Annotated in this window: 82 protein-coding genes, 1 rRNA gene, 1 other RNA gene and 1 pseudogene; 33 read left to right on the top strand and 52 right to left on the bottom strand. The window is 39.9% G+C overall.

Annotated elements, in window-relative coordinates; all coding sequences use genetic code 11:
* The 5 genes from FTT71_RS09600 to ftsY form a co-directional block, all read right to left on the bottom strand.
* Positions 1-113 (bottom strand): 16S ribosomal RNA (locus FTT71_RS09600); the annotation flags it as partial.
* Between the two features lie 445 nt (positions 114-558).
* The gene (locus FTT71_RS09605) at positions 559-1224 is read right to left on the bottom strand and encodes a DUF2057 domain-containing protein (RefSeq protein WP_180160910.1); all 666 of its coding nucleotides are present in this window, start codon (positions 1222-1224) and stop codon (positions 559-561) included.
* A gap of 192 nt (positions 1225-1416) precedes the next feature.
* The gene (locus tag FTT71_RS09610; RefSeq protein WP_004976581.1) at positions 1417-2010 is read right to left on the bottom strand and encodes a nitroreductase family protein; all 594 of its coding nucleotides are present in this window, start codon (positions 2008-2010) and stop codon (positions 1417-1419) included.
* A gap of 265 nt (positions 2011-2275) precedes the next feature.
* On the bottom strand, positions 2276-2962 hold the full coding sequence (locus FTT71_RS09615; RefSeq protein ID WP_180160911.1) for a nitroreductase family protein: 687 nt from the start codon (positions 2960-2962) through the stop codon (positions 2276-2278).
* 206 nt (positions 2963-3168) lie between these two features.
* Positions 3169-4275, bottom strand: a complete 1107-nt coding sequence (ftsY, locus tag FTT71_RS09620; RefSeq protein ID WP_004976589.1) for a signal recognition particle-docking protein FtsY — start codon at positions 4273-4275, stop codon at positions 3169-3171.
* 171 nt (positions 4276-4446) lie between these two features.
* Between ftsY and FTT71_RS09625 the strand changes: the two genes are divergently transcribed.
* Positions 4447-5796: a pitrilysin family protein gene (locus FTT71_RS09625; protein WP_104851937.1), complete on the top strand. Its 1350-nt coding sequence runs from the start codon at positions 4447-4449 to the stop codon at positions 5794-5796.
* Between the two features lie 12 nt (positions 5797-5808).
* Complete coding sequence (locus FTT71_RS09630; RefSeq protein ID WP_131261451.1) at positions 5809-7449, top strand: pitrilysin family protein; 1641 nt, start codon at positions 5809-5811, stop codon at positions 7447-7449.
* Here the strand turns inward: FTT71_RS09630 and FTT71_RS09635 are convergent.
* Entirely contained in the window at positions 7346-7663 is a 318-nt protein-coding gene (locus FTT71_RS09635; RefSeq protein WP_004976594.1) for a hypothetical protein, read from the bottom strand. The two genes, FTT71_RS09630 and FTT71_RS09635, sit on opposite strands and share 104 nt — an antisense overlap.
* A 126-nt stretch (positions 7664-7789) precedes the next feature.
* Positions 7790-8149, bottom strand: a complete 360-nt coding sequence (locus FTT71_RS09640) for a hypothetical protein (protein ID WP_167845990.1) — start codon at positions 8147-8149, stop codon at positions 7790-7792.
* A gap of 219 nt (positions 8150-8368) precedes the next feature.
* Between FTT71_RS09640 and FTT71_RS09645 the strand changes: the two genes are divergently transcribed.
* From FTT71_RS09645 to FTT71_RS09655, 3 genes are all read left to right on the top strand, one after another.
* Positions 8369-8602 carry a hypothetical protein gene (locus tag FTT71_RS09645; RefSeq protein ID WP_004976599.1) on the top strand — a complete coding sequence of 78 codons (234 nt, stop codon included), beginning with the start codon at positions 8369-8371 and terminating at the stop codon, positions 8600-8602.
* 151 nt (positions 8603-8753) lie between these two features.
* Entirely contained in the window at positions 8754-9128 is a 375-nt protein-coding gene (locus tag FTT71_RS09650; RefSeq protein WP_004976601.1) for a DUF2750 domain-containing protein, read from the top strand.
* A 119-nt stretch (positions 9129-9247) separates the two neighbouring features.
* Positions 9248-9682 (top strand): CBS domain-containing protein, encoded by a 435-nt coding sequence (locus FTT71_RS09655; protein ID WP_004976604.1) that lies wholly within the window; start codon positions 9248-9250, stop codon positions 9680-9682.
* Positions 9683-9774: 92 nt separating this feature from the next.
* On the opposite strand, the gene trpB is transcribed toward FTT71_RS09655, so the two are convergent.
* The 9 genes from trpB to FTT71_RS09700 all read right to left on the bottom strand — a co-directional run bounded on the left by trpB (position 9775) and on the right by FTT71_RS09700 (position 17653).
* The gene (gene trpB / locus FTT71_RS09660; protein ID WP_131261452.1) at positions 9775-10983 is read right to left on the bottom strand and encodes a tryptophan synthase subunit beta; all 1209 of its coding nucleotides are present in this window, start codon (positions 10981-10983) and stop codon (positions 9775-9777) included.
* A 105-nt stretch (positions 10984-11088) separates the two neighbouring features.
* Complete coding sequence (locus FTT71_RS09665; protein WP_179990181.1) at positions 11089-12276, bottom strand: VWA domain-containing protein; 1188 nt, start codon at positions 12274-12276, stop codon at positions 11089-11091.
* Positions 12277-12290: 14 nt separating this feature from the next.
* Entirely contained in the window at positions 12291-13142 is an 852-nt protein-coding gene (locus FTT71_RS09670; protein ID WP_004976610.1) for a MoxR family ATPase, read from the bottom strand.
* 22 nt (positions 13143-13164) lie between these two features.
* Positions 13165-13548 (bottom strand): hypothetical protein, encoded by a 384-nt coding sequence (locus FTT71_RS09675; protein ID WP_096901448.1) that lies wholly within the window; start codon positions 13546-13548, stop codon positions 13165-13167.
* A gap of 21 nt (positions 13549-13569) precedes the next feature.
* Complete coding sequence (locus FTT71_RS09680; RefSeq protein ID WP_004976615.1) at positions 13570-13878, bottom strand: YcgL domain-containing protein; 309 nt, start codon at positions 13876-13878, stop codon at positions 13570-13572.
* Between the two features lie 169 nt (positions 13879-14047).
* A complete protein-coding gene (locus tag FTT71_RS09685) occupies positions 14048-15190 on the bottom strand; it encodes an HRDC domain-containing protein (RefSeq protein WP_096901447.1) in 1143 nt (380 codons plus the stop codon).
* Positions 15191-15429: 239 nt separating this feature from the next.
* Positions 15430-16026 carry a recombination mediator RecR gene (gene recR / locus FTT71_RS09690; protein WP_019837914.1) on the bottom strand — a complete coding sequence of 199 codons (597 nt, stop codon included), beginning with the start codon at positions 16024-16026 and terminating at the stop codon, positions 15430-15432.
* A gap of 10 nt (positions 16027-16036) precedes the next feature.
* Complete coding sequence (locus tag FTT71_RS09695; RefSeq protein WP_167845987.1) at positions 16037-16366, bottom strand: YbaB/EbfC family nucleoid-associated protein; 330 nt, start codon at positions 16364-16366, stop codon at positions 16037-16039.
* 99 nt (positions 16367-16465) lie between these two features.
* A complete protein-coding gene (locus FTT71_RS09700) occupies positions 16466-17653 on the bottom strand; it encodes an O-succinylhomoserine sulfhydrylase (protein WP_180160912.1) in 1188 nt (395 codons plus the stop codon).
* A 151-nt stretch (positions 17654-17804) separates the two neighbouring features.
* Between FTT71_RS09700 and FTT71_RS09705 the strand changes: the two genes are divergently transcribed.
* The 5 genes from FTT71_RS09705 to FTT71_RS09725 all read left to right on the top strand — a co-directional run bounded on the left by FTT71_RS09705 (position 17805) and on the right by FTT71_RS09725 (position 22031).
* The gene (locus FTT71_RS09705) at positions 17805-18899 is read left to right on the top strand and encodes an alpha/beta fold hydrolase (protein ID WP_131261453.1); all 1095 of its coding nucleotides are present in this window, start codon (positions 17805-17807) and stop codon (positions 18897-18899) included.
* A gap of 13 nt (positions 18900-18912) precedes the next feature.
* Positions 18913-19785: an NAD(P)-dependent oxidoreductase gene (locus FTT71_RS09710; protein ID WP_180160913.1), complete on the top strand. Its 873-nt coding sequence runs from the start codon at positions 18913-18915 to the stop codon at positions 19783-19785.
* 85 nt (positions 19786-19870) lie between these two features.
* The gene (locus tag FTT71_RS09715; RefSeq protein WP_136144520.1) at positions 19871-20140 is read left to right on the top strand and encodes a YARHG domain-containing protein; all 270 of its coding nucleotides are present in this window, start codon (positions 19871-19873) and stop codon (positions 20138-20140) included.
* Between the two features lie 38 nt (positions 20141-20178).
* Complete coding sequence (locus FTT71_RS09720; protein WP_004976632.1) at positions 20179-20592, top strand: HIT family protein; 414 nt, start codon at positions 20179-20181, stop codon at positions 20590-20592.
* Between the two features lie 356 nt (positions 20593-20948).
* Positions 20949-22031: a porin gene (locus FTT71_RS09725; RefSeq protein WP_004976633.1), complete on the top strand. Its 1083-nt coding sequence runs from the start codon at positions 20949-20951 to the stop codon at positions 22029-22031.
* A gap of 137 nt (positions 22032-22168) precedes the next feature.
* Here the strand turns inward: FTT71_RS09725 and FTT71_RS09730 are convergent, their stop codons facing one another.
* Positions 22169-22771: a YidB family protein gene (locus FTT71_RS09730; protein ID WP_180160914.1), complete on the bottom strand. Its 603-nt coding sequence runs from the start codon at positions 22769-22771 to the stop codon at positions 22169-22171.
* A 140-nt stretch (positions 22772-22911) separates the two neighbouring features.
* Positions 22912-23406 (bottom strand): DUF6231 family protein, encoded by a 495-nt coding sequence (locus FTT71_RS09735; RefSeq protein ID WP_167845983.1) that lies wholly within the window; start codon positions 23404-23406, stop codon positions 22912-22914.
* Positions 23407-23440: 34 nt separating this feature from the next.
* Between FTT71_RS09735 and FTT71_RS09740 the strand changes: the two genes are divergently transcribed.
* Positions 23441-24313, top strand: coding sequence for a DUF2797 domain-containing protein (locus FTT71_RS09740; protein ID WP_179996393.1), 873 nt, complete (start codon positions 23441-23443; stop codon positions 24311-24313).
* Positions 24314-24394: 81 nt separating this feature from the next.
* Here the strand turns inward: FTT71_RS09740 and FTT71_RS09745 are convergent, their stop codons facing one another.
* The 3 genes from FTT71_RS09745 to FTT71_RS09755 all read right to left on the bottom strand — a co-directional run bounded on the left by FTT71_RS09745 (position 24395) and on the right by FTT71_RS09755 (position 27361).
* Positions 24395-26266: a SurA N-terminal domain-containing protein gene (locus tag FTT71_RS09745; RefSeq protein ID WP_131261456.1), complete on the bottom strand. Its 1872-nt coding sequence runs from the start codon at positions 26264-26266 to the stop codon at positions 24395-24397.
* Between the two features lie 131 nt (positions 26267-26397).
* Positions 26398-26670 carry an HU family DNA-binding protein gene (locus FTT71_RS09750; RefSeq protein ID WP_004976639.1) on the bottom strand — a complete coding sequence of 91 codons (273 nt, stop codon included), beginning with the start codon at positions 26668-26670 and terminating at the stop codon, positions 26398-26400.
* A gap of 223 nt (positions 26671-26893) precedes the next feature.
* Positions 26894-27361 (bottom strand): phasin family protein, encoded by a 468-nt coding sequence (locus FTT71_RS09755; protein ID WP_004976642.1) that lies wholly within the window; start codon positions 27359-27361, stop codon positions 26894-26896.
* Between the two features lie 195 nt (positions 27362-27556).
* On the opposite strand from FTT71_RS09755, the gene FTT71_RS09760 reads away from it, so the two are divergent.
* The 8 genes from FTT71_RS09760 (at position 27557) to fdx (ending at position 33742) form a co-directional block, all read left to right on the top strand.
* Positions 27557-28204, top strand: a complete 648-nt coding sequence (locus tag FTT71_RS09760) for a hypothetical protein (RefSeq protein WP_004976643.1) — start codon at positions 27557-27559, stop codon at positions 28202-28204.
* 123 nt (positions 28205-28327) lie between these two features.
* Positions 28328-28801, top strand: a complete 474-nt coding sequence (locus FTT71_RS09765) for an Rrf2 family transcriptional regulator (RefSeq protein ID WP_004976645.1) — start codon at positions 28328-28330, stop codon at positions 28799-28801.
* A gap of 1 nt (position 28802) precedes the next feature.
* Positions 28803-30020, top strand: coding sequence for an IscS subfamily cysteine desulfurase (locus tag FTT71_RS09770; RefSeq protein WP_004976647.1), 1218 nt, complete (start codon positions 28803-28805; stop codon positions 30018-30020).
* 104 nt (positions 30021-30124) lie between these two features.
* Complete coding sequence (gene iscU, locus FTT71_RS09775) at positions 30125-30511, top strand: Fe-S cluster assembly scaffold IscU (RefSeq protein WP_004976649.1); 387 nt, start codon at positions 30125-30127, stop codon at positions 30509-30511.
* A gap of 36 nt (positions 30512-30547) precedes the next feature.
* On the top strand, positions 30548-30868 hold the full coding sequence (gene iscA / locus FTT71_RS09780; RefSeq protein ID WP_100241673.1) for an iron-sulfur cluster assembly protein IscA: 321 nt from the start codon (positions 30548-30550) through the stop codon (positions 30866-30868).
* A gap of 99 nt (positions 30869-30967) precedes the next feature.
* Positions 30968-31483 carry a Fe-S protein assembly co-chaperone HscB gene (gene hscB / locus FTT71_RS09785; RefSeq protein ID WP_004976652.1) on the top strand — a complete coding sequence of 172 codons (516 nt, stop codon included), beginning with the start codon at positions 30968-30970 and terminating at the stop codon, positions 31481-31483.
* Positions 31484-31528: 45 nt separating this feature from the next.
* Positions 31529-33388: a Fe-S protein assembly chaperone HscA gene (hscA, locus tag FTT71_RS09790; protein ID WP_004976654.1), complete on the top strand. Its 1860-nt coding sequence runs from the start codon at positions 31529-31531 to the stop codon at positions 33386-33388.
* Positions 33389-33403: 15 nt separating this feature from the next.
* The gene (fdx, locus tag FTT71_RS09795; RefSeq protein ID WP_004976656.1) at positions 33404-33742 is read left to right on the top strand and encodes an ISC system 2Fe-2S type ferredoxin; all 339 of its coding nucleotides are present in this window, start codon (positions 33404-33406) and stop codon (positions 33740-33742) included.
* A gap of 122 nt (positions 33743-33864) precedes the next feature.
* Here the strand turns inward: fdx and FTT71_RS09800 are convergent, their stop codons facing one another.
* The 7 genes from FTT71_RS09800 to FTT71_RS09830 form a co-directional block, all read right to left on the bottom strand.
* Positions 33865-35346: an adenylate/guanylate cyclase domain-containing protein gene (locus FTT71_RS09800; RefSeq protein ID WP_218955397.1), complete on the bottom strand. Its 1482-nt coding sequence runs from the start codon at positions 35344-35346 to the stop codon at positions 33865-33867.
* A 66-nt stretch (positions 35347-35412) separates the two neighbouring features.
* Entirely contained in the window at positions 35413-35847 is a 435-nt protein-coding gene (locus tag FTT71_RS09805) for an HIT domain-containing protein (RefSeq protein WP_004976660.1), read from the bottom strand.
* Between the two features lie 208 nt (positions 35848-36055).
* Positions 36056-39517, bottom strand: a complete 3462-nt coding sequence (gene mfd, locus FTT71_RS09810) for a transcription-repair coupling factor (RefSeq protein WP_154320768.1) — start codon at positions 39515-39517, stop codon at positions 36056-36058.
* A 150-nt stretch (positions 39518-39667) separates the two neighbouring features.
* The gene (locus FTT71_RS09815; RefSeq protein WP_131261458.1) at positions 39668-40027 is read right to left on the bottom strand and encodes a hypothetical protein; all 360 of its coding nucleotides are present in this window, start codon (positions 40025-40027) and stop codon (positions 39668-39670) included.
* 226 nt (positions 40028-40253) lie between these two features.
* The gene (locus FTT71_RS09820) at positions 40254-41033 is read right to left on the bottom strand and encodes a glutathione S-transferase N-terminal domain-containing protein (protein ID WP_004976665.1); all 780 of its coding nucleotides are present in this window, start codon (positions 41031-41033) and stop codon (positions 40254-40256) included.
* A 53-nt stretch (positions 41034-41086) separates the two neighbouring features.
* A complete protein-coding gene (gene rraA, locus FTT71_RS09825; RefSeq protein ID WP_004976667.1) occupies positions 41087-41599 on the bottom strand; it encodes a ribonuclease E activity regulator RraA in 513 nt (170 codons plus the stop codon).
* A 12-nt stretch (positions 41600-41611) separates the two neighbouring features.
* The gene (locus FTT71_RS09830; RefSeq protein ID WP_180160915.1) at positions 41612-42277 is read right to left on the bottom strand and encodes a nucleoside-diphosphate sugar epimerase; all 666 of its coding nucleotides are present in this window, start codon (positions 42275-42277) and stop codon (positions 41612-41614) included.
* A gap of 215 nt (positions 42278-42492) precedes the next feature.
* Here FTT71_RS09830 and rpsT point away from each other — a divergent pair, with 215 nt between their 5' ends.
* On the top strand, positions 42493-42762 hold the full coding sequence (rpsT, locus tag FTT71_RS09835; protein WP_004976669.1) for a 30S ribosomal protein S20: 270 nt from the start codon (positions 42493-42495) through the stop codon (positions 42760-42762).
* Positions 42763-42958: 196 nt separating this feature from the next.
* Here the strand turns inward: rpsT and FTT71_RS09840 are convergent, their stop codons facing one another.
* The 5 genes from FTT71_RS09840 to FTT71_RS09860 all read right to left on the bottom strand — a co-directional run bounded on the left by FTT71_RS09840 (position 42959) and on the right by FTT71_RS09860 (position 48795).
* The gene (locus FTT71_RS09840) at positions 42959-45604 is read right to left on the bottom strand and encodes a M66 family metalloprotease (protein ID WP_180160916.1); all 2646 of its coding nucleotides are present in this window, start codon (positions 45602-45604) and stop codon (positions 42959-42961) included.
* 349 nt (positions 45605-45953) lie between these two features.
* The gene (locus tag FTT71_RS09845; protein ID WP_004976677.1) at positions 45954-46688 is read right to left on the bottom strand and encodes a histidine phosphatase family protein; all 735 of its coding nucleotides are present in this window, start codon (positions 46686-46688) and stop codon (positions 45954-45956) included.
* 57 nt (positions 46689-46745) lie between these two features.
* Positions 46746-47603 carry a 3'(2'),5'-bisphosphate nucleotidase CysQ gene (locus FTT71_RS09850; protein ID WP_131261461.1) on the bottom strand — a complete coding sequence of 286 codons (858 nt, stop codon included), beginning with the start codon at positions 47601-47603 and terminating at the stop codon, positions 46746-46748.
* A 182-nt stretch (positions 47604-47785) separates the two neighbouring features.
* The gene (locus FTT71_RS09855) at positions 47786-47965 is read right to left on the bottom strand and encodes a hypothetical protein (RefSeq protein ID WP_004976682.1); all 180 of its coding nucleotides are present in this window, start codon (positions 47963-47965) and stop codon (positions 47786-47788) included.
* A 584-nt stretch (positions 47966-48549) separates the two neighbouring features.
* A complete protein-coding gene (locus FTT71_RS09860) occupies positions 48550-48795 on the bottom strand; it encodes a hypothetical protein (protein WP_004976684.1) in 246 nt (81 codons plus the stop codon).
* Positions 48796-49080: 285 nt separating this feature from the next.
* Between FTT71_RS09860 and FTT71_RS09865 the strand changes: the two genes are divergently transcribed.
* From FTT71_RS09865 to FTT71_RS09880, 4 genes are all read left to right on the top strand, one after another.
* A complete protein-coding gene (locus FTT71_RS09865; RefSeq protein ID WP_180160917.1) occupies positions 49081-49755 on the top strand; it encodes an HAD-IA family hydrolase in 675 nt (224 codons plus the stop codon).
* Complete coding sequence (locus tag FTT71_RS09870; RefSeq protein WP_019836488.1) at positions 49748-50188, top strand: RNA-binding S4 domain-containing protein; 441 nt, start codon at positions 49748-49750, stop codon at positions 50186-50188. The genes FTT71_RS09865 and FTT71_RS09870 overlap by 8 nt, the downstream gene beginning before the upstream one ends.
* A gap of 144 nt (positions 50189-50332) precedes the next feature.
* Positions 50333-51379: a recombinase RecA gene (recA, locus tag FTT71_RS09875; RefSeq protein ID WP_004976691.1), complete on the top strand. Its 1047-nt coding sequence runs from the start codon at positions 50333-50335 to the stop codon at positions 51377-51379.
* A gap of 81 nt (positions 51380-51460) precedes the next feature.
* A complete protein-coding gene (locus tag FTT71_RS09880) occupies positions 51461-52144 on the top strand; it encodes a regulatory protein RecX (RefSeq protein WP_179990156.1) in 684 nt (227 codons plus the stop codon).
* Positions 52145-52210: 66 nt separating this feature from the next.
* Here FTT71_RS09880 and ffs read toward each other — a convergent pair.
* Positions 52211-52307, bottom strand: an RNA gene (gene ffs, locus FTT71_RS09885) — signal recognition particle sRNA small type.
* Positions 52308-52655: 348 nt separating this feature from the next.
* Here ffs and FTT71_RS09890 point away from each other — a divergent pair.
* The gene (locus FTT71_RS09890) at positions 52656-53501 is read left to right on the top strand and encodes a YbgF trimerization domain-containing protein (protein WP_180050935.1); all 846 of its coding nucleotides are present in this window, start codon (positions 52656-52658) and stop codon (positions 53499-53501) included.
* A gap of 70 nt (positions 53502-53571) precedes the next feature.
* Here FTT71_RS09890 and lpxA read toward each other — a convergent pair whose 3' ends face one another.
* The 12 genes from lpxA to rimO form a co-directional block, all read right to left on the bottom strand.
* Positions 53572-54360 carry an acyl-ACP--UDP-N-acetylglucosamine O-acyltransferase gene (lpxA, locus tag FTT71_RS09895; RefSeq protein ID WP_004976696.1) on the bottom strand — a complete coding sequence of 263 codons (789 nt, stop codon included), beginning with the start codon at positions 54358-54360 and terminating at the stop codon, positions 53572-53574.
* The gene (gene fabZ / locus FTT71_RS09900; protein ID WP_004976697.1) at positions 54357-54845 is read right to left on the bottom strand and encodes a 3-hydroxyacyl-ACP dehydratase FabZ; all 489 of its coding nucleotides are present in this window, start codon (positions 54843-54845) and stop codon (positions 54357-54359) included. The genes lpxA and fabZ overlap by 4 nt, the downstream gene beginning before the upstream one ends.
* Positions 54846-54847: 2 nt before the next feature.
* Positions 54848-55918, bottom strand: a complete 1071-nt coding sequence (lpxD, locus tag FTT71_RS09905) for a UDP-3-O-(3-hydroxymyristoyl)glucosamine N-acyltransferase (protein ID WP_180044309.1) — start codon at positions 55916-55918, stop codon at positions 54848-54850.
* A 3-nt stretch (positions 55919-55921) separates the two neighbouring features.
* A complete protein-coding gene (locus tag FTT71_RS09910; RefSeq protein ID WP_004976699.1) occupies positions 55922-56422 on the bottom strand; it encodes an OmpH family outer membrane protein in 501 nt (166 codons plus the stop codon).
* A 41-nt stretch (positions 56423-56463) separates the two neighbouring features.
* On the bottom strand, positions 56464-58974 hold the full coding sequence (gene bamA, locus FTT71_RS09915; protein ID WP_180160918.1) for an outer membrane protein assembly factor BamA: 2511 nt from the start codon (positions 58972-58974) through the stop codon (positions 56464-56466).
* 42 nt (positions 58975-59016) lie between these two features.
* Positions 59017-60372 carry an RIP metalloprotease RseP gene (gene rseP, locus FTT71_RS09920; protein ID WP_180160919.1) on the bottom strand — a complete coding sequence of 452 codons (1356 nt, stop codon included), beginning with the start codon at positions 60370-60372 and terminating at the stop codon, positions 59017-59019.
* Between the two features lie 3 nt (positions 60373-60375).
* Positions 60376-61572: a 1-deoxy-D-xylulose-5-phosphate reductoisomerase gene (gene ispC / locus FTT71_RS09925; protein ID WP_179993858.1), complete on the bottom strand. Its 1197-nt coding sequence runs from the start codon at positions 61570-61572 to the stop codon at positions 60376-60378.
* On the bottom strand, positions 61573-62397 hold the full coding sequence (locus tag FTT71_RS09930; RefSeq protein ID WP_004976707.1) for a phosphatidate cytidylyltransferase: 825 nt from the start codon (positions 62395-62397) through the stop codon (positions 61573-61575).
* A gap of 3 nt (positions 62398-62400) precedes the next feature.
* Positions 62401-63153: a polyprenyl diphosphate synthase gene (gene uppS, locus FTT71_RS09935; RefSeq protein WP_004976709.1), complete on the bottom strand. Its 753-nt coding sequence runs from the start codon at positions 63151-63153 to the stop codon at positions 62401-62403.
* A gap of 3 nt (positions 63154-63156) precedes the next feature.
* A complete protein-coding gene (frr, locus tag FTT71_RS09940; RefSeq protein ID WP_004976711.1) occupies positions 63157-63711 on the bottom strand; it encodes a ribosome recycling factor in 555 nt (184 codons plus the stop codon).
* Between the two features lie 88 nt (positions 63712-63799).
* Positions 63800-64528 (bottom strand): UMP kinase, encoded by a 729-nt coding sequence (gene pyrH, locus FTT71_RS09945; RefSeq protein WP_004976712.1) that lies wholly within the window; start codon positions 64526-64528, stop codon positions 63800-63802.
* 84 nt (positions 64529-64612) lie between these two features.
* On the bottom strand, positions 64613-65956 hold the full coding sequence (rimO, locus tag FTT71_RS09950; RefSeq protein ID WP_096901422.1) for a 30S ribosomal protein S12 methylthiotransferase RimO: 1344 nt from the start codon (positions 65954-65956) through the stop codon (positions 64613-64615).
* Between the two features lie 350 nt (positions 65957-66306).
* Here rimO and glnL point away from each other — a divergent pair, with 350 nt between their 5' ends.
* Together glnL and glnG are read left to right on the top strand one after the other, a co-directional pair.
* On the top strand, positions 66307-67416 hold the full coding sequence (gene glnL, locus FTT71_RS09955; protein WP_180160920.1) for a nitrogen regulation protein NR(II): 1110 nt from the start codon (positions 66307-66309) through the stop codon (positions 67414-67416).
* On the top strand, positions 67403-68881 hold the full coding sequence (gene glnG, locus FTT71_RS09960; protein ID WP_154320780.1) for a nitrogen regulation protein NR(I): 1479 nt from the start codon (positions 67403-67405) through the stop codon (positions 68879-68881). Before glnL ends, glnG begins: the two co-directional genes overlap by 14 nt.
* Before the next feature lie 94 nt (positions 68882-68975).
* Here the strand turns inward: glnG and FTT71_RS09965 are convergent, their stop codons facing one another.
* Complete coding sequence (locus tag FTT71_RS09965; RefSeq protein WP_004976724.1) at positions 68976-69305, bottom strand: hypothetical protein; 330 nt, start codon at positions 69303-69305, stop codon at positions 68976-68978.
* Between the two features lie 120 nt (positions 69306-69425).
* Between FTT71_RS09965 and FTT71_RS09970 the strand changes: the two genes are divergently transcribed.
* Positions 69426-69866, top strand: a complete 441-nt coding sequence (locus tag FTT71_RS09970) for a guanosine-3',5'-bis(diphosphate) 3'-pyrophosphohydrolase (RefSeq protein ID WP_180160921.1) — start codon at positions 69426-69428, stop codon at positions 69864-69866.
* Between the two features lie 63 nt (positions 69867-69929).
* Positions 69930-70829: a LysR substrate-binding domain-containing protein gene (locus tag FTT71_RS09975; RefSeq protein ID WP_180160922.1), complete on the top strand. Its 900-nt coding sequence runs from the start codon at positions 69930-69932 to the stop codon at positions 70827-70829.
* Positions 70830-71053: 224 nt separating this feature from the next.
* Here the strand turns inward: FTT71_RS09975 and map are convergent, their stop codons facing one another.
* Entirely contained in the window at positions 71054-71848 is a 795-nt protein-coding gene (gene map / locus FTT71_RS09980) for a type I methionyl aminopeptidase (protein ID WP_004976729.1), read from the bottom strand.
* Positions 71849-72198: 350 nt separating this feature from the next.
* On the opposite strand from map, the gene brnQ reads away from it, so the two are divergent.
* Both brnQ and FTT71_RS09990 read left to right on the top strand, forming a co-directional pair.
* Complete coding sequence (gene brnQ, locus FTT71_RS09985; protein ID WP_096901417.1) at positions 72199-73491, top strand: branched-chain amino acid transport system II carrier protein; 1293 nt, start codon at positions 72199-72201, stop codon at positions 73489-73491.
* A 571-nt stretch (positions 73492-74062) separates the two neighbouring features.
* Positions 74063-74299, top strand: a complete 237-nt coding sequence (locus tag FTT71_RS09990) for a hypothetical protein (protein ID WP_004976747.1) — start codon at positions 74063-74065, stop codon at positions 74297-74299.
* A 173-nt stretch (positions 74300-74472) separates the two neighbouring features.
* Here the strand turns inward: FTT71_RS09990 and FTT71_RS09995 are convergent, their stop codons facing one another.
* Positions 74473-74925, bottom strand: a complete 453-nt coding sequence (locus tag FTT71_RS09995; RefSeq protein ID WP_004976749.1) for a hypothetical protein — start codon at positions 74923-74925, stop codon at positions 74473-74475.
* A 140-nt stretch (positions 74926-75065) separates the two neighbouring features.
* Here FTT71_RS09995 and FTT71_RS10000 point away from each other — a divergent pair, with 140 nt between their 5' ends.
* Positions 75066-75926, top strand: coding sequence for an alpha/beta fold hydrolase (locus FTT71_RS10000; RefSeq protein WP_179993851.1), 861 nt, complete (start codon positions 75066-75068; stop codon positions 75924-75926).
* Positions 75927-76193: 267 nt separating this feature from the next.
* Here FTT71_RS10000 and FTT71_RS10005 read toward each other — a convergent pair whose 3' ends face one another.
* Positions 76194-77717, bottom strand: a complete 1524-nt coding sequence (locus FTT71_RS10005) for a TerC family protein (protein ID WP_004976753.1) — start codon at positions 77715-77717, stop codon at positions 76194-76196.
* Between the two features lie 777 nt (positions 77718-78494).
* Between FTT71_RS10005 and FTT71_RS10010 the strand changes: the two genes are divergently transcribed.
* Positions 78495-78959 (top strand): MarR family winged helix-turn-helix transcriptional regulator, encoded by a 465-nt coding sequence (locus tag FTT71_RS10010; protein ID WP_004976754.1) that lies wholly within the window; start codon positions 78495-78497, stop codon positions 78957-78959.
* A gap of 54 nt (positions 78960-79013) precedes the next feature.
* On the opposite strand, the gene FTT71_RS10015 is transcribed toward FTT71_RS10010, so the two are convergent.
* Positions 79014-79691 carry an SOS response-associated peptidase family protein gene (locus tag FTT71_RS10015; RefSeq protein ID WP_096901413.1) on the bottom strand — a complete coding sequence of 226 codons (678 nt, stop codon included), beginning with the start codon at positions 79689-79691 and terminating at the stop codon, positions 79014-79016.
* 115 nt (positions 79692-79806) lie between these two features.
* A pseudogene (locus tag FTT71_RS10020) lies at positions 79807-81114 on the bottom strand (aldehyde dehydrogenase family protein); the annotation flags it as partial.
* Between the last annotated feature and the right edge of the window lie 118 nt (positions 81115-81232).

Here is an 81232-nt window from a genome sequence, read left to right on the forward strand (position 1 = left end):
TACTCACCCGTCCGCCGCTAGCTCAGTTACCGAAGCAACCTCGCCCGCTCGACTTGCATGTGTTAAGCCTGCCGCCAGCGTTCAATCTGAGCCATGATCAAACTCTTCAGTTAAAATCATTTTGAAGTTTTAATCTAAACTTCCAAATCTGGCTCATCAATTTTCTGACTTAAATTTCGCTCAAATAAACTTCGAGTAATTTAAACCAATCAATCAATGAAATATTTTCGATCAATCAATCAGTAAAAATCCACACAAGTTGTTCTTCATAATCTCTTAATGATTTCCTGTTATTTCGTCAATAACAGCACCAATTCAATCAACACTGCGTTGGTGTGTTGCGTATTCTATACAGTTTTTGAATAGACGCAATATATTTTTTAGTTTTTTTTCAAAAAAAGCACCATCCGCCCAAATTTTAGACGCATTTCATATTTTTATCACACTTTTCTTATAATTTGTCTTTTTTTCGCACGTTACTGGATTGGTTTTTAAATAAATCCTTTTAAGGCGATAACAAAAAACAACCAGCTCAATGGAGCTGGTTGCAAATCAACATTAATTGGCTTGTTCTGCAAGCCATGACATGAATTTTTGTCGCTCTGCTTTAGTGGCTTGTTGCCACAATTGAATCAATTGTTGCTCTTTGCCCTGTGTTTGTTTTTCTGTAGGCAATGTTACTGAGGTGGTTTTCTCAGATGGCAACACTGCTGCCGCGGTATAAACTGCTGCTGGCTGATTGACCGCAGCACTATTTTGAGTGGTATCTACAGTTTTATTAAGCCAACTACCACCTAACCAACCAGTTGAGTTTGCTTTAGCACCTGTTTGTTGTACCAGCAACTGATTCTTTTGATTATATAAACCAACGCTTGGTTGATCTTTGAATTCTTTTGCAGCATCGAAGTCTTTAGGTGGATTTACCAAAGCGAGTCGATAGTTTTCGCCATCTTGAAGAATTGGGGTTTTGAGTGTAATGACGTCTGATTTTAAAATATCGTGCGCACCATTATGATGTTCAAAATATTGTTGATAACGCAAGTTAATGACATTTTCACCCGCATTGACTTTCACTTGCTGTGCAGAACTGAATAAACCTGAACGAATTTGTTGATCATTTACAGCGAGCAACTTAATTTCTTCAGGTACTGCAATAGTTACTGCTGAAAATGCTGAACTACAAGCCATCAATGCAATACTTGCTATGCCTAATTTAAATGCCATATTTCACTCTATATCGTTTATTAAAGTTTGATTGCACTATGCAATGTATAAATGACAGTTTTATGACAATTCATGGGTTTAGGCATTTGCACATGAATAAGTAAGTTGTAAGGCACATCACTACCCCCAGAAACAAAAGTAGGATGAATCATCATCCTACTTTTTTGTCTGTGCAGTATGTGTTGCTAGAGCTTAGTTAAAGCTTTTGAAACGTGCTGCATCATCCATAAATGTTTTTTCACCAGCAGGTGCTTCAATTGAACCAAACACTAATTGTGCACGTAGTTTCCAGTTTGCAGGAATGTCATAAGTTTGCGCAACTTCTTCATCTACGATTGGATTGTAGTGCTGTAATGATGCACCCACATTGATTTCAGATAAAGCTGTCCACGCTGCGAATTGTGCAATCCCTGTCGAATGTTCTGACCATACTGGGAAGTTGTCTGCATATAGCGGGAATTGCTCTTGTAGACCTTTTACAACATCTTGATCTTCAAAAAATAAAGCTGTACCAAAACCTGCAATAAAGCTATTAATTTTTGCTTCAGTGTTTGCAAATGCTTCTGCAGGAACCATTTTATGTAAAGTTTCTAAAACGATGTTCCAAAATTGTGTATGCGATGCACCGTATAAAGTCACAACACGTGAAGTTTGCGAGTTAAATGCAGATGGGCTTAAACGAACTGCTTGTTTGATTGTACTTTCAATAGTTGCCTGATCTACAGAAACATTTTTACCAAGTGCATAGATTGAACGGCGTTTTTCTAATTGATTTAAAAATGACATTTTTAATTCCTCTGCAGAATTTTGTATAAATTAATTGATACAGCGATATTAAGCTTTTTATTCAGCATAAACATTACAAAAAATACGACAGTGTGTTTTATGTATAGAACGATTATAGTTATATAAAGTGACAAATGTATGTGACTGCATCTATATACCTCTAATTCTATAGATACAGTCTATTGCAATATAAATATGCTGCGGTTCGCTCTTTGTAGCACATAATAATAAGCTGATTTGACCAATCTTCATCAAATGCTGTTATTTAAGCATAGACTTTAAATTGATTTTGATAGTGTGCATGACTCCGTTCGGTTACTTCTTCTTCAATTGATCCAAAAACGAGTTGTGAACGTAACAACCATGTATCTGGAATATCAAAATGCTCTGCCACAGCACGGTCTATGTTTGGATTATAATGCTGTAAAGATGCACCCACGCCTGAATCTGCCAGTGCTGTCCACACTGCAAATTGCGCCATGCCTGAAGTTTGCTCCGACCAAATTGGAAATTCTGCAGCATTAAATGGAATTTTCTTTTGCAATTGACGAATCACTTGTTGATCTTCATAGAACAATACCGTGCCAAAACCTGCTGCACATTGTTCGATTTTCATTTTAGTACCTGCAAAAACCTGCTCTGGTACAAACTGACGTTGTACTTCCTGTACTAAATTCCAAAATTTTTTATGTGATTCAGAAAATAAAATAACCACGCGCGTACTTTGTGAATGATGTGCCGATGGACAGCTACGCACAGCTTCCTGAATAAGCTCGGTCATATAAGTTTGGCTAAAATGAACGCGTTTTCCTAAAGCATAAATACTACGGCGCTTTTTTAATTGATCGATGAAAGTCAGTTCATTTGCGTCATGGTTCGGCTTTTTCTTAAGCTTAAAGTCTTTCGTGATATCTGCTGTAAGCACATGACCAATTTTATTTAACAGTGTCATTTTGACTTCCCCAAAAAATCAATCAAAATCAATCTAATATTTTTTCTTATTCTATATAGACGAAAGTGCTTTTATTCACATTCGTATTTTTAGCTGCTGCTTTTTACAACACTCAAACCCGCTAAAAACAACAAACTCCGCATTTTGCGAAGTTTGTGTGAAACTTACAGCATTTTACATTTTAGCTTTAAAACTTAATTCAAAACTTATTTTTCAGTTTCAAACAGTGCTGCAACAAATGCTTTGGCTGAGAATGGACGTAAATCATCAATTTTTTCACCCACACCAATAAAGCGAATTGGCACATGGCTACGGCTTGCAATGTTAAATAACACGCCACCTTTTGCCGTACCATCCAGTTTAGTGATGGTGATGCCTGTTAAGCCAACAGCCTCATCAAACATTTCCACTTGGTTAATGGCATTTTGACCTGTGCCTGCATCTACGACCAACATCACTTCATGCGGTGCAGTCGCATCAATTTTTTGCATCACACGCTTAACTTTAGTCAATTCTTGCATCAGGTTGCTTTTGTTATGCAAACGTCCAGCAGTATCTGCAATTAACACATCAATGCCTTTGGCACGCGCACTTTCAAACGCATCGAAAATAACAGAAGCACTGTCTGCACCGTGACCTTGTGCAACAACGGCAACATCGTTACGCTCACCCCAAATCTGCAATTGTTCTGTCGCTGCAGCACGGAAAGTATCCCCTGCGGCCAACATGACTTTTTTACCTTCGCCTTGTAAGCGTTTCGCTAACTTGCCAATGGTTGTGGTTTTACCTACACCATTCACACCCACGACTAAAATCACATAAGGGGTTTTATTGGCATCAATATGTAAAGGTTTTACCCGTGGCGCAAGCAAAGCCACTAATTCTTCTTGCAAAGCCTTATATAAAGAATGTGAATAAATTAAGTCGCCACGCGCAGTACGCTCGGTCAAATTGGCAATAATGGTTTTCGTTGCATCTACACCAATATCTGCAACCAACAGTTGTTCTTCGACTTCTTCTAATAATTCATCATCAATTTCTTTACCGCCAATCAGAATATTCACCATGCCATCGGCAAAGTTTTTACGGGTTTTGGTTAACCCTTCTTTCATGCGACTAAAGAAACCACCTTTCGCAGGCGCATCCGTGTCTGATGATGTTTCTGCAGCATGTTCAGAGGTTTCTGCTTGTTGTAGAGGTGTTGTTTCAACAATCGGAATATTTACCGCTGGTAAATTCGGTAATGTGACATCATCATCTCCGATATCAGCATCAATCAAAAATTTATTTTGCCCATTAGATTGCTGTTGCATGCCGAATCCTTGAAAAGCATTGCGTTAAAAAATCGGATTCTAACATAAACCAATTGCTTTTACCTCGTATTCCAACCACATAGCCGCATACAAAAAATACCTACAGCAATCCTTGCCTTTCCGCTTTAATTTCTGAAAGATAAGCCGATAACGATTGATCTCCACTTGCTTATGTTCCAATTTTCGATGAAGTCTGTTTGTGCGTTGCTTTGGGGTTTAACAGCTTCGATTAGCCATGCTGAAGTTTTAGCTGCGAATAACACTTTTGAAACCACACTCAACAATGGTTTAAAAGTCATTATCCGTGAAGACCATCGTTCTCCCATGGTGATGACTCAAATTTGGTACAAAGTGGGCAGTAGCGATGAGTCCGGAAATACACTTGGGATTTCGCACGTACTTGAACACATGATGTTTAAAGGTACAGCCAAGGTGCCGAATGATGAATTTACCCGTTTAAGTCGTATTTATGGTGGCAGTGTCAATGCAGCAACCTTTACCAATTACACGAATTATTATCAGCTCTATCCCAAAACTTATTTCCCACTGGCTTTAGAGTTGGAAGCCGACAGAATGAGTAATTTGTTACTTCGCCAACAAGACTTTGAGCCTGAAATTAAGGTGGTAATGGAAGAACGGCGGCAACGTACCGATGATAATCCACGGGCTTTGGCTTTTGAACGCTTTAAATGGATTGCCTACCCAACCAGTCATTATCGCCAACCCATTATTGGGCACATGAAAAACTTGCAAAGCATTCAGCTGCAAGATGTACAGGCGTGGTACAAAAAATGGTATCGCCCCAATAATGCTATTCTAGTGATTGTGGGCGATGTAGATCATCAAGCCGCATTGTTGCAAGTCCAAAAGTATTTTGGAGATATTCCGAAAGCACCTACGCCACCGCGCAATGATGTGTTGGAGTTTGAACAATTAGGTTATCGGCACATGGAATTGTCTGCGACTGTGCAAGTTCCTAATTTATATATGGCTTGGAATGTCGGTTCATTGGCAACAGCTAAAAATCCTCAAAATGCCTTCGCGCTCACTATCATCAAACAACTGTTAGACAGTGGAATTACTTCACGTTTAGAACAGCGCTTGGTCAGAAACAATAAGATTCTTAGCTCAGTCAGTGTCAGTTATGACCCGTATCAACGTGGGGATAGTTTGTTTAGTATTTCAGCATTGCCTGCAGCAGGTGTAACGTTAAGCGAAGCACAGGTCGCGATTCAAAACGAAGTGGATACGCTAAAACAGGATTTGGTCAATTCAAGTGAAATTGAGCGCGTGGTGACTCAATTTGTGGCCAATTGGATTTATAGTCAGGATGATTTGGCAGGACAAGCCCGAACCATTGGCAATTTGGAAGTCAATGGATTCAGTCACCGTTTAATCGATGTTTTACCACAACACTTCCAAGCGATTACTGCCCAGGATCTGCAACGTGTTGCGCAAAGTTACTTTAACAAAGACAGACTTAGCACCTTGTATTTATTACCTCAAAGCACAACACCTTAAACTGTGATTTTCATGAAAAAACATCTATTCAGCACGCTTATTTTAAGCACTAGTTTTAGCCTATGTTCTGCTGGCTTTGCGATGGAAACTGCCACCAGAGCAGCGCATGATTTTGCTGAAACAGATGTAAGTACGCCTTTACAATCTTTGAGCTTGCTGCACAGTTTAAATGCCGTAAATGAATTGGTCGATGTTCGCGCTCCACAGGTATATGAATTAAAAAATCATCGACACGTACGCACTTTATTTGTCGAAAATCCTGCTTTGCCAATGGTTGATATCCAACTGACTTTTAATGCAGGTTCTGCCCGCGATGCAGAAATTGAAAAAGGTTTATTTGGCGTTGCCAATATGGCAGCCCAACTGATTGATGAAGGCACCAAGCGTTATAAGGCAGAGGAAATTGCCGCAGCCTTTGAAACCACAGGCGCACGTTTTAGTACCACGGCGTACCGCGATATGTTTGTGGTACGGCTAAGAACACTGTCTGATCCGCAGAAAATGCAAACTGCCGTCAAAATGATGCTGGAAATACTGAAACATGCAACTTTTGAGCGTTCTAATATCCAGCGTGTGCAAAGCAATACACAAATTGGGCAAAAACAACTGCAAGAAAATCCAAGCCGTTTAATGAATATTCGCTTATATCGCGCAATTTACGGACAACATGCCTATTCAGAACCCATTACAGGCACCAATGGCAGCATCAAACGGATTCAACCAAAGCACTTACAACAATTTAGAGATCAGTTTCTGGTCGCGCAAAATATGAACATTGCCATTACAGGCAAATTAACCTTAAAAGAAGCAGAAAAACTTGCCAATACCATCAGCGCACATATTGCCCAAGGTGTTGCAGCAACAGCTTTGCCACAGCCTACACCTGCAACACGTTTCAACATCCAGCATATTCCCTACCGGTCACAACAGGCGCATGTCAGTATTGCACAACTTGCGACTACACGGGATGATCCTGACTATTTGGCTTTAGAAATTGCCAATAAAATGCTGGGCGGCAGCAGTTTCAATTCAATTTTGATGAAAGAATTACGAGTAAAACGTGGCTACACTTACGGTGTTAGCAGTTCGTTTCGTTTTACCCAAGCAGCGGGTTTGTTTAGCTTAGGCTATTCTACGCGCCAAGATCAGTTACTCGATAGTATTCAAGTCGCTCACCAGAGCTTAATTCAGTTTGTACAACAACCTATGAATTTAGAACAATTAAAAGAAACCAAAGCAGGTTTAATTCGTGCATTTCCGAATCAATACAGCAGCAATGCCAGTATTAATGCCCAGCTTGGGCACATCGGTTTTTATCGACTTCCTGCAAATTATTTAAGTGATTATGCAGAACGAGTGGAAAAAGTTACCGCTGAAGATGTGCAACGTGCAATTCGCAAACATTTGCATCCTGATCGTTTAACTTTAGTAATTGTGAGCGAACATTTAGATAAAGCCGCATTGGTAAAAATGCTGCAGGACAATTTACTCGCACCAACATCTTTAACACCGACACCGCACAATATGAATAACATGCCAACAGAAAAAATTACTCTTGCACCAAGGCAGGAAGTTGTTGAGCCCGATCTTGCTCCATTTGATGTGCCTGCATCAACTTTAAATAATGCACATAACGAATCGGACGTTGATTGAGTAAATGAACTGCCATGTCTTGGGTATTGGCATACATAGATTGTTGTGACAAACGCTCAACATTTTGAAATTGTTGCACCCCAACTGGGCGATAAAGCGCAACACTTGCTAAAGTTAAAATAATAAAAATGATACTCAGCACAACAATATTATAAATTTGCTCGAGTTTCAGTTGAGAAATAAATTGAATCGTTTTTTGAATTGCGTTGTGCATGACCTACCTCTAATCGCCTTAGTGTAGGATGCCCTTGTGAGATGTACAAGTTAAACAGCTCAATTTTACTGTATCGTCACAGTAAAAATTGAGCCTTTTTCTACAAATTCTACAAAGGATTTAGCTTTAGCCAATCGTGCCACGAATTACCGCAAAGTATAAAACCAATGCAATGACTGCAAGCACCAAGAAAATAGCAAATACACTGACACCGCCCTCTGCTTCGGCAGGATGCAGTTCATCTTCATCGGCAATACGGAGTAATTCACCATCATAATTACGATAAAACTCTATACGATCGCTTCGCTCTAAAGTTTTAGCAAAGTCAGCCACACGTTTACGTTGCGCCAAGCAGTATTCACCTAAATGAACATCTCGACGGAAAATTGCCTCATCTAGTTTTTTACGGTGATGATGTGCCAACTCAATAATTTGAGAAGTCAATGGAGGTACATCAAAAGCACATCCGTCTACGGATCTTGTCATGTTGTTCTCCTTTTTTATCATGCTTAGAGCTTTAGTTTAATCAAAATTAAACTTGTTCAATGTTTAATCATGTAAACTTGAAATATGCTCATTAACCCCGATAATTATTTGACAATTCAATCAAATTGTAATATTAGTTTAACAATAAAGCGTTAAATTGATATGAAGCCTAAAAGGTAGGCTTAAATAAGTAATCATAATTACAATAAGGAGTTTAATATGATTCAAACGATCTCTCACCATGACTTAGAGCATGTTTATGCAAATGCAGTAAACACGATTCATTCACAAATGAACTTCCAAGACGCGGTAAAACAACTCGAAGAAGCTGCACGTGCAGGACATGGTAAAGCGGCAATGTTCTTAGCAGAACTGTATTATCAAGGTTTCCGCGTAGAACGTGATTCATTGAAAGCGCAATACTGGCAAAACATGGCCACCATGCAAGCATAATAAAACGTCACTTAGGTGGCGTTTTTTTTGACCCTTTTTTTAGATGCTCCAACCATAAATACATATTTGTTTACGATTTTAAGCAAAGCTTAAACGGTATATTCATCAATTCTTTTTACAATATAGCCAAATTTTACAACCTTGCTTGATTATGAATCAGATTAACCAACTCCACCCTTTACCAAAGGATTTTCTGCTTAAAGTTACACTATTAAAATCAATGATGTACTGCGGTGTACTTTGGGGTTTATTCCATCAAGGTTGGGCAATGAGTTCAGATCACGATGATTATATTTTCCCTTTTTGGTTAAATGCGGTACAAGCGCATAAATATGCTGCTAAACACTGGCCACAATATAGTCCTCGTAAAATTTCCGCGCAGGATTTTGAAACTTTTTTATTACCAACGCTCACCCGTTTAAATGTCACGCCAACCTTGTTTGGTTCGTCAAGTCAAAAAATTAAACTGACCACTTCACAAATGAAGCATTTCTTTTTTAATGAACCTGCGTTAAATATTGCTTAAATAAAAACTGAATAGAATTGACGTAAAAATCAACAATCGTGACTCTAAAGTATTTGCAATTTTTACAATTCACGTTACTTTAAAAGTCAAACAATAAACAACAAATCAGGACACAGAATATGACCAAGGTAACTCACGTTTTACAAGATAAAGCACATCACGAAATTTACACAATTCGCCCAGAAGCAACGGTTTTAGAAGCAATTAGTTTAATGGCTGAAAAAGGCATTGGTGCGTTGGTGGTTACCGATCAAAACAATCATGTGGTTGGTATTCTGTCTGAGCGTGATTACACCCGTAAAGTTATTTTGATGGAACGAACTTCTAAAAGCACAACGGTTAGTGAAATTATGACTGCTAAAGTACTGACCGTGACCAAAAACACCAGTGTGAAAGAATGCTTAAACTTAATTACTGACCATCATTTACGTCACTTACCTGTACTTGAAGGTGAGCAGTTGGTAGGTTTAGTGTCGATTGGTGACTTGGTGAAAGCGACTATGGATGATCAGCGCAAACTGATCGAGCAGTTACAACAATATATTGCAAGCTAAGACACTGTTTTATAAAACCTGCCAAATATAAAGTAAAGATAAAAAAACCGCCTAAACTTACACATTTAGGCGGTTTTTCATATTCAGTAGAATTAATTCAAACCTAATTTTTCTGCTACATAGTCTGAATCTTTATCACCACGACCTGAAAGATTAACCACAATTTTCACGTTTTTTGCCATTTTTGGTGCTTCACGTAATGCCCACGCCACCGCATGTGAGCTTTCCAAAGCAGGTACAATACCCTCTACACGTGACAACGTCATAAAGGCATCTAAACATTCTTGGTCAGTTGCCGTTGAATACTCCACGCGACCAATGTCTTTTAAGAAGCTATGTTGCGGCCCCACACCTGGATAATCCAAACCAGAGGCAATAGAGTGCACTGGCAATGGCTCACCATGTTCATCTTCAAGTACATAACACGCCATACCGTGAAGCTGGCCTGGTTTACCCAAAGTTAGGGTTGCAGAGTGTTGATCTGTATCTAAACCATGCCCTGCAGGCTCAACACCCACAAGTTTCACTTCTGCATCATTTAAGAATGCGGTAAATGCACCCACTGCGTTTGAACCACCGCCCACACATGCCACGATATAATCTGGATTTACTCCAAAGCGTTCTTGGCTTTGCATTTTAATTTCATCACCTATAATAGATTGGAAATCACGCACCATTTTTGGAAATGGGTGTGGCCCAACCACAGAACCAATCGCATAAATAAAGTTTTTTGGGTCTTTTAAATATTCTTCAAAAGCGCTGTCCACTGCATCTTTTAAAGTGGCTGTACCGCGGGTCACTGAAATCAGGTTGGCACCTAGAATTTTCATTTTCACCACATTCGGGTGTTCTTTTTCAATATCCACCTGTCCCATGTGAATTTCACACGGAATTCCCACTAGCGCACATGCCGTCGCCAAGGCTACCCCGTGCTGTCCCGCACCAGTTTCTGCAATGACTTTGGTTTTACCCATATATTTGGCTAGTAATGCCTCGCCTAAACAGTGGTTAATTTTATGTGCACCAGTATGGTTTAAATCTTCACGCTTTAAATAAATTTGCGCACCACCTAACTGTTCAGATAAACGCTTGGCATGGAATAAAGGACTTGGACGGCCAACATAGTGAGCAAACAAATCTTTTAATTCATTCTGAAATTCTGCCGTTTTACGAATTTCCTCATAAGCAACGTTAATTTCATCCATGGCTTCTTTTAAATGTGGTGGAATAAACTGCCCGCCATATTGCCCGAAAAAACCGTCTTCATTCGGTAATGCGATGCCATTGATTTGATGATCCATATCGATCCCCTCAGATTGAAATTCACGTTGCCTATCGTGTCTGCACTTACTTAGTCTTCGCCTAACAATCACTCAAAAGTTGAGTGATATTGACGAAAATGACGATTAACGCGCCAAATATTTAGTCATATCTTCAATGCCTTTTAAAGTCATTGGATACATATGATGTTCAAAAATTTGTTTAATTAAACCAATGGTATGTGTGTAATGCCAATAGCCTTCCTGTTCAGGATTCAGCCATGCGGTTTTTTCAAAATGCTGACGCAGACGTTGTAACCAAACTTGCCCTGCCTCATCATTCATATATTCTACCGAACCACCAATCGAATTCAGCTCATAAGGTGCCATACTCGCATCACCGACCACAATTACCCGATAGTCGCGTCCATAGGTATTAAATAAATCCCATGTATTCATACGGGTACTGCTACGGCGTAAATTGTCTTTCCAAACATAGTCGTATAAACAGTTGTGGAAATAAAAATATTCGAGGGTTTTAAACTCAGTTTTGGCCGCACTAAACAGTTTTTCACATTGGGCGATGTGTGCATCCATCGAGCCACCCACATCAAACAACATCAACACTTTGACGCGATTACGACGTTCTGGCACCAATTGCACATCTAAAATGCCCTGTTTGGCAGTTTCTCGGATAGTGCCATCAATATCCAATTCTTCAGCTGCACCTTGACGGGCAAATTTACGCAAACGACGCAGTGCCAATTGCATTTGTCGTGTACCTAAAATCTGTTCATCGTCTAAATTTCGATACTGACGCTGCTCCCAGACTTTAACAGCTGAACGCTTACGTCCAGGCCCACCAATGCGTACACCTTCAGGATGATCACCAAAAGCACCAAACGGTGATGTACCGCCCGTACCAATCATACGGTTGCCACCCTGATGCTTTTTATGCTGCTCGCGTAAACGCTCTTCCAGCATTTTCATCAATTCTTCTAAAGAACCTGCTTTTTTCAGCTCTTCGCGTTGTTCTGGCGTGAGATGTTTTTCTAATAGTTCTAAGTCGAACCAGTCTTTAGGCAATTGATGAACTTGCTGCAGTAAATCATCTAAATCAAAAGTGGAAATGCCATCAAAATAATCTTTCATGGCACGGTCAAACTTGTCAAAAAAACGCTCATCTTTGACCATGACGGTTTTAACAAGTTGATAGAATTCATCTTGATCTGCAAAAACCAGACCCGATGCCACCGCCTGATTTAAGTCAATCAATTCACGTGTGGTGACAGGTACACCGTAACGTCGCAAGGTATAAAACAAGCGCACGAACATGGCGTTGTCCTCCCTTAACGGCGCGACATAAAGGCTAAACGCTCAAGCAATTGCACATCTTGTTCATTTTTGATTAATGCACCGTATAAAGGCGGAATGGCTTTGCTTTTATCGCTATTACGCAAAATATCTTCCGGCATGTCATCTGCCATCAATAGGCTTAACCAATCAATTAATTCAGACGTAGATGGTGGTTTTTTTAAGCCCGGAACTTGGCGCAATTTAAAGAAAACTTGTAAAGCTTCTGAAACCAATGTGCTTGAAATATTCGGGAAATGCACATCGATAATATCGCGCATGGTCGCTTCATCTGGGAAATCAATATAATGGAAGAAACAACGACGTAAAAAAGCGTCTGGCAGCTCTTTTTCATTATTTGATGTGATGATCACGATTGGACGTTGTGTTGCCGTAATGGTTTCGCCTGTTTCATAAACATAAAACGACATTTTATCGAGTTCATGTAGCAGGTCATTTGGGAATTCAATATCTGCCTTGTCAATTTCATCAATCAACAACACACAGCGTTCTTCGCTGGTAAATGCTTCCCACAATTTCCCGGGTTTAATATAGTTTTTAACGTCATACACACGGTCATCGCCCAGTTGGCTGTCACGCAAACGCGACACTGCATCATATTCATATAAACCTTGCTGCGCTTTGGTGGTCGATTTAATGTGCCATGTAATCAACTTTAAACCCAAACTTTTAGCAACTTGCTCTGCCAATAAGGTTTTACCTGTACCTGGCTCACCTTTCACCAAAAGCGGTTTTTGCAAAGCACGTGCGGCTTTCACCGCAAGTTTTAAACTATCAGTCGCAATGTACTGATCTGTACCCGAAAATTGTTGCGCATCAACAGACATGATTTTACCTTAATTGTTTTAGTTACAGTGGTGAGGTATTTTTCTTGGCTTTATAAGTCGTTTGTTTAAGACAGTATCTTGACCAGAAATAACCGATCAATAAGCCAAGACCGATCACAAATAAAATGGCAGATAAATTAGACCAAACCAATGGGGTTTCTTTGGTTAAAACACCAAAAAGAAGTCCAAAGATGGCTGGGGCAAGTGCTGCATTGCTGCCTTCTGATACTGTTGGGGTAAGTAAAATTGCAAACAGCACAATCCAAGTGATACCACCTAACGGATTGGGCAAGCGTTTGGCAATTTCGTACCAGCACCATAAAATAATGGCACTCCCCAACAAATAAACAGAAACAGCAATTGCAGTTTCAGGAATTGAATCCAATCCAGTCATCACACTATTCATTTCTCAACTCCTGAATAAAGCTTAAGCACCACGTAAACCTTCTGGTTCAACGGCATTTGGGTTAATTAAGCCTTCTGGTGGCACTTGAATAAAGAAGCCACGTGTTTGAATAGAATCCATGACATGCAAAACATTCACACGTGCCAACTTACGGCTTTCAGACAGTTGCAAATCCATTACAAATGTCGCACGACCAAATGCAACTCGCATTGGCTCAGGTAAAACCTCTAGCGGGTTAAACGCTTCTGCTTGATCTTCAGTTTGCTCAGGACGGGCGATGTATAAATACATCTCATCTTTTTTGCTCGATTTATAAATTGAACAGTGCATAAACAACAAAACTCTAAAAACTCAGGCAAAGGATACAACAAAAAAAACCGAGATACATTAACCATTATTAACGCATTGGTCTATGTTTACACTCAAACAAAGAATGGCGTGAAAATTCATCCATTTTCAGGTGAAAAACGGCTTTATTTAAAATGTGGATCGGTTTGATTTATTCAGCAACTTTCATCTGACCAGACAAATAACGCTCGTCGGCATGTAAAACTTCAATTAAAGGCTTGGTGAGTAATTCATAACGCCAACCTAACAAATAGTTAGGCAAATCTTGCTCATCGTTATGAAATACCACATGCTGATAAAGCGCATTGAGCCATTTTTTACGCAGCAAAACTTCTTTTGGAATTTGAGTTTCCTGTACGGCACGTTGAATCACCTGTTCTACATTTTCGCCCACTTCTTTTGAAGAATGACGAATTGGTCGCGCCATACGTAATGGCCATTGTGATTGATCAGGCAAATATTTAATTAAATCTAAAATAGTTTTGCCATGTTCACGCACAATATGCGCACGTAAATCTTTAATAGTACTGAGCTGGAACTGATTTTTAGGATTTTTCTCGACCAAGTCCAGCATAGTAGAATTACGCAAAATAAAACTACGTGGTTGGTTTAAGGCTTTTACCATTTGCTCACGCCAAACGGCCAATTGTTGCAATTGCATGAGTTGACGGCGTGAATGACGATAGTTGCCCACATCCTGATACAACAACTCTAAAGGTGTTTCTTCACCAATTTCCTGAGTTAAATTGCGGCAATCTTCTTGTGCAAAATCCAGTAAATAATTTTGTTTTAAGTCGGTTTGTACCTTATCTGCCAATTGCATTAGATACAGCACATCATTGGCAGCATAATTTAACTGCTCATCGGACAACGGACGTGCAAGCCAGTCTGAGCGAGTTTGCCCTTTATCAATATCGACATTGAGCATGGTTTTTAAAGCGTTTTGATAACTGACTTGTAAACCATGCCCTAAAAATGACATGCCAACTTGGGTATCAAACACGTTATCTAAGTTTTTTTGCTGCGCATAATGATAAATTAAATCAATATCTTCACCGCAGGCATGAAAAATATTTTGCTGCGCTTGAAACAGTTTTTCCCAAAATGCACTTAAATTTAAAGAAGTGCCATCTAACAAATAGACCTGATCATTCACATTAATTTGGAATACACCCAATTTTGGCCATAAAGTATCGACCTTAATAAATTCGGTGTCTAAACCATAAATGCTGTTTTGGCTCATTAATGCCAAGACATTTTCAAAGTCTTTTTGTTGGTGAATAAATTGGAACATAGCGAGCAGGTAAAACAGGATTCTCTAGGGGTTCATTTTAAACATTAAATAGCATTTAGCTATAAAAATATGTCCAGTATTTTCAATTTTTATCTTATTTCTAAGTCGATACAGTGAAAATTTAAATTTTTTATCGTTTTTTTATCTTAATTTGATTTTTTATTGGCTTTAAAGGCAAGTAATCATTTTTGTGGATGATTTATCAAATGACTATTCACATGAAATAAGCACCTAAATGCTTATTTCATTCGCATCCGATTATGCACCGCCTGACTTAAAGTATGACTATCGACATATTCAAGTTCACCACCTTGCGGCACACCTTGCGCAATACGGGTCATCTGCACAGGCAAATGTTTGGTTGCTTCTACCAAATAGTGTGCTGTCGCTTGACCTTCTACGGTTGCATTGGTCGCCAAAATGACTTCAGTAATGTTGCCATCACTTAAACGCTGAACCAAATACGGAATACCAATTTCGTCAGGCCCAATGCCATCTAATGGCGATAAATGCCCACCTAAAACATGGTATTTACCACGGAAGCTGCCGCTTTGCTCAATCGCCATGACATCGGCTGGAGATTCCACCACGCAAAGCAAGTGTGCATCACGATCATGTGAGGCGCAAATATTGCAGACTTCATCTTCCGTTAATGAGTGACAAATCGAACATTCATGAATATAGCTAGTGGCTTCGTTCAAAGCATGAGCCAAACCGACTGCACCTTCTCTATTTTTCATAATCAGGTGCAATGCCATGCGTTGAGCCGATTTTGGCCCAACACTTGGCAAAATGCGTAGCGCTTGTACCAGTTGATCAAAACGATCACTAAACATACGCCGTTCCTTAGAATAAACCTGCCAAGCCTGGTGGCAAGCCCATGCCTGAGTTTGCAGACTTCATTTTTTCTTCAGCAATTGCTTCAACTTGACGGGCAGCATCATTCATTGCAGCGGCAATCAAATCTTCAATCATGTCTGCATCGTCTTGCAATAATTCAGGATTGATTTCAATGCGTTTGACCACATTACGGCAAGTCATAGTCACTTTCACTAAACCACCACCCGCTTCTGCATGCACTTCAGTTTGCGCAAGTTCTTCTTTGGCTTTTTTAATGTTGTTTTCCACTTCTTTTTGCATGCGCTGCGCTTGCTGCATCAACATATTAATGTTCATAAAAATCTCCGAACAAATGATCTATTGAGGGTCTGTTGACAATTCGTCTATGTTTGCGACAACGCAAGCCATTTATGAAATGCCAACAGACCCTAGTTTTTAAATGAGGTCTAAACCGCGCTCGATGTCGCGAATAATATCATCAATATCTTCCAAGCCAACAGAAACACGAATTAAACCTTCGCTGATACCTGCTGCTTGTTTGGCTTCTGGGGTCATTCTGCCATGCGATGTTGTTGCAGGATGAGTAATGGTTGATTTTACATCGCCCAAATTACTGGTGATAGATAGGAAGCGTGTGTTGTCAATCACAGTCCACGCGCCTTCACGCTCGCCTTTCACCACAAAAGATACAACACCGCCAAAGCCAGACTGTTGCTTTTTCGCCAACTCATGCCCCGCGTGATGCGGCAAGCCTGCATAATACACTTTTTCAACTTTTGGATGTGCATCTAGCCACTCTGCAAGTTTTTGTGCGCTGGCACAATGCGCTTTCATCCGCAGGCTTAATGTTTCCAAGCCTTTTAAGAAAATCCATGCATTAAACGGACTTAATGAATTGCCCAAGGTACGAATCACACCGTTGATTTCTTCGACCAACTTGTCTTTACCAACAACCGCACCACCCAAAGCACGCCCCTGACCATCAATATATTTGGTTGATGAATAAATAATAAGGTCTGCACCAAATTTTAGTGGTTGTTGCAAAACGGGCGTACAGAAAGTGTTATCTACCGCAAATAACGCACCATGTGCATGTGCAATATCGGCAATCGCTTGCAAGTCACCCACCTGAGCCAATGGATTTGATGGTGTTTCAATAAATAACAAACGCGTATTTGGACGAATCGCTTGCTTCCAACTGTCTAAATCTTCTAAATCAACAAAAGTGACATCGACACCAAACTTCATCACGTATTTTTCAAATAGTGAAATGATCGAGCCAAATACAGCACGTGAACAGACTACATGATCACCCGCTTTAAGATAAGCCAAAGTGATCGCATGAACGGCCGCCATACCCGAACTTGTCGCAACCGCACGTTCTGCACCATCTAATACTGCCAAGCGTTTTTCAAAAGCCTGTACAGTTGGGTTGGTATAACGTGAATAGGTATTGCCTTCAATTTCACCTGAGAATTTTGCAGCTGCATCGGCAGCATTTTCACAAACAAATGATGAAGTCAGGAAAATTGGCTCACTGTGTTCGCCTTCAATTGTACGGTTGTGTCCGGTACGAATTGCCAAAGTATCTAATTGATATTCAATGTCGTCGTGTTGACTCATCTTTACTGCTCAGCCCTAAACTTAGTCCTAAGACCTGTTTGTTAAATAATTGCCAACATTTTGAGCGCCAAGCGCATTTAAGGTCAAGGTAAAATGTATAAATATCGCTTAGACTTCATTCAAATCGGCGCCACGTGTGATGGAACACCTCATGAATCAGCTACAAAGAAAATTTAATCCGCACCGAAAAAAGCTTAAAAACCTCAGCACTCGCTTATTTAAAAGCCGTGATTTGATCTTATCTCAGACCACGCCATACGACATCGTGGCACGTTATAAGTATGCGCAGATTCGCTATTACGCTTCGCCAGATAAGCAATATAAAGAGCCGCTGGTTTTTGTTGCGCCTTTAGCAATTACCATGTCGATTTATGACTTATATCCTTATCGCTCTTTAGTGAAACATTTTCAGCATAGCGGTTTTGATGTGTATTTGGTTGATTGGGGACAATTGACCTATCAACATTGTCATTTAAATTTTATGGCTTTTATTCAGGATGCAATCCCTAATTGTATTCAACTCATTTTACAACACGCCAAAGTCGAACAAATTTCACTACATGGTTGGAGTATGGCGGGTATTTTTGCCATGCTTTATACCGCCGACCAACAAACAACTCATATTAAAAACTTGATGGTTTTGGGTAGCCCTGTAGATAGCTATGCTTCGGGGCGGGTTGGTAAACTCTTTCAACTGACCAATCAACTGATTTCTAAATATCCCAAATTGCAACATGCCTTTTATTCAGGAAAAATTCCAAAGCATTTAATTCATACACCGGGTTTAATCAATGCGATTGGTTTTAAGATTTTAGACCCTAGAGCATGGCTGGAAAGCAATAAACAGATGCTGTCGAATCTGCACGACTTACAAACCTTGCATGAAAACGCAACTTTAGCCAATTTTTTAAATAATATGATTGATTATCCGGGTGGGATTAATCAGGACATGGTATTGAATGTATGGCTGCAAAACCCACTCAAACAAGGTCATATTCAACTCAAACAACATCAGATAGACCTTAAAAATATTCATTGTTCACTTTTGGTCGGTGCGGGTGATAGCGATCAAATTGTCACTGCTGAAGCTGCTCAACCTTTATGTGAATTGACAAGTAGTACCGATGTCACGTTTACTCTTATTCCAGGTGGACATTTGGGTTTAATGTCCAGTCAAAAAAGTGCCAATGAATTCTGGCCTAAACTGACCACTTGGTTAGAACAACGATCTAGCAAAATTGCATAAAGAGAGCAAAAACATGATTCAATCTGTTGCATTTATTGGCTTAGGCGCAATGGGCTACCGCATGGCAGCCCATTTACCTAAACATTTTGATACGGTCTATGTCTGGAATCGTAACTTTGCCAAAGCCGAGCAACATGCTGCTGAATATGGCACACAAGCGGTTGAATTGGCTCAAGCGGTGCAAGCAGATATTATTTTTTCTTGCTTGCCCACCAGTACCGAAGTTGAAAACCTGATTGCACAAGTTCAACTTAAAGCAGGTTCAGTCTGGGTCGATTGCACCAGTGGCGTACCCGAAAGTGCTAAAAAATTGGTACAACAACTTGAAGCACAACAGATCGACTTTTTAGATGCACCTGTAAGCGGACAAACCATTGGTGCAGAAAATGCCACATTAACAGTCATGATTGGCGGTAAAGCTGCTGCTTTTGAAAAAGCCTTACCTGCAATTCAGGCTTTTGGTAAAGTGATTCAGCATGTGGGTGAACCTGGTGCTGGCTTTGCCGTAAAAGCGGTGAATAATATGTTAATGGCAGTGAGTTTGTGTGCTGCAGCTGAAGGTTTTACCACCTTAAAAGCACATGGCGTAAACTTAAATCAGGCCTTGCAATGCATAAATGCTTCAAGTGGTAAAAGCGCAGTAACGGAAATGATTTTGCCGCAGCGAGTACTGAATCGCGCTTTTCCAAAGACTTTTGCTCTGCCTTTACTGGCTAAAGACACAGGTATCGCATTAGATTTAGTCCATGAAGCAGCTTTGCCTGCACCTGTATTGGCTTTAACCCAAAGCCTGATTCAGGCAGCGAATTTAACCGCAGAAAAAGACAGTGATTTTTCCACTGCTGTGAAAATGTATGAATTATGGAGTAATATTACCCTAGAGTAAGAACTCGCCATTGAATATGCAGCCATAAACCCAATAATGTGTATTAAGTGGCTAGTCACACCATCATTAAATAGAGGAAACTCTTATGAACAAGTTTAGCATTGCCGTATTTGCAAGCCTTGCAACTTTAATTGGGGCAAGTTCAACTGCTTTTGCATCCGAACAAGAATGTCAAAAACTTAAAAATGACCACGATGTTATTTATGCATCTAAAGGGTTCTGCTTCAAAGACCCAGAAGCTAAAGCACGTTTTGGTAATGACAACTGCTATACAACCAAACCTAAGTTTTCTGAAAAAGAACAACAACGTCTTGACGCAATCAAAGAACGTCAAAAAGAACTGAACTGTAAATAACCGTTCTGAAATATCAAAGCTGAATTTAAGGAATCATAATGGCTTACGATGATCAAAATATTTTTGCAAGAATTCTACGTGGCGAACTTCCTGCAATTAAAGTGTATGAAGATGACCAAGTGCTTGCGTTTATGGACATCATGCCGCAAGCCGATGGTCACACTCTCGTGATTCCTAAAACACCTGCAGTAACTTTATTGGATTTACCTGCAGATGCAGCAGCATATACCATTCAAATTGTGCAAAAAATTGCAAAAGCAATGCAGCAAGCTTTGGGTGTAGATGGTATCGTGTTAATGCAATTGTCAGGTACAAGCGCAGGTCAAACTGTCCCCCACGTGCATTTTCACTTAATTCCGACGTCGGTACATCAGCTTGGGAAACATGCTGCACAAATGGGCGACCAAGACAAAATTAAAGCCCAAGCGGAAAAAATTAAAGCAGCGCTCTAAAATATTTCCAAAATAAGCAGCAAAAATGAATGGAGCACCTGCTCCATTTTTTTCATCTCATACTTTAACCCTGCATTTTTTCAAGCAGTTTATGACAATAGCATTTCAGTCTGCTTGCAATTAAGTTATTCATTTCATATATTTTTTCTAAATTTAAAAACTCAGTCACTAAAAAAATGCGAATAAAAGTAAGTTTTTGATCTAATTTGTACTTTTTAATAATTTTGAAATATTTCCTTAATATTACTGTCGCATTTGTAAGGAATACTTAGCACCAATAGAGAACAGCGGTAGATCAACCCTACTTCTGAACAATGTTTAGGACTAAAAAACAATAGTCTGTATTGGAGCTACACATGAAAAAAACGCTTTGCGCATTAGCAGTTGGGGCAACCTTTTTAACACCAGCATTAGCGATGGCTGCTGATGTTAAAGTTTATGGTCGTGCACACGTATCTTTAGACTATCTTGATGATGGTAAAGACTATAACGAAGTTGGTCTTTCTTCTAACTCATCACGTTTAGGCTTCAAAGCTGAACAAAAATTAGAAAACGGCATGACTGTTTTTGGTCAAGTTGAACAAGAAGTTAACTTTGCTAGCGGTAGCCAAGATGGTAAAAGCGTAGACTTTGCTACTCGTGATACTTTCGTAGGTTTAAAAGGTGACTTTGGTCAAGTACGTGCAGGTCGTTTTGACAGCCCATTTAAAGTTGCTCGTGGTCCAGTGAACTTCTTTGGTGATATGGTTGGTGACATTCGTAACGTAACACGTGTTAGTGATAATAAGTTTGATGAACGAAATGAAAATACCGTTGAATATAAATCTCCTAAATTCGGTGGTGGTTTTAACGTACTTGCAGCTTTATCATTACATCCAAGCACTTCAATTCCCAAAGATGCAACGACCGGAGAAGGTCAGGACGACAATAAAGCTTACGATCTGGCTTTAACTTATAAAGAAGGTCCTGTTGACTTTGCAGCTGCTTATGAACGCTATGAAGAAAACTCTGCAATTGGCTCGGGTGAGCGTGATGGATTCCGTATCGCAGCAGCATACAAAATCACACCAGAACTAAACTTAGGTGGTTTATACCAATATCTTACACATGACTTGGAAGGTACTGCAACCAAATATGCTGATGCACAAGTATTTGGTGTAGCGGCAGACTATAAAGTAGCACCAAAGACTTATGTACGTGGTCAGGTATTCCACCGTGACGTTGACACCGAAGATGCAAATTCTACACTTTTAGCAGTTGGCGTGGAACATCGTTTAGACAAGGCTGTACGTGTATACGCAAACCTTGCAACCATGTTAAATGATAAAAATGCTGATCTTACTCCTTGGAAAGAAGGTCGTAGCTTTGGTAACTCCGTAAAAGGTGCTAAAGACGAAAACTCAACAGCTCTTTCTTTAGGTTTCCGTTACGACTTCTAAGTCTGAACCAAACTTAAAACATAAAAACACGCTTCGGCGTGTTTTTTGCATACTTAAAAAACCAAATAAAAACTAAGCCAACAAACTTGCTGGCTTAGTTTATTCAAGTCAGTTTTGCAAAGCTGAATTTTTCAATATTAACGCTTTAAAAATCCAGACACTAAATTCATCACTTGTTGAATATCATCATTGGCTTCTTGTTTGCTAGTTTGCTCACCTTGTGGTGTCAATGAATCAATAATTTGCGGCAATACTGCAGAAATCGCATTATAAATATCTTGCTTTGGCGCCTGAGTTTGCTGTGCGACCTGCGCTACATCGGCATCATCAAATAAACTTTGTACTTGTTCAGCACCTACATGCGCATTTTCACCTGGGCCTGTAGACACCCAATCATCCACCTGACTGGTTAAGCCTTGTCCTTTGAGTTTATCCAAAGCACCTTGCAAGCCACCCTGTTTTTGAATCCATGCCAACACCAAAGGCAAAACTGCAATCAATAAACTTTGTGTACCTGAAGCACCTGTAGCAGAACGCTGTTGTTGCCCACCTAACTGACCTAGTACCGAACCAAGAATGCCACCCAAGCCGCCTTGCGCAGATTGTTGGTTATTACCACCAAGTTGCCCCAAAACCGAACCTAAAATACCACCCAATCCGCCTTGAGATTGATTAGATTGCTGATTCGCGCCCAATGCCTGCTTTGCTAAAATTTCAACAATATTGCTTAAATTGGTCATTTTATTTTCCTCATAATGCCCTTATGACAGCATACGAAGTTTTGACTGAATTGCGCGCTTGAAATTGTTAAATTTTGCAATATCCTAAATTTATGTGAATTAATTATCATTATTAGAATTTTGTGATCGTAATTCAGCACTTACCAGCGGAATTTATCCCAATTTTCAGGGTTTGCCCAAAACTTAGAATTAAACCAATCAGGCACGTGCTTATAAGTCAAAATATTAAATTGCCATAAGCATAAATGATGCTGCTCAAAGCGATGTTCAATCAATTGCGTAAAACCAAGTGCTCTAAGCAATTGCTCATCTTCACGTGCAGCAATTACCACAATACGCTTTGCCAATAAATCACGTAGCTTTACCAAAATTTGCGAGGTGTGTTGTGGCGTCTGCACAGCAAAATCGGCAGCATCTAAAAATACAACTGCCAAATCAAAACGTTGGGTAAAAGGCAGATTTAAAAATGCCAATGCGCTAAAATACTGCCATTGGATAGTTGGCTGCTCATCAGCCGCTTGATTGTTATACTTCGGGCTTGCTTCAATATTTTGCCCTATACACAATGCAGTAGAAATTGGCTGTTGTTGAGATAAATCATCAATTAATGCTTGAATTAAACGCATTTCAGCCATCACTGCATTCCTTCATTTTCGAGAGAGTATTCTTATGGAACTACAAGGCATTTGCCATAAAATGCACGCAGGTCTTAAGGACCATAGTGTAACTGATGAACAGGTACACAAGGCAAATGTTGAATATAAATTTATTCTAGACCGTTCAGAAATTGATCTACCTTTTCAGCTTGGGCAAGAGCTTGAACTAGAGTGGACGGGCAATATTTATTGTGTTTCTTGTGGCGTAAAAACACCAAAATCTTATTCGCAAGGACATTGTTTCAAGTGTTTTAAAACCAAAGCATCTTGCGATATGTGCATCATGAAGCCTGAAACCTGTCACTATCATTTAGGTACATGTCGTGAAGATAGTTTTGCTCAAGAAGTCTGCTTTCAACCGCACATCGTATATTTAGCCAATTCAAGTGCTTTAAAAGTGGGAATCACCCGTTTAGGTCAAATGCCTACACGTTGGTTAGATCAGGGCGCAACCCAAGCCTTACCAATTATGAAAGTCGGCTCACGTCGTTTATCTGGGCAATTAGAAGTTATGTTTGGTACACAAGTCGCAGATAAAACCGACTGGCGCAAACTACTCAAAGGCGAAGCAGAGCCGCTAAACCTAATTGAAGTGCGTGAACAACTGATTGAAGAGTTTGCGCCTAAAATTCAGACCATTCGTGATGAGTTTAGTCAAAACCTTGAATTCAACGAAACGGTAGAGCTTTTAGATCAGGAACTTCCGCGTGAATTTGTGTACCCTGTAGAACAGTATCCTGAGAAAATTAAATCGCATAACTTAGATAAAACCCCAATCATTCGCGGCAAACTGCAAGGAATTAAAGGGCAATATTTAATCTTGGATACAGGTGTCATCAACATTCGTAAATACACAGGTTATGAGCTAAAAATTCGCGCTGAATAAATCTTGAAACTGCTTACTTAATCATTTTAGATGCACAAAAAAACCAGCAAATTTGCTGGTTTTTTTGTAGATGTTCATCACTTATTTGATTTTCGCTTTCGATTTCAAATATTGCGTATAGTCATCTAGCTCTTGTTGAGCACGTAATTGTTGATACAACTGCGCTAACTCTTTCAGTTGCTCAGGCGTTAAAGCATTCGATGTAGTATCGTTTACATTTGATACAGCTACCACCACCAATTCATTTGGTATAGATGCTGTTGTTACTGACCACATACCATCTTTAGGCGCAAGCACACTAAATGCAGCACGTTCAATTTCACGCTTTAACAAACCATCTGCACGGGTGAATGTGCCTGCATTTTCAAAACGGATTTGGTTTTTCGCCAAAACGGTCGCTGCAGGTTGAGTTTTAAAGGCATCCAACGCAGCTTGAATATCTTTTTTCGCTGCATCAAAGGCTTTTTTCTCAATCAGTTTAGCTTTTACGCGGGGTGTTGCTTCTTCTAAAGTTTGCACACCTGCGGCATGGTAATTACGCACTTTCACCCATACCACATCGCCATTGGCTAAAGTAATGTTACTCGATGCGTTGCGATCGCCATTTTTCACATCATCATTAAACAATTTAACTTTGACAGATGGCTGGCTTAAAACAGGATGCTGCGCCGCCAAAGTTAAACCATTAACAGATTCGACTTTGGCCGTTTTCACTTCTTCTGCCACAACATCTAAAGCATCACTACTCACCACCAATTCATTTAAGCTGTTGATGGTATCGGTATACGCATTTTCAGTTTTGGCTTTTTGCAACTCTGCCATTAAACGTGCTTTTTGAGTTTCAAACGCAGGGACTTGAACTGTAGCACCTTCTGTTTGAATCACATGATAGCCATATTGAGTTTTAATCGGCTGTGATACTTCACCAGATTTTAAGCTACCCACGGCTTTGTCAAAGGCATCGCCAAATACGCCTGCTTCATAACCTGCAACCTCACCACCTTTGGCTTTAGACTCAGGATCATCCGAATACTTTTGTGCAGCTGCAGTAAAGCTTGTACCTTGCTTAATTTCAGCTGCGGCTTGCTCTGCAAGTTTTTTAGCTGCGGCATCATCACGCGCATCGGTGGTGATTAAAATATGTTTCACTGTCGGTACAGCAGCACCTTTTTGAGTTTCGACAAACTTTTGATAAGCCTGTTGTAACTCTGCGTCAGTGACAGCCGTATTTGCAGGTGCAATATTGGCTGGAGTCACCACAATGTAATCGACATCAACGCTAGCAACCTGTTTAAAGGCATTGGCGTGCTGTTCATAATACGCAGCAATCTCTTGTGCATTTGTGGTGATGTTTTTCTTGTAGTCATCTAACTTAATGCTAGATAAATGCAAAGTACGTTGCTGGGTTTGTAAATTGGCAATTTGCTGAATATCAGACGGGCTAACTAAAGCATAATCGGTAAAGCTAGCACTCAGCATTTTTAACGCATGGTCTTGGCGTAAATTTGCCACAAGCGCCTGATTGGTCATGCCTACAGATTGCAGATAGTTCGCATACAAGCTTTCAGAAAACTTGCCATCTTGTTGGAAATTCGGTTGCTGTGCAATCATTTGTTCAATTTGTGCATCGCTCAAAGAAATCCCTAATTTCTCAGCTTGTTGTAATAACAAGGTACGTGCAACCAACGTATCTTTGGCTTTGTTTTGAATATAATTTTGATTCAATAGTGTTTCATCACCATTGGTATAGGCCAAGTATTGTTCTTTCAAGGAATTGGTCAGATTATCTAATTCTCGTTTTGAAATTTGCTGACCATTGACTGTTTGTGCAGTGTCTTCAGACTGACCTCCACTAAAATATCCTTCAATACCTACAAGTGCTAAAGGGGTCAAGAACAAGACGAGCAAAACTTTGCCCAACCAACCCTTAATAACTTTACGAAAAGATTCCATAAGTATTCCAATATTTTATTTGTGCGAGATTTTAACTGAAAACCCTCAACGAATGAATGCGTTGAAGCCGTTTATTGACATTATTAATAAAAAACGCGCCAATTGGCGCGCTTTCTTGGCATTTTAAAAGATTATGCTACTGAATCTTTTAAACCTTTACCCGCTTTAAAGCTTGGTACTTTGCTTGCTTTAATTTCAAGTGTAGCACCTGTTTGTGGGTTACGACCTGTGCGAGCAGCACGCTCTTTCACATTAAATGTACCAAAACCAACGAGGGTTACAGTATCACCCGCTTTAAGCGCTTCAGTAATAGAAGCAATTGTTGCGTCTAAGGCCTTACCTGCATCAGTCTTAGACAATCCCCCTTTCTCTGCAATTGCATCGATTAATTCTGATTTATTCATGAAAATTACGTCCTCTTAATATCGTTTATTTAAGGTCCAGAGATTTAATTTAAATTACCGTAACGCCTTTATAGCAATGCTTTGAGGGTAAAAGCAATACTCCCTGCACGCTTTTATGCAAAATAAATGGTAAAACGATGGAACTATTAGCCTCTATTCAGTTTTGCCCTAAAATACCCGATGTATAATAAAGCAACATACTTTAAGCCCCCTTTGCACAGAATTACTTTTTCGCGACATCTTCTTTTAATTGTTTATTTTCTTCAATCAACGCATCGACTTTGGCATGTAATTGCAGTACCAATTGCTCCAAATGTTGTAGGTCTTTTGCTGTCACCAAGCCAATTCTATTTAAAGAATGATTGACGCTATGGTCAATTAAACGCTCAACTTTATCTTTAGTATCAATGACCGACTCTTTGGCTTTTTCAGACACTTTTTCAACTGTTTGATCGGCAATTTCTGTAGTTTTAGATTCTAATTCCTCACCCACCTTGACCAGAGAGTCAAACAATTTATTGCCTTCTTCTTCTGCGCGTGAAAATGCACCTAAACCTGCTAGCCAAATTTGCTTGGTATATTTACGAAAATCGAGTGATGATTTACGTCCTGAGCGTAATTTATCTTTATTTTTCAATGTGGTTTCTGATTCAAGCAAATGCTCTTCTACGCTATCCGTCGTTTTTTCCATGAACCTCTCTCCTGCTTATTTTATGCGCACATAAATGTAATAAACCTACAAAATGCTTTCATAATAGCAAATTAAATACTTGATCGTTTTGCTAAACTGTTCTACAAAGCAAGATTATTCGCTGCGCTTCTTAGAATGTATTCTCAACGAAGCGCAAAACAAGGAATTCAACTTTAGATTTAGGGACTTGATTTTATGAGTGATTCGCAACAAAGACAAAGTAATCCACATTTGTTGCTGACCATGCTCATGATTGTGCTGGAAACAATTTTTAGCTTTATTCTAAAACATGATCGTGTGGTCGCTTTGCAGGCTAAAAAGTTTGTCGACCAGAAAATCACCATTAAAATTAATAGCTATATTCCTTATTTCGACATTTACGTGGAATTCAATCCAAACGGCATCTTATTTGACAGCAAAGCACCTGAACAAGCTGTCGATTTAGATGTGCGCACCACCCTCATAGATTTATTTAAAATCTTTATTTTAGGTAATCGTCGCAGTATTAAACACATGCGTATAGATGGTGACATTACCCTTAAAGATGAGTTTCGTGATCTAATTTTGCATTTTAGTGCACCCAAAGTTTTAGCTGACTGGAAACAATGGCTGAAAGAAGCACCGCAAGAACAAGAAGTGATTGGTTCTAAAAAGCGCATTGCCCCACTTTTAGACAAAATTGATGAACAACGCTCTAAGATCAACACCCTACAAGTTGAGCTTAAACAGCATAAAAACCGTATTCGTCGGATTGAACGTCGTCAAAAGCGCATTAACATCGTCTTTGGTGTAATAACAGTACTATTAATTACGTTATTAGTGTATAATTTATGGATCGTTTAAACGCATTAAAATATCAAGAAAAACAGCGTAAATCCTCGCGCACAATATCACAATAAAATACTTGACTAATTTAGTCGGGATTCATAGAATACCCATATCTAGTCTAATCATGTGTATCGAATCATGCGCTTAACAACTCGCGGTCGCTACGCAGTGACTGCTCTACTTGATTTAGCTTTGCAGCCAACTGAACAAACGATCACGCTTGCTGAAATTGCAGCCCGTCAAACTATTTCTGTTGCTTATCTTGAGCAGTTATTCGCAAAACTTAAGCGCCACGGCTTAGTGTCTAGTGTTCGCGGTGCTAACGGTGGTTACCATTTAGCACGTAGTGCAAATGAAATCACTGTGCTAGAAATCATTGAAGCCGTAAACGAAACTGTTGATGCAACGCGTTGCGACCATAAAGGCAACTGTCAAAATGGTGCAATGTGCTTGACTCACGACTTATGGCAGGAACTCTCCCATCATATTGCCGACTATCTCGCTAAAATCTCACTTGCTGATTTAGTTGCGCGTGACAACGTACAAACTGTTGCCATTCGCCAGAACACAGCACCGTTTGATTCAGCTCTGTTATCGGTTACAGGTATTTGACATGAAACGTCCAATTTATCTTGACTACGCAGCAACCACTCCTGTAGATCCTCAAGTTGCAGAACGCATGATGGAGTGCCTGACTTTTGATGGGACTTTCGGTAATGCCGCTTCTCGTTCGCACGCTTATGGCTGGCAAGCAGAAGAAAAAGTTGAATATGCACGTGAACAAGTTGCGAACTTGATCAAAGCAGACCCACGTGAAATCGTGTGGACTTCTGGTGCAACAGAATCAGATAACCTTGCACTAAAAGGCGTAGCACAATTCTATTCGTCTAAAGGCAAACACATTATTACCTCTAAAATTGAACACAAAGCCATTTTAGATACCTGCCGTGAGCTTGAATCTGAAGGTTTTGAAATCACGTACTTAGAGCCACAACCACAAACAGGTTTAATTACACCTGAAATGGTTGAAGCAGCAATTCGTCCAGACACCATTTTAGTGTCGTTGATGATGGTCAATAACGAAATTGGTACGATTACCGATGTCGCTGCAATTGGCGAAATCACCCGTGCCAAAAAAATCTTCTTCCACGTTGATGCTGCGCAAGCTGCAGGTAAGGTAGAAATTGATTTATCTACCTTAAAAGTAGACTTAATGAGCTTCTCTGCACACAAAATCTATGGCCCTAAAGGTATTGGTGCGCTATTTGTACGCCGCAGTCCACGCGTACGCTTAAAAGCACAAATGCATGGTGGCGGTCATGAGCGTGGCATGCGTTCAGGCACACTTGCAACCCACCAAATTGTAGGTATGGGCGAAGCATTTGAACTTGCAGGCAAAAACTTGGCTTCTGAACAAGCCCGTTTACGTGTATTGCGCGACAAACTTTGGAATGGCTTGAACACCATGGAACAAGTTTTCCTGAATGGTCACCCAACACTAAACGTAGCCAACTATTTAAACGTCAGCTTCAACTTTGTTGAAGGTGAATCTTTAATGATGTCTCTTAAAGATGCTGCGGTATCTTCAGGTTCTGCGTGTACTTCAGCGACTTTAGAGCCATCTTATGTATTACGTGCACTAGGTCTTTCAGACGAACTTGCACACAGCTCAATTCGTTTCAGTTTTGGTAAATACACCACTGAAGAAGATATTGATCATGTCCTAACTGTGACTAAAGCTGCTGTTGAAAAGTTACGTGAACTTTCACCGCTTTGGGATATGTATAAAGAAGGGATTGACCTTTCTAAAGTAGAATGGACTGAACACTAATTCATCCCAAATCTAATGGCTTTGACAGGAAGCCATTAGATTGATAAAGGTAATTTCACCCCCATATTTATATTAAGGCTGACCCCGAGGTTTGGAGAAGCGACATGGCTTATAGCGATAAAGTAATTGATCATTACGAAAACCCTCGTAATGTTGGCGTTTTAGACAAAAATGCTGAAAACGTTGGTACAGGTATGGTGGGCGCACCTGCATGTGGCGATGTAATGCGTCTGCAAATTCAAGTGAATGACGAAGGCGTGATTGAAGAAGCACGTTTCAAAACTTATGGTTGTGGTTCTGCCATTGCTTCTAGTTCTTTGGTTACTGAGTGGCTTAAAGGTAAAACTTTAGATGAAGCACAAGCGATCAAGAACATTGATATTGCTACCGAACTTGCCCTTCCACCAGTGAAAGTACACTGCTCTGTATTGGCAGAAGATGCAATTAAAGCTGCTGTAGAAGACTATCGCAGCAAAAAGACCAAAGCTTAATTTGCTAAGTTTTGTGGAAAAACAAACGGAGTTTTCATGATCAATTTAACTGAAAATGCTGCAACTCATATCAGCAATTACTTAAAGAATCGCGGTAAGGGTGAAGGTATTCGCGTTGGTGTGAAAACTTCAGGCTGTTCTGGTTTGGCTTATGTACTCGAATTTGTAGATGAAGTCGATACGCACGACCAAATGTTTGAACAGTTTGGTGTTAAAGTTTTCGTTGATCCGAAAAGCCTAGTTTACCTAGATGGCATGGAAATGGACTATGTCAAAAATGGTTTAAACGAAGGTTTCGAGTTTAACAACCCCAATAAAAAAGGTGAATGTGGCTGCGGTGAATCGTTCACGGTATAACGCCACCTCCCTCTTTTTAGCTTAAAACAGTGTACAATACACTGTTTTAATTGCATTTATGCAGCCAATTTTGCACACTAATCGCGGATTCCATCTCCCATGAATCATTTTGAGTTGTTTAATCTTCCTGTTGCACTCGATATTGATTTCGCTACTTTAAAAGCTGAATTTTTAAAGCTACAGCAGCAATATCACCCCGACAAAGCCGAAGACAAAGATCAAGCCTTGATTAAATCTAGTAAAATTAATCAGGCGTTTAAACAACTCTCTGCGGTAGACAGTCGTGCTGCATATTTACTCTCATTGAAAAAGCAAGATTATCATCTCGATCAATCCATCCATGACTTTGAATTTTTACAAGATGCCTTGGAAATTCGTGAGCAATTGGATGATGCCAACTGTGCCGATGACTTACAGTCATTAAAGGTTGAAGTACAACAATGGGTTGATGGCTTAGTCCGTGAATTTAAAATTGACTATGCCGAAGAAGATTGGGCAGAAGCGCGTGACACTGTGCGTAAATTACGCTTTTTCATGAAAGTTATGGCTGACCTAGACAAAGCTGAAGATCGTTTCCTTGATGATGACAGTTTTGATTTAGACGATGATTTTTAATTTTAGTTTGTATTTTAATATTTAACGGGCAAAGGATTTTACATAATGGCGCTCTTGCAAATTGCAGAACCAGGTCAATCAAGTGCACCGCATGAACATCGCATTGCGATTGGCATTGACTTAGGCACCACTCATTCATTGGTTGCCACAGTTCTTTCTGGTAAAGCCAAAGTCTTGCATGATGAGCAAGGTCGCGTGCTACTGCCTTCTATCGTCCATTATGCAGAGCAAAATACACATTATGGCAATGCTGCTGCGCCATTTATTACTACAGACCCTAAAAACACGATTGTTTCAGTCAAGCGTTTTATGGGTCGTTCTAAAGCGGACATTAAATTTCAACATCCATACACGTTAGTGGGTGAAGACAATCAAATGCCTGCTTTTGAAACAGCTCAAGGCCGTAAAACACCTGTTGAAATTTCGGCAGAATTACTTAAACAACTCAAAGACCGCGCAGAAGCCAGCTTACAAAACCCTGTAAATGGTGCAGTGATTACTGTTCCTGCTTATTTTGATGAAGCTCAACGCCAAGCCACACGTGACGCTGCCGAGCTTGCAGGTTTAAAAGTATTGCGTTTATTGAATGAACCGACTGCAGCAGCGGTTGCCTACGGTTTAGATCAAGACACCAACTTGGCTCAAGACCGTAACTATGTGATTTACGACTTGGGCGGTGGTACGTTTGACGTTTCTATTTTACGTTTCTCTCAAGGTGTTTTTGAAGTTTTAGCCACAGGCGGCCACACTGCTTTAGGTGGTGATGACTTAGATCGTCTGATTGTAAAATGGGCAAAAAAACAGCTGAATATTGAAAGTTTAGATGATGCAGAATATGCACACTTTATTGTGTCTGCACGTAAAGCCAAAGAAGCGCTCAGCAATGCAGAAAGTGTTGAATTAAAACTGTTAGAGCACACGCTGCAATTAGACCGCGCAAACTTTGAAAGTATTATTCAGGTTGCTTTAGATAAAACCATTAGTGTATGCAAACGTGTATTACGCGATGCCAAACTTGACCTAGATGACATTCAAAATGTAGTTTTAGTTGGTGGTTCAACACGTTCTTATGCCGTGCAAAAAGCTGTTCGTGAAGTATTTAATCAAGAACCATTATGCACAATTAACCCAGATGAAGTGGTTGCAATTGGTGCATCAATTACCGCCAATCAACTAATTGGTAACAGCAAAGATGGTTCGTTGCTATTAGACGTTACCCCACTGTCTTTGGGTTTAGAAACCATGGGCGGTTTGGTGGAACGCTTAATTTCACGCAATACTGCAATTCCTGTAGCACGTCGCCAAGAATTTACCACTTATCAAGATGGCCAATCTGCCATGTTGATTCATGTGGTACAAGGTGAGCGTGATTTGGTAGAACATTGTCGTAGCTTAGGTCGTTTTGTGCTACACGGTATTCCACCAATGACTGCGGGTCAGGCACGCATTGAAGTTACGTTCCAAGTCGATGCTGATGGCTTGCTCAGTGTTTCTGCTAAAGAAACCACTTCTGGTGTGACTGCAAATATCGACATCAAGCCATCTTATGGTTTATCTGAAGCAGATACCGAGCGTTTGCTGCTAGATGGTTTCAAATATGCAGAAGAAGACAAGCAATTGCGTCATTTGCATGAAACCAAAGTTGAAGCACAACGTGAACTTGAAGCTTTACAACAAGCCTTAAAAGTAGATGCACAACTATTAAGCCCAGAACAATTAGAAGCTTTAAATACTGCCAAAGCGCAGTTGGAAGCCGAATTGACTGGACAAGACATTAAAGCCATTGAACATGCTGTTGAACAGCTTAAAATACACAGTGATGCTTTTGCTGCAATTCGTATGAATCAACATATTGATACAGCACTTAAAGGCACTAAACTCGACGACTGGTCAAACTCAAACTAATTTAAGGTAAAGATTATGCCACGTATTAAAGTACTTCCACATGCGCAATTCTGCCCAGAAGGTGCTGAGTTTGAAGTCGAACAAAATGCCAACTTATGCGAAAGCTTACTTGAAAATGGCATTAAAATTGAACATGCTTGCGATATGTCTTGTGCATGTACCACTTGCCACGTTGTTGTTCGTAAAGGCTTTGACAGCCTAGAAGAAATGGATGATGTTGAAGCTGACTTATTAGACCGTGCTTGGGGTTTAGAGCCTGATTCACGCTTATCTTGTCAGGTTAAAGTGGTCAATGAAGACTTGGAAGTCGAAATTCCAAAATACACCATTAACCATGCTTCAGAAAATCATTAATCATAAAATGATGCTAATTCTAAAAAACTGCGCTACGGCGCAGTTTTTTTTATTGCACAACTTTAGATTTAAAATTTTTGAGGATTTAAAAGTTAAACGAGATCTACATTATAAGAAAAATTTTAGTGTTTTTCAGGAATATGAGTTTTGGCAATTTCTTCAACAGGTGGATGTTCAATCACTTCATCTTCAAGATTAAGTTTTACAATGCCCTGTGAGTTGGTCAGCTTTTGCTGCGTTTGAATTCTTTTAATCATTTTTTCTAATACGGTAATTAGCTCAGGATATTCAAAATTCTGCACTTCATCCAAATTAAGCAACAAATGAAAACCTTTATATTCGTAGTCAAACCAACGCTGATAATCCGACTTGCTGGCCGCATATTTTTCCATCACTTGCCAAGTTTTTACAGGACCTTGAATCCCCTTTAAAAAGATCGGTGCTTTCGGAGCACACAAATAATCATTTTTAATCAGTTTATAAGTGTCATCTGAAAGTAAAATTTCATCAACTTCGGCCGCACTTTGCAAACGCGCAGCTAAGTTAGCATCACGCCCAACAATGGTATATGCCATCCGATGTGCTGCACCGTAGTTCCCAACGTGGCAATATCCTGTACTGATACCCATACGAATATGTAAAGGCGGATAGCCCATTTTGACCCAACGTTCGCGTAACAATTTCATTTGCTGACGCATCGCAATAGCCATCTCTACACAAGTTTTAGCATCTTGTTCAACACCTTGCGTATTTGGATCACCAAAGAAAATTAAAATCGCATCACCCATAAACTTATCCACCGTCGCTTCATATTGCTTGGCAATTTCGGTCATGTGGCTTAAATAATCATTGAGCAGGAATGCTAAATCATCTGGAATTAGTGTTTCAGAAAGTTCAGTAAAGCCTTGAATATCAGAAAAGAAAATCGTCATTTTTTTACGTTTATATTCAATTTTCGCTTCCGACTCACCTTTCATAATCGATTGCCACAACTGCAAAGGTGCATAGCGACTAAGCTGATTCGCAAATTCCATATAGCGGTTCATTTGTGTGTAGTAATGGTCTTTCTTTGCCGTGGTATAGCGGATACGACGTGCCTGATAGGCACTGCCCATGCCAAAGTAAAAGATCATACATAAAAAGGCTAAAATCGTAAGTTCGGTACTGCTTTGTTCAAAATATTCGTTAAAACCAAAAATAAAAATATTACAAAAATAAAAAACTGTGACCGCCAATAAGGATGCCGATGCCACCAAAAAGAAAGAAACTTTAATATAAATGGCGGTATATAGCAGCGCAAATAAAGCGGCAAAAGTAAGTACCAAATTCAGATGTACCGCAGACAAACATACTGCGACTACCACAATATCAATAATAAACAGGATATTACGCTTGGCTTGATGACTATATTTATATTGCAGCCAACGCGAAAATTTAGGAATTATCAGTAATAAAAAAGTAAGAAAAAACGGAAGGTAAATTTGATAATTGGTATCGGCGTAGGTGTAGTGATAGACCACCATAATCAGGGATAAACTTGCATACCCGACTAAACGATGCAGAAATTCGAATTGTTTGGGATCTCTTTCCATCCAATTGTACATGAACACCGCGGCCTACTCCAATCTAGGATTAAAAAGCCACGCATCCTGCGTGGCAATTCATTTCAATTAATCCATTCGCCAGTCAAATGGCATATCGCCTTGACCACGCAGAGCAAGCATCAAGGTTTGACGCATGTGAGCCAAAACTTCATTGCTGTATGGTACAGCTGGCGTACCCCAAACTGGTTTAGGCCAAGCCACATCATTTTGATAACGCACGACGTGATGAAAATGCAATTGTGGAACCATATTACCTAAAGCCGCCACATTCATTTTATCGGCACGGAATACACGTGATAATTGGCTAGATAACCAGCTAGATTCACGTAAAAATTGTTCTTGGTCTGCCTGGCTTAATTCGTATAGTTCTGTAACCCCTGGCACACGTGGAATTAGAATTAACCAAGGGAATTGCATATCATTCATTAAACGACATGTTGACAGAGGAAAGTCGCCTACAAAAAAAGTATCTTGAGCAAGTTGTGGATGCAAACTAAACATATCTTTATAAATGACGCAAATTGTAATGATGGGTAATACTATCACATCCCTAGTGAACTGAGTATGATTCCCATCATGTTTCGATGTAAATAAAGTGCAATTTTAACCAAATTCATCATGAATAATATTCATTATAGAATCAGTGGTTTCTTAGAAAATATTCATAAATTTACCGATATGATATTTGGATCAATTTGCATTTTTAAACTCAGCTGTGCAAAGTTTTTAGCAGGCTGTTTAATAGATCGGCAATAAATTGAATCCGCTTTTCAGCTTCCTCCAACATCACCATCACTTTTAAACGCTGTCCACCATCCATACGGAAATAGGTCGGATGTTTTTGCATCATTTGAATGATGCTCATGGCTTGCACAGGTGTATCTGGTGAAAATTCGATATGACCGCCATTTGTACCAATATCAATTTTAGTGATGCCCAACTGCTCTGCTTTTAAACGCAGTTGATGTACAGCAAATAATTGTTTCACCGCTTGTGGTGGAATACCAAAACGGTCAATCAACTCCATACGGATATGATCAAGCTTTTCTTGAGTATCGGTATTACTAATGCGTTTGTAGAACAATAAGCGCTGATGCACATCGCCCAAATAATCATCTGGAATTAAAGCAGGCATGTGCAGGTTGATTTCTGCAGTTAAAGACAATGGTGCATCGAAGTTAGGAGTTTTACCCTTTTGAATGGCTTTGGTGGCTTTTTCCAGCATTTCCATATACAGGCTATAACCAATAGCTTGCATTGAACCGCTTTGTTGCTCACCCAGTAATTCGCCCGCACCACGAATTTCCAAGTCTTCGGTTGCCAGCATAAAACCTGCACCCAAAGTTGAGGCACGCTGAATCGCATCCAAGCGTTTTTCAGCATCGCCTTTTAAGCCCTTAATGGAAGGTACCAGCAAATACGCATAAGCTTGGTGATGCGAACGTCCAACACGACCACGTAATTGGTGCAACTGCGCCAATCCGAGTTTATCTGCACGTTCAATTAAAATGGTATTGGCATTTGGAACATCAATCCCTGTTTCAATAATGGTTGAGCAAACCAACACGTTATATTCTTTATGATAAAACTGCTGCATGACTTGCTCTAATTCACGCTCGCGCATTTGCCCATGCGCAACTGCAACCCGCGCTTCTGGTACCAATTCACGAATGGTTTCAGCACTACGCTCAATGGTTTCCACTTCATTATGCAGGAAATACACCTGACCACCACGTAACAATTCACGTAAAATGGCTTCTTTCACCGTATCGCCTGTATGCTCTTGCACAAAGGTTTTCACCGCTAAACGACGTGCAGGCGGTGTGGCAATAATAGATAAATCGCGCATACCACTAAATGCCATATTTAAGGTACGTGGAATTGGCGTTGCGGTTAAAGTCAACATATCAACATCGGCACGCAACGCTTTAATACGTTCTTTGTCACGTACACCAAAACGATGTTCTTCATCGACAATCATCAAGCCTAATTGCTTGAACTGAATATTTTCTTGTAGAATTTTGTGCGTCCCAATCACAATATCGACTTTGCCTTCTGCTAAATCTTCAATGGTTTTTTGATGAGATTTGCTTGAACCAAAACGCGACAAGACTTCAATACGCACAGGCCAATCGGCAAAACGGTCTTTAAAGGATTCATAATGCTGTTGTGCCAACAATGTTGTTGGAACCAATACAGCAACTTGCTTGTTGTTCTGTACCGCGACAAATGCAGCCCGCATTGCGACTTCAGTTTTACCAAAACCGACATCACCGCAGACCAAACGATCCATTGGTTTTGCCAATTGCATATCATGTAAGGTCGCTTCAATTGCATTAGCTTGATCTAAGGTTTCTTCATAAGCAAAGCCACTGGCAAATTGCATATAAAGACTATGATCCAACTCAAAAGCAAAACCCGGTTTAGATTGACGACGTGCCTGAATATGCAGTAATTCTGCTGCCACATCGTGAATTTGTTCCAAAGCTTTGCGTTTGGCTTTATTCCATGCATCTGTGCCTAATTTATGCAAAGGCGCAAGGTCTGGATCACCACCGCTATAACGGCTGATTAAATGCAAATTGGTAACAGGTACATACACTTTTGCAGCATCGGCATAATCAAGTTGTAAAAACTCATGCTCTTGCTCATCAATATTTAAAGTAATTAAACCTGCATAACGCCCTACGCCATAATCAATATGTACCACAGGTGCACCAATGCTTAACTCGGTCAAACTGCGAATTAAAAACTCTTCAGAAACTTCCTGCTGACGTTTACGACGGCGCTGCACCACACGATGTTCATACAACTGATTTTCTGAGATTACACTCAATTGATCTTGAATGACCAAGCCGCGATCTAAAGGTGCATTGGTAATCGCAATGGCTTGTAAAGACTGCTGAAATGCCTCAAAACTCTCCACTTGTGGAATTTCACCCAAAGCGGCACGCAACGCATCTTTTAAGGTTTCACGACGACCTGCACTTTCTGCCACCAATAAAACAGGATGATTGGCCGCATCAATATATTGCTTAACGGCATGAAAGGGTTGTTCTTGTTTAGGATCAACCGCCAAACGTGGTGGTACAAGTGTGCTTAAGTTCACTACACCTGCTTTTTGCTCAAAAGCTTCGGGCGATGCAATCACACGTCCAAATTGATTCAGTTGTTCTAATAATTGATTTGGTTGTAGGAATAATTGCTCAGGCGGCAAAATCGGCTGGTCGATGTTATGACGTCTGTCCTCATAACGATACAGCACATCTTTCCAAAATTGAGTTAAACAGTCATCCACCGCCTTATCTGTAATGACAATGCAATGCTTTGGTAAGTATGAAAGTAATGTATTTTGACCTTCAAGCTGTGCTTGAGTGAAGAATAACGGAAAATAAAACTCTAAACCAGGCGATGCAATGCCTTCTAACACATCCTGATACACAGGGTTCTTTTTCGGGTTTGCCGTTGGGAAACTTTCTGCATAGCGGTCACGGAAAATCGCACGACCTTCTTTTAATGGAAATTCTTTGGCGGGTAAAACCGTAAAATTCTGCAAACTTTGGGTGGTACGCTGCGTTTCTGGATCAAAAAACTTTAAGGTTTCAACTTCATCATCAAATAAATCAATACGGATGGGTGCTTCCTGTCCCGAAGCATAAATATCCATAATACTGCCACGCACAGCGAATTCACCATGATCATAGACTGTATCGACCAGATGATAGCCTGCTTGTACCAAACGCTGCTTTTGTTGTTCCAAAGCAAACTTTTGCCCAACACGAATATCGAAATGCTCGCCTAACACCCATGAGGTTGGTGCAACACGTTGTGCCAAAGTGGTTGCCGAAACCAACAATACACCTTGCTGCGGCATATTGGATAAAATCGCCAAACGCTCCGACACAATATCTTGATGCGGTGACAAGCGGTCATAAGGCAAAATTTCCCAATCGGGGAAAATAGTCGGTTTTACCCCGTAAAATTCTAATTCGCTTTCTAACTGCGCCAAATGTTGTTGATTGCGCGCGACAATCACAAATAAATGCTGATTCTGCTGACCAATTTCTTTAAATAATAATGCTGCGGCAGAACCTTGTAGATTACCAATCCAGCGTTTTTCGCCAGCTTTCAGTTGTGCTAAATTGAGTTGGGAAATTTCGTGTTGGAACATGTATATAGCTTTAGGGTCTAAACAACATGGGGCTTATACTAGCACGATGAATTGACGGTTTTACGTAATTTTTTTCATCCACCATTACAGCGTATTTAATTGCAAAATTTTATAAAACAGCGAGCTTTAAAGTTTGATACACACGCCTCTTTACTTTTGATCACGTAAAAACTGTCGATAATAATCATTCAATTTTTTAACAATCGCTTTAAATTCCAGTAAGTTTTCTTCGGTATTACCAAGCATTGTGTTAAAACGCTGTTGCGCAATTTCCAGATCAATTTTTTCATTGATAATCATAGCTGTAGAATACAGCTGTGCCAAATCATCAAACTGCTGCATACGGCGGTTGGATAAATAATTTAAACGCTCTGCCAAAACATCGTTAAGCAAAATACCATCGACCATATAGCCTTGTTCCGCATCCCATTGAATATTCTGTGCTTCTAAATAGGCAATTTCTTCGAGATTGGCTTTATTTTTAAACAACCCTGTAAGTTTGCTGAACATTTTGAACCTATAAATTGGCGAAATCAAAGTGAATGCTGCAGAGTTTAAATGCTTCACTAAAATAGATGCAACTGATCAGGGTGATTTATGCTCCCCTGATGTTATAAGTCAGTGTTTCAACCCCACTTTGCTTAGGCTATTTATAATGATGCATATTTTGCATCCTGCCAAATGCAAAAAAGCATCTTGAAGATGCTTTTATAACAATCAAAAAATGACTTAAAGCTTATTTGCCATAAGTTTGCTGTAAATACTTCACAATCTTAGCTGATTCAAAAAGCTGAGTCTGGGTATTTGGATCGATTAAAAATGGGACTTGAATATTATCACCCATGACTTTTAATACCTGCTCACGCTTACCACCTGCCAGTGGCACATATTTACCCGGTTTTAAACGTAATTTTGCCAAGCCTTGATCTTGCCAACGCTCTTTGGCTACATTATGAAATTTGAATGGCAACTCCAGTTCAGTCAATACACCACGTACTACACGTGTATAAGGACTTCCCTCAAAACCCCACAGTTCAATCAGTTGTTCAGGTGCAGCGCGCTCTACAATTTTCTGGTTAATCCACACACCACGTGCACCATTCAATAACGTGCCTGCAAGTGCAACATAAGGAATTTTAGGAAAATGCGCGTATTTTTTTGGCGTTTTTCCACTTTTGCCATAATGTTTGAATAAATGATGAATGATCTGCTGTGATTCATAGAGCTGATCACCTGTATTTTCATCAATTAAAAATGGAAACTGAGTTTTACCACCCAGTTGTTTCACCAAAGGTCGATATTTTGTGCCGCCTTTGGGGCATGGATAAACCTCATAATCCAAATTTAACAAGGTCATGACTTCGCGTACACGACGGCAAAATGGTGAACCTTCAAACTCATATAACTTTAAGGCTTTTTCGGGTTGCTTAGGAAATGCTGTCCCATTCACTCCACGTCCACCTTCGGTGAGCATAGATGCCACTGCCTGAATGACTTTAATTTGATGATGCACCATTTTGTTTTCCTTGTGATGTGCTCAGCAATTTGATGACTGCGCCATCAAACTGCTTATAAATCGACCAACTTTTCTTTTGCCACAATAATACCGTTGTTATCAGCATAGACATAATCGCCCGAATTAAAAGTGACTTGTCCGAAATGCAAACTCACATCCACTTCACCCACGCCTTTGCGGTTACTTTTTTGTGGAATTGAAGCCAAAGCATGTACGCCTAAATCAAGTGCTGCAATTGCATCGACATCACGTACACAGCCGTAAATGATCACGCCATTCCAGTGATTTTTCACTGCGGATTCAGCAATCAAGTCACCCATTAAGGCACAGCGCATAGATGCCCCACCATCTACCACCAAAACTTTGCCTGTGCCATCGGTTGCCAATAACTCTTTTACACGTGAGTTATCTTCAAAGCATTTTACAGTCACAATTTGACCACCAAAAGTTTTACGTGCACCGTAACTTTTGAAAAATTTACCATCCAAAGATGGAATCACCACTTGAAGGTCATGTTCTGGATGGTCATCTAATAAGTCACAAGTTACGAATGGTACTGTAGACACGTTGTTCCCCTTTTACTTGGTTTTTTGTATTTGTAAATTATCATAAATTTGAAATTTATGAATTTGCGATTGCGCTGCCTCGACCATAGTATGAGTCACTTGCGTAGCACTTACTGGCTTATATGTAAAATGATCGGGAATAAATCGTGATATTTTAAGATACAGCTTTTGTCCTAAATCTTCTAAACGCCGTTGTTCGTTGCGCTCACCCAATAATAAAGATGGACGCAAAATTGATACTTTGTCTAAATCCAAACTTTCAATATATTGTTCTAGCTCACCTTTGACACGATTATAAAATACGGCTGATTTGGCTTCTGCTCCCAAAGCACTGACCAATATGTAATGCGTACCCTTCGCCTGCAATAATTCGGCAAAATGTGCATTGATGGTATAGTCCACAGCATAAAATCCCTGCTTTGAGCCTGCCTTTTTTAAGGTTGTGCCTAAACAACTGAATGCATGACTATAACCGCTCACATCTTCATCATTGAGCAATAAAAAGTCTTCGAGGAGTAACGTCTGGACTTTTTCTAAGCGATTTAATTCCGAGCAAGGTCTACGCAAAACAACGGTGATATTTTTACATTCAGGCAGCTGATTAAGCTGTTTGACCAATTGCTGCCCAACTAAACCATTCCCACCAATTACAATTGCATTTTGAATAGAATTTGTCATTTTTTAAACAATCTCTGAGGCTTAAAGCTAATCTACCTGTTTCTTTCTGATTTTTCTGCAGCTAAAATGTTGTCAAAGCATGTCAAGACTTGACTTAACTGTCTAGTTTCATCAAAATATGGCACTTGTTTACGGGCTGGTGATAATTCTTCTGATGTTGGTTTTCGGAAGTAATTGCAGCCCGCCCAGACCAATCTATTTCAAGGAGTGCACGAGTGGCAAACTCTGCTCAAGCTAGAAAACGTGCTCGTCAAAACGTTAAAGCACGTAAACACAACGCAAGCTTACGTTCTATGGTTCGTACTTATTTAAAACGCACAATCGCTGCTATTGCTGCAGGTGATTATGCGGTTGCTACTGAAGCTTACAAAAAAGCTGTTCCAGTAATTGACCGTATGGCTGATAAAGGCATCATCCATAAGAACAAAGCAGCTCGTCATAAGAGCCGTTTAAACGCTCAAGTTAAAGCTTTAGCTTCTAACTAAGTGTTAAACAAAAGAAGCCCGTTAAGGGCTTTTTTTGTGCCTGCTGTTTCGATAATTTATCAAATTAAGCAATCTTTAGTTTCTGCACGCCAATTACATCACTTCAAATACACCTGCCACCATAAAATAAAAAACACCTCCTGAACTGGTCAAAAGGTGTTTTAAATTAATGAAGATGAATAATTCAGACGAAGAATTATTTCAGCATCAGTCGTAAATTTTGTGGACTTAAATAAGCCAGTTGCAAACTGTTATTAGCCTTTAATTGCGTCCATTGCTGATTCGCACCACCTGTGCAACCATAACGAATTAAACGCGCGCGGTTTTCTTTTAGGTAGCCATGCTCTAAATCAAAGCACTGATTCCCCTGACGAATCGTTCCCGAAGCTGTGTGCATTTCCCAGACCTGACTGTCTTTAGATGTACTGCAGCTTGCAAGTGAGACCACATTGCCGTTGTTGGTTAAGCACTGATCCATTTCTGCTTTGCTGTGAATTCGCCCCAAACCATCATAAATCCACTGCTCAGTTGCATCGCCTGTACAGCCACTTGCTCCACTAATGTAAGCATTTTTCTGACCACTCGCCAAAGTTTCAACTTTCAAACAGTTATTTCTGTTTTTCATTAGTGTTGCTTCAGCCACAATATTTTCATTGCCTAAACCCAATCGCTCCACAAAATTGTGCAATGCTGTTTCCGCTTCAAGCTTAGTCTTTTCTAAATCGGCACGATAAACATTCATCCAGCGGTTTAAACGATAAATCGTATTTTGCTGTTGTTCATAACGCTGTAATTGTTGCTGTGCAGTTGCACTTAGCTCTTGACGATAATCTGCATAAGAATCATACAATAGTTGTGCAGCAGGTTTTAAAGCCACCACAGCTTGACTGGCTTGCGCTTCCAACTGCTTCTGAAAATCAGGCATTTCAACTTTTCTTAAAGCTTCATAGCCATGTGTACGACCAATTTTTACCGCAGGTTGAATACTATCGCTATATTGCGGAATATTCAGTGTCGATAATAACTTCTCGGCATGATTGGCTTTTTTACAGTATAAATTCACCTGTTTTGGCTGCTCAGCAAGTGCTAAATTGACATGCAGTTTATTGGCATTGCTGGTCATACGGTTAGGTGCCAATGCCACGTTCTGATTACGATTGGCATATTGAACATCTAACCAACATGCGGCATTTTCAGCAGCACGATTTGCCCCAGGTAAATTATAAACATTACCCCAGTTACTGCGTGCAGCAGGATACAACACACCTTGCTGAGTTTCAGGATCATATCCGCCAATAATAGTAATTACAGGCACACCAAATAAGCGCGGTTTTAAATAGTAACCATCGGCACTGTTGTACCAAACCTGATTGGAGCTTGGTACTTTTGGATAAACCACTTCCATTTGGCGTGTGTCTTTATTCCAAATTTTATAACCACTTGGTGAGCTTTCATCCCAAACATGTCGCGCCCCAAAGTGGGGTTGAATCCGAATATGGGTACTGTAACCCGTGTAATGGGTATAACGCGAAATGCTACTGTTGGTTGCACCACCTGACATCGCATCCCAACCATAAGCATATTGTTTCAGGAAGTTAGGCACACCATTTTTGCCATCACCCAAGTTTCGAGTATGCCACGCTAAGTTACCGCGCATTTTATTACGATACGCAATATAGCCCCAACCGCTGTCTGCATGGTGTGCAGCCCAGAACATATTTTCACCTTGTGAACCCGGATAATGCCCTAGACCATAATGATGTCCAATTTCATGGCTGAACTCGTTGCCCACAGAATCATACAGGGTCAACATACCATTACCGCCACTTAAACCATGCGTTTGATCACCATTTGTATATTTACCTCGTGCATGATGGGCAATTACAGTTTGTGTAAGTTGTGGCTGTTGCTGACTTTGCATAGAGGCACTGGTCACACCCCAGTTGGCTAAGTTAATTCCCACACTAAAGGTCGATTTTGCAGTATTTTCCCGCATGTCCCCCGAATAGACACCACCTTCACCCGCACTTTGGGTATCGTAAATCGTGCCGTTGGCGACCATCACTCGATCTAGCTGAATGTCATCATATTTTGCCACGGTCATTTGTGCCGCAGGAATGGTTTGGAAATAATCGGTACCCGCTTTTTCAGGCTCTAATAACATATAATGCCCGCCCGATTTCGGTGGTGCAGTTAGTAGACCGATACGAATATTATTGAGTACCAATTCACCCGGTGCGGCAAAATCAATTTTTTCTGCTTCGAGTGCACCAGTACGGTTTTTAGAATCGACCAAACGCAGCTTTAAACTGGGACGTACTTCATCCCAATTTAATTTAGCCGACCACGCACGCTTACTATACAACACCTCAGCACGACCATCTTGATTGCTCTGGTCTGAAGCAGGAATCTGGGTTGGATCAAGTAAAGCAACACGACGTAACAAGCGTTCATTTTGATACACTTCAAGCTGCAAAGTGTCGATATTGTCCATGCCCTGATTTGGTGTAACCAATAATAATGCTTCTTTTTCTGCGGTCAAACGTGGCATTTTTTTCGCCTCGTTACCATTCGGATCAACCACATGCCCTTGAGCAAATTGAATCATTGCCTGAAAATCACCTTCTAAATCATTACGCACTTCACGTGATTCAGAATTAGCGTTGTAATCAAAAAACCCAAGTGCAGACTGATTAATCACATCTTGCTTTGGTTCAGGATATGGATTGGCATGATTTGAATTAGTCGCCTCATCCCCACCGCCGCCGCCACATGCCGCAAGCATAGATGATAATACACATACACTTAATAGACTAAGCGAAAACCGAGTCACACTTTTCATTATTTATTCCACCCCAATGTCAATTTATGACAAAAAATATAAAAATAAACACATATTTTTCAATGGCTTGTATTTTTATATTAAATAGATGTATAAAATTATGCAATTCTCAAGTTTCATATCGCTTTATATTTTCAACACAATTTTATTAATTTTTCTTTATAAAAATCAGCGAATTTTTAAAGCAGCACACAGATTGATAGACAATATTTGATCGAGTTTGCGCTCACAACTGCATAAAATGAAGGAAAAAAAGAGAATAAAATTTGAATTATTTTTTTTAATTTCTGACAGACGGTATTCTATCGTACTGAATGGATAGCACTAGAATATGCGTTCAATTTTCTGCTTAAACTTTCTGACGAAATTGCGAGATATCTAAAGTGTGAATCTGACCGCGCCAAATCCATTTTAGCTTGGATTCTAAAAACTCATCACCTTCAAACCAAACGAATAAACCTTCCATCATGTCTGGCCAATCGGCTTGCGTGACTTCATTACGTCCAGAAATCACCGCGATAATTGCAGCTAAAATCGTATCATGACTCACAGCTAAACTCAGTCCGTATTGGTTGGTTGGATGGGTGTTATAAATCAGCTCAAGGACATCCACGACACCATGAATCGGATGTTTCATGCCGGGCAAGGCATTATTCACAAAACTATTAATAAAGCCTAAAGCACCCTGTTTCTGAAAATATGGGCCTGCCTGTTTGATATCAAGTACAAAGCTTCCTGGTTCCACCAATAAACCTTGTTCTATAATTTCAATGTGATGGGTATTGGGTTCGAGGGTAATGCCATCTGCCCCACGAATCATTAAAGCAGCCGTATCGACACAACGCTGAATAGGACTTGAAATACAGTGTTGAATCACCCGATCTGTATTTCCAACCAAGTAGCCTCCCCATGCTTCGGCTAAATCGCGACCTTGTTCGGTCAATTGTAAATTATAGCCAGCCAAACCCTGACCAACGACAATTTCACGAATAGAATGACGGGTAAACAAAGTCACAGGCGTCTGAGCATCAGGCAATAAATCAATTGCTTTAAGCATACTTGCAGGGAGTAGTTCTAATGCCATGATCTAGCCAAAATTTTAACTTGGTTGCTTGACACTATACCATGTTCAGCACTTTGCTCAATCTGACTTCGCCATAAGTCCAAGTGCTTGTAAGGCAATCTGTTTCATCTGCGTATTTTTATAGGCGATAAAACCACCATTTAACAATGTATCGCGCTGATTATATAAAAATGCCCGCCCCTGAAAATCGACCAATCCACCACCTATTCGTTCCAATAAACATTGTCCTGCACTGGTGTCCCACTCAGAAGTCGGATGAAAACGTGGGTAAATATCGACACGATCTTCCAAAATCATGCAGAATTTATAAGCACTACCTGCTTTTAGTTCTTCAAAATTGGTCAACTGCGCCAAGCTTTTTAAATAGTCTGCATAGTGTGATTTTTTTTGACTACTGTGGCTTAATCCAATTTTTAGAACTGAAGATGTTACCGTGGGTTCAGACTGATAGAGATACCATTGCTGAGTTAAAATATGATATTTCAATGGCATACCCTGTTCAGGACAAAAATAAATAGTTTGCTCGCCTGGTACTGCAAGTACTGCAAAAGTTGTTTGCACACCACAAATTAAACTTAAATTAATGGTAAATTCAGGACGTTGATGTAAAAACTCTTTTGTGCCATCTAAAGGGTCAAGCAACCAAAATTGCTGCCATTGCTGACGTTGGTCTTGCTCACCTTCTTCGGACAACACAGGTAAATTGGAGATTTTTGCCAAAGCCTGCATTAAATAATAATTGACTCGATAATCGGCTTGCGTAACAGGAGAATCATCGGTTTTCTTTTCTACATCAAAAGCAGCACCTGAACAATAATCTTGAAATTCCTGATTTAAAATTTCACACGCCTGCTGCACGATTGGCAATAACTGTAAAATTAAAGTATGCGTTGGCGCCTTTGTTTTTATAAACATAACTATCCTTTTTAGACTGTATCTAAAGGTCTAATTTTTCATTACTTTCATAAAAACATTGTAATAAAATTTACGGCTGATGCGTAGATAAAATTTAGTGGCTAGATATGCTAAATCAAGACTTTATGTGTCAAAGCAATTCATTTTTACTTGAGTTTTTTATTTATTGAGTGCTTAGTTAATTAATCTTTAAATGGATTGGATAATCTTTTTTTAAACATCGATAAAGTGAGTGCACCACTAACCAATAATAAAATACCCACAATCACCAAATAAGTTTCACCACCAAAAAAACCAATAATAATTGCAGCAATACCCAATAAACCCAAAATAGTGGTAATGGCAATTCCTAAAATAGACATCACAATTCCTTTTAAATTTATTTAATCATGAAAAATTGTCAATATTCTCAGGTATCGTTCTGTCATATTCATGCCTCTTTTGATAGTTAAAGCGTAACATTTGAGCGCACCTTGCCACATTTATACACAGAACTTATACTGAAATAGACTAAACACGACCTATTACATTTCACTGAGTTTGCTGAATAGCTTAAGTGCAGATTATGACAACTTGATGCATTTTATTTAAAAAGATTCTTTCTTAAATCATTTTTGAATCACTGCAAAGGAAATTCCCTTTCCTTTTAGGAGACTTGCGGAGCATGCTCCTCAGGGAGAGGTTTTTTATAAGAATCCCCTCATCCACTTGCGGAATATACTCCTCATCCTGAGCAATACATAGCGTAAAAGAAGGGACTTTCAATACTAATTTTACTGATCATTTATGATCAAATTTCGACTTATAAAAGGATTCTAATTCAGGTTGAACCATTCATAGAATTAAGGTATAAAAAAGCCCGATCTGCATCAATCGGGCCAGATTTAAAGGTACACATATTTGTATACATAATCAAAATCACTAGAATTTTAAATCAAAAAATTAATCAATCCTTTTCTAGAAAAGTTAACTCTCCCTCATCTGAGGTGATTTTAATTTTGACTTTACGATAACTACGTTTATCTGGGTTTAATGCCGACTCTGAAACATGATGGGCGAATTTTTCATCGCCCATTAAATGCGCAAATAATTTATAGCCGATACGCATTTTCTTAATTTTTTTCTTCTTTTTCTCAAACTCATCGAGTTGTTTATCTAAGTGTTTTAAATCTAAATACTGTTGTTCAGCCATTACTAGCTCCCTAATTTAAAAAATTTACCATTCAATTTCTATGCTTGTACAGACAAACAAATACAGAAATATGTCAAAAAAATTGTTTTTGTGAACGCTACAGTTACTTTTTACAACTGCCCCATCTCACCTAATTTATATGCAACGCATGTACAGTGCTTATTTATTTAGCCTAGCACAATTTGGCGAATAATCAGACAGCATTTTGAGTTATGCCTCAAGCATGTTTAAATGAGCCAGTTTTATTTGCCTTTTGGCAATTGCTTTATGGTTTAGGATATCTAAATGCACAAAAATATCATCATGTTTGACATGGACGGAACGCTGTTAGATCTCGCTTATGATGATTTTATTTGGAATGAACAACTGCCTATTCGCTATGCAGAATTACACGCTTGCTCTTTAGAACGCAGCAAAGAAATTTTATACGATTTTTATCAAGCGCATAGCCATACCTTAGAGTGGTATTCCTCTCGTTTTTGGACGGCCAAAGTGGGTGTAGATATGCTTACTCTGCAACTTGAATATAAAGACCAAGTCATGCTGCGTCCACAAGCTATTGAATTACTGGAATATTTAAAAAATAATGGCTATCACATTTGGCTCACCACCAATGCCGATTGTGCAGGTTTAGACTTTAAATTAGCACATACAGGTTTAGCAAAGTATTTTGAAGTGATTGTTAGTTCTGAAAGTATTGGTTATGCCAAAGAGCGCGTTGAATTTTGGCAAACATTGCAACAACAACATGCATTTAATCCTGAAGATTGCTATTTTATAGATGACACCGAAAAGGTGCTTAATGGTGCTAAAGCCTTTGGGATTGGACACTTATATAGTATTGCCCAGCCATCCTCAGCAAAACCTGCGCGTCAGACTTGTAATTACCCTATGTTGCACCAATTAACAGATTTAATTCCTGTCTTAGAACAATTTGAGGACACTCAAAAATATGCCTAAAACTTCGTCCCACGAAGCCATTGAAACGATCCGAATTGATAAATGGCTATGGGCTGCACGTTTTTTCAAGACCCGCTCTATTGCAAAAGCTGCCATTGAAGGCGGCAAAGTACATCACAATGGCGAGCGCGTTAAAGTTTCCAAAGAAATTCGTGTGGGAACTGAGCTGACCATTCAACAAGGTTTTGATAAGAAAACCGTATTGGTCAAGGCATTATCCGGCGTACGCGGCCCTGCGCCCATCGCTCAGCAACTTTATGAAGAAACTGAAGTGAGTATTGCACGCAGGGAATTGATTGCGACCCAAAGAAAGTTGCATAATCTAGCACGACCTGATCATCGACCAAGTAAAAAAGACCGTCGTGACATCAGCAAATTTAAACAAGAGAATGATCAGCAATTTGACCAATTTTGGTCATATAATGATGATTAAATAGAGCGTCACAGGCTGTCGTACAGCCCGTGATATAAATAGAACTACAGGACAAATTCTGTCACTATATTGCATGTGGAAAAGATTTAAGTAAATGCATCCACTTGAGTATATTGTTTCGTGACATCGTATTGAGGTTGTAAGATGGATGAGAATAAAAGCAAGGCATTAAACGCTGCGTTAAGCCAGATTGAAAAGCAATTTGGTAAGAACACAGTCATGCGTCTTGGTGACAACACTGTGCAAGCGGTAGAAGCCGTATCTACAGGCTCATTGACCCTAGATATTGCATTGGGTATTGGTGGCTTACCTAAAGGTCGTATCATTGAAATTTACGGCCCTGAATCATCAGGTAAAACGACTATGACCTTGCAAGCCATTGCAGAATGTCAAAAAGCTGGTGGAACTTGTGCCTTTATTGATGCCGAACACGCGCTTGATCCTCAATATGCACGTAAACTTGGTGTAGATATTGACAATCTTTTAGTATCGCAACCAGACAACGGTGAACAAGCTCTTGAAATTGCCGATATGTTGGTACGCTCTGGCGCAATCGACATGATTGTGGTCGACTCCGTAGCTGCCTTAACCCCTCGTGCCGAAATTGAAGGCGAAATGGGTGACTCACACATGGGCTTACAAGCACGCTTAATGAGCCAAGCCTTGCGTAAAATCACAGGTAATGCCAAACGCTCGAACTGTATGGTGATCTTCATTAACCAAATTCGTATGAAAATTGGTGTAATGTTTGGTAGCCCAGAAACCACAACTGGTGGTAACGCATTGAAGTTTTATGCTTCTGTTCGTTTAGATATTCGCCGTGTAGGTCAAGTGAAAGAAGGTGACGAGATTATTGGTTCTGAAACCAAAGTCAAAGTTGTGAAAAACAAAATGGCACCTCCATTTAAAGAAGCATTGTTCCAAATTCTTTACGGTAAAGGTGTTAACCATTTGGGCGAGCTGGTCGATTTAGCTGTTCAACAAAATATCGTGCAAAAAGCTGGTGCTTGGTATTCTTATCAAGGCGATAAAATTGGTCAAGGTAAAAACAACACCATTCGCCATCTTGAAGAACATCCAGAGCTTGCTAAAGGCATCGAAGCGATTATTCGTGAACAACTACTCACGACAGGTCAAGCTGCACCTGTAGAAGATAAAGACGAAGAAGAATTCGACTTACTTGATGTTTAAAGCATGCGCTAAGATGAACACAACAAACTGAATTAAATAGAACGCTCTACGGAGCGTTTTATTGTATATGGAAGCATTACCATGTCTGAAAATAAATTCCCCAAACTGATTGATTATGCTGCGCTAAAACAACAATTTGGCGAAGATGAGCAATCATGCAGCCAAACTAAGCAGGCATATTCAGAAACAACATCTGCCCTGCATTTTGCCTCAAATTCTGCGCCTAACATTAATAAACAATACCCTGCTTATACAGATGCCATTGATGATCAAGAATACATTGAAGACCCTGACGAACAGCAAAGCAAACGCCCAGGACTGACAGGTTCTCGTCTACGTAGCTATGCCTTCGCTGTCTTAACTCGTAAAGAATATTCTAAAAATGACTTAATTGAAAAATTGGCTTTATATGCAGAAAACCGTGATGAAGTGATTGAATTAGTCAATGAACTGGCACGCGAAAATTATCAGAGTGATCAGCGTCTTGCAGAAATGTTACTGGCTAGCCAAAAGCGCCAAGGTAAAGGGCCAAATCGCATTAAAATGGCACTTAAAAACAAAAAAGTGGATAGCAGTTTAATTTCAGAAGAACTTAAAGAAACTGATTGGGCAGAACAAGCCTATCAACTGAAAGTGAAAAAATTCGGCACAGAAGTCGCAAACGAGCCAAAACTTAAAGCCAAACAAATTCGTTTTTTACAGTATCGGGGCTTTGATATGGATGCGATTATGAAAGCAATTCGTAGGAAAGAGCAGGATTTTTAAAATAGTGGATATAAGATCAAAATAAGTAGAAGATAAATAGAATTATTATTTCAAAACTGGTGGCAACCCTACCAGCAAGCCTTCGGCACATCATAGTTCCACTACCGCTGCTACCTTCCGGTCCTGACGGGGTTCGTAGAGTACAATTGCGAAGTAACCAGCAGGGCTACCATTGCAAAAACAGAGTATAGAGATTTTTAACAAACTTGCAAGCGTTGTTCTGTATTTCCTTTTATAATGCTATCCAATTGATTATTTTAAAAACAATTGAAGACATTTATAGAATAACCTCACTTAAAATTCAAAACTTAGTCTAACTAAACCATCATAAAATTATTTTGAGATTTAAATCCTAGATTTACCCATATTGCGCTGAGATTGATGATAAGTTTGTAAAAGCTTATTGCAATTCCACGCGCGGACGTTTTAAATGTGGAAAATGACCAAATCAACAGGTTGAGTCCAATACGCTTACAAGGACTCACTTATACAAGATTAAGATGGATATTCAATTATGCTAAAAAAGCATGCACTTTGTGCTCTTGCCCTACTGTGCTCAACGTCTGTATTTGCCAATATTCCAATTGAAAGCCACAACCTCAGCCAAAGCAGTGCTGGCTATGCCAATAGCCCTGCGATTGCAACGAGTAATATGGCAACTGCCAATGTACCCACCAATATCAATTGGCAGTTGATGCAAAAAAATCAGCAACTTGAAAATGACATCCGCCAGTTACGTGGCAAAATTGAAGAACAAGACAATGAAATTGCGCAGCTCAAACATGAATTGCAAAATCGCTATACCGATTTAGATCAACGTCTAGAACTGCTCCAACAAAAAATAGACCCTGAATCTGCTCCTGCCGCTGAGGAGGATAACCAAAAAGATACTGCACCCAGCGCCAGCAACAACCAGTTAAACAACAATGCCACGCAATCTGTGCAAAATACAACGCATGTGAGTCCAACAGCTCAAGGTTTAAATACCAATATTGAGCTGGAAAAAGCAGCCTATACTGTTGCATTGGATGCCTATAAACAAGGTGGTGCCAAAAAAGCGATTGCACCTATGCAAAACTTTATTAAAAACCACCCAAACAGTGTGTATATCAGCAATGCGTATTTTTGGTTAGCTGAGTTTAATTTAGCGATTGAACCGACCAATTACACCGAAGCCAAAAAGAATTTTGAAATTGTAGCAACAAAGTACCCTCAATCTGCAAAAGCATCAAGTGCCCTATATCGTTTATATAGTATTGCGCAAGATGTAGATCACAAACCTGCTTTGGCAGCGCAATACAAAAGTAAAATTCTGAGCCAATACCCAAAGTCTGAAGAAGCAAGATTCTTTAAATAAGCCAATAAAAAAGACATCCGAGGATGTCTTTTAATATTCTGAAGCTTGCCGCATTCGACAAACTCAAAGCTTAACGCACAATACCACGTTCAGATTGCTCTAAAGAATCAATTAAACGCTGCGCTTCTGCCACATTTGGCAAAATATCAATGCGAATTTGCTGAATGGCTTGCTCAGTGGTTAATCCAGATTTGTAAATGAGTTTAAAGGCTTCACGAAGACCTTGAATCACATCCTTCGACCAGCCTTTACGACGCATTCCTTCCACATTCATTGCAAATGCATGTGCAGGATTACCAGAAACCATGACATACGCAGGCACATCTTTAAGAATGAGCGATGCACCACCAATCATGCTATAAGAGTCAATTTTACAGAATTGGTGAATACCAGAGTTTCCACCGACAACCACATAATCCCCAACATGCACATGACCTGCCACACCCACGTTATTGGCAAAAATATTGTGATCACCCACCATACAGTCATGTGCGATATGCGTATTGACCATAAGTAAGTTGTGACTACCAATTTTGGTCAGGCTATTGTCTTGCACCGTACCACGATGCAAACTGCAGTGTTCACGAATTTTGTTGTGATCACCAATTTCTAGCCAAGTTTCCTCACCTGCATATTTTAAGTCCTGACAGACCTCACCTACGCTGGCGAACTGGAAAATTTCATTGTGCTGACCAATACGGGTGTAACCACCAATCACCACATGCGAATGAAGTTTTGTACCCTCACCAATCGTTACATTTGGGCCAATAATACAGTATGGACCAATCGTGACATCTGAAGCGATTACTGCAGATGAGTCAATAATAGCGGTTGGGTGAATGAGTGGGTTATTGCTCATGCTTGCTCTGTTTTCTGATGCGAAACCATAATTTCCGCGGTTGCTGCGACGACGCCATCAACGGTGGCGATACAATTATATTTGTAAATGCCTCGTTTTTGCATAACTAATTCAGATTTTAATACAAGTTGATCGCCTGCAACGACTTGTTTTTTAAATCGAACTTTTTCTGCGCCTGCAAAAAGGAACAAAGAACCTGCGCTCGGTTTCTCATTATTCATGATAAAACCTAAAATACCCGACACTTGTGCCATCGCTTCAACGATTAAAACACCCGGCATGATCGGATAATTCGGGAAGTGTCCTTGCAAGAATTCTTCATTGATAGATACGTTTTTATAACCCACGATACCGTTATCAGTGACTTCTACAATGCGGTCTACCAATAAAAACGGATAGCGATGGGGTAAATATTCACGAATGGTTTGAATGTGCATTGGCAATTCAGGTTTAGTGAAGGTGCTAGAATTCGACTCAGTCATCATAATTATTTACGCAATTTAAAAGTTGATTCAAGGGACTCAATTTGAGATTGCATATCATCAAGTCTTTTCACCAATTGGGTCAATGGCACATCTGCTAATTGTCTGAGGCGCACAACAGTACGTTTCCACTTTTGATTTTCAAACAAGCCTATACCTGACGAATATTTTCCTGATTCAGAAATATTATTTGTGACCATTGACATTCCTGTCAAAGTCACATTATCAGCAATATTTAAGTGCCCTGAAATTGCACTTCCACCACCAATGATACAGTTTTTGCCAATTGTCACACTTCCAGCCACGGCAGTTTTTGCTGCAATGGCCGTATGAGCACCTAATTTGACGTTATGTGCGATTTGCACAAGGTTATCAATAATGACACCATCTTCCAAAATTGTATCATTTAGTGCACCGCGATCTACGCTGCAATTCGAGCCAATACGAACGTCATTGCCAATAATCACCGAACCCAACTGTGCAATACGATGCCATTTGCCTTGATAAGGTGCAAAGCCAAAGCCTTCACTGCCAATTACAGTATTGGCGTGTATGCGCACACGATGTCCAAGCTTGGCTGCGCCTGTCAAAGTCACGTGTGAATCAATAAAACACTGTTGACCAATTTCGACAAAGTCATCAATTTTACAGTGCGATTGCACAATCGTATTGTCACCCACCACACAATTTTCACCAATTACGACGTAATGACCAATATAAGCACTATCGGCGATGATGGCTGATGGATGGATTTGGGCTGTGCTTTCTATACCACGTTGCGTATGCTTACGCTCAAATACATGGGTTAAAATTGCAAAAGCTAAATACGGATTATCGACCACAATAAAGTTGTGATGATTGTCTAACTCGGCTTGTAGTGAAGCGGTCACAATTAAAGCCCCCGCCTGAGAGCTACGTGCTTGCGCTAAATATTTATCGCCATTCACGAATGCAAGTTGATGCGCCTGAGCAGACTCAAGGCTTGCCAAACCTTGCAAACGTAAATCGGCTTGTCCAATGCATTGACCTTGAACTAAACCAGCAATTTCTTCTAAGCGATAATATTGGGAACTCATTGATTATTTAAGTGCGTTGACCTTTTGGATCATTTTATCAGTTAAATCATACTTCGGGTCATAGGCAAGTGCTGAGTTTTTATTCAAAACCACATCTAAACCATTTTCTTTACGCAATTGTTCAGCAACTTGCTTTAAACGAGTTTCAAAACCATCGTTAATTTTGTGCAATTCTGACTGGACACTAGTTTGTACCGCTTGTTGCAAACTATTAAATTCTTTCAATTTGGCTTGAAACTGTGTATTCATTTTTTGCTTTTCAGCGTCTGATAAATTCGTAGTCTGTTGCGCGCGTTGCTGCATGGTTTCTAACTCTTTTGTCAGTTGCTCAAGCTTAGTGGTTTGTGGTTTGACAGACTGTTGCAAAGCGAGATTTTGCTGTTTGAGATAACTGCTATTTTCTACAACACGCTCTAAACTTACCACACCATAGCCTGCAGCATGTGCTACTGCAGCCATTGTAGATAAACCCAACAATGCCAAACTCAATATTGTTTTTTTCATGTGCTACATCCTGTGTTTAAACAATCCAACATGGGTCGTACTTAGAAAGTACGACCAATTTCGAATTGGATATTTTTAGTGTCATCGCCTTGTTTATCATTCAACGGATACGCATAGCTGAGTGATAATGGGCCAATCATGGTAATCCAAGTAAAGCCTACACCCACGCTATAACGCATTTCACCGAAGTCGAAGCCATAATTGTCTTTACAATATTGCTTGGCATTCACAGAAGCACCATTCACAAAAATATTTGAATCAGAAACATTACACTGAGTATCAAAAACTTGTGCGCCTTCTGCAAAAATTACTGGACGGACTTGACGCGTCCAATCTCCTTTAAATGGCACTGGTAGAGCCAATTCTGTACCGAACTGTACTAGAGCATTACCACCAACTTCTTCAGGTGAGCGATCCGTTTGACTTGTATCAGAGAAATAAACACCTGGATATTTCGGGCCTAAGGTGCTGTTGTCATAACCACGTACTGAACCATAACCACCTGCATAGAAGTTCTTATAGAACGGTAAGTCATTACCAAAACCTAACTTACCGTAGCCACGTAAGACAAAATCATGACCTAATGGCATATAAGCCTGTGCATCATAGGTCACTTTTTGGAATTCCACATCACTACCGGGTAAAGCAATTTCAGCATTAACACGATGCGACATACCATTGGTTGGGAAAATCGGACGATTTAAAGTGTTGTATGACCAACCTAAATTTAGGTTATACGTAAGGAAATCACCTTTAAATTCTTTGCCGTAAGGAATTGGATTTGCACAAGGCTCATACCCTACTACATCACCATTTGCATCTTTAATAGGGACTAAATCATCTGGACAATATTCGTCACTTTTGGTTTCTTTACCCCCATGGCGCTCTAAATAGTCTGCGACATAAGTTGAAACATAAGGACCTGTGGTTACTTCGGTCTGATCAATGTTTAAACCTGCACTAATGCTTTGGTTTTCATCAATTGGGTAACCGAAGTTAATTCCACCACCGAAACTGTCAGTCACATAGTTGTTAACGTTATAGTTATCATCTAACTTGGTTTTACGGTAGTACATGTTGTAACCACGACGCACACCATCAATCGTGAAGTATGGATCAGTCACACTCAGGTTATAGTAATCTTGTGTTTCAGAACGTGATAAATCAATCGAAACCGAATTACCCGTACCTAAGAAGTTAGTTTGGCTTAAACCAGCTTGGAACGTCACACCACCGCTTTGCGAGAAACCTACCGCTAAAGTACTTGTACCTGAGTGCTGTTCTTCTACATTTACATTTAAGTCAATTTGGTCTGGCACATTTGGAATACGCACAGGCTTGACATCAACGGTTTTAAAGAAACCTGTACGCTCTAAACGGACTTTAGACAAATCAATTTTTTCATTGCTTGCCAATGCACCTTCCATTTGACGCATTTCACGACGCAGTACTTCATCGGCGGTTTTACTGTTACCAGCGAAGTTAATACGACGCACTGTAACTTGCTGACCTGGGTTGATGTAGTAGTTTAAATCTACCAGTTTAGTTTCTTTGTCAATTTGCGGAACAATATTCACTTCGGCATAGTAATAGCCTGCATTACCATATTTACGCAGCAACAATTGTTTCACCGCATTCACTTTTTCTTGTGAATAGGTTTCACCATCTTTATAAATTTGCAGTGCCGTAAGTTCTTCTGGTTTGTATAAAGCATCGCCCAAGAACTTGCTTTCACCAAACTTGAATTGCTCGCCTTCATCCACCGAAACTTCAACAAAGATATGCTTTTTGTCTTCGCTCAAATTCAAGCTAGAGTTAGTGATATTGAAGTTGATATAACCTTTGTTAAGGTATAACGCACGTAATGCCTCCAAACTTGCTGCCATTTTTTCGCGTGCATAGCGGTCATTACGGGTAACAATCGAGCTCCAGCTACTTTCTTTAACTGCAAACGCCTGCTTAATGTCACTTTCTTTAAATACCGTATTGCCAATAATGTTGATATCCACCACTTTAGCGGCTTTGCCTTCAACAAACTCTACAGTTAAATCTACACGATTATTTGGACGTGCTGTGGTAATGACACGTACATCCGCATCATAACGACCTTGCTGCATATACTGCTGTTCAAGTTCAGATTCTAAAGTTTGTAGTGCTGACTTTTTCAGTACTTCACCTTCAGCCACACCCATTTTCTTTAAACCATCTTCCAACGCTTCTTTTGGAATCAGTTTATTGCCTTTAAATTCAACCTTAGAAATGATTGGGCGCTCAACCACTTTAAACACTAAAGTGTCGGCTTCACGACTGGCCTGAATGTCATCAAACAAACCTGTGGCATAGAGTGAACGAATCGCATTGGCCAACACTGCTTCATTGACACGATCACCACTATTCACTGGAATCATTCCATAGACATTGGCTGGCGTTAAACGAACAAGACCATCTATTTTTATATCTCGCGCAATAAATTCATCTGCTGCATATACTTGTTGTGTTGCCGCCATTGCACTAACCAGTGCCAAGGGCATAAATAAATGTGTGTGCTGCATGCCAGTCTTTTCCAGTGTTAAATTTATTTCGTATCTACGTTGTTATAAACGCATAATGTCATTAAATAATGCAAGGAGCATCATACTTCCAAGCAGTACCATACCAATTTTTAAACCAACTAATTGTATTTGTTCAGAAACAGGTTTTCCACGAATCAGCTCGATAAAATAATAAACTAAATGCCCGCCATCCAACATTGGAATTGGCAATAAATTTAGAATTCCTAAGCTTACGCTCATAAGTGCCATAAAGGAAATAAAAGTTTGCCACCCCATTTCCGCACTTTGCCCTGCGACTTTGGCAATAGTAATTGGGCCTGATAAGTTATCTAAACCAATTAAACCACGTACCATTTTGACAATAGAATTCAGAATCATGCTAGACAGCTGACCTGTTTTATCTACCGCCATAAATAAAGCTTCACTCGGGCTGTATTGAATGGTTTGCTTAAAATCTTCTGGAATGACAATTTTTCCAGGATCACTTTGCACACCCAATACACCCGAAACATTGCCCATATTGTCACGTTTGCCTTGCGGCATCACTTCCAGTTGCTGTACTTGATTGTTACGCAGCACATCTACTTTCAGTAATTTTTCTGGCGATGCTTGAACAACTTGTACCACATCGTACCAGTCATTCATTTTGACGCCATCAATCGCAATAATTTGATCGCCGACTTGCATACCTTGACGAATGGCCGCACCATCTTCACTTAACTTACTGACAATTGCAGGAATTTGTGGGCGATACGGTGTAAAACCCAAGATATCTAAAGGTGATTGGGATTGATCATTTAAGAAATTTTGAATGGGTAAGCTAAATGTTTTGATTTCACCTGCACGTTCGGCCTGTACCTGAATCTTGCCTGTTTCACCTACACGATCTACCAAGGCAAAGTTCAGCTTTTCCCATGTCGTCACAGGCGTACCATCAATGGCGGTAATCTTATCGCCTGCTTGCATTTGCGCTGTTGCCGCAGGTGTATCTGCCAACACTTTACCCACACGGGTATTCAACTGTTCTTGAGCGGGTAAAAATAAAACCCAGAACAATAAAATGGCAAAAATTAAGTTAATCAACGGCCCTGCTGCCACAATCGCAATACGTTTCCACGGATGCTGACGGTTAAAGGCATAAGGTAGGTCTGCTTCAGCAACGTTTTCTTCGCGTTCATCTAGCATTTTGACATAGCCACCCAAAGGCAATGCCGAAAGCTGATATTGAATCCCTGATTTTTTGGAAGTCCATTTTAAAATGGTTGGTCCAAAGCCGATGGAATACACCAAAACTTTGACACCTAGTTTACGTGCAACAAAGTAGTGCCCAAATTCATGAATTGCAATTAAAGGTCCTAGCAAAAGAATCGCTGTAACCACAATAAATAGAGCACTCATGCTTTAGCTTCCTTTATTCAACACAAAATACTGTGCAATAGCACGAGCATTTTGGTCTGCCTGCAAAATCAGTTCAATGCTTTCTGCGGCTGAATTTTGTATTTGGTTCAAGGTATGCTCAACCACTGTCGCGATTTCGGTAAAACGAATTTTTTGCTGCAAGAATGCTGCAACTGCAATTTCGTTTGCTGCGTTTAAAATAGCAGGTGCTAAACCACCTTCTTGCATGGCTTGACGTGCCAGACTTAAAGCAGGAAAACGGGTGGTATCGGGTGCTTGAAAATCAAGCTGATGATTGACAAACAAATCTAAAGGCGGAACATGCGTTTGGATACGCTGCGGCCACGCCAAAGCATGCGCAATTGGCGTACACATATCAGGATTACCCATTTGCGCCAAAGTTGAACCATCCACATATTGAACCATGGAATGAATAATACTCTGTGGATGCACCACCACTGTAACAAAGTGTTCTGAAATTGCAAAAAGATGACACGCTTCGATTAATTCCAAACCTTTGTTCATTAAGGTTGCAGAATCTACCGAAATTTTTTGTCCCATAGACCAATTTGGATGTTTGCAAGCTTGTGCAGGAGTAACGTGTTGCAGTTCTTCTAGGCTATGATTTAAAAATGGACCGCCCGAAGCAGTCAGTAAAATTTGTGATACGCCTAACTTAGGTTGTCCATTTCTTTCGGTTTGTAAATAATGTTCAGGCAAACATTGAAAAATCGCGTTATGTTCAGAATCTACAGGCAATAACAAAGCACCATGTTCACGTGCCGCCTGCATCATGATGTCGCCCGACATCACCAAGGCTTCTTTATTGGCCAATAACACGCGCTTACCCGCTTTAACCGCAGCCAGTGTAGGCAATAAACCTGCCGCACCGACAATGGCTGCCATCACCACATCCACTTCAGGATGTTCGGCAACTGCGATTAAACCCGCCTCATCGCTTAAAATTTCAATCCCTGAAATGTGTTGCTGTGCAAGTAACTGCTGCAATTCATCAACTTTTGCCGCAGGTACAACCACAATTTTAGGATGGTACTGTTTGCATATTTGAACCAGTTCTTGAATTCGGCTATGTGCCGTCACGGCAAAAACTGAATACTGCTCAGGATGTTGTTGCAGTACTTTTAGGGTGCTTTGTCCAATTGAACCTGTCACACCCAAGATACAAACAGCTTGTGACATTTATAAATCTACGCCAATAAGTTTTAAAACATACATACCTGCAGCAAAAATTGGAGCTGCTGCAAGTAAAGAATCAATCCGATCTAGCACACCACCATGACCTGGCAAAACTCGCCCAGAGTCTTTAATACCTGCACGGCGCTTGATCATGGATTCAAACAGATCGCCCAATACTGAGCTAAATACCGTAAATACCGAAAGAATCAAAAATAAAATATGTTGTGCCAAAGTTAGGTCCAAATACACCACTTCGACAACAATCACAATTAGCATGGCTGTAAACACACCGCCATATAAGCCTTCTACTGACTTGTTTGGACTGACATTTGGTGCAAGTTTTTTCTTGCCTAGTTTGCGTCCAACAAAATAAGCACCTGAGTCTGCACCCCAAACCAACAAGAACAAGTACATTAACCACCACGGCGAACTATTCCATACGGAAAAAATTGCAGTGACCGCAGCAGAAATTAGAATAAAACCAATAAAACTTAAGCTTGGGTTATACCATGCATCGTATTCTGGATAAGACTTGACCCAATAAATACTGAGTAACCATGTCAAAATAGAAGCTGCCCAAAGTAACAAGGCAATATCACTAAAATAAAGTGCCATTGCTGCCAAAGCGGCAGTCAATACACCAAAGCCCCAAGCCACAGGTTTGAGGACATATTTAGTTTTTCTTGGCATGAGTTTGAACCACTCATAGCCCGCAACCCCTGCTGCAACAATCATCAGCATAAACATTGGATAGTGCGACTGAGTTGCAAACATACAACTCAACACCACAGCAACCAATACCAATGCGGTAATAATCCGCTCTAACATGTATTAATTCTCAATTTTCTCTTGTTGAATTTGCTCAGAAGTTTTACCAAAACGACGTTCGCGACCACCAAATACTGCCAGTGCATCGTCAAATTCTTCTATGCTAAATTCAGGCCACAAGGTTTGGGTAAAATACAATTCAGCATACGCAGCTTGCCAAAGTAAAAAGTTGGACAATCTAAAATCGCCACCTGTACGAATCAACAGATCGACAGGTGGTAGGTCTGCCAGACTGACATATTGACCAAAAAGTTGTGTATCTATTTGTTCAATATCAATTTTATGCGCCACAACATCTGCAGCAATTTGTTTTGCAGCTTGTGCCATATCCCACATACCACCATAACTAATGGCAATTGTGAGTGTCATGCTGTTGAAATTAGCAGTCCTTTGTTCGGCATGCAACATTAACTCACGCAAATGCGGCGACAAACGTGAACGGTCACCAATAAAACGTAAGGCAATATTGAATTTTTCCATGCGTGGTAATTGCTCATGAATTGTGGTTTCCAGCAATTGCATGAGTAAATCCACTTCAAACTGCGGACGATTCCAGTTTTCACTCGAAAAAGCAAAAACGGTTAAAGCTTGAATGTGTTTTTTTCTACAATGTTCAACAATCGGGTCAAGTACATCTTTACCAGAGCGATGTCCTTCCCCTTTTTGCATTTGATTTTTTTTTGCAAAACGATTGTTGCCATCCATAATGATGGCAACATGTTTTGGCAAAGACGCGCTGTCTTCCGATGTGGTCATTGATTAGACCTTCATCAACTCAGCTTCTTTTGCAGCAAGACGCTTGTCTACTTCTGCAACGTATTTGTCTGTGATTTTTTGGATGTCATCTGCTGCACGGCGCTCATCATCTTCAGAAATTTCTTTTTCTTTCAATAATGCTTTGATGTCGCCCAATACATCACGGCGGATGTTACGAATAGCAACTTTGGCATTTTCTGCTTCAGAACGCGCAACTTTTTGCATGTCACGACGAGTTTCTTCAGTCAATGCTGCAAGCGGTACACGAATTGCATCGGCTGTGATTGGGTTTAGACCCAAATCTGACTCACGAATTGCTTTATCAATTGCAGACACCATTGAACGCTCAAATGGCTGAACCAATAAGGTACGTGAATCTTCTACACCAATGTTGGCTACTTGGTTAAGTGGCACATCGGAACCGTAGTAAGAAACCATCACACCATTTAAAATTGATGGATGTGCACGACCTGTACGTACTTTGGCAAAACCATGTTCTAAAGACTCTAAAGTCTTGCTCATACGTTCTTCGCTGTCTTTTTTAAGATCGTTAATCATAAGATCTTCCTTACTGTATTCTAAAATTTGAGTCAAAATATAGGGTTAAATTAAACCGTAGTATAAAGAGCTTTGTGGCTCACGTACATTAGTTCGTAACGTGAGTTCCTTCTTTTTCGCCCATCACTACAGAAAGCAATGCACCTGCTTTATTCATATCAAAAACTTGCAACGGCACATTGTGATCGCGGCATAAGCAGATTGCAGTTAAATCCATAACACCTAATTTTTCATCCAACACCTGGTCAAATGTAAGTGTGTCATATTTCACCGCATCTTCGTATTTGCTTGGATCTTTGTTATATACGCCATCTACTTTGGTCGCTTTTAAGATCAAGTTAGCTTCGATTTCGATACCACGTAAACATGCTGCTGTATCTGTGGTAAAGAATGGATTGCCTGTACCCGCAACGAACACACACACTTCACCTTGAGTCAGGTGACGAATCGCATCACGGCTTGAGTAAGACTCAACCACTGTACCAATAGGCAATGCAGACATTAAACGGGTTTTGATGTTACGGCGCACCAAGGCATCACGCATGGCTAAACCGTTCATCACCGTTGCCAACATACCCATTTGGTCGCCTGTTACACGGCCGACTAAACCATCTTTTTGTAATTGGCTGCCACGGTATAAGTTACCACCACCGACAACAATACCCACTTGCACACCTAAACCGACCAAGTGTGCAATTGCCAAAGACATTTGATCGAGCACTTGCGCATCAATCCCCATGTCTTTATTACCCGCAAGTGCCTCACCCGATAGTTTCAACAAGATACGTGCATAACGTGGCTTTTTTGAATCTAACATTGTCATTACTCCAATTCTAAATTCTAAACTTTAATTTTTTACAATTTGTATGGCTTACAGCTAGCAATCCAAATCTGCAAAGCATTATGCAGATTTGACCTGAATCAGCTTGGCAAATAAGTCGTATTCATCGGCATCGGTAATTTCAACTTCAAGTAAATCACCTGCTTTAATCACGCTCTTGTCAATATCTTCTACAAAGACGTTGCCATCAATTTCTGGCGCATCTGCATAAGAACGTGCCACTGCGACTGGAAATTCTTCTTCCAAATCATCTACCAACACGGTCATGGTTTGACCAATACGTTTTTGCAGTTTAGCTGCTGAAATTTCTTGCTGAACCTGCATAAAACGCTCATAGCGTTCTTGCTTGATTTCTTCTGGCACATGATCTGGCAAGTCGTTTGCTGCCGCACCTTCAACAGGTGAATAAGTAAAGCAACCAACACGGTCTAATTGCGCTTCTTTTAGCCAGTCGAGCAAAATTTGGAAATCTTCTTCTGTTTCGCCTGGAAAACCCACCACAAAGGTTGAACGAATCACCAGCTCAGGGCATTTTTCACGCCAAAGTTTTAAACGCTCCAACGTGTTTTCGCTGTGCGCAGGTCGCTTCATCAACTTTAATACTTTCGGGCTGGCATGTTGGAATGGAATATCCAAATAAGGTAAAATTTTGCCTTGTGCCATTAAATCAATTACAGCATCCACATGCGGATATGGATAGACATAGTGCAAACGCACCCAAATACCCAATTGCCCTAAGGCTTCACACATATCATAGAATTTGGTTTTAACAGGCTGACCGTTCCAAAAGTCCAATTTGTATTTGGTATCTACGCCGTAGGCAGAAGTATCTTGAGAAATTACCAATACTTCTTTTACGCCTGCACGTTTCAGTGCTGCAGCTTCTTCTAATACCGAACCCACAGGACGCGAAACTAAATCGCCACGCATGCTTGGAATGATGCAGAAAGTACAGCGATGGTTACAGCCTTCTGAAATTTTAAGATAGGCATAATGTTTAGGCGTCAAACGAATGCCTTGTTCAGGTACCAAATCAATAAATGGATTATGTTTTGGTGGCTCAGGAACATATTGATGCACCGCTTCCATCACGTCCTGATAAGCAGCCGCGCCAGTCACTTTTAATACGTTGGGATGCATTTGACGAATTTTATCTTCATCTTTACCCAAGCAACCTGTCACAATGACACGACCATTGGCATTCATGGCTTCGCCAATCGCGTCTAAGGACTCTTGTACTGCAGATTCAATAAAACCACATGTATTGACAACAACTAAGTCAGCACCTTCATAATCAGATGCGACATCATAACCTTCAGTTTTTAACTGAGTTAAAATTCGTTCGGAATCTACCAATGCCTTAGGACAACCTAAAGAAACAAAACCGACTTTGGGGGATTTCATAGAATCTGCACTCCACTAGAATGCGCGTATTGTATGACTTTTCTTTGCATAAAAATAGAGAAATAGCCGACTCTTTGCATAATGCACCAAAATACAACCATTCAGGCTGAATGATTTAAATATTGCACCATTTTAATGCATTTTTTATTTACAGTGTTTCTGTTATCCGTTATATCTTGAAAATTCAGTCCAGTTCCTGCGCATTTTTCCGATTCTTCAGTGATAAATGCACTAAAAACGAAAAGTTGGCGTGCATTTTGCTTAATTCGCCTCAATTCGATCCAAATTTGGAACATGGCTGACAGATGACAATGCCCTTGCACAATATTTCATACAGGAAGCATTCACGAATGGATCAGACCCAGAGCATTGACTATCGTCTTTTGGTGGATAACCTCAGCACCGCAATTTTACTGGTTGATCGTGACCTGAATATTTTTTATTTAAACTCGTCTTGTGAAGCATTGTTTGATATCAGTTTAATTCGCGCTTCGGGGCAACCCGTTTTAAATTTGCTGCACATGCCTGATGATGAGTTCAATACGCAAGAGGCTTTCCTGAATACCATCAAAACTGGTCAACCCTACACCCGCCGTGAAGCGACCATTAATGTCAATTTTAAAGATATTCATGTCGATTACACTGCATCACAGTTAAATGCAGGCAAGCCTTATCATCCTCTTTTGCTGATTGAATTGAATCCGATTGATCGGATGCTCAAAATTTCCAAAGAAGAAAACTTTATTCAACAGCATCAAGTCGCACGTCAGCTGATTCGTGGTGTGGCACATGAAATTAAAAACCCGCTTGCAGGAATTCGTGGTGCGACACAACTGTTAGCACGAAGTTTAAATGACCCGAAATATGATGAATTTACCGACATTATTATTAGCGAGGTAGATCGTTTAAGAAACTTGGCCGATACCATGCTCGGCTCACGCCAACTACCAAGCTATGAACTGGTCAATATTCACGAACCTTTAGAACGGGTGCGCAGCCTGATCGTCAATCAAACTAAAAACAAAATAAATATTATCCGTGATTATGACCTTTCTTTACCTGAAGTCATGGCAGACCGCGATCAATTGATTCAAGTCATGCTGAATATTTGCGCCAATGCAGTACAAGCCATGACCGAACATCCCGATTTCTTTACCGAGCAACGACCTGAATTGATTTTAAGAACTCGTATTCAACGCTTGGTTACCATTAATGGTGTGCTGAATCGTTCTACCGTACGTGTTGATATTGAAGATAACGGCCCAGGCGTACCTGAAGACATTTTAGAATCCGTGTTTTATCCATTGGTGACTGGACGCGCAAACGGTACAGGACTTGGTTTGAGCATCGCACAAAATATTATGCATCAACATAACGGAATGATTGAATGCCAATCCATTCCAGGAAAAACAATATTTAGCTTATATTTACCTTGGGAGGCGTGTCATGTCGCGAAATAAAATTTGGGTGATTGATGATGACCGTGCAATGCGCTGGGTACTGGAAAAAACTTTTAGAGAAGAAGGTTTTGAAGTCACCAGTTTTGAAGAAGCACAGTCTGCACTAGATGAGTTAAACCAAGATGCACCCGATGTAATTTTGACCGACATTCGCATGCCTGGAATTGATGGTTTAACTTTTCTTGGCAAAGTCAAAGTCAGTTATCCCGACTTGCCTGTGATTATTATGACTGCGCACTCCGATTTAGAATCGGCAGTATCTAGCTATCAAACAGGTGCATTTGAATACCTACCCAAGCCTTTTGATATTGATGAAGCACTTGCTTTAGTCAATCGTGCAATTTTGCATATCACCAAACTACAACAGCAAGAATCTGCAAAATCGACAGTGCAGCCAATTCAATCGACAGAAATTATTGGTGAATCGCCTGCCATGCAGGAAGTGTTTCGTGCGATTGGTCGTTTATCGCAATCACACATTACTGTGCTCATTAATGGTGAATCAGGTACAGGCAAAGAGTTGGTGGCGCATGCACTGCATCGCCACTCACCGCGTAGCAGCAAACCATTTATTGCGCTGAATATGGCAGCCATTCCGAAAGATTTGATTGAAACCGAACTTTTTGGACATGAAAAAGGTGCATTTACAGGTGCCAATACACAACGTCAGGGACGCTTTGAACAAGCCAACGGCGGCACCTTGTTTTTAGATGAAATTGGTGATATGCCTTTTGAAACCCAAACCCGCTTATTGCGCGTCTTGGCAGATGGTGAATTTTATCGGGTTGGTGGACATATTGCTGTCAAAGTGGATGTACGGATTGTCGCAGCAACACATCAGGATTTGGAAAAACTGGTACAAGATGGACGCTTCCGTGAAGACTTATATCATCGCCTGAACGTCATTCGGATTCATATTCCTAAACTGGCGCATCGCAGTGAAGATATTCCAATGTTGGCACAGCACTTTTTGGCACGTGCAGGCAAAGAATTAGGCGTGAGTCCAAAAATATTGCGTCCTGAAACAGTCGAATATATGCAGCAATTGCCGTGGCAAGGTAACGTGCGCCAATTGGAAAACACTTGTCGCTGGCTTACCGTGATGATTACAGGACGTGAGGTCTATCCTGAAGATTTACCAACCGAACTCAAGCAAATTCCAATTGAAAAATTAGCCGAACATTCTGCGCTTCATGTGGCAGATCGGGTATCTATGCAGCATTGGGATGAATTACTTGGGCAATGGGCAGTACAAAAGTTAAAAAATGGCGAGATGAAACTTCTGGATATCGCCATTCCAATGTTTGAACGCACCTTAATTAATGCTGCACTGCAACAAACCCGTGGACGTAAACGTCATGCCGCTGAATTATTGGGTTGGGGACGTAATACTTTGACGCGAAAACTCAAAGAATTAGGAATGGACAGTGCCGATGATGAAATAGAAGAAGATATGGAGAGCTAAACGCAGAAAAAATATCTAATCCATCAAAATATAGGGAAATTCAGCTTTTGAATTTCCCTATTTTTATATCTTAGACTCTCTAAGTTAAGTGCAATTAAGCCGCGGTAAATCCAACATAGCGAGATAAACCTTGCACGCCTAAATCCGTTTTATAAATCAAATATTGCGGATAACGACTTGAAGTCAGTTCTTGCCACATATCCAACTGATCATCATGTGCATGAATTTCATCGACACTGCGTGGCATGCTTTGTTCAAATACATCTGAGGCATATTCAAAACCCAAATCCATTGCGACAAACAAAGTATGCTCGCAAGGCTGAATATATTGTTCTTCTGCCCAATCAATAACAGCATGTTGGCAATGTGGGCAAAGCAAATTTTCAGTCGCAGGCGTATTCAGTTCAATGAGTTGATATGGCATAGAGCAGCATCACCAATAGTAAAATAGATAAACATAAAATCTGTTTGCATCATAACAAGCAATTTCTATATTTTGCGCTAAGCACGGCTTATAATTATAGAAATTTTTTTAATTATACTTATGGCAACTCTAGAAAATGCAATTACACTTGCAGTACAACAACATACAGGGCAGCTAGATAAAGGCGGTCAGCCTTATATTTTGCATCCCTTACGTGTAATGTTGCAATTACAACAGCCCGATCAGCAAATTGTCGCTGTACTGCACGACATTCTTGAAGATACCCACACCACAGCACAAGACCTGCAAAATTTAGGATTTCAAACGTATATTATTCAAGTAATTCAGGCTCTCACCAAACTGCCGCATGAAACTCGTGTTCAAGCGGCTATGCGTACTGCACAAAACCCGCTTGCCTGTGCTGTAAAAATTGCAGATGTGCAAGACAACATGAATTTAACGCGGATTCCCAATCCTACAGCACGTGATTTAGCCCGTTTAGAAGAATACCGACAAGTTTTAGAGATTCTGCAAAAAAGCACAGCAATAAAGCACAATTAAAGATTGACAACATGCAACGATGCCACTTTAATTTAAGTATTGTTGCATAAATGGAATTTAGTCATGCTTACAGATTTGGATGATTTTTATTGTTTTGCCCAAGTGGTCGAACATGGTGGATTTAGTGCAGCAGAACGCGCCACCGATATTCCAAAATCCAAACTTAGCCGACGCGTACACAACCTAGAAGAACGCTTAGGTGTGCGTTTAATTCAGCGCAGCTCACGTCATTTTGCGGTCACAGAAATTGGTATGAATGTGTATCGGCATGCGCAAGTAATGATGAATGCTGCCCAAGCCGCGCACGACTTGGTCGATCACCTAAGTATTCAACCGCGTGGTGTAATTAAAGTCAGCTTACCTGTTTCAATTGCACAAAATGAAATTGCCAAAATCTTGCCTGAGTTTTTGAAAGCCTACCCTGAAATTAAAGTACAGCTAATTGTCAGCAACCGTCGTGTCGATATCGTCAACGAAGGGATCGACATTGCCCTGCGTGTCCGCTCAAATTTAGATGATGATCCAAGTTTGGTGATTCGCAAATTCAGCAACATCGAACAACATCTATTTGCCAGTCAGGCTTATTTGAATGAATTTGGCGATTTGAAAAAATCTGAAGATTTAAGTCATCATAAAATTTTAAGCATGTCGGATGAGCATTTAGATCAATACATGGTTGTGCATGATCAACAACAGCAACCGAAAAAAATTAAGGTCAACCCTACAGTCATGGGTTCAGATTTAATGATGCTAGCGCAATTGGCACGACAAAATTGTGGCATTGTGTTGTTGCCTGACACGATTGTTGAAGATTATGTTGCATCGGGTGAATTGGTTCGTGTTTTACCCGACTGGCACGCACCGCATGGTATTTTCCATGCCGTCTATCCATCACGCCGTGGTTTATTACCTGCTGTACGTGTATTTATCGACTATTTGGTCGAAAAGCTAACCATTCGTTAGCACATAGGATCTTTTGATTTCAGATACGAAACAGCAAAAAAAAAAGCTTATCTAAGACAGATAAGCTTTGAAAACTACAATCTAAAATAAGAAAGCTAAAACAAAGAAACTACAGCAAGTATCTTTGACTTCAATTATAGCGATTGTTCATTTTTTAACAAATAGTTTAAAACTAAAGTCTAAGATGTTTTATCTATCAGTCTTAACCTGAAAGCATTCGTGCATTAAATTTCAGGATAACTCCCCGTACCTTCTGGCCACGGCGATAACACTTCAAAGCCTGTATCAGTCACAGCAACCATGTGTTCCCATTGTGCAGAAAGTGATTTATCTGTCGTCACCACCGTCCAGCCATCTTTCAGTTCTTTCACACGCGCTTTGCCCGCATTCACCATTGGCTCAATGGTAAATACCATGCCTTTTTTAAGCACCAAGCCTTGTCCAGGCTGACCATAATGCAGCACACTTGGTTGTTCGTGATACACCTGCCCAATACCATGTCCGCAATATTCACGCACAATGCTAAACCCTTCACGATGCGCCACACTTTGAATGGCATAGCCAATATCGCCCAAAGTCGCGCCCGGTTTCACCGCATGAATCCCTGCGCGCATCGCCTCATAAGTGGTATCGACCAGTTTTTTCGCTTCTGGTTTCACCTGACCCACATAGTACATACGACTGGTATCACCATAAAAACCATCTTTAATCACTGCCACATCAATATTAATAATGTCGCCATCTTTTAAAATGGTTTTGGATGATGGAATACCATGACAGACCACTTCATTGGGTGAAATACAGGTGGTTTTGGTATAACCATGATAGCCCACATTGGCAGGAATGACTTTTAAGGTATTTACAATATAATCGTGACACAAATCATCTAAGTATTCTGTCGTGACTCCGGGTTTGACATGCTCGCCAATCATCTGCAACACCTGAGCAGCCAAACGCCCCGAAATGCGTAATTTCTCAATATCTTGCTCTGATTTAATGCTGACTTTAAGGGCGCGCATGATGAACTCCTGACCTGAAGCCTGAGATTATAGCCCTTTCGGCTTGTAAAATCAGCTCAAGCTGCCAAACAAGTATCCATCGTCATGCGACCAACAGTTTTGTTTAAGAACTGCGCATTTAAAATAGCAACCAAAACTTATACTAGATAAGCCATCTATACTATGTGGGATCAGCATTTTTCAAAAATACATCAGATAAACAGTAAGTTATTTAATTTTTATAGTGAAGATTAAAATAGCCTACAAACACATATCATAAAAAATATTCATATGACCTATAAAATAAATTAGAAAATCATAGCTCGATCTACTAAAATCGCTTTCTTTTGTTTACATCTTATTTCTCTCCCATGACGAATTTACGCACACGGGATATTATTGCCTTGGGTTTTATGACCTTTGCGCTGTTTATTGGTGCAGGTAATATTATTTTCCCACCTATCGTGGCACAGCAAGCGGGCGAACACGTCTGGCTTGCTGCGCTCGGTTTTCTCATTACCGCAGTTGGCTTACCCGTGATTACCATTATGGCGTTGTCACGTGTCGAAGGTTCTATACAAATTTTAAGTTCGCCTTTAGGCAAAATCGCGAGCTTAATTTTAACAGTCGTCTGTTATTTAGCGGTTGGCCCGCTTTTCGCCACACCACGTACCGCTACCGTATCTTATGAAATTGGTTTCTCTGCCTATTTTGGCGATTCCGCGAGCACCTTATTCATTTATAGCGCCATCTATTTTGCCTTGGTGATGTTAGTTTCACTGTATCCACACAAAATTTTAGATACAGTGGGCTATGTACTTTCCCCGCTTAAAATTCTGTCATTACTAATTTTAGGCATCACTGCATTTATTATTCCGACAGGTACAATTTCACCTGCCATTCACAATTATGTGAACAGTCCTGTATCTGAAGGCTTTATTAACGGTTATCTCACTATGGATACCTTAGGTGCATTGGTATTCGGGATTGTGATTATTAATGCGATTCGTTCACGTGGCGTAACTGATAAAAAACTCATCACCCGCTATGCGGTATGGGCAAGTTTAATTTCAGGGATCGGTTTAACTTTAGTTTATCTAAGCCTATTTAAACTGGGGATGGGCAGTCACGATGTTGCCGCCAATGCCAGTAATGGTGCAGTCATTTTACATGCCTATGTGCAACATGCTTTTGGCGGATTTGGCTCGGTATTTTTAGCTGCAATGATTTTTATTGCCTGCATGGTTACGGCAATTGGACTGACATGCGCATGTGCTGGATATTTTGAGCAAATTACTAAAATTCATTATCGCCGTTGGGTATTTATTTTAGTGGGCTTTGCCTTTGTTATTTCCAATCTTGGACTCACCAAACTCATTGCAGTTTCAGTGCCTATTTTAAGCGCGATTTATCCACCTGCAATTGTGGTCATTCTACTCAGCTTTTTCTGGGGATTATTCCGTATTCCAACCCGCGTGATTGCACCTACTGCCGCAGTTGCATTGCTCTTTGGCATCATTGATGCAATGAAGGCCGCAGACTTAGCTAGATTCTTGCCAACCACACTGACCAATTTTCCCCTGAGTGAACAAAACCTCGCTTGGTTGATTCCTGCATTACTGATTTTTGTATTCGCTGCAATTCATGATCGAATGAAAAAATAGCCAGTACGGACTTCGAGCTCGGCATTTTTTCAAGTCATGCTCTATTTTCGAGCTGTATTGTATTAAAGTCGTGTTTTATCCAAATACGAATTTAAGTTAGACAATAATTGTCAGGTTTTACCCAAACCCGCACTTATTGTTTCTTGTGCTAAAACTGCCTCTTTTTAAGGCAATTTATCAGTCATGATAATAGCAACCCAAATAATTATTTGGTATAAATAAACAAATGAAATTAAAATATTTTCAATAAAAAACTAAAACAAAATAAATCATTCACCCATTTTAAGCAGAGCTCAAATTAACGCTAAAGTCGTATAGTCGCCCTCAAAATTAGCTGGCATAAAATATGCAAGTACGATTGAAATCGTATTTAAATGGCTTAAAAAACACACTACTTTTTATTATTTTGTAAATAAATGATAACAAATAGTAGTATTTCATATGAAAATGATGTTTTTTATCAAAATATGACTATAAGGGCTTGAAATAGTTTGCTAAACAAGGTAGAACAATAAAACCAATCTGACTAAAATGCTCTGATTTTAGTGATTTATAACAAGGAGGGATGGAGATGTTTTCACATTTCAATACGCAAGTCTTCATTAACGCTCTGAAGGCTAACCAAAATCTAGTTACTTTTTTAAGCACCACTTTTGCACTGATGCTGACCCTATTGCTCCAAGGCTCAATTCAAGGCAACTTGAAACCAACCTATTTTTTATATGCCTTATTGGTATGTATAGCCTTTGCGATTTGGACATCCATTGACCAAAAGTTTCGTGAACATAAAAACGTAGAAGTTCATTAATCATACCCTAGCACCCACTCATTTTAGCTTTTTCGCTTTCACTTTGCGGCAGATGGATCACTCCTCTGCCGCCAAACTCAAAAAGTAGATTCTAATCATCATTCCTGATCTACAGCAAAAATCTCAAAATCTTCTACGGGCTACCAAGAAAAAATTAAACTGAGCAATTAGAATTACAACAATCCATAGATTGCGCCAAGCAATAACACACTAGTCCCACCCAATTCAGCCACAATCAATAACAGCATCGCCAAACTCATGCACCAACTTGGCAATGTCCATGCTGCAATTTGATGCGGTTGTTTAAATTGATTAGTGGTATCTTTAAGCAATCCATGCAAGATATAACTCAGAATAGAAAAGCTAAAAAATACTAAATTTAGAATCACACAAATTAAAATTACAGTGGCATCCCAAATACAAAAATAAGCCAAGACCGCTAAAATTAAACTTGCAGGTGCATATAACAAACTACTGCGATGTGCGATATCCACATAATAATGAGCACGCGCTTGGGCAGAAGCACGAATTTGCCAATATTTCCACACGCCTGTAAGCATCCCCACCCACAAAAATATTCCACTGAAAATAATCGCAAGGCGCACTGCCAAAGATAAACTTTCCATGTTTAACACTCTTTTATTTTTCGTGTGGCTATTTAACTACACTCGCAGACTACTAAGCTTGACTTTAGAGTCAGAATAAATACAAGTTTCTTTTTGGAACTCGTGTAAAGTAACTTTATTCTCATCATCCTTAAAACATTATGAGCACATTTGAAAGCTTAAATATTATATGTGCAGATGGTTATGCCCTCGCTGCCCGTTATTATCCAAATCAATATACACAAGCACAGCGTCTACCCATCTTGATTTGTCCCGCGACAGGCATTACCAAGAATTTTTATCACGCTTTTGCCACATGGCTAAATGAACAAGGCTATGCTGTGCTGTGTTTTGATTTTCGTGGTATTGGTGATTCGTTACACGAACCATTGAAACAATGTGAAGCCAGTATTGTTGATTGGGGGCAGTTAGATATTCCTGCAGCAGTAAATACTTTGCTGCAAAAAACGCAAGCTGAACAAGTGGTTTTATTGGGACACAGCGCAGGCGGACAATTACTGGGGATTAATCCTGAATATCATAAAGTGGCAAAAGTCGTAGCTGTTTCAGGCTCTACAGGCCACACAAAAGGTTTAAAAGGTCGTACTCGCCTACTTGCCCCTGTGATGTTTAAAGTTATTTTTCCACTTGCCAGAATCACACATGGTTATGGCCCAACCAATGCAATTGGCATGGGCGAAAACCTACCTAAAAATGTGGCCCAACAATGGGCACAATTTTGTAGCAAACCCGGCTATGTCATCAATGCTATAGGCAAAACAGTTTCACAGCATTATCACGATGAAATTCGTTGCCCGATTACTGCTATTTGGAGTTCGGATGATGAGATTGCCACCGAAGCCAATGTGAAAGATTTACTCCGTCTCTATCCCCATGCATCGACTAATATGATTGAACTTAAACCAAAGCGTTATCAGCATAAAGCCATTGGGCATATGGCGATGTTTAAAAAGTCACATCGAAATTTATGGAATGTGATTGAAAATCAATTGGCAGTTTAATTTTTAGTGGCGAAGTCACATACAAATTAAACATTTGTTTTAGTTTCTCGCTTTTTCTTTTCCCTGTTTAAGCAACCAAATTTGTAATCCTGTTTGGTTGTTTCTTTTTTTCTATTCCATGCCACATTTCATGTTCAGCTTTTAAAATCCAGACTTATCGCTGATACACATTTTCAGGATGAAACATCACAATCTTTTTATTACACCATAAAAAAGCTCCACCATTTCGGTAGAGCTTTTTGAGTGATTTAATTCAAAGCTTAGTAATTAGCGTAAGCGAATCATCACAGTTTTAATACGGTTACCATCAAGTTCTGTCACTTCAAAGTGCACACCTTGATAATCCAACTGCGTGCCGACCTGAACTTCACCTTGGGTTTTATCTAAAATCAAACCTGCAACGCTAATGTAGCCTGCATCTTCTTCAATCAGATCCATCATACCCAGTTCAAGTTCAAGCTGGTATAAATCCAGCATACCTGTTGCTTTCCATTCGTTTTCATTGGTTTTAACCAAATCTAACTGTTCGTCTGCATCAGGGAATTCACCTGCAATCGCTTCAAACACATCAAGCGGTGAAATCAAACCTTGAACATTACCAAACTCATCGCTGACTAAAACCAAAGAACCTTTAGAGGTACGTAACGTATTGATCGCATCAATCACTTTCATTTTTTCAAAAATGTAAATTGGACGCTGACGTTTAATTAAAGCTTTAAGCTCTTCTTCTTCGTCCAATACATCCAACAACTCTTTGGCACGTACAATACTAATGACTTTATCTAAACTACCACGACACACTGGGAATAAGCTGTGTGGTACAGATAGAATCTGTTCGCGGATTTGTTCAGGTGAATCTTCAATATCGACCCATGAAATTTGGCTACGTGGCGTCATAATTGATGCGACTGAACGCTCTGCCAAGGTCAAGACACCACCAATCATGTAGCGTTCTTCATCTGCAAACGCTTCTTGCGCTTCGTTATGCAAATCAGGGCTACTGGTTTCAACTCGCCCCCCCATCAATTTTAAAATTGAATCTGCAGTACGGTGACGTAACGGAATTTTTGCTTCATGTTTTGCAACATTGCGCTGACCAAATTGGTTAAACGCTTCAATAGCAATCGCAACACCAATACCCGAATAGATATAACCTTTAGGGATATGGAAGCCAAAACCTTCTGCAATCAAGCTGATACCAATTAATAGTAAGAAGCTTAAACACAAAATCACCACTGTTGGATGACGGTTCACAAAAGCAGTTAATGGCTTAGATGCAAGTAACATCACCAACATTGCAACCACCATGGCAACCATCATCACATAGATGTTGTCAACCATGCCAATTGCGGTAATGACTGAGTCTAAAGAGAAAACTGCATCTAGAACAACAATTTGTGCTACAACTGCGGCAAAACTTGCATAAACCACATTGGTCGTGACTTTGACTTCGGGTTTGCCTTCCATCTTCTCATGCAACTCTCCTACCGCCTTATAGACGAGGAACAAACCGCCACCCAAGAGAATGAGGTCACGCCCTGAAAAGGTTTTTTCAAATAAGGTAATTAACGGTTCGGTTAAAGTAACCAACCAAGAGATTGCAAATAACAATCCTAAACGCATAAACAACGCTAAAGATAAGCCAATCACACGGGCTTTATCACGCTGTTCTGGGGGTAATTTTTCTGCAAGAATTGCAATAAAGACTAGGTTATCAATACCTAATACGATTTCTAGAATAATAAGTGTAATTAAACCAACCCATATTCCCGGATCTAATAAAAACTCCATTAGTTCATAGCTCCGAGATAGTTAGCAGAAATCGAAATATAAAGTAGACCTGCGCACGGCGACGGATCCATAAAAGTAACCTTTTTAGCAATAGATAGCTTAATTATGCACAATCTTGAACATTTGTAATTAAATTTTTAATTTTTTTGAATAAAACTAAACAGTACGATCTATAAGAAGGTTTTTACTTTATTTTTCACATTCTTAATTTTTTTAGAGCGATGACAGCCAAACAAAAGCCGTGAGAATGGATTAAAAATGTCAAATGAATTGTAATGTATTTTTAGACGCATTAGTCATAGATTACAACTGTAAGCCAACCCACACTTTAATCTAAACTTAAAATATTGATAAAAAACAACTATTGTTAAAAGATTAGACCAAAGCTTATAATTTTTTTGCAAAATTCAACGCAATAACCCGCACTTTTACCTAAAAGCCAAGTGTACAAATGTATTTTTTTAACTAAAATGCAGCCTAAGTTGATGGTTAAATTGATAATTCAACTTATAAAACCAGATAACTCACTACTAATCCAAACTAAAACAATTCTATAGGATTAATTGATATGACACATGAATATGGATTGAACTTAAACAAATGCCTACGCGCTTGGAAAAATAGCCATTTCAAAGCCAGCTTCTAAATCGAGATTCATTATATTTCGTCAGATTTCAACCAAATTTTAGCCACTGAAAGCATCTTGCTAAGCACATGAGTTTTCACATAAAATGTGAAATATCAAAAATACAATTAAAACAATGCAGGGAATATGCAATGTCCAAGAAATATTCAAAATTTCTACCATCCGCCGACCAATATGATATTGAACAATTTCCGTATTATTGGGTCACACAAGTACATGCTCAATATGTACAGAATGTCGATCAGGCACTTAAAAAGTATGGTTTAGATAATTCTCGCCGTCGTATTTTATTGGCATTAAGGTCAAAAGCACATGCGAGTGTGTCTGATTTGTCAGACATGGTGGTGTCAAAAATGTCAACTACAACTAAAATTGTTTATCGTTTAAAAGATGAAGGTTTGGTTGAAACTTATTCTTGTGATGATGATGCGCGTATCACTCGTGTCGTGCTTACTGAAAAAGGTAATGAGATGACCAACAAAATTAATGATCTGACTAGCGTTGTTTTAGAGCAGTCATTTGATGGTTTAACTCCACTACAAATTGAAAAAATGATGGAAAGTTTACGTCATATTTTTAATAATTTAGCACGCTAAACATCACGTTATTGTTCCACATCTGTTCTTATCCTATATAAGCACAAGATGTACTTAAAGATCGAAAAAATTGAGCTGGGGGCTTACTTTTTCGATCTTTGCTTTTGGTACATGTGAACACTCAAACTCGTCTAAAGGAAAGCCCTGCACAAAGCTGTGTATGTTCGGTGTTTTCAAACTTAGCCATTCATCTAAACGTGCATGTGGAATAACAATAACAGAACGTTTGACTGGCCCAGGCTCATGAAATTCCTTCATCATCGCGTGATCAATTGCGTCCATGGTAATCATACTCGCAGAACGGACAATTTCTTCCGTGCCTTGCCCATCCTTTAAACGGCAAATTTCATACAGTGCTGCAATAAAAAAGGCCTGTCCATCTTTACGACGTACACCCCAACGCTGCGGTTTACTGTCTATATATTTGGATTCATAAAATTCTGACACAACAATCGCGCCAAATTTACACTTATAAGCAGCTTCACTAAAACTTGGTTTTTCTAATAAAGTTTCGTTACGGCAATTATAGGTTTTTTGCGCAATACTTCTGTCTTCCGCCCATTTGGGAATCAAGCCAAAATTCACCGAGCGCCACTCTAAACCTTGTTCAGACTTAAACAATAGTGGCACACTCGAATTTGGATACGCTTCTTCAGCATATTCAAACGGAATTTCAGGCAGACCTAATGCAGATAATTGCGCTATGCTTATTGGTTTAAAATTGGCACACATATACAAATTGGATGATTAGACACACGCACTATATTATGCGTTTTGATCATGAACAGTAAGTGCGCACCCACGCATTCCTTCTTACTCAAACAAAACGCAGGACAAATAATTACCGTTAAGCTGGCAATGTCAGCCAATGCGTGCGGGTAAATTCTTCAAATATCCAGCGCCCATTAAAACGACCTAAGCCTGAGTTTTTCTCACCACCAAACGGTGCATTGGCATGATCGGCAACGGTAATACCATTAATATGTGTCATTCCAACATCAAACTGTGCTGCAAATTCTGCACCGCGTTCTACATTTGTAGTGCATACAGCAGCAGATAAACCATAGCGTGTATCGTTCGCTAACTGTAAGGCATGTGCGGTATCTGCTGCTTTGAGAATCGGTAAAATAGGTCCAAAACTTTCATTTTGTACAATTTCTGAATCGGCAGCGACATTCACAAAAACATGTGGTGCAACTAAGTTCCCCGTAACCCCGCCCGCATAAACCAATTCTGCACCCTGCGCCTGTGCTTTTTTAATAATATGCTGATGCTTTTTCACCTGTTCTGCATTAATAATTGGCCCAATCAAGGTGTCATTTTTATTCGGATCACCTACTACTAATTGCGACACACTTGCTAACAATTTTTCAAGATAGGCTGCATAAATAGACTGATCGACAATGACCCGATTGGTACTCATGCAAATTTGACCTTGATGCAAAAAGCGCCCCATCACAGTTAGTTCTACGGCCAAATCTATATCTGCATCATCCAAAATGACTAAAGGTGCATTGCCACCGAGTTCTAAGGCGACACGTTTTAAATGCTCACCCGCAACGGCCAGTTGCCCTACATGCTGTCCAACTTCTGTAGAGCCTGTAAATGAAATCATTTTAGGAGTTACATGCTCAACAAAGTAATCACCAATTTCACGACTCGCACCCGCCACCACATTGAGTACGCCTGCAGGCAAGTCTGCTTCTTCGAACAGTTTACCGAGTATAGTTCCACCTGTGACTGGCGTATCACTGGCAGGTTTGAGCACTACACTATTACCACAAGCAATCGCTGTAACCACTGAACGCATAGACAAATGGAAAGGGAAATTCCACGGACTGATCACAGCAATAACACCCAAAGGTTTACGCAAAACAACACTACGGACTTTCGGATCTTTGCTTTCCAGTTGCGTCGTGGTCATTTGCTCGGGAAATTGTGCAGCTTCTTGAATAATCCCTAAAGCAGCATCGACTTCGATATTGGCTTTTAAACGGGTACTGCCCGACTCATCAATCAGCCACTGGATAATTTCTTCGCGTCGTTGCTGAATGACTTGCTCTAAGTTCTTAATGATGTATTGACGCAGACTTGTGGATTGAATCAATTGTTCATCAAAAGCTTTTTGCGCTGTACTATAGGCACTTGTCCCGTCCTGAAATAAGTTTACACCTTAAGAGACTTATTTTATGGAACATGCACGAGAACAACGAGTTAAGCGCACACAACGTGATTATAGCTTCGCCTTTAAAATGATGGTGGTACATGAAGTA

Source organism: Acinetobacter sp. YH01004 (assembly GCF_013420455.1).
Classification (GTDB): Bacteria; Pseudomonadota; Gammaproteobacteria; order Pseudomonadales; family Moraxellaceae; genus Acinetobacter; species Acinetobacter towneri.

What these genes read in the sequence shown, in the direction of transcription:
- rseP (WP_180160919.1), bottom strand. Translation starts at nt 60,372, where the DNA reads ATGAGTGCTCTATTTATTGTGGTTACAGCGATTCTTTTGCTAGGACCT.
- fabZ (WP_004976697.1), bottom strand. Translation starts at nt 54,845, where the DNA reads ATGATGACTGAGTCGAATTCTAGCACCTTCACTAAACCTGAATTGCCA.
- FTT71_RS09725 (WP_004976633.1), top strand. Translation starts at nt 20,949, where the DNA reads ATGAAAAAAACGCTTTGCGCATTAGCAGTTGGGGCAACCTTTTTAACA.
- glnG (WP_154320780.1), top strand. Translation starts at nt 67,403, where the DNA reads ATGTCGCGAAATAAAATTTGGGTGATTGATGATGACCGTGCAATGCGC.
- FTT71_RS10015 (WP_096901413.1), bottom strand. Translation starts at nt 79,691, where the DNA reads ATGTGTGCCAATTTTAAACCAATAAGCATAGCGCAATTATCTGCATTA.
- FTT71_RS09635 (WP_004976594.1), bottom strand. Translation starts at nt 7,663, where the DNA reads ATGCACAACGCAATTCAAAAAACGATTCAATTTATTTCTCAACTGAAA.
- FTT71_RS09670 (WP_004976610.1), bottom strand. Translation starts at nt 13,142, where the DNA reads ATGTCTGTTGATGCGCAACAATTTTCGGGTACAGATCAGTACATTGCG.
- FTT71_RS09655 (WP_004976604.1), top strand. Translation starts at nt 9,248, where the DNA reads ATGACCAAGGTAACTCACGTTTTACAAGATAAAGCACATCACGAAATT.
- uppS (WP_004976709.1), bottom strand. Translation starts at nt 63,153, where the DNA reads ATGACCACATCGGAAGACAGCGCGTCTTTGCCAAAACATGTTGCCATC.
- FTT71_RS09830 (WP_180160915.1), bottom strand. Translation starts at nt 42,277, where the DNA reads ATGACAAATTCTATTCAAAATGCAATTGTAATTGGTGGGAATGGTTTA.
- FTT71_RS09975 (WP_180160922.1), top strand. Translation starts at nt 69,930, where the DNA reads ATGCTTACAGATTTGGATGATTTTTATTGTTTTGCCCAAGTGGTCGAA.
- FTT71_RS09640 (WP_167845990.1), bottom strand. Translation starts at nt 8,149, where the DNA reads ATGACAAGATCCGTAGACGGATGTGCTTTTGATGTACCTCCATTGACT.
- FTT71_RS09720 (WP_004976632.1), top strand. Translation starts at nt 20,179, where the DNA reads ATGGCTTACGATGATCAAAATATTTTTGCAAGAATTCTACGTGGCGAA.
- FTT71_RS09970 (WP_180160921.1), top strand. Translation starts at nt 69,426, where the DNA reads ATGGCAACTCTAGAAAATGCAATTACACTTGCAGTACAACAACATACA.
- iscU (WP_004976649.1), top strand. Translation starts at nt 30,125, where the DNA reads ATGGCTTATAGCGATAAAGTAATTGATCATTACGAAAACCCTCGTAAT.
- FTT71_RS09710 (WP_180160913.1), top strand. Translation starts at nt 18,913, where the DNA reads ATGATTCAATCTGTTGCATTTATTGGCTTAGGCGCAATGGGCTACCGC.
- FTT71_RS10005 (WP_004976753.1), bottom strand. Translation starts at nt 77,717, where the DNA reads ATGGAGTTTTTATTAGATCCGGGAATATGGGTTGGTTTAATTACACTT.
- FTT71_RS09850 (WP_131261461.1), bottom strand. Translation starts at nt 47,603, where the DNA reads ATGTTTATAAAAACAAAGGCGCCAACGCATACTTTAATTTTACAGTTA.
- recR (WP_019837914.1), bottom strand. Translation starts at nt 16,026, where the DNA reads ATGTTTAGTGATCGTTTTGATCAACTGGTACAAGCGCTACGCATTTTG.
- FTT71_RS09995 (WP_004976749.1), bottom strand. Translation starts at nt 74,925, where the DNA reads ATGGAAAGTTTATCTTTGGCAGTGCGCCTTGCGATTATTTTCAGTGGA.
- hscB (WP_004976652.1), top strand. Translation starts at nt 30,968, where the DNA reads ATGAATCATTTTGAGTTGTTTAATCTTCCTGTTGCACTCGATATTGAT.
- ispC (WP_179993858.1), bottom strand. Translation starts at nt 61,572, where the DNA reads ATGTCACAAGCTGTTTGTATCTTGGGTGTGACAGGTTCAATTGGACAA.
- FTT71_RS09675 (WP_096901448.1), bottom strand. Translation starts at nt 13,548, where the DNA reads ATGAATAGTGTGATGACTGGATTGGATTCAATTCCTGAAACTGCAATT.
- FTT71_RS09820 (WP_004976665.1), bottom strand. Translation starts at nt 41,033, where the DNA reads ATGGTGCATCATCAAATTAAAGTCATTCAGGCAGTGGCATCTATGCTC.
- FTT71_RS10000 (WP_179993851.1), top strand. Translation starts at nt 75,066, where the DNA reads ATGAGCACATTTGAAAGCTTAAATATTATATGTGCAGATGGTTATGCC.
- FTT71_RS09605 (WP_180160910.1), bottom strand. Translation starts at nt 1,224, where the DNA reads ATGGCATTTAAATTAGGCATAGCAAGTATTGCATTGATGGCTTGTAGT.
- FTT71_RS09880 (WP_179990156.1), top strand. Translation starts at nt 51,461, where the DNA reads ATGTCTGAAAATAAATTCCCCAAACTGATTGATTATGCTGCGCTAAAA.
- FTT71_RS09855 (WP_004976682.1), bottom strand. Translation starts at nt 47,965, where the DNA reads ATGTCTATTTTAGGAATTGCCATTACCACTATTTTGGGTTTATTGGGT.
- FTT71_RS09765 (WP_004976645.1), top strand. Translation starts at nt 28,328, where the DNA reads ATGCGCTTAACAACTCGCGGTCGCTACGCAGTGACTGCTCTACTTGAT.
- fdx (WP_004976656.1), top strand. Translation starts at nt 33,404, where the DNA reads ATGCCACGTATTAAAGTACTTCCACATGCGCAATTCTGCCCAGAAGGT.
- hscA (WP_004976654.1), top strand. Translation starts at nt 31,529, where the DNA reads ATGGCGCTCTTGCAAATTGCAGAACCAGGTCAATCAAGTGCACCGCAT.
- FTT71_RS09805 (WP_004976660.1), bottom strand. Translation starts at nt 35,847, where the DNA reads ATGTTTAGTTTGCATCCACAACTTGCTCAAGATACTTTTTTTGTAGGC.
- FTT71_RS09910 (WP_004976699.1), bottom strand. Translation starts at nt 56,422, where the DNA reads ATGAAAAAAACAATATTGAGTTTGGCATTGTTGGGTTTATCTACAATG.
- FTT71_RS09990 (WP_004976747.1), top strand. Translation starts at nt 74,063, where the DNA reads ATGTTTTCACATTTCAATACGCAAGTCTTCATTAACGCTCTGAAGGCT.
- FTT71_RS09845 (WP_004976677.1), bottom strand. Translation starts at nt 46,688, where the DNA reads ATGGCATTAGAACTACTCCCTGCAAGTATGCTTAAAGCAATTGATTTA.
- brnQ (WP_096901417.1), top strand. Translation starts at nt 72,199, where the DNA reads ATGACGAATTTACGCACACGGGATATTATTGCCTTGGGTTTTATGACC.
- FTT71_RS09865 (WP_180160917.1), top strand. Translation starts at nt 49,081, where the DNA reads ATGCACAAAAATATCATCATGTTTGACATGGACGGAACGCTGTTAGAT.
- frr (WP_004976711.1), bottom strand. Translation starts at nt 63,711, where the DNA reads ATGATTAACGATCTTAAAAAAGACAGCGAAGAACGTATGAGCAAGACT.
- FTT71_RS09745 (WP_131261456.1), bottom strand. Translation starts at nt 26,266, where the DNA reads ATGGAATCTTTTCGTAAAGTTATTAAGGGTTGGTTGGGCAAAGTTTTG.
- lpxD (WP_180044309.1), bottom strand. Translation starts at nt 55,918, where the DNA reads ATGAGTTCCCAATATTATCGCTTAGAAGAAATTGCTGGTTTAGTTCAA.
- FTT71_RS09695 (WP_167845987.1), bottom strand. Translation starts at nt 16,366, where the DNA reads ATGAACATTAATATGTTGATGCAGCAAGCGCAGCGCATGCAAAAAGAA.
- FTT71_RS09860 (WP_004976684.1), bottom strand. Translation starts at nt 48,795, where the DNA reads ATGGCTGAACAACAGTATTTAGATTTAAAACACTTAGATAAACAACTC.
- bamA (WP_180160918.1), bottom strand. Translation starts at nt 58,974, where the DNA reads ATGCAGCACACACATTTATTTATGCCCTTGGCACTGGTTAGTGCAATG.
- FTT71_RS09815 (WP_131261458.1), bottom strand. Translation starts at nt 40,027, where the DNA reads ATGTTCAGCAAACTTACAGGGTTGTTTAAAAATAAAGCCAATCTCGAA.
- FTT71_RS09750 (WP_004976639.1), bottom strand. Translation starts at nt 26,670, where the DNA reads ATGAATAAATCAGAATTAATCGATGCAATTGCAGAGAAAGGGGGATTG.
- lpxA (WP_004976696.1), bottom strand. Translation starts at nt 54,360, where the DNA reads ATGAGCAATAACCCACTCATTCACCCAACCGCTATTATTGACTCATCT.
- FTT71_RS09685 (WP_096901447.1), bottom strand. Translation starts at nt 15,190, where the DNA reads ATGTTCCAATTTATTCACCAACAAAAAGACTTTGAAAATGTCTTGGCA.
- iscA (WP_100241673.1), top strand. Translation starts at nt 30,548, where the DNA reads ATGATCAATTTAACTGAAAATGCTGCAACTCATATCAGCAATTACTTA.
- FTT71_RS09665 (WP_179990181.1), bottom strand. Translation starts at nt 12,276, where the DNA reads ATGTTCGTGCGCTTGTTTTATACCTTGCGACGTTACGGTGTACCTGTC.
- recA (WP_004976691.1), top strand. Translation starts at nt 50,333, where the DNA reads ATGGATGAGAATAAAAGCAAGGCATTAAACGCTGCGTTAAGCCAGATT.
- rimO (WP_096901422.1), bottom strand. Translation starts at nt 65,956, where the DNA reads ATGAAATCCCCCAAAGTCGGTTTTGTTTCTTTAGGTTGTCCTAAGGCA.
- FTT71_RS09630 (WP_131261451.1), top strand. Translation starts at nt 5,809, where the DNA reads ATGAAAAAACATCTATTCAGCACGCTTATTTTAAGCACTAGTTTTAGC.
- FTT71_RS09700 (WP_180160912.1), bottom strand. Translation starts at nt 17,653, where the DNA reads ATGAGTCAACACGACGACATTGAATATCAATTAGATACTTTGGCAATT.
- trpB (WP_131261452.1), bottom strand. Translation starts at nt 10,983, where the DNA reads ATGGATCATCAAATCAATGGCATCGCATTACCGAATGAAGACGGTTTT.
- FTT71_RS09715 (WP_136144520.1), top strand. Translation starts at nt 19,871, where the DNA reads ATGAACAAGTTTAGCATTGCCGTATTTGCAAGCCTTGCAACTTTAATT.
- FTT71_RS09645 (WP_004976599.1), top strand. Translation starts at nt 8,369, where the DNA reads ATGATTCAAACGATCTCTCACCATGACTTAGAGCATGTTTATGCAAAT.
- FTT71_RS09840 (WP_180160916.1), bottom strand. Translation starts at nt 45,604, where the DNA reads ATGAAAAGTGTGACTCGGTTTTCGCTTAGTCTATTAAGTGTATGTGTA.
- FTT71_RS09965 (WP_004976724.1), bottom strand. Translation starts at nt 69,305, where the DNA reads ATGCCATATCAACTCATTGAACTGAATACGCCTGCGACTGAAAATTTG.
- FTT71_RS09870 (WP_019836488.1), top strand. Translation starts at nt 49,748, where the DNA reads ATGCCTAAAACTTCGTCCCACGAAGCCATTGAAACGATCCGAATTGAT.
- FTT71_RS09755 (WP_004976642.1), bottom strand. Translation starts at nt 27,361, where the DNA reads ATGGAAAAAACGACGGATAGCGTAGAAGAGCATTTGCTTGAATCAGAA.
- FTT71_RS09680 (WP_004976615.1), bottom strand. Translation starts at nt 13,878, where the DNA reads ATGCACTGTTCAATTTATAAATCGAGCAAAAAAGATGAGATGTATTTA.
- pyrH (WP_004976712.1), bottom strand. Translation starts at nt 64,528, where the DNA reads ATGTTAGATTCAAAAAAGCCACGTTATGCACGTATCTTGTTGAAACTA.
- FTT71_RS09730 (WP_180160914.1), bottom strand. Translation starts at nt 22,771, where the DNA reads ATGACCAATTTAAGCAATATTGTTGAAATTTTAGCAAAGCAGGCATTG.
- FTT71_RS09615 (WP_180160911.1), bottom strand. Translation starts at nt 2,962, where the DNA reads ATGACACTGTTAAATAAAATTGGTCATGTGCTTACAGCAGATATCACG.
- map (WP_004976729.1), bottom strand. Translation starts at nt 71,848, where the DNA reads ATGCGCGCCCTTAAAGTCAGCATTAAATCAGAGCAAGATATTGAGAAA.
- FTT71_RS09740 (WP_179996393.1), top strand. Translation starts at nt 23,441, where the DNA reads ATGGAACTACAAGGCATTTGCCATAAAATGCACGCAGGTCTTAAGGAC.
- FTT71_RS09625 (WP_104851937.1), top strand. Translation starts at nt 4,447, where the DNA reads ATGTTCCAATTTTCGATGAAGTCTGTTTGTGCGTTGCTTTGGGGTTTA.
- FTT71_RS09770 (WP_004976647.1), top strand. Translation starts at nt 28,803, where the DNA reads ATGAAACGTCCAATTTATCTTGACTACGCAGCAACCACTCCTGTAGAT.
- FTT71_RS09705 (WP_131261453.1), top strand. Translation starts at nt 17,805, where the DNA reads ATGAATCAGCTACAAAGAAAATTTAATCCGCACCGAAAAAAGCTTAAA.
- ftsY (WP_004976589.1), bottom strand. Translation starts at nt 4,275, where the DNA reads ATGCAACAGCAATCTAATGGGCAAAATAAATTTTTGATTGATGCTGAT.
- mfd (WP_154320768.1), bottom strand. Translation starts at nt 39,517, where the DNA reads ATGTTCCAACACGAAATTTCCCAACTCAATTTAGCACAACTGAAAGCT.
- FTT71_RS09930 (WP_004976707.1), bottom strand. Translation starts at nt 62,397, where the DNA reads ATGTTAGAGCGGATTATTACCGCATTGGTATTGGTTGCTGTGGTGTTG.
- FTT71_RS10010 (WP_004976754.1), top strand. Translation starts at nt 78,495, where the DNA reads ATGTCCAAGAAATATTCAAAATTTCTACCATCCGCCGACCAATATGAT.
- FTT71_RS09800 (WP_218955397.1), bottom strand. Translation starts at nt 35,346, where the DNA reads ATGTACAATTGGATGGAAAGAGATCCCAAACAATTCGAATTTCTGCAT.
- FTT71_RS09735 (WP_167845983.1), bottom strand. Translation starts at nt 23,406, where the DNA reads ATGGCTGAAATGCGTTTAATTCAAGCATTAATTGATGATTTATCTCAA.
- glnL (WP_180160920.1), top strand. Translation starts at nt 66,307, where the DNA reads ATGGATCAGACCCAGAGCATTGACTATCGTCTTTTGGTGGATAACCTC.
- FTT71_RS09760 (WP_004976643.1), top strand. Translation starts at nt 27,557, where the DNA reads ATGAGTGATTCGCAACAAAGACAAAGTAATCCACATTTGTTGCTGACC.
- FTT71_RS09610 (WP_004976581.1), bottom strand. Translation starts at nt 2,010, where the DNA reads ATGTCATTTTTAAATCAATTAGAAAAACGCCGTTCAATCTATGCACTT.
- FTT71_RS09650 (WP_004976601.1), top strand. Translation starts at nt 8,754, where the DNA reads ATGAATCAGATTAACCAACTCCACCCTTTACCAAAGGATTTTCTGCTT.